This window comes from Pseudoduganella rivuli (assembly GCF_009674485.1).
In the GTDB taxonomy this organism is placed as follows: domain Bacteria; phylum Pseudomonadota; class Gammaproteobacteria; order Burkholderiales; family Burkholderiaceae_D; genus Rugamonas; species Rugamonas rivuli_B.
In genome coordinates this window covers 1-111201 of sequence record NZ_WKJJ01000024.1, presented here as the reverse complement: position 1 = coordinate 111201, position 111201 = coordinate 1, and the positions used below count along the sequence as shown (strand labels likewise).

Annotated in this window: 68 protein-coding genes; 33 read left to right on the top strand and 35 right to left on the bottom strand. The window is 63.4% G+C overall.

All coding sequences use genetic code 11. The features are described 5' to 3' along the window. A partial coding sequence (locus GJ700_RS29590) for an IS3 family transposase (protein WP_154380819.1) occupies positions 1 to 91 on the top strand: 91 nt, incomplete at its 5' end. A 65-nt stretch (positions 92 to 156) separates the two neighbouring features. On the opposite strand, the gene GJ700_RS29585 is transcribed toward GJ700_RS29590, so the two are convergent. From GJ700_RS29585 to GJ700_RS29565, 5 genes are all read right to left on the bottom strand, one after another. Further along, a complete protein-coding gene (locus tag GJ700_RS29585) occupies positions 157 to 813 on the bottom strand; it encodes an N-acyl amino acid synthase FeeM domain-containing protein (RefSeq protein WP_371868195.1) in 657 nt (218 codons plus the stop codon). 55 nt (positions 814 to 868) lie between these two features. Continuing rightward, positions 869 to 1630: an N-acyl amino acid synthase FeeM domain-containing protein gene (locus GJ700_RS29580; RefSeq protein WP_229507319.1), complete on the bottom strand. Its 762-nt coding sequence runs from the start codon at positions 1628 to 1630 to the stop codon at positions 869 to 871. A 107-nt stretch (positions 1631 to 1737) separates the two neighbouring features. Next, on the bottom strand, positions 1738 to 4506 hold the full coding sequence (prsT, locus tag GJ700_RS29575; RefSeq protein WP_154380817.1) for an XrtA/PEP-CTERM system TPR-repeat protein PrsT: 2769 nt from the start codon (positions 4504 to 4506) through the stop codon (positions 1738 to 1740). A 163-nt stretch (positions 4507 to 4669) separates the two neighbouring features. Continuing rightward, positions 4670 to 5920 (bottom strand): pyridoxal-dependent decarboxylase, exosortase A system-associated, encoded by a 1251-nt coding sequence (locus GJ700_RS29570; protein WP_154380815.1) that lies wholly within the window; start codon positions 5918 to 5920, stop codon positions 4670 to 4672. A gap of 35 nt (positions 5921 to 5955) precedes the next feature. Continuing rightward, positions 5956 to 7533 (bottom strand): acyl-CoA ligase (AMP-forming), exosortase A system-associated, encoded by a 1578-nt coding sequence (locus tag GJ700_RS29565; RefSeq protein WP_154380813.1) that lies wholly within the window; start codon positions 7531 to 7533, stop codon positions 5956 to 5958. A gap of 110 nt (positions 7534 to 7643) precedes the next feature. Between GJ700_RS29565 and GJ700_RS29560 the strand changes: the two genes are divergently transcribed. From GJ700_RS29560 to GJ700_RS29530, 7 genes are read left to right on the top strand one after another with little or no spacing between them, the layout of a single operon-like run. Further along, positions 7644 to 8675, top strand: a complete 1032-nt coding sequence (locus tag GJ700_RS29560) for a GNAT family N-acetyltransferase (protein ID WP_154380811.1) — start codon at positions 7644 to 7646, stop codon at positions 8673 to 8675. A gap of 3 nt (positions 8676 to 8678) precedes the next feature. Further along, on the top strand, positions 8679 to 8930 hold the full coding sequence (locus GJ700_RS29555; RefSeq protein ID WP_154380809.1) for an acyl carrier protein: 252 nt from the start codon (positions 8679 to 8681) through the stop codon (positions 8928 to 8930). Further along, complete coding sequence (locus tag GJ700_RS29550; protein WP_154380807.1) at positions 8927 to 9763, top strand: hydrolase 2, exosortase A system-associated; 837 nt, start codon at positions 8927 to 8929, stop codon at positions 9761 to 9763. Before GJ700_RS29555 ends, GJ700_RS29550 begins: the two co-directional genes overlap by 4 nt. Beyond that, on the top strand, positions 9753 to 10652 hold the full coding sequence (locus tag GJ700_RS29545; RefSeq protein WP_154380805.1) for a hydrolase 1, exosortase A system-associated: 900 nt from the start codon (positions 9753 to 9755) through the stop codon (positions 10650 to 10652). Before GJ700_RS29550 ends, GJ700_RS29545 begins: the two co-directional genes overlap by 11 nt. A 28-nt stretch (positions 10653 to 10680) precedes the next feature. Next, positions 10681 to 11424, top strand: a complete 744-nt coding sequence (locus GJ700_RS29540) for a tetratricopeptide repeat protein (protein WP_154380803.1) — start codon at positions 10681 to 10683, stop codon at positions 11422 to 11424. 3 nt (positions 11425 to 11427) lie between these two features. After that, complete coding sequence (locus GJ700_RS29535; protein ID WP_154380801.1) at positions 11428 to 11739, top strand: hypothetical protein; 312 nt, start codon at positions 11428 to 11430, stop codon at positions 11737 to 11739. Positions 11740 to 11750: 11 nt separating this feature from the next. Continuing rightward, complete coding sequence (locus GJ700_RS29530) at positions 11751 to 12035, top strand: 2Fe-2S iron-sulfur cluster-binding protein (protein WP_154380799.1); 285 nt, start codon at positions 11751 to 11753, stop codon at positions 12033 to 12035. Here the strand turns inward: GJ700_RS29530 and GJ700_RS29525 are convergent, their stop codons facing one another. Next, on the bottom strand, positions 12036 to 12362 hold the full coding sequence (locus GJ700_RS29525; RefSeq protein ID WP_154380797.1) for a hypothetical protein: 327 nt from the start codon (positions 12360 to 12362) through the stop codon (positions 12036 to 12038). 84 nt (positions 12363 to 12446) lie between these two features. Between GJ700_RS29525 and GJ700_RS29520 the strand changes: the two genes are divergently transcribed. After that, positions 12447 to 12716 (top strand): ubiquitin family protein, encoded by a 270-nt coding sequence (locus GJ700_RS29520; RefSeq protein WP_154380795.1) that lies wholly within the window; start codon positions 12447 to 12449, stop codon positions 12714 to 12716. Position 12717: 1 nt separating this feature from the next. Continuing rightward, on the top strand, positions 12718 to 13803 hold the full coding sequence (locus GJ700_RS29515) for a WD40/YVTN/BNR-like repeat-containing protein (RefSeq protein ID WP_154380793.1): 1086 nt from the start codon (positions 12718 to 12720) through the stop codon (positions 13801 to 13803). Between the two features lie 8 nt (positions 13804 to 13811). On the opposite strand, the gene GJ700_RS29510 is transcribed toward GJ700_RS29515, so the two are convergent. Beyond that, a complete protein-coding gene (locus tag GJ700_RS29510) occupies positions 13812 to 14810 on the bottom strand; it encodes a D-2-hydroxyacid dehydrogenase family protein (RefSeq protein WP_154380791.1) in 999 nt (332 codons plus the stop codon). Between the two features lie 357 nt (positions 14811 to 15167). On the opposite strand from GJ700_RS29510, the gene GJ700_RS29505 reads away from it, so the two are divergent. Beyond that, positions 15168 to 17021, top strand: coding sequence for a phosphoenolpyruvate carboxykinase (GTP) (locus tag GJ700_RS29505; protein WP_154380789.1), 1854 nt, complete (start codon positions 15168 to 15170; stop codon positions 17019 to 17021). A 103-nt stretch (positions 17022 to 17124) separates the two neighbouring features. Then, a complete protein-coding gene (locus tag GJ700_RS29500) occupies positions 17125 to 17847 on the top strand; it encodes a DUF6090 family protein (RefSeq protein WP_154380787.1) in 723 nt (240 codons plus the stop codon). A gap of 3 nt (positions 17848 to 17850) precedes the next feature. Here the strand turns inward: GJ700_RS29500 and GJ700_RS29495 are convergent, their stop codons facing one another. Beyond that, complete coding sequence (locus tag GJ700_RS29495) at positions 17851 to 18360, bottom strand: Mpo1 family 2-hydroxy fatty acid dioxygenase (protein ID WP_154380785.1); 510 nt, start codon at positions 18358 to 18360, stop codon at positions 17851 to 17853. 89 nt (positions 18361 to 18449) lie between these two features. Between GJ700_RS29495 and GJ700_RS29490 the strand changes: the two genes are divergently transcribed. Next, positions 18450 to 19136: a Crp/Fnr family transcriptional regulator gene (locus GJ700_RS29490; RefSeq protein ID WP_154380783.1), complete on the top strand. Its 687-nt coding sequence runs from the start codon at positions 18450 to 18452 to the stop codon at positions 19134 to 19136. Positions 19137 to 19140: 4 nt separating this feature from the next. Here GJ700_RS29490 and GJ700_RS29485 read toward each other — a convergent pair whose 3' ends face one another. Then, positions 19141 to 20025 carry a substrate-binding periplasmic protein gene (locus tag GJ700_RS29485; protein WP_154380781.1) on the bottom strand — a complete coding sequence of 295 codons (885 nt, stop codon included), beginning with the start codon at positions 20023 to 20025 and terminating at the stop codon, positions 19141 to 19143. 263 nt (positions 20026 to 20288) lie between these two features. On the opposite strand from GJ700_RS29485, the gene GJ700_RS29480 reads away from it, so the two are divergent. The 5 genes from GJ700_RS29480 to GJ700_RS29455 all read left to right on the top strand — a co-directional run bounded on the left by GJ700_RS29480 (position 20289) and on the right by GJ700_RS29455 (position 39252). After that, the gene (locus GJ700_RS29480) at positions 20289 to 28463 is read left to right on the top strand and encodes a hypothetical protein (RefSeq protein WP_154380779.1); all 8175 of its coding nucleotides are present in this window, start codon (positions 20289 to 20291) and stop codon (positions 28461 to 28463) included. A 3418-nt stretch (positions 28464 to 31881) separates the two neighbouring features. After that, the gene (locus tag GJ700_RS29470) at positions 31882 to 35787 is read left to right on the top strand and encodes a hypothetical protein (protein WP_154380775.1); all 3906 of its coding nucleotides are present in this window, start codon (positions 31882 to 31884) and stop codon (positions 35785 to 35787) included. Between the two features lie 32 nt (positions 35788 to 35819). After that, on the top strand, positions 35820 to 36437 hold the full coding sequence (locus GJ700_RS29465) for a TetR/AcrR family transcriptional regulator (RefSeq protein ID WP_154380773.1): 618 nt from the start codon (positions 35820 to 35822) through the stop codon (positions 36435 to 36437). Between the two features lie 188 nt (positions 36438 to 36625). After that, positions 36626 to 37327 carry a 2-hydroxychromene-2-carboxylate isomerase gene (locus GJ700_RS29460; protein WP_154380771.1) on the top strand — a complete coding sequence of 234 codons (702 nt, stop codon included), beginning with the start codon at positions 36626 to 36628 and terminating at the stop codon, positions 37325 to 37327. Positions 37328 to 37449: 122 nt separating this feature from the next. Further along, a complete protein-coding gene (locus tag GJ700_RS29455) occupies positions 37450 to 39252 on the top strand; it encodes a DUF885 domain-containing protein (RefSeq protein WP_154380769.1) in 1803 nt (600 codons plus the stop codon). 149 nt (positions 39253 to 39401) lie between these two features. On the opposite strand, the gene uvrA is transcribed toward GJ700_RS29455, so the two are convergent. Continuing rightward, complete coding sequence (gene uvrA, locus GJ700_RS29450) at positions 39402 to 42275, bottom strand: excinuclease ABC subunit UvrA (RefSeq protein WP_154380767.1); 2874 nt, start codon at positions 42273 to 42275, stop codon at positions 39402 to 39404. A gap of 272 nt (positions 42276 to 42547) precedes the next feature. Between uvrA and ssb the strand changes: the two genes are divergently transcribed. Then, positions 42548 to 43048 carry a single-stranded DNA-binding protein gene (gene ssb / locus GJ700_RS29445; RefSeq protein ID WP_154380766.1) on the top strand — a complete coding sequence of 167 codons (501 nt, stop codon included), beginning with the start codon at positions 42548 to 42550 and terminating at the stop codon, positions 43046 to 43048. 384 nt (positions 43049 to 43432) lie between these two features. On the opposite strand, the gene GJ700_RS29440 is transcribed toward ssb, so the two are convergent. From GJ700_RS29440 to GJ700_RS29430, 3 genes are all read right to left on the bottom strand, one after another. Beyond that, on the bottom strand, positions 43433 to 44632 hold the full coding sequence (locus GJ700_RS29440) for a reverse transcriptase family protein (RefSeq protein ID WP_154380764.1): 1200 nt from the start codon (positions 44630 to 44632) through the stop codon (positions 43433 to 43435). A 163-nt stretch (positions 44633 to 44795) separates the two neighbouring features. Further along, positions 44796 to 46031, bottom strand: coding sequence for a phosphoribosyltransferase-like protein (locus GJ700_RS29435; protein WP_154380762.1), 1236 nt, complete (start codon positions 46029 to 46031; stop codon positions 44796 to 44798). Positions 46032 to 46464: 433 nt separating this feature from the next. Further along, the gene (locus GJ700_RS29430) at positions 46465 to 47202 is read right to left on the bottom strand and encodes an SDR family oxidoreductase (RefSeq protein WP_154380760.1); all 738 of its coding nucleotides are present in this window, start codon (positions 47200 to 47202) and stop codon (positions 46465 to 46467) included. A gap of 140 nt (positions 47203 to 47342) precedes the next feature. On the opposite strand from GJ700_RS29430, the gene GJ700_RS29425 reads away from it, so the two are divergent. Beyond that, complete coding sequence (locus GJ700_RS29425) at positions 47343 to 48272, top strand: AraC family transcriptional regulator (protein WP_154380758.1); 930 nt, start codon at positions 47343 to 47345, stop codon at positions 48270 to 48272. A 71-nt stretch (positions 48273 to 48343) separates the two neighbouring features. Here the strand turns inward: GJ700_RS29425 and tnpC are convergent, their stop codons facing one another. From tnpC to GJ700_RS36330, 5 genes are all read right to left on the bottom strand, one after another. Next, entirely contained in the window at positions 48344 to 49909 is a 1566-nt protein-coding gene (gene tnpC, locus GJ700_RS29420; RefSeq protein WP_154380756.1) for an IS66 family transposase, read from the bottom strand. Between the two features lie 30 nt (positions 49910 to 49939). Further along, positions 49940 to 50287 carry an IS66 family insertion sequence element accessory protein TnpB gene (gene tnpB / locus GJ700_RS29415; protein ID WP_371868193.1) on the bottom strand — a complete coding sequence of 116 codons (348 nt, stop codon included), beginning with the start codon at positions 50285 to 50287 and terminating at the stop codon, positions 49940 to 49942. Then, positions 50284 to 50643, bottom strand: a complete 360-nt coding sequence (tnpA, locus tag GJ700_RS29410; RefSeq protein ID WP_154380754.1) for an IS66-like element accessory protein TnpA — start codon at positions 50641 to 50643, stop codon at positions 50284 to 50286. Before tnpA ends, tnpB begins: the two co-directional genes overlap by 4 nt. Positions 50644 to 50831: 188 nt before the next feature. Continuing rightward, complete coding sequence (locus tag GJ700_RS29405) at positions 50832 to 51089, bottom strand: hypothetical protein (RefSeq protein WP_154380752.1); 258 nt, start codon at positions 51087 to 51089, stop codon at positions 50832 to 50834. A gap of 232 nt (positions 51090 to 51321) precedes the next feature. Then, positions 51322 to 52971, bottom strand: coding sequence for an ATP-dependent nuclease (locus GJ700_RS36330; protein ID WP_154380750.1), 1650 nt, complete (start codon positions 52969 to 52971; stop codon positions 51322 to 51324). Positions 52972 to 53160: 189 nt separating this feature from the next. Between GJ700_RS36330 and GJ700_RS29395 the strand changes: the two genes are divergently transcribed. Further along, the gene (locus tag GJ700_RS29395; protein ID WP_154380748.1) at positions 53161 to 53322 is read left to right on the top strand and encodes a hypothetical protein; all 162 of its coding nucleotides are present in this window, start codon (positions 53161 to 53163) and stop codon (positions 53320 to 53322) included. Positions 53323 to 53732: 410 nt separating this feature from the next. Here GJ700_RS29395 and GJ700_RS29390 read toward each other — a convergent pair whose 3' ends face one another. Beyond that, positions 53733 to 54935: an MFS transporter gene (locus GJ700_RS29390; protein WP_229507318.1), complete on the bottom strand. Its 1203-nt coding sequence runs from the start codon at positions 54933 to 54935 to the stop codon at positions 53733 to 53735. Between the two features lie 119 nt (positions 54936 to 55054). Here GJ700_RS29390 and GJ700_RS29385 point away from each other — a divergent pair, with 119 nt between their 5' ends. Both GJ700_RS29385 and GJ700_RS29380 read left to right on the top strand, forming a co-directional pair. Beyond that, a complete protein-coding gene (locus GJ700_RS29385) occupies positions 55055 to 55972 on the top strand; it encodes a LysR family transcriptional regulator (protein WP_154380746.1) in 918 nt (305 codons plus the stop codon). A gap of 379 nt (positions 55973 to 56351) precedes the next feature. Next, on the top strand, positions 56352 to 58253 hold the full coding sequence (locus GJ700_RS29380; protein ID WP_154380744.1) for an SPFH domain-containing protein: 1902 nt from the start codon (positions 56352 to 56354) through the stop codon (positions 58251 to 58253). Between the two features lie 30 nt (positions 58254 to 58283). On the opposite strand, the gene GJ700_RS29375 is transcribed toward GJ700_RS29380, so the two are convergent. Beyond that, positions 58284 to 59018, bottom strand: coding sequence for a substrate-binding periplasmic protein (locus tag GJ700_RS29375; RefSeq protein WP_154380742.1), 735 nt, complete (start codon positions 59016 to 59018; stop codon positions 58284 to 58286). 124 nt (positions 59019 to 59142) lie between these two features. Here GJ700_RS29375 and GJ700_RS29370 point away from each other — a divergent pair, with 124 nt between their 5' ends. The 5 genes from GJ700_RS29370 (at position 59143) to GJ700_RS29350 (ending at position 77617) form a co-directional block, all read left to right on the top strand. Next, a complete protein-coding gene (locus GJ700_RS29370) occupies positions 59143 to 59892 on the top strand; it encodes a substrate-binding periplasmic protein (protein ID WP_154380741.1) in 750 nt (249 codons plus the stop codon). 489 nt (positions 59893 to 60381) lie between these two features. Beyond that, a complete protein-coding gene (locus tag GJ700_RS29365) occupies positions 60382 to 66792 on the top strand; it encodes an SPM autocatalytic domain-containing protein (RefSeq protein ID WP_154380739.1) in 6411 nt (2136 codons plus the stop codon). 216 nt (positions 66793 to 67008) lie between these two features. Beyond that, positions 67009 to 73929, top strand: coding sequence for an SPM autocatalytic domain-containing protein (locus tag GJ700_RS29360; protein ID WP_154380737.1), 6921 nt, complete (start codon positions 67009 to 67011; stop codon positions 73927 to 73929). A 175-nt stretch (positions 73930 to 74104) separates the two neighbouring features. Further along, positions 74105 to 76249, top strand: coding sequence for a peptidase domain-containing ABC transporter (locus GJ700_RS29355; RefSeq protein ID WP_154380735.1), 2145 nt, complete (start codon positions 74105 to 74107; stop codon positions 76247 to 76249). 3 nt (positions 76250 to 76252) lie between these two features. Beyond that, entirely contained in the window at positions 76253 to 77617 is a 1365-nt protein-coding gene (locus GJ700_RS29350; protein ID WP_154380733.1) for an HlyD family type I secretion periplasmic adaptor subunit, read from the top strand. Between the two features lie 49 nt (positions 77618 to 77666). On the opposite strand, the gene GJ700_RS29345 is transcribed toward GJ700_RS29350, so the two are convergent. The 12 genes from GJ700_RS29345 to GJ700_RS29290 all read right to left on the bottom strand — a co-directional run bounded on the left by GJ700_RS29345 (position 77667) and on the right by GJ700_RS29290 (position 101894). Continuing rightward, positions 77667 to 78533 (bottom strand): hypothetical protein, encoded by an 867-nt coding sequence (locus GJ700_RS29345; protein ID WP_154380731.1) that lies wholly within the window; start codon positions 78531 to 78533, stop codon positions 77667 to 77669. Positions 78534 to 78540: 7 nt separating this feature from the next. Beyond that, a complete protein-coding gene (locus GJ700_RS29340; RefSeq protein WP_154380729.1) occupies positions 78541 to 79464 on the bottom strand; it encodes a transketolase family protein in 924 nt (307 codons plus the stop codon). Beyond that, positions 79461 to 80273, bottom strand: a complete 813-nt coding sequence (locus tag GJ700_RS29335; RefSeq protein ID WP_229507317.1) for a transketolase — start codon at positions 80271 to 80273, stop codon at positions 79461 to 79463. Before GJ700_RS29335 ends, GJ700_RS29340 begins: the two co-directional genes overlap by 4 nt. Then, complete coding sequence (locus GJ700_RS29330; RefSeq protein ID WP_195764047.1) at positions 80270 to 83086, bottom strand: O-linked N-acetylglucosamine transferase family protein; 2817 nt, start codon at positions 83084 to 83086, stop codon at positions 80270 to 80272. Before GJ700_RS29330 ends, GJ700_RS29335 begins: the two co-directional genes overlap by 4 nt. A 17-nt stretch (positions 83087 to 83103) precedes the next feature. Next, positions 83104 to 84162, bottom strand: a complete 1059-nt coding sequence (locus tag GJ700_RS29325; protein WP_154380727.1) for an NAD-dependent epimerase/dehydratase family protein — start codon at positions 84160 to 84162, stop codon at positions 83104 to 83106. Further along, a complete protein-coding gene (locus tag GJ700_RS29320) occupies positions 84159 to 84809 on the bottom strand; it encodes an HAD family hydrolase (RefSeq protein WP_195764046.1) in 651 nt (216 codons plus the stop codon). The genes GJ700_RS29325 and GJ700_RS29320 overlap by 4 nt, the downstream gene beginning before the upstream one ends. Positions 84810 to 84811: 2 nt before the next feature. After that, positions 84812 to 87730: an FkbM family methyltransferase gene (locus GJ700_RS35080; protein ID WP_195764045.1), complete on the bottom strand. Its 2919-nt coding sequence runs from the start codon at positions 87728 to 87730 to the stop codon at positions 84812 to 84814. 3 nt (positions 87731 to 87733) lie between these two features. After that, on the bottom strand, positions 87734 to 88843 hold the full coding sequence (locus GJ700_RS29310; protein ID WP_154380723.1) for an N-acetylneuraminate synthase family protein: 1110 nt from the start codon (positions 88841 to 88843) through the stop codon (positions 87734 to 87736). Between the two features lie 90 nt (positions 88844 to 88933). Beyond that, positions 88934 to 90247 (bottom strand): lipopolysaccharide biosynthesis protein RfbH, encoded by a 1314-nt coding sequence (gene rfbH, locus GJ700_RS29305; RefSeq protein ID WP_195764050.1) that lies wholly within the window; start codon positions 90245 to 90247, stop codon positions 88934 to 88936. Between the two features lie 30 nt (positions 90248 to 90277). Next, on the bottom strand, positions 90278 to 91369 hold the full coding sequence (rfbG, locus tag GJ700_RS29300) for a CDP-glucose 4,6-dehydratase (protein WP_229507316.1): 1092 nt from the start codon (positions 91367 to 91369) through the stop codon (positions 90278 to 90280). Next, on the bottom strand, positions 91351 to 92127 hold the full coding sequence (gene rfbF, locus GJ700_RS29295) for a glucose-1-phosphate cytidylyltransferase (RefSeq protein WP_154380720.1): 777 nt from the start codon (positions 92125 to 92127) through the stop codon (positions 91351 to 91353). The genes rfbG and rfbF overlap by 19 nt, the downstream gene beginning before the upstream one ends. Before the next feature lie 485 nt (positions 92128 to 92612). Further along, positions 92613 to 101894 (bottom strand): beta strand repeat-containing protein, encoded by a 9282-nt coding sequence (locus GJ700_RS29290; RefSeq protein WP_154380718.1) that lies wholly within the window; start codon positions 101892 to 101894, stop codon positions 92613 to 92615. Between the two features lie 173 nt (positions 101895 to 102067). Between GJ700_RS29290 and nudC the strand changes: the two genes are divergently transcribed. From nudC to GJ700_RS29275, 3 genes are all read left to right on the top strand, one after another. Continuing rightward, positions 102068 to 102895 carry an NAD(+) diphosphatase gene (gene nudC, locus GJ700_RS29285; protein ID WP_154380716.1) on the top strand — a complete coding sequence of 276 codons (828 nt, stop codon included), beginning with the start codon at positions 102068 to 102070 and terminating at the stop codon, positions 102893 to 102895. A 71-nt stretch (positions 102896 to 102966) separates the two neighbouring features. Beyond that, on the top strand, positions 102967 to 103533 hold the full coding sequence (folE, locus tag GJ700_RS29280; protein WP_154380714.1) for a GTP cyclohydrolase I FolE: 567 nt from the start codon (positions 102967 to 102969) through the stop codon (positions 103531 to 103533). Positions 103534 to 103536: 3 nt separating this feature from the next. Then, complete coding sequence (locus GJ700_RS29275) at positions 103537 to 104937, top strand: thioredoxin family protein (protein ID WP_154380712.1); 1401 nt, start codon at positions 103537 to 103539, stop codon at positions 104935 to 104937. 18 nt (positions 104938 to 104955) lie between these two features. Here the strand turns inward: GJ700_RS29275 and GJ700_RS29270 are convergent, their stop codons facing one another. Both GJ700_RS29270 and GJ700_RS29265 read right to left on the bottom strand, forming a co-directional pair. Next, entirely contained in the window at positions 104956 to 106710 is a 1755-nt protein-coding gene (locus GJ700_RS29270; protein ID WP_229507315.1) for a M28 family peptidase, read from the bottom strand. Positions 106711 to 106747: 37 nt separating this feature from the next. Beyond that, positions 106748 to 107644 (bottom strand): LysR family transcriptional regulator, encoded by an 897-nt coding sequence (locus tag GJ700_RS29265; RefSeq protein WP_154380710.1) that lies wholly within the window; start codon positions 107642 to 107644, stop codon positions 106748 to 106750. Between the two features lie 212 nt (positions 107645 to 107856). Between GJ700_RS29265 and GJ700_RS29260 the strand changes: the two genes are divergently transcribed. Continuing rightward, entirely contained in the window at positions 107857 to 108234 is a 378-nt protein-coding gene (locus GJ700_RS29260) for a DUF4148 domain-containing protein (RefSeq protein WP_154380708.1), read from the top strand. A gap of 96 nt (positions 108235 to 108330) precedes the next feature. Here the strand turns inward: GJ700_RS29260 and GJ700_RS29255 are convergent, their stop codons facing one another. Next, positions 108331 to 108780 (bottom strand): hypothetical protein, encoded by a 450-nt coding sequence (locus tag GJ700_RS29255; protein WP_154380706.1) that lies wholly within the window; start codon positions 108778 to 108780, stop codon positions 108331 to 108333. 149 nt (positions 108781 to 108929) lie between these two features. Here GJ700_RS29255 and GJ700_RS29250 point away from each other — a divergent pair. Then, a partial coding sequence (locus tag GJ700_RS29250) for a CHASE3 domain-containing protein (RefSeq protein WP_154380704.1) occupies positions 108930 to 111201 on the top strand: 2272 nt, incomplete at its 3' end.

Below are 111201 nucleotides of genomic sequence, written 5' to 3'. Positions count from 1 at the left end.
GTACATCCACTACTATAATCACGAGCGTATCAAGCTTAAACTAAAAGGGCTGAGTCCTGTGCAATACAGGACTCAGCCCTTGGCTACCTAGCAAACTAAACCGTCCAAATTCTGGGGGTCAGTTCAAGCTGGCGGGTTTTGTTTTTTCCGGAAGGATTATGGCGTTTGCTTGAGGTTGAGCAGGCGTTCAGCCAATTCATCGGCCTCGCTGGGCGACAGAAAATGGGGATACAGCGAGCGCTCACCGCCGGCCCGCATGCCCGTACCGCCCAGTTCTGCAATTTGCTGGGCCACGTGGTCCATGCTGGTCCACAGCAGGTAGCCCGGCGCATTGACCCGCTTGTTGATGCGCTGTTCACCCAGGCACCGGAATCCCAGCATGGTTTCGTAATAGCGCCTGTGGCGGGGATTGACTTCAATGAACACATCCGTGCAGCGATGCTTGGTATGGCCGTAGATAAACATCACATGGCACAGCGAGGCCAATGTCTTCCGTGAGTTGGCTTTCGGTGCAATTGCCAGTTTGGTGATTTCACACACGCGCCCGCCCTGCATGCGGTAAGCGTCGATCACATCCTTGAAATCCGCATCGGCCTGCAAGCCTTCCGCTGAGTCGAATCCCAGCGTGACCGTACCCACCGTTTCGCCACGTTCAGTGGCAAACAGTGTTACGCGATGTGGATGCTCTTCGACGCGGTGCGTGCCAGTGTAGCCGCGCCACGCATACATCTTCCCCAGCAACTGGCTGGCGGAAAAACGCGCTTCATCGGTATCTGCAAGGCGGATGCCTTGAGCAAGGTCTGGAATAGTCACCGGAAAAATATAACAGAGCCCGCCGGAGGCGGGCGCACGGCTGAGACTGTAAGCGTCAGCCAGTGGGTTGATCCAACTTCAGCAAACGGTTTGCCAGACCGGACTCTTCCCGGCGCGACAGGAAATACGGATACAGCGAACGTTCATTGCCCGGATGGTCACTGGTGCCGCCCAGGCGGGCAATTTCCGCATTGACGTGCGCCATGCTAACCCATAACAGGTAGGCCGGCGCATCGACGCGGGGATTGGTGCGCACGTCGCAGACGGCCTGGAAGCCCAGCATCGCTTCGTAATAGCGGCGGTGGCGCGGATTCACTTCGATGAACACATCCGTGCAATGGTGACGGTAGTGCGCATAGATAAACAGCACATGGAACAGCGACGCCAGCGCCATTTTTGAGCGCAGCGTAGGGTCGAAGGCCAGCTTGGTGATTTCACATACCTTGCCGCCACGCAACCGCACTTTTTGAATTTCATCGTGGAAAATTTCATCGGCAAGGATGCCGGCATCGGAATCGATGCCAATGGTGACAGTGCCGATTACGTTTCCCTTGTCCGTAGCGGACAAGGTAATGCGGTTGGGATTTTCTTCGACTTTGTGCTTGTCGCCATAGCCGCGCCACCCATACATCTTGTTGATCAGCATGCTTGCTGAATTGCGTCCGACTTCGGTATCGGCAAGACGAATGGCAAAATGGTCTTGCTGCATGATGACTTCGTTGCCCAAGGCAACGGGCTCCATGCACACAACGTGGGAACGGGGCGCCGGCGGCTTGATCATCAAGCCGTTATCCGGCACCTCGGATTTCTGGTCCATGGGAACTCTCCTGGGGGGCGGCGGTGGTGTGGTCGAAGAGCGGGCTGAAGTATATCGTACCGCTCCCGCCCCACACCGGCAAACCAAGTGTCAGCCGTGCGCCACCATTACTGTAATTGTTTCAATAAGGCTTGCGCTTCATCAGCCTGGGCAAACCCTTTGCCGGATGCCAGTGCCTGTTCCGCTGCCTTGCGCGCACCGGCCTTGTCGCCCGACTTGAACAGCGCTGTCGCCAGGTGGTACTGCAGCGTTGCTGCTTGCGGCGCCTTGGCAACGGCTTGCTGCAGCAATGGCACGGCGCGCTTGGCGTCGCCCTGCTCAACCAGGATCCAGCCCAGCGTATCGATGATGGCCGGTTCCGAGCTGGCCAGTTTGTAAGCCGCTTCTGCTGTTGGCAGGGCGCGGCTATCCTTGCTTTGCTGGTAAGCAAACGCAAGGTTATTCAGGATCGCCGCGTTGTTCGGCGTTTCCTTGGACATGGCTTCCAGTTGCTCGGCTGCCTGTTTGTATTGCTTGTCGCGCAGGCTCATTTCGGCACGGAACAATTGCAGGCGCAGGTCCTTCGGATACTGCTGAATCGCCTGGGCCAGGCGCTTGTCTGCTTCCGCGCCTTTTCCTGCGGCGCGTTGCGCCGTCAAGACCCTGATCAACAGGTCGGCCGTTTTCGACAGCGACAGCGATTTTTCATATAACGGCAGCGCCTGGGCCGGCTTGTCCGTTTTCATCAGGATGTCGCCTTCCACGATAAAGCCGGCAGCCGACTCCGGATGTTTCTTTTGCAGGGCACGAGCCTGGGCCAAGGCCTGGTCGACTTGCTTTTTGTTGAACAGCAGCTCCGCATAGGCAATTTGGGCGGCCGGAAAATCCGGCTGCAATTGCAGCGCTTTCTTGACGTCTTCTTCCGCCGCGGTGGGGTTCTTCAGCATCATGTGCACGTTGGCGATTGCCATTTGCACGAGCGCATTCTTTGGCTGCGCTCCTGCCAGCTTGCTGTAGGTTTCCAGCGCGCCGTCCAGGTCCTTGTTGGCCATTTGCGATTTGGCCAGCATGTCCAGCAGCTCGGGATTGTCCGGATTGGCCACCTGCATCTTGCGCGCCAGGGTCAGGGCTTTTTGCTGTTGATTGGTCGACAGGTATTGCGTAATCAGGCGGGTTGCCGGACCCACGGCTTCCGGATTTTCCGCCTGGGCCTGCTCCAGCCAGCGCGTCGCCTCCGGAACGTTTTTCTCCATGCCGGCCAGCGCCGCCAGCGCCGTCATGGCCTCGGCACTCTTCTTGTTCTTGTCGAGGAAACGCTGCAATACCGCTTTGGCTTCAGCCGGCTTTTTCTCGGTGATGGCCAGCATGGCCAGGTTGCCCGTGGCGGGATAATAGTCCGGCTTCAGGCTGGCAGCCTTTTCGAAACTGGCGCGCGCTCCGGCCAAGTCTTTCTTGCCCGTCAATACAAGGCCTTTCAGCTCGTGCACCGCAGCATTGTCAGCGAACTCCTTTTCCAGGGCGGAAACAGTCGCCAGCGCCTTGTCATAGTTCTTGAGTCCCAGCTGTGCACGTGCCAGCACCATCCCCGCCTGCGGCGTCTTGTCGAGCTTGACCGCCGCTTCGAGTTCCGCCAGGCCTTTGGCTTCTTCGCCTTTTTGCAGCTTGCTGATGCCCAGCTGGATGTGCAGCGCGGCGGAGTCCGGCGCTTTGCTGCTGGCTTTTTCAAAGAATTCGGATGCTTTCGTGAAGTCGCGCACCTGCATATACGTTTCGCCAGCCAGCGCAAATACTTGCAAATCGTCGGTGCCGCCTTTCAGCGCCGGGGTCAGCACGCTCAGTGCATCCGGGCTCTGGCCGGTTTTTAACAGCGCCATGGCCAGCATTTTGCGGGCATAGACATTGTCGGGATATTTCTCCACGTATTTGCGGAGATGCCGCTCGGCCTGTTGCACCGAGCCCTGGCGCAACGCCACGGCGCCGGCCAGCAAGATGGTCGGCATATGCTCGGGTGCGGCGCGCAGCACTTTCTGGATGCTTTCATCGGCAGCCGCATTCTTGTTTTGCGAAAAGTCCAGCAGCGCTTGCGTGTACGTGACGAGCATGCTGCCCGGCGTGATTTTCTTGGCCTTGTCCAGATCGGCCTGGGCCTTGTCATATTGGCCGGCGGACAGTTCCAGGTACGCCTTTTCAATATTGACGGAACGGTGATTCGGCTTTACCGCCAGCACCTTGTCGTACTGGGCGATCGCTTCGTCCGTCTTGTGCTGCACGCGCAGCAAGTCCGCCTTGAACATCAGCGCTTCGACACTTTGCGGTTCCGCCGCCAGCGCCTCATCCGCCAGGCGCATCGCGCCTTCCGGATCGCCATTCATTTGCAGCAAGCGGCCTTTCGCCGACAGCGCCAGCGCGTTCTTCGGCTGCGTTTGCAATACCTGGTCCAGCACGGCTCCCGCTTCGTCGCGCTTTTTCAGCGCAACCAGCGCTTCAGCGCGGTACAGCGCCAAATCCGCGCCATTTTTCTTGCCTTCTTCCGCCGTCTCATCCAGTACTTTCTGGAACTGGCCTTGCGCCAGCAGCGCCTTGGCCAGGATCGGCATGGTTTTATCCGATGGGTACTTCAGGCTGATCGCGCGGCGGATTTCTTTTTCCGCCGCGGCGCCATCGCCATTGTCGACGTAGGCCGATGCCAGCATGAAGCGCGCTTCGCCATCGTCCGGATTGGCCTGCAAGGCATTTTTCAGCTGGATCATGGCGGCATTCATGTCGCCTTTTTGCTGATATTGCTTGGCTTGTGCCACCAGCGTCTCACTCGATTCTTGTTTTTTGCATGCAACCAGACCGGTGGACAGTGCTGCGACCATGGTGGCGAGCGCCAGCTTGTTTACGCGTTGGGACATAGGATTCCTTTGAGATGAAGGGCTGCGCACTGCTGACGTGAGCGTGCCAACTTGCCATCCGTTATGTTGGCATGTTACACGCGGTGTAGCAATAGAAATAACAATGCAAGTCAGGCATGCCAAAGATATGCCGTTGGCGATATGCGCCAGGCATGCCTGCCGGTCAGCTGCGGCGGCCGACCAGCACTTCCACGGCGGCCGGGTGGCTGAGGAAGGCGCCGGGGCTGGCGCTCAAACCATACGCGCCCGATTGCAGCACGGCCACCAGGTCGCCGGGACCGGCTTGCGCCAGTTCCATCTGGTCCGCCAACAAGTCCAGCGGCGTGCACAGCGGCCCGACCACGGAGGCGGTTTCACGGGGACCTTGCGCCACGCGGTTGCCGATGACCACAGGGTAATTCTTGCGGATCACCTGGCCGAAATTGCCGGACGCCGACAAGTGGTGGTGCAGGCCGCCGTCCGTCACCAGGTAGGTGCGGCCGCGCGATTGTTTGCGCTCGATAATGCGCGTGACATAGACGCCTGCTTCGCCCACCAGGTAGCGTCCCAGTTCAATGACGATTTGTACGCCGGGCAGGGCGCGCAGCACCTCGGGCAACAGCGCGCGCAAGCCATCGCCGACAGCCTGCAAATCCAGCCGCTCTTCGCCGGGGAAATACGGAATGCCGAAGCCGCCGCCGATGTTCAGCGTGCGCAGCGGCGACGGCGCGTGGGCCGCCAGGCGCAGCGCCAGCGCAAAGGTTTTTTCATGGGCTTCGCGCAGCGCCGCCGGTTTCAGGTTTTGCGAACCGCTGAAGATGTGGAACCCGTGGAAATCCACGGCCAGTTGCGCCAGGCGCGCCAGCACGTCGGGCGCGATTTCCGCATCGATGCCGAATTGCTTGGGACCGCCACCCATTTTCATGCCGGACGATTTCAGTTCGAAGTCCGGGTTGATGCGCAGCGCCACTTGCGGGCGCACGTTCAGTTGCTGGCCGATGCCGGCGATGCGCTCCAGTTCCCCGCTTGACTCCACGTTCAGCACGATGCCGGCGGCGATCGCACTGGCCAGGTCCGCATCGCTCTTGCCGGGACCGGCAAAGCTGATGTGCTGCGGGTCGATGCCGGTATCGAGCGCCACGCGCAATTCGCCGCCGGACGCCACGTCGAGTCCGTCCACCAGTCCCGCCATGTGCTGCACCACGGCCGGCATCGGGTTGGCCTTCATCGCGTAGTGCAACGCGATTTCCGGCGGCAGCGCTTGCCGTAGCGCTTCGACGCGGCGCGTCAGCGCACCCCGGTCGTAGGCATAGAACGGCGTTTGTCCCACTTGCGCGGCCAGGCGGGGCAACGGTATGCCACCCACCACCAGGCTATCGTCGGCGACGGGGAATTGCTCGAGCGGAGCGTGCTGGGGACGGGCTGGCGTGGTCATAGCGAATATGGACGGATATCAGGAGGCAGCCATGGTCAGGCCTGGAAACAGTCTGCGTAGTGCAGGCTCAATGACTTGCGGTCGATCTTGCCGTTGGGATTGCGCGGCAGCGGCGCGTCCGCCACGACGATACGCTGCGGCAGCATGTAGGCGGGCAAGTGCGGCTTGACAGCGGCCAGCAGCGTTTCCGCCGTCGTGCCCGGGGCGCCTTGCGCAATGATGACGATGGCTTGTCCCAGCGCGGGATGGGGCGCGCCGATGGCGGCCGCTTCCAGCACGCCGCCGCGCGCATACACGACTTCTTCCACTTCCGTCGGGCTGACGCGGTAGCCCGACGTCTTGATCATTTCATCGGTGCGGGAAATAAAGTACAGGAAGCCTTCCGCATCGCGGCGTACCGTGTCGCCGGACCACACGGCCCATTCCGGCACCGTCAGTCCGGCGCCGCCGGGCTGCACGAAGGGCTTGAAGCGCTCGGCCGTCTTGGCCGGATCGTTCCAGTAGCCCAGCGACACCAGCGCGCCGCGGTGCACCAGTTCACCCGGCTCGTCCGCGTCGCATTCGCTGCCATCGGGGCGCAGCACCAGCACTTCCGCATTCGGGATGGCCTTGCCCATGGAATCGGGACGCCGTTCCAGTTCGGACGGCGGCAGGTACGTCGAGCGGAACGCTTCCGTCAAGCCATACATCAGGTAAGGCTGCGCATTGGGCAGCGCCTGCCGCAGCGCGTCCAGCGTCGGGCGCTGCATGGCGCCGCCGGAGTTGGTCCAGTAGCGCAGCGTGCAGTCGGCTGGCCACGCCAGCGGCGCCAGTTGCAGCCACAGGGGCGGCACGGCGGCCAGGCCCGTGATGCGCTCGGCCACCACGGCTTTCAGCACGTCACGCGGCAGCAAGTGGTTCAGCAATACCGCCGTGGCGCCCACGCGGAAGGCCGTGGTCAGCTGGCTCAGGCCATAGTCGAAACTGAGCGGCAACACGGCCAGGAGGCGGTCTTGCGGCGTATTGTTCAGGTAAGTCGAGACGCTGGCGGCGCCGGCCACCAGGTTGCGGTGCGACAGCACCACGCCTTTGGGTTTGCCCGTGCTGCCCGACGTGTACAAGATGGCAGCCATGTCCGTGTCGATGCCGTGGCGGGGCGGCGTGCCGGGCGGCGCGGCCAGCGCGCTGTCCCAGCCGAGTACGCCAACGCCGGGCACCTCCGGCAGGGCGGCGCCGGACGGATTGACGGCAATGACGGTCGCCAGGTCCGGGCACTGCGCCAGCGCCGGCGCCAAGAGGCGCAAACGGTCGGCGCTGGTGACCAGCACGCGCACGTTGCAGTCGGCCAGGATATACGCCACCTGTTCCGGTTTCAGCAGGGGATTGACGGGAACAAAGACGCCGCCGGCGGCCGCCGCGCCAAACATGGCGGCCACGTTTTCCACGTTTTTTTCCATGCAGACGGCGACCCGCTCGCCCCGTTCCAGCCCGACGGCGGCCAGCGCATCGGCCGCGCTGCGCACGGCGCCGGCCAGCGCCGCATAATCGAGGCGGCGCGCGCCATACACCAGCGCTTCGGCGCCTGGCGTGCGGCGGGCGCTGTCAAAAATGAATTCGTGTATCAGCTCGCTCATGGGGCCGCATGGTACGCGCAGGCTGTGGGGCTGTCCATCGCTGAGGCAGGTCGGTTGTGATAAAGTGGCAACTCTTTCCGCTGTTCTATCTGCTGCCGCCCCCTGCCTTCATGACCTGGACCCTGACCCCGGCAACCGAATTCGCCACCCATGCCGGCCGCTGGAATGCACTCAATGCTGCGGGGCCCGCGTCGCCATTGCTGGAAGCGGATTTCATTATTCCCTTGCTGCAACACTTTGACGGCGGCCGCGCGCTGCTGGCCACGTGCGAACAGCAAGGCTGCACGGTGGCCATGACCGTGGTGGTGCAACAACGCCAAGGTGTGTGGGCCACGTTCCAGCCCGCGCAACAGCCACTGGCCCTGTGGCTGCAATTGCCGGATCAGGACGCGGCCGGTTTGCGCGACGGACTGTTGCGCGCGTTGCCCGGAAGTAATCTGATCTTTGCCGTCATGCAATGCGACCCCGCACTGGCGGTCCGTCCTCCTGACGCGGGGCGGGTGCAGACGCTCGATTACATGGAGACGGCCCGCATCACGCTGGGCGCGCCTTACGACGACTATTGGGCGGCGCGGGGCAAGAATTTGCGCAACAACCTGAAAAAACAGCGCAGCCGCCTGCAGCGCGAAGGCATCGCCACGCGGCTGGAAATCTGCACGGCGCCGGAACAGATGGCCGCCGCCGTGGCGGATTATGGGCGGCTGGAAAGCAATGGCTGGAAAGGCGCGGAAGGCACGGCAGTCCATGCCGGCAATGCGCAGGGCCGGTTTTACTCGGACATGCTGGCCGCGTTTTGCCGCCGCGGCGCGGGCAGCGCCGTGCGCTACTGGTTTGGCGACCGGCTGGTGGCGATGGACTTGTGCATCGAAGGCAACGGCGTGCTGGTGGTGCTGAAAACCGCCTATGACGAAAGCGTGGAATCGCATTACTCGCCTGCCTTGCTGATGCGCGACGAAAGTTTCCGGGACGTGTTTTCCCGACCCGGCCTGCAGGTGGTGGAGTTTTATGGCAAGGTGTTGCCCTGGCACCGTCAATGGACTGACGAGGTGCGCACCATGTACCATATCAACCATTATCGCTGGCCACTGTTGCGGCAACTTCACGCCATGCGGCGCACATCTACGCGAATTTCCTCGGAGTAAGTAATGTATTTGCAAGAAATCAAGACCATCCTGGCCGACACCCTGAGCCTGCCGCCTGGCGCAGCCGATGCGCTGACGGCGGACTCGGCGCTGATGGGCAGTATCCCGGAACTCGATTCGATGGCGGTGGTGCAATTGATCGCGACCCTGGAAGAACAATTCGGTTTCACCATCGATGACGATGAAATCGATGCCAGCACGTTTGCCACGGTCGGCACCCTGGCCGCCTTCGTTCAGTACAAACTGACCGCTTGACGTCCTCCCCTCCCGCACCCGCACCGTTTTTCCTGCCTGTTGCAGGGCAGGGCGCCCGGTTCTGCCTGTACCACGCGCCTGCCGGGCCTTGCACGGCGGCGCTGGTGTACCTGCATCCGTTTGCCGAAGAAATGAACCGCAGCCGCCGCATGGCGGCGCTGGCGGCCCGCGCGCTGGCCGCGCAGGGCGTGGCGGTGCTGCAAATCGACTTGCTTGGCTGCGGTGACAGCAGCGGCGACTTTGCCGATGCGAACTGGGAGGCGTGGCGCGCGGACGTGGCGCTGGCGGTGTCGTGGCTGCGCGAACGCAGCGGCCACGTGCCGGGCCTGTGGGGCTTGCGCACCGGTGCTTTGCTGGCGCTCGATTGCGCGCGCGGCACCGGGTGCGCGCGCCTGCTGTTATGGCAACCGGTGCACAGCGGAGCGCAGTATCTGACGCAATTCCTGCGCCTGCAATTGGCGGCCGACATGCTGGACCAGCAGCAGGCCGCCCGCAACACCACGGCGGCCTTGCGCGCTGCGCTGCGTGCGGGCACGCCGCTGGAAGTGGCCGGCTATACCTTGTCGCCGGCCCTGGCCGATGCGCTCGATGGACTGGACAGCAAGACGCTGGCGCCACCCTGTCCCACGCACTGGTTCGAACTGGCGCCCGATGCCGGCCGTACGCTGCCACCCGCCGGCGCCAGTGTGTTGCAGGCATGGCAGGCGCAGGGGGCAGACGTGCAGGTCCAGGTCGTGGCGGGAGCGCCATTCTGGAGCACGCCGGAAATCGCCATCAGCCCGGCGCTGCTGGACGCCACCACCGCCATCTTTGGAGCCGGCCATGCAGCGTGACGGTGTTTATCAGGAGCAGGCGCTGGCGTTTGCCTGCGGCGCGGAGCTGCTGCCTGCGATTATCACGTTGCCGGACAATCCGGGGCCGCGCGGCGTGCTGGTGCTGGTCGGCGGCCCGCAATACCGGGCCGGCAGCCACCGGCAATTCACGTTGCTGGCGCGCAGCCTGGCCGCGCAAGGCACGGCCGTCATGCGTTTCGATGCGCGCGGCATGGGCGATGGCGAAGGCGCGCAGCGCAGCTTTGAAGATATGGGCGACGACGTGCGTGCGGCCACGGATTGCTTCATGCAGGCGGTGCCGGGCGTGCGCGATATCGTGCTGTGGGGCTTGTGCGATGGCGCGGCGGCGGCTGTGCTGCACGGAAGCATGGACCCGCGCATCAGCGGCATGGTGTTGCTGAACCCGTGGGCGCGCGATGAAGCGGGCCTGGCGAAAACCATGTTGAAGCACTATTACCTGCGCCGCCTGACGGACCCTGCGCTGTGGCGTAAAGTGTTCAGCGGCCGCTTCGATGTGCGGGGTTCCGCCGCATCGCTGGCCGCACACATCGGCAAGGTGGTGCGGCCCGCATCCCCTGTGCCGGCCGGTGCGCCGCCGGCTGTGGACACCATGCCAACCGGACATGCCGTTGCAGCGCCGCCACTGGGGCCGCGCCTGTATGCCGGCTTGCAGCGCTTCCCGGGACGGGTCTTGCTGGTCATCAGCCCCGGCGACCTGACGGCCATGGAATTCCTGGAACTGGCCGGCAGCAGCGCCGCCTGGCGCAAGCTGATGCGCGCCCCCCGTATCACGCGCCACGACCTGCCCGGCGCCGACCATACGTTTTCCAGCCGTGCGTGGCGTGACCAGGTCGCCGAATGGACTGGACAGTGGCTGCGCACGTGGTAAATTACTGCAGGAAACATTCGGAGATCCCATGAAATGTCTACCTGCGCTGGCGGCTGTGTGCCTGCTGGCCACCGCAGCCGCTCCGGCGCTGGCTGCCGCGCCCAAAATCTGTGGTGTATTTGATGATCCCGCTGCCCTGTCCGACTACCGTAAAGGCAGGACGGAATTCGCGGCGAAGCTGGCGCAAGTCGAACGGTCGTCATTCCCGTCCGACGTGGAAAGCGGCGCCGCCGGGCTGGCTGGCGCCGGCGCCCTGGAAGCCACGCTGGCGGCGTTCCCCAACCATGCGCCCGCATTGAATGCGCTGACCCGGCTGGCGCTGAAGGAAAAGCGCGCCCGCCTGCCTGGCATGAAATACCCGGTCGAATGCTATTACGACCGCGCCCAGCGTTTTGCGCCGGATGATGCCGCCGTGTATGCGTCGTATGCCACCTTCCTGTACGGGCTGGGCTTGAACGACAAGGCGGTCGAAATGTATTTGCGCGCCGTCGAACTCGATGGCAGGAATGCCGTGATCCAGTACAACCTCGGTCTCGCGTATTTCAAGCTCAGTAATTTCGAGCTGGCCAACAAATATGCGCAGCGCGCCTATAACGCCGGCTTCCCCCTGCCGGGCTTGCGCACCATGCTGCAAAACGCGGGCAAGTGGCGCCCCATGCCGGACGAAGTCATGCCGCCGGCGCCAGTGCCTGAAGGGGCGGAGCCGGATACGGAACCGGTTGAGCCGCTACCGTCGCTGCCGCCGGGGCCGGCGCCGCAAGTCAAGGAGTAAGCCATGCAACGATATTGGGTAAGCGCCGTGCTGGCGCTGTTTGTCTGCGGTGCGCAAGCGGCATCCGATCCCCGTCTCGACGGCTTGCGGCAAGTGGAACGCAGCCGTTGCGTACGGGCTGGCAATACCGGTCCCGGGGCGCCGAAAAACCTGAAACTGGTGCCGAAATACTGCGAGTGCGTGGCGAAGACGTATTACGACAACTTGCCGAAAGAAGAAGTCGACCAGTTGCTCAGCGCGGGCCAGTCGGCCGCTGTCGACGAGCAACGCGAAGCGCGCATGGCGCAGGCACGCACCGCGTGCAAGGTGCAGTAAGGCTGGCGCCGATGCGGGCCACCCTGGCGTCGCAGGACTGGACGTTTGACACGGACGGGACCACCACGCTGTTGCGGGCGGCCGAGCAGGGCGGTATCCGGCTGCCCAGTTCATGCCGCAACGGCACGTGCCGCACGTGCCTGTGCAAGCTGGAAAGCGGCGCCATCCGCTACCTGATCGAATGGCCCGGTGTCAGCCGCGAAGAAAAGCACGAAGGCTTGATCTTGCCGTGCGTGGCCGTGGCGGAAACGGATGTCGTGTTGAACGTGCCCGCCGCGCGCCGGATTCCCGGCTGATCAGGATTCGCCGCTGTCAGGATCCTTGCCCTGGCGTAGCCGGCTCAGCAGCGCGTTCGCGGTGTCACTCATGGGCAAGCCGTGGCGGCGCAGCAGTTGGATGTGCAACACCATGTTTTCCAGCACCAGCTTGGCCGCCACCGCCAGTAACGTCAGGCGCCGGTCTTCTTCGCTGAACGATTCCATCGCATCGGCCATTTCACACAAGTGATTGGCCACCAGGCTGCGCAAGTCGTGTTCGTCAAACGGCAGGTCGGCAAAGTCGATCGGGTCTTCCTGCTCCACTTCCTGCATTAACGCTTGCAAGTCTTCCGGGGTGATTGCCATGTGTGGCTTTCAGAGTTGCCGTGATTTCATTTTAGCGCTAAGCCATGTCAAACCGCGCTAGAATTTCCCGCAAGGGGACTTACTTTGGCGCAAATAATCTTCACCCAACAACTTGCCCGGTTTTTGCCGGTGCCGGAATTGTCGACACAGGCAGCCGACTTGCGCAGCGCGCTCGATGGCGCGTTTGCCGACAATGCCCGCCTGCGGGCCTATGTGCTGGACGACCAGGGGCATTTGCGTGACAACGTCGTGATCTTTGTCGATGGCCAGCGCAGCCGCGACCGCGTGTTGCTGGACGATCCGCTGCGGCCCGATTCCCGCGTCTATATCTTGCAAGCATTATCCGGAGGTTGACATGACAGACCGCGCGTATATCGCGACCCGCAAAGGCTTGTTCGAACTGGCGCAGAAAAATGGCGAATGGGAAATCGATGTCCGCCATTTCCTCGGCGAGCCGGTCAGCATGGTCTTGCCCGATGCGCGCGACGGCACCCTGTATGCCGCGCTGAACCTGGGCCACTTCGGCGCGAAATTGCACCGGCGCGATCCCGGCAGTGCGGACTGGACGGAAATCAGCGTCCCGGTCTATCCGGAAAAGCCGGCGGACAGCACCGACAAGACGGAGTGGAAACTCAAGCAGATCTGGTCGCTGGAAGCTGGCGGCGCGGATGAACCCGGCGTGCTGTGGGCCGGCACGTTGCCCGGCGGCCTGTTCCGCTCGGCGGACCGGGGCGATACGTGGCAACTGGTCGACTCGCTATGGAACATGCCGGGGCGTCCCGACTGGTTTGGCGGCGGCTATGACACGCCAGGCATCCACAGCATTTGCGTGGACCCGCGCGACAGCCGCAGCGTGCTGATCGGCATATCCTGCGCCGGTGCATGGCTGACCACGGATGGCGGCGCCACGTGGGCGTTGCGGGCGCAGGGCATGCAGGCGCGCTACATGCCGCCCGACATGATGGACCAGGGCGTGGTGCAAGACCCGCACCGCATCGTGCGCTGCCCGGGCGAGCCGGACAAGCTGTGGTGCCAGCATCACAGCGGCATCTGGCGCTCGGTCGACAATGGCGCGCTGTGGACCGAAGTCACCGCGCCGCTGTCGAGTTTCGGCTTCGGCGTGGCGGTGCATCCGCGTGATGGCGACACCGCGTGGTTTGCGCCCGGCGTGGCGGACCAGCAGCGCATCCCCGTCGATGCCGCCATGGCCACCACCCGCACCGCGGATGGCGGCCAGACCTTTACCGTGCAACGCAACGGCTTGCCGCAAGAGCATTGCTACGACCTGGTCTACCGCCATGGGCTGGTGGTGGCCGACGATGGCAAGACTTTGCTGATGGCGTCGACCACGGGCAGCGTGTGGCTGTCCACCAATGGCGGCGACTACTGGCGCACGATTTCGCAAAACATGCCGCCGGTGTACGCGGTGCGCTTTGGCTGATGCGCTGATCAATCCCGCCGGCGCGCGGCGTAATCCGGGTTCAGGATATTCGCCGGATTACCTTCGGCAAACGCCACCACGTTCTTGAACGCGGCATTGAAATACAGCTCGTAGCTGTCCTTCTCGACGTAGCCCAGGTGTGGCGTAGCCAGCACGTTCGGCACTTTCAGCAGGATGGAGTCCGGCGACAGGGGTTCCTGTTCAAACACATCCAGCGCCGCCGCGCCGGGACGCCCCGCGCGCAGCGCCTGTTCCAGCGCGCCTTCGGCCACCAGTTCCGCGCGGCTCGTATTGACGAACAGGGCAGTGGGCTTCATGCGCTGCAAATCGTCGGCCGTGACGATGCCACGGGTCGCGTCAGCCAGCCGCAAGTGCAACGTCAGCACGTCCGCCTGTTCAAAAAACTGTTCGCGCGTGTCAGCGGCCCGGCAGCCATCGGCCACGGCGGCTTCCCTGCTGGCCGGGCTGCCCCACACCAGCACCTGCATGCCGAAGGCTTTCGCATAGCCGGCAATCAGCTGGCCGATCTTGCCGTAGCCCCAGATCGCCAGGGTGCGGCCTTTCAAGACCGTGCCCACCGTGTTGTATTCGGGCAGGGCGGACGCGGTCTGCCACTGGCCTTTTTTCAGGTTGCTGGCGTACGGCACGATCTTGCGCTGCGCCGCCATGATCAAGGTCCACGTCAGCTCGGCCGGCGCCGTGGGCGACCCCACGCCTTCGGCAATCGCGATCCCCAGTTCCGTGGCGGCCGCCACGTCGACATGCCCGCTGACCTTGCCCGTCTGCGAAATCAGTTTCAGGTTGGGGAGCTTGGCCAGCAGCGCGCGGTTGAACGACGTGCGCTCGCGGATCAGCACCAGCGCATCGAACGGCGCCAGCCGGACGGCCAATTGGCCCACGCCTTTGGGGGAATTGTTGAAGACTTTGACATCATGACCTTCCAGCAATTTCATGCATTCCAGGCTACGAGTTGCTTCTTGATAATCGTCTAGGATGGCAATTTTCATATGTGTTGTCAGAGAAGAAAGATCATTTCGTAGTGTAATAACAGGATTCAAAAATCATCCAAATAGCCTACTACATCAGTCAACCAATTCTCCTACATTTCTGTCGGAATCGTCCGTAGACGGGTGTACAATCGGCGCAGATTTCAGGCCCAACAGCGGGTCTGCGCAATACGTTCCATCAGTCCGGATGCATAATATGGACTGGGCGCCTGTGATTTTTTCCGGGCGCACCGACAAGACCGCCGTACCGCCGAAGCATGATCAAACATGCCTTCCTGAGCGCATAGCCACAAGCTGACGACGATCCTGCCGTGCCGGGACAAGACAAAGAATTTCTTTATTGGCATTGGAGGTACTATGAATCAGCCCATCATGGGGGGCGTTGCAGCACTGAACGTCCCAGCTTACGTCAAGCATCAAGGTCTCATTAACTGGGTCGCCGAAGTCGCGGCGTTGACCCGTCCGGCCCGCATCTACTGGTGCGATGGCTCGAAAGAAGAATACGACCGCCTGTGCGGCGAAATGGTTGCCGCCGGCACCATGAAAAAGCTGAATCCGGAAAAGCGTCCGAATTCGTACCTGGCGTGCTCCGATCCGACCGACGTGGCCCGCGTGGAAGACCGCACGTTCATCTGCTCGCAAACCAAGGAAGCCGCCGGCCCGACCAACAACTGGATGGCCCCGGCTGAAATGCGCACGACGCTGAACGGCCTGTTCGACGGCTGCATGGCCGGCCGCACCCTGTACGTGGTGCCGTTCTCGATGGGCCCGCTGGGTTCGCCTATCGCCCACATCGGCGTGGAACTGTCCGATTCGCCGTACGTGGCCGTCAACATGCGCATCATGACGCGCATGGGCAAAGCCGTGTTCGACGTGCTGGGCGCCAATGGCGAATACGTGCCATGCGTGCACACCGTGGGCGCGCCGCTGGCTGCCGGTCAACAGGATGTGCCATGGCCATGCAACAGCACCAAATACATCGTGCATTTCCCGGAAACCCGTGAAATCTGGTCGTACGGTTCCGGCTACGGCGGCAATGCGCTGCTGGGCAAGAAATGCTTCGCGCTGCGTATCGCCTCGAACATGGGCTTCCAGGAAGCTCAGCAAGGCGGCAAGGGCTGGCTGGCCGAACACATGCTGATCCTGGGCGTGGAATCGCCGGAAGGCAAAAAACACTATGTGGCGGCAGCGTTCCCGTCCGCTTGCGGCAAGACCAACTTCGCCATGCTGATTCCGCCGGCATCGTTCAATGGCTGGAAAGTCACCACCATTGGCGACGACATTGCGTGGATCAAGCCGGGCGCCGATGGCCGCCTGTACGCGATCAATCCGGAAGCCGGCTACTTCGGCGTGGCGCCGGGCACCAACACCAAGACCAACTCGAACTGCATGGCGTGCCTGGGCGAAGACACCATCTTCACCAACGTGGCGCTGACCGATGACGGCGACGTCTGGTGGGAAGGTTTGACCAAGGAAGCGCCTGCGCACCTGATCGACTGGCAAGGCAAGGACTGGACCCCGGCGTCCGGCACCAAGGCTGCGCACCCGAATGCCCGCTTCACCGTGGCGGCAACGCAAAACCCGGTCATCGATCCGGCCTGGGACGATCCGGCCGGCGTGCCGATCTCGGCCTTCATCTTCGGCGGCCGCCGTTCCACCACCGTGCCGCTGGTCACCGAAGCGCGCAACTGGGTGGAAGGCGTCTACATGGCTGCCACCATGGGCTCGGAAACCACTGCCGCCGCTGCCGGCCAACAAGGCGTGGTACGCCGCGATCCATTCGCGATGCTGCCGTTCATGGGCTACAACATGAGCGACTACTTCCAGCACTGGCTGAATCTGGGCGAGAAAATCGGCGCAGCCGCACCGAAGATCTACTGCGTCAACTGGTTCCGCACCGATGCCGACGGCAAGTTCGTCTGGCCAGGCTTCGGCGACAACATGCGCGTGCTGAAGTGGATGCTGGACCGCATCGAAGGCAAAGCGGGTGGCGTGGAAAACGTGTTCGGCACGACGCCGGAATTCGGCGACCTGAACTGGGACGGCCTGGACTTCACGCAAGAACAGTTCAACCAGATCACGTCGATCGACAAGGCCGCATGGCTGGAAGAACTGAAACTGCACGCGGAACTGTTCGACAAGCTGGCTTACCACCTGCCGCAAGAGCTGGTGGCCACCAAGGCCGCCATCGAGCAGCGCCTGGCCAACTAAGTTTGTAGCATTTATGCATCAAGAATGCGCCCTGCGGGGCGCATTTTCGTTGTAGATATTGCAATGCGTTATCATTTCGATTTTTTGTTAAATGGATAATGCAATGGCGGAACTGGAAGTCGCGAAGCACGGCAAGAATGTGATCCAGATGGCGGTGGCCAGGGAACATGGCATAGGCCACAAGTTGCGTGAAATCGCGCTGGAAATCGTCATCATCGTCTTTGCCGTCAGCATCAGTATCTGGTTCCACAGCATGAGCGAGCACCGGCACGAGCAGCAGCAGGTGCGGACTTTCCTGCTGGGATTGAAATCCGACTTGAAGCGCGATGTGGAACAGCTGGGCGGCGTGGTCCGCGATTACCGCGAATCCGACGCCACGTACAAATACCTGGCGGAGCTCGATCCAAAAGGCCAGCCGGATGGCGAGAAATTCGACAAGGCGTTTGAGGCGCTGAACACCAACACCTTTTTCGTCCCTGAACGCAGCCGTTTTGAAGGATTCAAGAGTAGTGGCAGGCTGACCCATATCGAAGATGATGGCTTGCTGAACGACATCCTGGATCTGCACCAGTCGGACTACCCGGCGATCCGCCGTTCCGAAAGCGGTTGGGAAAGCAGTCAGAAGAAGCTGATGGCCTACCTCGACATCGCATTGGAACAAGGCGAAACGCCGGCGCAACGCTACGCGGCGCTGACGACGCCGAAGGCCAAACGCATGCTGCGTGCGCTGGTCGCCCACGCGCAAATTTACGACCGTTACCAGCAATACGTCACACACAGCCAGCAAATCATCAAGCAGATCGACGCCGCCTATCCCGGCGCATAGCGATTACCGTGCGCTGCGCATCGCCCCCGCGCGGCGCACGATATCGGCTTCCAGATCCTTGCGCAGTCCCAGCAGGAACAGCAATTCGGCCACCACGAACAGCGGGCCGATGATCAGCCCGCTGAGGTCGTCGACGAACGCGGGTTTGCGGCCTTCATAGTAGTGGCCGACAAACTGGAAAATCCAGCCCACGACAAAACCGCCCACGCCCAGCGCCAGCCACGTGGCGGTGTCCTGCGCGGCGCTCCACTGGCCCAGCCACAAGGCGGCGCCCATCAGCGCCGCCATGATGAGGCCGAAGCCGATATCCAGCATGAAGTAATACGCCAGCGCCGCCGCCGTCAGCACGGTGGCGGCGGACAAGGTAATGCCGCCGGCGCTGAACGCGGGCCGCGACAATAAAATCGCGACGGCGGCCACGATCATGGGAATGCCGATGAAGTGGGTCGCGATGTTGCGCGTGTCGCGGTGGTATTCCGCGTACTTCGATAATTGTTCGGTGATGGTTTTCATGGGTGTCTCCGAAAAGGGGGAAAACGCATGATGTACGGCCCGGCGTGGCGGCGCTGTCGGGTAGCCGACACAAGCCGTAGAATGGCACCATGAATACCGTGACCGACTACGCCGCGCTGCTGCGCATGGGCAGCTGGTTCCAGGGACTGGCGCCGGCGCTGCAGGACCAGTTGCTGGCGCTGGCGCAGTTGCGCCGCCTGCATGGCGGCCAGCGTCTGTTTGCGCGGGGCGATGCACCCGATGGCGTGTACTGCGTGCTCGATGGCGCCATGCGCATTGGCGGCCTGTCCGAGACCGGCAAGGAAGCCGTGCTGGCGCTGGTCGAGCCGCCCCACTGGTTCGGCGAGATTGCCCTGTTCGATGGCTTGGCCCGCACGCACGATGCGTGGGCCGAAGGCGAGGTCACGTTATTGCATTTGCCGCAGCAAGCGCTGCTGGACTTGCTGGCCATGGAACCCGCCCACTGGCGCGTCTTCGGCCTGCTGCTGACGCACAAGCTCAGGCTGACCTTCACCATGATGGAGGAAACCGCGCTGCTGCCCGCCAGCGCGCGCCTGGCGCGGCGCCTCGTCACCATGGCCGAGGGTTATGGCGACTGGAAAGACCGCAACCGCCGCATGCTGCACGTGCCGCAGGAACAACTGGCCATGATGCTGTCGCTGTCGCGCCAGACCGTCAATCAAATCCTCAAGCAATTCGAAGCGCAGCAAGCCATTGCGCTGGTGCGCGGCGGGATTGAAATCCTCGACATCGGCAAGCTGCGCCAGCTGGCGTAGCCCTTCACGGCGCCCGTTTCAAGTCGTCCAGCCGGAACCATAATTCCTTGCGCGCCAGCGGCGTCTCCGGCGGCAGCAGGGGATTGGTCAAGTCAATCACGCGGCGCTTGTCGAGCGCCGCTTCGCGCAGCAGCGCGCCATAGTGGCGGTAAAACAGCTGGTCCATCGAGCCATCCGCGATGGCCGCTTCCAGCCCTTGCCGGATCTGGTCCGCCAGCCGGGTATTGGCGCGGTTGACAAAGAAATAGTCGGCGGCGGGGTAGCGCAGCACCAGGTGCGGCTCGATCGCCAGTTCCGGGTGGCGCGCCGCTTCGGCCCAGATTTCCTGTACCGAACGCGGCAGGTAATCGATGCGGCCAGCCTTCAGCATGCCGAACAGGCTGCTGTAGCTGGAGACCGGGGCCGGATCCACGCCATTGGCGCGCAAGATCGTCAAGTCCGGCCAGTCATGGCCTTGCGCCACCTTGTACGGTCCCAGGTCGGCAATGGAACGCACGTTGCGGTAATGGCCATGGTCGGCATGCCGTACCAGCAACAGGCGCCAGCCGATCAAGCCTTTGCTGATCGGGATGCGTATCGGCAGCAATAGCTGTTCGCGTTCCATCGACGTCATGGTGGCCGTCACGTGAACCTTGCCCGTGGCGTTCGCCACTTCGATGATCGACCGGTTTTGCTGCATGTAGTGCGGCGACATGACCACTTGTTCCGCGCTGCCGGCCTTGATCAGCGCCAGTTGCAGCAGCTGGAACGGATAGTCGCCCCGTTCGTCGTCCAGGCTTTCCGGGCGCGGATAAAACAGCACCTCGGCCAGCGCGCACGGCATGGCCAGGAGGGCGGCCAGGACGCCGGCAATCAGGCCGGCACATAAGCGTAACCTGGTCTGCAACATGCGCTGCTCCGACGAAGGTGGGTAACCAATAGTCGCGCAATGGGCGGGACGCGTCAAGCCGGTCCGGGGCGTTGCAAAAGCGCAGTAGTCGTTGCGAAGATTTAACAATTCATTCCTGACGGTAGCTTTGTAATCAAGGCAGTATCAGGCTTGGATCAACACTCGGTTACTTGCATTCCACAATGTTTGTGTTGTTGCAATGTGACAGTTTTTTCATTGTTTTTAATGCATGATGGCATCTACTGATCAGCCGGGGAGATGCCATGAGCGTTCGCAGGGGGATGAACATACTGGACTTGCTGCCGATGACGACGGGCCTGGCGCCCATCGTTCCTGACGGCATCCTTGAACAAGTCGCCGCGCTCAACATCGTCGACCACCGCTCGACCGCCAGTCCCGGCTTTTACTTGCATGAAGGCACCTTGCAATCGATCGCCGACCAGTTCGACCTGAACACGGCCAACTGGATCCTCAGTGTGCCCGGCGTCGCCACCGGCTTGCCGTTCCGCCTGTCCGTGACGCGCGCGGCGCCGTTCCCCGCCACGTCGGGTGGCGCCCCGGTCCCGGGCGGCTTCGTGCAGGAAGACATCCCCGTGCAATGGGCGCTCGATATCAAGGTCAACCCGGTCTCCGTGATTTTGCCGGGCTTGAACGCGGCCACCATCAACAGCAGCGACCCCATGAAAACGCCATCGCTGCAAGCGGCCGGCGGCCCGCCGGCGGCGCGCCGCGTCACGTTGCAGGCGTCGTGCGTGCTGCGCATCAGCGGCAACGGGGCCGGCACCCTGGTGCAATTGATGGATGCGCCCGACCCGCTGGATCCGAACGCGCCGTCCGGCGGCGTGGTGCGCGCCAATATGCAGCCGAATACCGCCGTGATCGGCAATTCGCAATTCGGCTTCAAGCTCGATACGCTGGTGGCCGACGTGTCGCCGACCTTCACCCCGGCGGAAATCGAAGCGCGCGGCAAGGATGAAAGCTTCATGGGCATTTCGCTCAAGGAACTGACATTCTTCCTGCCGCTGAATACGCCGCTGGTCGACAACATGACCATCGGCGGGCGCGATTTGCTGGTGGGCGTCCCGTTCGGCATGCAGGGCGAAATCGCGGCCGATTTCAGCAAGGACTTCCCGCAGCAACTCAACACCTACCTGACCATCGAGCAATTCGAGGCCGGCACGCTGACGGGCGTATCGGTGCAAGCCAATCCGCCGCTGTACGCCTACGCCGTGCCGACCGGGCCGCAGGCGCAATTGCAGCGGGTGCGGGCCAAGTTCAAGCTCAATGAATCCATTGGCGGCGGTGTGGCCGACATGAAAGTCATCGGCGTCTGGTGGGAAATCCCCGGCGGCATCGAAGGCAACAGCGACACCACGCCGTGGTTCGACGCGCCGACCGACGCCGTGCTGCGCTACCGCCTGCGGGTGGTGGATGCCACGCTGGTGGGGCAACCGGCGCCGCAGCCCAGCCTGCCGAGCGCCATCCCGTCCGGCCAGACCGAACTGCAGCAAATCACGGTGACGTTCCCGCGCCAGAGCGGCAGCGCCAGCGGTGAGCCGCCGATCATCGACGCCACCGCCAACGGCGGTCCGCTGCGCCACAATGTGCTGCACTTGCGGGGCCCGGCCCACTTGCTGCGGCAGGTGGCGCTGCAAACGCGCAACCAGGCCATCGCCGTGCGCTGGACCCTGGGCGGCGGCAGCGCGCCGGTGGTGGCACGTTCCGCCAATACCTTCACGCTGGCCGGACTGCCCAACGGCAGCGGCCCGTTTGAATTGCTGGTCACCGATGACAATGGCGAACCGGGCGACACGCAGGGCGTGCGCCGCATCCGCATCGACGTGACGCCGGCCGGTCCGCTGGCCATCGGCCACCAGGACACCGACGCCGCCAGCTCGCCCGGGCTGGTGTCGCTGGAAGGCGAGCCGGCGCCGCTGCAGCCGACCCGCGTCAGCGACACCTTCCTGGCGCGCGAATACCACACCACCGGCGCCCGCTCGACCGCGCCGGTGCCCGCCACGCTGGCGGGCGCCAAGGTCACGACACAGCAGGGCACCGATGCCGAAGTCGAAGTGCTGGTGCCGTCCGGCGACAACACGCCGGTGCCCGTGCCGCCGACGCAGGTGTTCGTCACGCGCACGGTGCAGGTGCTGTACGAATACGGCGAATCCACGCCGATCGGCGTCAAGAACGAAGATGAAAACGTCACAGCCGCGCCGCCCGGACAGACGCTGCAAAAGCACCAGCCGCTCGCCTATCCGATGGCGATCAATTTCCTGGGCCGCAACGGTCCGCCGGGCGCCACGCTGGAACAGCAGATCGCCGCCTGGATCGCCGGACTGGAAGCGGCCAATCCGGGCGTCGACCGCAAGTTCTACGTGGTGGGCCGCACTGACGACCTGTGGTACGGCGCCAACCTCGCCACCAACAATCAAAAGAATGACGAGCTGGCGGACCAGCGCAAGGATCGCGCCATGGCCGCCGTGCTGGCCGTCGTCAACGATCCGGCGCGCGTCATGGGGCGCCGGGAAACCGAAGCGCCGGTGAACTGGCCCACCGTGCTGCAAGGCGCGCCGCAGCGCATGATCGACACGCGCCGCCTGGCGCTGCCGCCGGGCAATGCACCCGATGGCCAGCCTTACCTGCAAACGGGCGCCAACGGCACGCCCGTGTGGCGCCACGACTGGACCCGCGACGCCACCGACAATATCCAGAGCGGCCAGCATGCGCTGGCCAAGGCCGACCTGGACCGCGCCGGCTACCGCTGCGCCGAAGTGTTCGCCATCGAGGCGGGCCAGCAACCGCAGCCGCCGGTGCCGGGGCCGGATGGCCGCAGCTCGCGCGTGACCATGCTGGTGCCGGGCGCCGATGGGCCGATCACGCAAATCGTCACGACCACGCCGAGCAATGCGCAAAACGATTACCGCGTGACGCTGAAGGTGCGCTGGGACAGTCCGTCCGCCACCGGCGCGGCCGACTTCATTCCGACCCTGGCCGAAGCGAAGGTGCGCTGGCGTCCCACCGACACCAACTTGCCGGCCGTCGGCGGCCAGCAACCGGCGCTGGCGTCGACCCAGCCGGGCGGCCCCGATTACTGGGAAGTGCTGCTGAACTGGGCCTATGACGCCAGCACCGGCCAGACCGAAGCCACCGGCGCGCTCAGCATCCCGTATGGCAAGCTGCAACTGATCAGCGATGTCTGGGCCAGCGGCCTGGCGTTCGGCCCGGCGCTGGCGGCCAAGCTCGATGAAGCGGACATCACGGGTTCCGAAGCGGGCGATTTCGTCGGCGGGCTGGCGTGCATCGCGGCGGGCGCCGTCATCGGGCTGTTCATCAACAAGGATGCGGGGCAGGGCGACCACCACGGCAGCGTGGTGTTCGAGAAATTCACGCTGTCGTACAAGTGGAATGGCGCGCCGCATGCGGCCGCCACCACGGATTACACGGTCGACTTGCGCATCAAGACCGGCATTCCCGGCGTGTTCATCGTGCAGGGCAACCTGAAGCTGGCATACAAGGGCGTCGGCATCATGTTCGACGGGAACAATACCGGCGGACTGCAGGACATCAGCCTGTGCATGAAAGACTTGTCGGTGCAGGTGGTCGATCCCGGCACCTGGACCCTGGGCGGGCCGCTGGGCGACTTGATCCGCGTGGCGTCCAGCCGTCTCGGCAACGGTTCCGACTGGATGGAATTCGACCTGGAATTCGCGATCGACCTCGGCGTGATCCGCCTCGAAGGCGCTGTGATCCGCATGCGCTTCGAAAGCACGCCGGATAAATCAGCGGTGGAATTGCGCGGCCTGACGGCCGTGGTGGAAGTGCCGAACACCCTGGTTGGCAAGGGTTCCGTGACCATTGGCGACGGCGGCGCGTTCCGCGCCATGCTGGCGCTGGAAGTGATTCCCGCCAAGCTGTCGGCCTATGGCGCGCTGGCGGTCGACCACGATTTCGTCTCGGTCGAAGTGGGCATCCAGCTGCCGGTCGGCATCCCGCTGGGCGGCACCGGCTTCGGCCTGTTCGGCTTCATGGGCCGTTTTGTCGCCAACGGCACGCGCGACTTGTCGCTGTGCACGCACGCGGACCCGGTGGAACGCCAGCTGCAATGGTATGGCTTGCAGCCCGATAAAAAATACAAGCGCCTGTCGGGCCAGTTCGCGTTTGGCGTGGGCGCCGTGATCGGCACGCTGCCGGACGGCGGCTTCAGCTTCAACGCGGAAGGCGCGCTGACCCTGGGCTTCCCGGACATCTCGGTGGTGTTCAGCATCGACGCGCACCTGATCACGCAGCGCAAGGGCCAGGCCACGGCGCAGGGCAGCAACAGCGGCTCGTCGACCCGCATCCTCGGCATGGTGGTGATCGAACCGGATGCGCTGATGGTGGCGGTGCGCACCACGTACAAGATTCCGAAAATCCTGGAATTGAAGGTGCCGATTTCCGCGTACTTCCCGCTGGCCGGCAGCAACCTGGCCTGGTATATCCGCATCGGCAGCGATAACGGTCCGGGCCGCGCCGGCGATCCCGTCACCATCGTGCTGTTCCCCGAAGTGCTCGACGTGAAGGCATGGGCCTTCCTGATGTTCGAAGAGCGCGAAATGAAGCACTTGGGCGGCACCTTGATTCCGTCGTGGGCCGACATCCCGCCGCTCGACTTCGACGGGTTCTCGATCGGCTTCGGCGCCGGTTTCGACTTGCGCTGGGAAGCCGATCCGTTCTCGCTGGAGATTTCCGCCTTCCTGATTGTCGGCCTGGGCACCAAGCCGCTGCTGTGCGCGGGAGCGGCCGGCGTGGCCGGTTCGCTCGACCTGGTCGTGATCACGCTGGACGTCAATGGCTGGCTGTATTTCCGCATCGAAGAAGGCAAGGACCCGTATGCCAAGGGCCACTTCTGCGCGTCCATCGATTGCTGGCTGTTTGAAATTTCCGGCTGCGTCGATATCGAGATCGGTAACAGTTCGCAATCGGGCATCCCGAAACCGGCCGCGCCGATTTCCGGCATGGACCTGGTCGACCACCTGGCCATCGTCAAGGGCAAGGCCGCCGTCAACGGTGGCGGCGACGTGCCGGTGGTGTGGCCCGACACGGTGGGCGTGCTGAAATTCACGCACTATGTAGCGGATACCGATCCGGGAGCGACCTTCACGCGCGAAGTGCCGGCGCCGGCCGCGCTGACGGCGTGGAGCGGTTCCAACCAGCTCAAATACGCGTACCGCATCACCAAGGTCGAATTGCAGAAGTGGGATGGCGCGCAGTGGCAAACCGTGGGCGGACCGTTCCCGTCCGCATGGTGGCTGCCGACGCACCGCAAGGCGCTGATCGAAGCGGCGCCGCAGGGTATCCCGCCCAGCAGCGAAGAGGGCCGCGAACTGGGCTTGTGGACCATCGATCCCGCGCCGTGGGCGCGCTGGCTGACACCGGAATCGCTGAACGTGCCGGGCAACCCCGCGAACACCTTTGGCGAATTGTGCGACCCGCGTCCGGCCGCCACGCCGTCGTGCGCCCTGGGCAAGGACCGCGTGTGGAGCTATGCCGGTTTCGGCGCGTTCCACGCGGTACCGCCGGCCAATGCGCCGTATCCGAGCAAATTCAAGGCGGTGGCCAAACTCGACAGCCACCACACGCTGGCTGAATTGATCGCGCTGGGTTCCGCCGCCGGCTTCAACTATGCGCCGGGCGCCGTGGCCGCGCTGGCCGGCACCGTGGTGCATGAAGGCATGGCGATTGCGCAGGGCTGGCGCTTCCCGGGCTTCCGCAAGCAGGGCGCCATGGTGTGCACGGTGCCGCTGGCGTTCGATTTGTCGAAGACCTTGCTGGAGGGCGAGTTGCTGCTGCAAGTGTGCATGGAGCGCGGCGCGCTGCCGCCGCCGACACGCCGCGTGTGCGACACCATGCCGGCCCGCGACGAGTGGATCACCACGTTCACGGGCGCGTCCGGCGCCGTCTATGAAGGCAAGATGGAATGCGTGGCGCAAGGCGGCGAGCGGCTGGTGCGCGTGCACAGCGCACTATCGGGCATGCATGCGGCCGGCGCCGTCGATGAAGTGTCGGTCAACCTCGATCCTGGCAAGGATTCCGTGCTGTTGACGGCGTTCGACGCCAATGGCGCCATCGTCGGCCGCGTGCAGACGCGCGATCCGGGCCGCCAGTGGCTGACGTTACCGGCGCAGGGCATCGTATCGGTCAAGGTGGACGCCACCATGGGCTTGCTGCCTATCCTCGTGTATGCCGTGTGCTGGGGTTCGGCCGGCGAGCCGGCGGGATCGACCGAACCGGGACGCGTGTGCGACCGCATGCCGGAGAAGGACGGTGAATACAGCAGCTTCGCCGGCGCGTCCGGCGCCAAGTACGAAGGCAGGATGCTGGGGGGTAAAAATGCGGGCGAATGGACTGCGGCGCTGCTGGGCCGCGTGAATGGCATGCACCTGGCGGCGCCGGTCGATGAAGTGTCGGCCGAAGTCACCCCTGAAATCACGCCGACCACGGGCACCAATCCCGGCTGGGTCATGCTGGTGGCGCTCGATGCGGCGGGCAAGGTGCTGGCGCGTGTGCAAAGCCAGGGCCCTGGCCGCCAGTGGCTGATCCTCCGCAACGCGGGCATCGCGCAAATCCTGCTCGACCGCAATATGGAATCCAAACAGCCGCCATTGCTGCACACGGTGTGCTGGGGCGCGCAGACGGTGCGCACCACGCCGCTGTCGCTGTATGACCTGGTCGCGGTGGATGCCGCGCCGGCACTGCTGGTCAAGGCCATCGACGAACAGGCCGGCGTGCTGGCGCTGCAGGGCGAGCCGGTGCCGTTCAAGGAAACCAGCCGCCTGCCATGCCGCGTGTACCGCTACAAGCTGCCGCCGCGCAAGGATGGCAAGGCCTGGACCCGCATCGAAGTGGCGCCATGGTACAAGGGCAATGTCAGCCTGGTGGCGCTGTGCGGCCTGACGCAGGAAGCGTGGCAGGCGCAGCACGATGACCAGGCATTCCAGGATGGCTTGATCGCCTGGGTGCAGGACCAGACGCAGAACCAGCAAAACAATGAACCGGGCAAGGACACCGCGCTCGATGCCGCCAGCAGCTACAAGGTGCGCGTCACGTGGGAATACCAGGGCTGGCAGGCGGCCGATCCTGGCGACGATCCGCCGGCGCCGGCGGCCAACGGCTGGCTGGCGGGTGGCACGGAAGAATTCACGTTCGATACGGCAGCCTTTGGCGTGACCGACCCGAACGCCTTGCCATCGGCGCAGACCGCCACGCTGGACATGGATCCGGCCCAGGGCGGTCCGGGCTTCGACGAGCGCAGCTTCGATCCGCGCGGCCTGGCGCGCTACATCACGCACGCGTCGCCGACCCATGAAGATCCGCCGCACTTCCTCGACGATCCAATCGGCTTCTGGTTCCGTGTCGACCATCTGCGTTCGCTGGTCGCCAAATACGATGGCCGCGAATTGAAGGTCAAGGTCTACCACACGCGTCCGCCGGCCGGTTCGTTGCATGGCTACACCTTGCACGTCGATGGCAGCCGCCACATCCTGGACGTCACGCGCGACGACCCGGCGCTGCCGGGCTACGTGGCGGACAACCCACTGTGGCAAGTAACCACCGACGCGTGGACCGTCGTGGACGTGCAGGTGCAGCAGGTGCTCGATGCGCTGCCGTGCCTGAACGTCAATCCCGGCAGCGGCGCCTCCAAGGTCACCGTCATTGCGGACCTGGTGCCGAACAGCGAATACGATTTGCTGCTCAATACCGTCAAGCCCGGGGACAGCAGCGTGAAAGAAGTGCTGGTGGCGCGCAGCCATTTCCGCACGTCGCGCTACCACAACCCGACCGGCATGCTGCGCGCGCTGGGCTTCGAACCGACGCCGGATGGCGGCACGCCAAACGACGCCATCACGACCTTCAACCTGCAAGCCAAATATGCGGCGCAGAGCGAGCCGCTGGTGTCGGACGCCGCGCTCGACGAGGCATTGCGCGATTGCGGCATGGATCCGTGGCCGCTGCCGCCCGCCCCGCGCACGACAGTGATCTGGCGCCAGACGGGCCTGGCCGCCACGCCATGGGAAATCGCCGGCGTGCTGCTGGAAGCCGATGAACCGGTATGGCGCGCCGGCATGCGCACCGGCGCCCTGAACGAGCCGGAGCCGAAGCCGCGCCTGGAAATCGGTTCGCTGGAAGTGTTCCGCACCGACGATACGCAAACCATCGTCAACGGCCAGCCGCAATGGAGTTCGGCGCGCACCAAGCTGGGCAGCGCGATGAAGGAAGCGGTGCGCAACGCGGCAGGCACGCGGGTGCTGTTCGTGGCCGGCGCATCGGCGCCACGGCCGGCGCTGACCAGCCGCCTGTTCGATATCGAGCTGAAGTTCCGCGAGCATGGCGCCGCCGGCGCATCCGGCCAGGTACAGATTTTCAACCGTCCCGCCACCGTGGCGCTTGAATTGTGATGAAGGAGAAGTACGTATGAGCACACTCGCTCCCGCATGGGCATGGATCGCCGGCGCCATCGATGGCGTTGGCGACAGCCACCTGCCACCCGGCATCCACGTGCGCTGCCTGCCGTCGCCGCGCCTCGGCGTGCCCGCCACGCCGCTGATGGTCACGCGCACCATCATCAGCGCCAGCGTGGTGGAGCAGATGGCCCGCAGCGATGGGGTGACGTGGATCGACAGCCAGGGCAACACCTTGTCGCTGCCGTTCACGGTCACGCCGGACAATCCCGTGTATGGGTATTTCAGCGAACCGGATGTGATCTGGGCGCGGCTGCAGGTGCGCGCCAGCACGGTACCGACGACGGCGCCGACTACCGCACCGACTACCGCGCCAACCACGGCGCCGACGGCTGCGCCAACCCTGTCGCCAACGCTGGGACCCATTCCGAGGCCGACCTTGGCGCCCACATTGATGCCGACGCTGGCGCCCACCCGGATGCCGACCCCGGCGCCGACCTTGAGGCCGACCATGGCGCCGATTCCGATTCCGATTCCGATTCCGGTGCCGCGCGCCGCCGCGGCAGGCATCAGCGCCGGGACGGTGGCCCATGCCGCCGCCAGCGCCACGGTGCAGGAAGGCCTGGTGTTCGAAGCGCTGGCCGACACGGAGCACGGCCCGACCGTGATCCAGGCCGCCAGCCAGGATCCGTATGCGCTGTGCCACTGGTTCATTCCCCGCGTGCGGGTGCGCGGCAATGGTTACGTGGCGGGCATCCGCTGGATCGATGCGACCGGCGTGCAGCGCCATGGCGAAGCGCGGCTGTGGGAGTGGTGGAGCTTGCCGGTAAGCCCGGCGCCGCGCTATACGCCGCCCGCCAACGCGGTGGCCGAAGCGGATCACCGCGTCGACCGCGCGGCCGTGCTGCGCCAGCCCATGTACGTGGCGTACACGGCCGCCAGTCCCGCATCGGCGCCCGCTGCCGGCGGCGCCGATGCGGCGCAGCGCGTGGCGCAAGTGCGCCCCCGCGTCGACACATGGCTGAAATCCCTGCTGCACGACTTGTCGCTGCCCACCTGGTTGCTGCGCGACCAGCGGCCGATCACCAGCCAGGCCGCCGGTTCCCAGCCAGGCAACATGGGTGTGGGCATCGAAACGTCGCTGCTGGCCAGTTCCATCGATCCGGACCTGGGCCACCTGCTGGGGTTGGGCGACGTCGACCGCGATGCCAAGGCGCCGGCCGGGTCCCTGGTGCTGTACCGCATCCGCGGCCTGTTCCGCTGGAACAGCGCGGCGTGGACGCAAGCCGAAGCGCTGTCGTTCCTTGGCGCGTTGCGCGCCGGCCGGGCCGATGCGCTGGCCCAGTTCCCGGAGCTGGACCAGTTCAAGATCCCGCCGGCGGAAGACATTCCCTACCTCGACCTGACGCAGTGCGCGGTGGCCATTGCCGGCCAGCCGCCGCAAGGCATGGGGGCGCCCGTGATCGCGTCGTGCGATGACCGTGGCTGGCTCAGTACACCGCCGCCACCCAAGGTCCGGCGCGCGCTGCGCCTGCTGGCCAAGGGATTCCAGGCGCCGGCCGTGGCCGCCGTGGCCGCGCATGACCAGTACGGCGAACGCACGCTGCATGCCTTTGCCAATGGCAAGCGCATGGCGTATGGCAGCAATGCCGCGCCGCCCGGCACGCCGCTGCCATGGGTGGTGTCGCAGCCGGAAGATCCGGCCGAGGCGGGCGAAGCGCGCATGGAAGACCGCAATGGCGCGCCGGGCGCGATCGACTACCGCATCGCCAAGGGCGACTGGTTCGGCCGCTGGTCGGGCTGGGGCAAGCGCACCGCGCCGGCCAAGGCGCGCACGGCGCCGATGCGTCCCGCGCTGTTGATCTTCCCGTCGCCGCCCGTGTTTGCACCGCCGCCGGCCGACCCGCCGGCCGGGCTGCTGGCGGGCACCATTGAAATCCGCATCCCGCTGCCGAACATCGCGGAATTACCGGCCGGGGGCGCGGAATTGACGGGACTGGTGCTGCTGGAAACGTTTGGCGCCAACCCGGCCGCCAGCGCTTACTATGACCTGGCCAACTTGCCGAATGCGCCGGGCAACAAGGCGCACCTGGAAGACGATCCATCGAGCAGCCCTGGCCATCCGCAGCAATTGCTGGTCATTACGCGCACCGGCCCGGCGCTGTACCCGGCGCAGCAAATCCAGGTCAGCTACACGGCGCGCTGGCGCGATGTGCTGAACCATGAATCGCTGGACGCGTATCCGGCGAAAAAAACCATCACCGATCCGCGCCCGCCGGAAGCGCCGGTGATCATCCGGCCATTGACCTACACGTCGCGGCCCGATGCGATGGGCCACGCGCGCGCCGAATTCGCGTTCAACGGCGCGGCCGGCGTCGGCTACCGTGTCTACACCAGCACGGAATCGACGTTGCTGAAAGCGCTCGATGGCGGTATCGACAGCGGGCTGGCCAACACCGTGCGCAGCCTGGCGCTGATCAACGACCGCGCCGGACTGCTGGTCGACAACAGGACGCTGTTTGGCTGGGACCATTTCGAAATGATCACGCCGGAACCGCTGCATGCGGGAGCCGACGGCAAGGTGCATTTCACGAACCGCGTGTCGGCCGGCCTGAACGTGGCCGTGTTTTACCGCGTGGTGGCCGAAGGGCCGGGCGGCGGCTTGTCGGAATTGTCCAAGAGTTCCATGTTCGCCTTCGGCGTGCCGAACGTGGGCGGACCGGGCCAGCCGCTGGTGGCGGTGGTCAACGCGCCGGGCAAGAATCCGGTCGAGCATGGCGTGGTGCTACGCGTGCGCGTGCCACACGGCGCCAGTGCACCGAAAGCGTGGCGCCTGCGCCGCACGTCGACGGCCGGCGCCGATCCGCTGCGCATGCCGACCGTGCTGGCGGGGACTTTACTGCCGGGCGACCTGGAATCGAACGACGAAGGCCACAGTTTCGACATCGTCGCGCCGCAACCGTTGAAGCCGTGGGTCAATTACCGCTTCGTGGTGGAAGTGCAGGGCGAATCGCCGCCCGGCGCCGATCCGGTGCTGGTGGCCGGCGAATGGGGCGACGCCAGCGGTCCGGTCAAGCTGGCGTCGGTGCCGAAAGGCGCGCCGCCGCCGGTGCAGCAAGTGGCCGTCAGTGCGGCTGGGGGCGGATTGGCCATCACGGTGACGCCGCCGCCCGCGCAAACGTTACAAGGCACCATGATGGGCAATTTCCGCTTCGATGCCTGGCGCATCGAGCATGGTGCGCGGCCGCGCAAGCTGGAACTGCCATTCAGTTACGACCCGGTGGCGCAGACCTGGCAAGCGTTCGATGCGCAAGCCGTGCCGGCGGGCGCAGTGACCCGCGTGTCGGTGCGCGTGATCGATCCGCTCGGCCGCTCCGGCGACGCCACCTTGTCCAACCCCGTTTAGGAGAGGCGCATGACGACTCTGTACCAGCCGCCCGTCAACACCCTGGGCATCATGGCGCCCGTGCTGGGCCCATGGTTCACCGGCGGCAACGCCATGCCGGTCTTGCCTGCCTTGCCGGGGCCGGCCAACCTGCCGACCCAGCTGCACGTGCCAGTGGCGCTGAACAATACCAACTGGCTGCCGCCCGCCACGGGCAATCTCAGCCTGTATTACGTGCAAAACAATGCCGTGCCGCCCGCGCTCGACACCTTGCGCAACATCGATGGCAACAATCCGTTTGCCGCCAATGGCGTCTATGCGGGGCAGACCCGGCTGGTGGCCTGGTTCCGCCTGCTGCCGGAAGTGGAACAGCGGCTGCACCAGTGCCTGTCGCTGTTGCCCGCGCCGACCGCCGCCGCGCTGGGCGCGTTGGCGCCGGTGGCCGGTGTGCCATCGCGGCCGCAGGTGCGCAGCTTCATGATGGTCTTTCCGAATGGCGGCGTGACCACCGGCTTCATCGACGCCATGTTCAATGGCGGACTCGATGGCGATAACGTGTTTGAACGGATGAATTGCGTGGGGCTGGTGACGGCCGACGGTGTCAATGTCACGGGCAACATGGCGCTGCCGATGACGCATTTGCGCCGTCCCGGCGGCCAGTCGCCCGACACGCTGGTGGCCAACATGACGGCGCAGGTGGACCTGTGGTGCTTCGACCGGCGCGGCCGTCCGATCGACCCGGGCGCGGTGGCGTGCTGGTGGTCGTGGCTGCTCAACTATGGCATCGGTGAAACGGCGCCCGGCAATGGCAATTTCCAGCTGCTGGCGCCCAATATCCAGGCCGCCAACCTGGCCACGCCGGGCGCCGTGCTGGCGCCGGTGCCGGCGGCCGGCGCACCGGCCAGCCTGCCGCACGTGGCCAACTTCGCGCCGGGCCTGACCGCGCACCTGGTCAATCCGCACGAGGGTGTGCTGGGCGCGCCGTTCCTCTCGGTCGATGGCGACACGGCCGACACCAACAATGTGCAGCGCCTGACGCTGTCGGTGGGCGGCACGGCGATTCCGAATCCCGCCGGCAGCCTGGCCGGCGGCGGCGCGGGCGGCAACATCGTCATCAATTTCACGGCCGCGCCGACCGTCTCGGTGCCCCCGCCGGCAGGCGGCGCGCCCAACGTGCCTTACAACCCGCCGGCCGACAATGCGCCACTGGCGCGCGTGGCGGTGCTGCCGGGCGGCCCCTATGCGGCGCCCGCGGCGGCAGGCGTGACCCTGTGGGCGGGCGGACCGCTGCATACCAACCTGACGCGCGATTTCGTGCGCGTGGCCGTGGTTGATGAGGAAGCGTTCCTGGTCGGCTACCGGCGCCGCCGCAGCGACAACGCGGCCGCCAATCCCGCCTTCCCCGATGCGGCAACGCTGAAGCCGGGGCAGTTGCGGCGCGAAATGGACCAGAACCGCCCCAGCACCCGCATCACGGTGGCGCCGTCGGCGGGGCCCGTATTGCGCGCCACCAGCGGCGCCGTGGCGGCGGCCATGCTGACGCTGCCCAATGCGGCGGCCAATCCGGCGCGGCTGGTGCTCGGCGTGACCGATACCGCGTGGGGCGCGCCGGTGGCCCCGGCCGGGCTGGTGCCGGCCGTCCCCGCAGCCAACAGCCCGTTCCCGGCCGCGCTGGCCGATGCGGCCAATACGCCGCCCGCCGCGCTGGCCGTCGGCCAATACCGCGTGTTGCCATTGCAGGGCGACGGCGGCCAGGCGGCCGACCGCCAACTGGTGCTGCTGGAGGTCAACCTGGGGCCCGCCTGCGCCGGCGCCAATGTGCGTGCGTGGCCGCTGGGGTTCGACCTGGCCACCGGCAACCATTTCCGCCTGACTGGCGGTTCCGCCATCGTGGGCCTGAATGGCACCGCGTTTGCCGTGCTGGCGCTGCCGGACGGCCTGGCCAATCCGGTCGGGCAATTGCGCTTCGATCTGCAGGCCGTGATTCCGGGCGCCGCGGGCACCCCCTTCACGCGCCGTTACGCGGCGCAGCCCTTTACCCGGCCTGCGGCGCTGGGCGGCGTGCCGGTGGCGGCCAATGCGCTGGCGGGCGGCTGGGTGGTGTGCGAAACGGGGCTGGTGGGCGCCGCGCCGCCGCTGGCGCCGGGCAGTATCCCGGCCGGCGCGCACGTGGTGCAGACTGGCGCGCCGGCGGTGCTGGTGGATCGCAACACGATCGCCGTGGCCGACCTGGTCGGCACCCTGGCCAATTACCTGGCCGCCAATCCGACCGCGCTCTTGTCGCTGACGGAACCGGCGTTCGGTTCCACGGCGGACCGCGCCGACAGCGTGGGCCGTCCGCTGGCCAGGGCGCGTCCCAGCGTCCCGGCCCCCGGCGCGCAGCCCGGCGATTTGCCGCCGGGGCAGAACGGTCCGGGGGGCGGCGTGCTGGGCCTGGCCGGCAATGGCGTGCATTTGCTGGGGCGCGGCGCGGCCGAGGCGGGGTCCGCATCGCTGCCGCTGGGCTTGATGAACCGGCAGGAAGTGGTGGGGGCGTCGCTGGGCGCGGCGGCGCAGGCGGCCGTGATCGGCGCGTCGCCGCCGGCGCCGTGGGCGCTGGAACCGGCAACTAATCATTTCCTCGGTTATCCCGGCGTGCCGGCGTCGATCGAAGTGCATGGCGCGGGCGCCGTGCTGTCGGGCGGGGCGGCGATCGCGGCCGGCGAATATGTGCGCGAGCGCACGGCGGGCCTGGGCATTGCCGCGTTCCGGGGCGTGGCCGATCCGACCTTGCGCGGCCTGCTGATGCAGTCGGAAGTGGCGCTGGTGGCCGAGGCGTCGATGACCTTGCTGCCGCCCGCCGCCGCGGTCGCGGCGCCCAGTCCCGTGGTGGCCGTGCTGCGCACCAGCGCGATCGGCGTGGAAGGCTTGCCGCTGCTGTGCCAGACCATCCGCAACAATGGCTATTACCCGACGCTGACCAACGTGCTGGACACCTTCTATGTGTGGCTCAACACCAATATCCCGGTGCCGGCCGGCATTCCCGGCGGCGGGCCGACGCCGGGCCAGCTGGGCACGTGGCTGAGCAACCAGAATCCGCCCGCCACCAATGCGCTGGCGGCGTGCCGCGCGCTGGACCGGCGCATCCAGAGCAGCGTGTTCGGTTCGCGCGAAGCGCTGTATTCGCTGGTGGCCGCCATCAACCGTGCCGAAGACTTGATCTACATTGAAACGCCGGAGCTGGACAACCTGGTGCTGCGCTGCGCCGATGGCAATCCGGCGCCCGCCGCGGCGGAAAACGTCAGCCTGTGGCAAGTCCTGCTGGCGCGCATGAATGCCCGTCCCGGCTTGCGCGTGGTGCTGTGCGTATCCAGCCAGCCCGCGCCGGGCACGCCGCAGCGCCTGCGCGACGTGCGTGACCAGTCGCTGCTGGACGCCATCACGGCCGCGCGCACGGCGGCCGGCGCGCGTTTCGTCGTGTTTGCGCCGGGTGTGGGCGCGGGGCGCGCGCTGCGCCTGGCCAGCACGTCGGTAGTGGTCGACGATGCCTATGCGCTGACCGGCAGCACGCACTTGTCGCGCCGGGGCCTGAGCTGGGATACGTCGCTGGCGGCAGCCGTGTTCGATGAAAACCTCATCGATGGCCGTCCGGCCGACGTGCTGGGTTTCCGCAACCAGTTGCTGGCCGACCGCCTCGGCATCCCGCTGGCGGCGGTGCCGCTCGATGCGGCCGAACTGGTGCGCGCCATCACGGACCTCGATACGCAGGGTTCGAACCGCCTGTCGGCGGTGCCGATCGTGCCGCCGGCGACCGCCGTGACGCCGCTCGACCAGGATGTCTGGCTGCCCGATGGCAGCCTGTCGAACGCCGAGCGCAGCGATTTGCCGGGTTGGTCCGCATTGTTCCTGCAAAGCACGGCGCAAACCGACCCGGCGCACGCGATCACGGAAGGCTAGCAACTTTCGCACAGGTGTGCTAAAGTGCTTGCATGGATACCCCGACCAGCAAGAGCGAAGCCACCTACACTGCCATCGTGCAGGCCGCCTATGAAATGGCGGCCGCCGAGGGCATCGGCAAGGTGTCGCTGGGCGAAATCTCCAAGCGGCTGGGCATCAGCAAGAGCGGCGTGTTTTCCCGCGTCGGTTCGCTGGAAGCGCTGCAGGAAGCGGTGCTGGATGAATATGACCGCCGCTTTGCGCAGGATATCTTCCTGCCGTCGCTGAAGTTGCAGCATGGATTGCCCCGGCTGACGGCGCAGATCCAGGCCTGGATCCGGCGCTGCTGCGAAACCGGTCCGCGCACCGGCTGCCTGTACACGGCGGGCGCGTTTGAATTCGACGATTTATCGGGCCCGCTGCGCGACCGCATCGAGCAGGGCGTGCTGCGCTGGCGCGCGTCGCTGCGCAAGACGGTGCTGCAAGCGGTGGAAGTGGGCCATTTGCGGCCCGACACCGACCCGGAACAACTGGTGTTCGAGATTTACTGCCTGATCGTGGGTTTGCTGCACGACGCCCGCTTCATGCGCGATCCGTCCACGTTGAAGCGCATTTCGGTGGCGTATGGCCGCCTGATTTCCACCTATAAAAGTTTCACGTACCAAGATTGAACGGTTGCCGCGCCCGGAGTGCGGCGTTTTTTTCAACTAAATTCGCACACCTGTGCGAAACAAGGAGAGCATCATGACCAAGGTCTTGTTTGTTACCGTTGTCGCCTTCTTCCTGCTGTTTAACCCCAGCTTTGCGGAAGCCCTGAAATCGCTGCCGGAGTCCAACGACGATTTCGGCGCGGTGTAGCATGGAACCCATCGATTTCTACTTTGATTTCGGCTCGCCCTACGGCTATTTCGCCGCCACCTGCATCGATGAACTGGCGGCGCGCCACGGGCGCACGGTGCGCTGGCATCCCGTCATGATGGCGGCCATGCTGCAGGCGACCGGCGGCACGCCGTTGCCGCTGGTGCCCATCAAGGGCGATTACGTGCGGCACGACATCCGCCGCACGGCGCGCCAGCATGGCATCGCGTACCGCCAGCCGGACGTGTTCCCGGAATTGCTGCTGGCGCCGGGCCGCGCCATGCTGTGGCTGCGGCTGCAATATGGCGACGAACTGGCCGTGCGCTTCGCCAAGCGCTGCTATCACGCGTATTTTGCCGAGCGGGCCCGGTTGGCCGACCCCTCCACCGTGTGCCGGCTGGCGGCGGAACTGGGCGTGGTGGAAGAAGCGTTGGCGGCCGCGCTGCTGGCGGACGACGTCAAAGCCCTGTTCAAGGTGGAGACGCAGCAGGCGCTGGAGCGCGGCGTGTTTGGCGTGCCGTTCGTGATTGTCGACGGCGAACCGTTCTGGGGCTTTGACCGCTTCGGCCAGCTGGAAGCGTGGCTGGCAGGGCGGGGCGCATCGTGGCGCTACTGGGCGCGCAAGGCGCGGGGACCGGTGGGGGCGAAATGGAAAACGCCGAAACCGCAAGCTGCCGACACGCCGGCCAGTGCAGCAGCCTGATCCGGCTCATCACGTGCAGGCGCAATTCATGCCGTTGTTTTAACATTTCATCCGATTGTGCGGGTATCAAGGCGCGCAGGTCGATACAGTGCAGGCTCCACCATCTTTTTCTCGAGGCTTGCATGACAACGTTACCCCGCCGCCTTGGCGCCGCCAGCGCATTGCTGTTTTCCCTGATGTTGGGCGCGGCCCATGCCGACACCGCCGCACCGGACCTGGAGAGCCGCCGCGCCGCGCTCAATACGCTGATCAAGGAACAGTGGGAACACACGATGCGCAACAGCCCGGAATGGGCATCGTTGCTGGGCGACAAGCGCTACAACGACCAGTGGTCGGACTTTTCGCAGGCGGGCATCGATGCCGATAACCAGGCTGCGGCGGCATTCCTGAAGCGCTTCGAAGCCATTGACACGAGCGGTTTCCCGCTGCAGGAAAAGCTGAACCGCGATTTGATGGTGCGCGAGTTGCGCAAGAATGTCGAGGGCGTGCGCTTCCGCGACTGGGAAATGCCGCTGGCGCAAAATTCCGGCGTGCACCTCGATATCCCGATGGTGGTGTCGGCGCTGCCGTTTGAAACCGTCAAGGATTACGAAGATTACATCGCCCGCCTGCACAAGCTGCCGAAGCTGTTCGCGGAAACCCGCGTGCAGATGGAAAAGGGCGTGAAGGACGGCCTGATGCCGCCGAAATTCCTGATCCCGAAAATCGCCAAACAGTGCGACGACGTGGCGGCAATGAAGCCGGCCGCGTCGCCGTTCGCCGAACCGCTGAAGAAATTCCCGGCCGATTTTTCCGCCGCCGACAAGGCGCGCCTGACGAAAGACATCCTGGCCGCCGTGCAAAAGGATGTGGCGCCCGCCTACAAGCAGCTGGGCGCCTTTGTGAAGACCAAATACCTGCCGTACGGCCGCAAGGACGTGGGCATGTGGTCGCTGCCGGACGGCGCTGCGCGCTACAGCTTCAAGGCCAAGCATTCCACCACCACGGACATGACGCCGGAAGAAATCCACCAACTGGGCCTGTCCGAAGTGGCGCGCATCGAAGGGCAGATGCTGAAGGTGGCGCAACAGCTGGGCTACAAGGATTTGAAGTCGTTTAACAAGTCGCTGGAAGCGAATGCGGCATTGCATCCGAAATCGCGCCAGGAAATCGTCGACCTGTACCAGAAATACACGGACCAGATGTACACGCAGCTGCCGCAGCAATTCGGCATCCTGCCGAAGGCGAAAGTGGAAATCAAGCAGGTGGAAGCGTTCCGTGAAAAAGGCGCGTCCGCCGCCGCGTACATGCCGGGTTCGCCCGATGGCAAGCGTCCGGGCCGCGTGATGGTCAACACGGGCGATTTCGCCAAGCGTTCCACCGTCAGCATTGAAACCACGGCGCTGCACGAAGGCGTGCCGGGCCACCACATGCAATTATCGATTGCGCAGGAAATCGACTCGCTGCCGATGTTCCGCCAGCATGGCAATTACACGGCCTATGCGGAAGGCTGGGCGCTGTATTCGGAACGCCTGGGCGAGGAACTGGGCTTCTTCAAGGACCCGTACAGCAACTACGGCCATTTGCAGGATGAAATGCTGCGCGCGATCCGCCTGGTGGTCGATACCGGCCTGCATTACAAGAAGTGGACGCGCCAGCAAGTGGTGGACTTCTTCCACGACCATTCCGGCATCGAGGAAGTCGACGTGCAGAGCGAAACCGACCGCTACATCGTGTGGCCGGGCCAGGCGCTGGGCTACAAGATCGGCCAACTGAAAATCCTGTCGCTGCGTGACTACGCGAAGCAGGAACTGGGCGCACGTTTCGACATCCGCAAGTTCCACGACCAGGTGCTGGGCGCGGGCGCGTTGCCGATGGATGTGCTGGAAGCGCAGATCAAGGGCTGGGTCGCGGCGGAAAAGCTGAACGCCACCGCGCAGCAGTAAGCCCCGGGACTGCCAACGTAGTCCGGTAGCCACTGCACATGGCGGATTCTACGAACCCGCCATGCATGCGTTAACGCGGCGCCGGCAGGCGGCTTTGTAAAAGCCGCCCTACGGGTTCACCGTCCCGGTTGAACGAGACGGTGCGGCCCTTACGCCTTTTTCCGCTTCGGCGCCAGCGCCGGCAGCAGCGGCACCAGGTATTTGCCGGTCACGCTGTCCGGATTGGCCGCCACGTCTTCCGGCGAACCGGTGGCGACGATCCGGCCACCACCGGCGCCGCCTTCCGGACCCAGGTCGACGATCCAGTCCGCCGTCTTGATGACGTCCAGGTTGTGCTCGATGATGGCCAGCGTGTTGCCCTGGTCGCGCAGGCGGTGGATCACTTTCAGCAGCAAGTCGATGTCGTGGAAGTGCAGGCCGGTGGTCGGTTCATCGAGGATGTACAGCGTGCGGCCCGTATCGCGCTTGGACAGTTCCAGCGACAGCTTGACGCGCTGCGCTTCGCCGCCCGACAGCGTGGTGGCGCTCTGGCCCAGCTTGATGTAGCCCAGGCCCACGTCCAGCAGGGTTTGCAGCTTGCGGGCAATCAGCGGCACGGGTTTGAAGAATTCGTGCGCATCTTCCACCGTCATGTCCAGCACTTCGGTGATGCTCTTGCCCTTGTACTGCACTTCCAGCGTTTCGCGGTTGTAGCGCTTGCCGTGGCAGACATCGCACGGCACGTAGACGTCCGGCAGGAAGTGCATTTCCACCTTGATCACGCCATCGCCCTGGCACGCTTCGCAGCGGCCGCCCTTGACGTTGAACGAGAAACGGCCGGCGCTGTAGCCGCGTTCCTTCGCCATCGGCACGGTCGAGAACAAGTCGCGGATCGGCGTGAACAGGCCCGTGTAGGTGGCGGGATTGGAACGCGGCGTGCGGCCGATCGGCGCCTGGTCGACGGCGATGACCTTGTCGAAGTGTTCCAGGCCGCTGATCGATTCGTGCGGCGACGGTTCCGTCTGCGAACCGTACAGGTGGCGCGACAGGGCCGGGTACAGCGTATCGTTGATCAGCGACGATTTGCCGGAACCGGAGACGCCGGTCACGCATGTCATCAGGCCCACCGGCAATTGCAGCGTGACGTTTTTCAGGTTGTTGCCGGTCGCGCCCGTGATCACCAACTGGCGCTCTTCGTCGAACGGATGGCGCTTCTTCGGCACTTCGATTTTCTTCGCGCCGGACAGATATTGCGACGTCAGCGATTCCTTGTTTTTCAAGATGTCCTTCAGCGTACCGGAGGCAATCACGTCGCCGCCATGCACGCCTGCGCCCTTGCCCATGTCGACGATGTAGTCGGCGGTGCGGATCGCATCTTCGTCGTGTTCCACCACCAGCACGGAATTGCCGATGTCGCGCAAGTGTTTCAGCGTGTCGATCAGGCGGTCGTTGTCGCGCTGGTGCAAGCCGATCGACGGCTCGTCCAGCACGTACATCACGCCCGTCAGGCCGGAACCGATTTGCGACGCCAGGCGGATACGCTGCGCTTCGCCGCCAGACAAGGTATCGGCGCTGCGGTCCAGCGACAGGTAATCGAGGCCCACGTTGTTCAGGAACTTCAGGCGCGAGACGATTTCCTTGATGACGCGGTCGGCGATTTCCTTTTTCGCCCCCGCCAGTTCCAGTCCTTCGAAGTAATCGAGGCAGTCGCGCAGCGGCTTGTGGGCGATTTCATAAATCGCCCGCTCATGGTCGCCCATGCCGACCTTGACGAAACGGGCTTCCACGCGCAGGCGCGCGCCGGCGCACGACGGGCATTCCTTTTCGTTGATGAACTTGGCCAGTTCTTCCTTGACCGCCATCGAATCCGTTTCACGGTAGCGGCGCGACAGGTTGTTGACCACGCCTTCGAACGTGTGTTCCTTGACCACGGCGCGGCCACGCTCGTTGATGTAGGTGAACGGGATCGCCTGCTTGCCGGAACCCTGCAGGATGACGTCGCGCGCGTTTTTCGGCAATTGTTCGAACGGCGTGTCGAGGTCGAATTCGAAGTAGGCGGCCAGCGCCGTCAGCATCTGGAAATAAAACTGGTTGCGGCGGTCCCAGCCCTTGATGGCGCCGGACGCCAGCGACAGGTTCGGGAACGCGACAATGCGCTTCGGATCGAAGAATTCAATGTGGCCCAGGCCGTCGCACTCGGGGCAGGCGCCCATCGGGTTGTTGAACGAGAACAGGCGCGGTTCCAATTCCTGCAGCGAGTAGCCGCACACGTTGCAGGCGAACTTGTTGGAATACACGTGCTCTTTGCCGGTATCCATTTCATACGCGACGGCGCGGCCATCGGCCAGGCGCAGCGCGGTTTCAAAGCTTTCCGCCAGGCGCTGCTTGATGTCGGCATTGACCTTGACGCGGTCGATCACCACGTCGATCGTGTGCTTTTCCGTCTTTTTCAGTTTCGGCAAATCGTCCGCGTCGTAAATCTTCGCGTCATGGGTGCCGCTCTGGATGCGGAAGCGCACGAAGCCATGCGCCTGCATTTGTTCGAACAGGTCGACGTGCTCACCCTTGCGGTTGGCCACCACGGGGGCCAGGATCATCAGCTTGGTACCTTCCGGCATGGCCAGCACGGCGTCGACCATTTGCGACACGGATTGCGCGGCCAGCGCATTTTCCGGGTGGTCCGGGCAATACGGGGTACCGACGCGCGCATACAACAGGCGCAGGTAATCGTGAATTTCCGTCACGGTGCCGACGGTGGAGCGGGGATTGTGCGACGTGGCCTTTTGTTCAATGGAAATCGCGGGCGACAAGCCTTCGATCAAGTCCACGTCCGGCTTTTCCATCAATTGCAGGAACTGGCGCGCATAGGCCGACAGCGATTCCACGTAGCGGCGCTGGCCTTCCGCATACAGCGTGTCGAACGCCAGCGACGATTTGCCGGAACCCGACAAGCCGGTGATGACGATCAGCTTGTTGCGGGGCAGGTCGAGGTTGATGTTTTTCAGGTTGTGCGTGCGAGCGCCGCGGACGCGGATGTATTCCATTGCTGTGCCTGGAGGTAAGGGTAGGTGGCCAAAGATCGAACCCGGTACTATATCCGGGTTTGCCCCGCGCCGCGCTGCTTCCATTGATATGGGACAGGGGCATCGGTGGCAAATACTGTATATAATACCAGTGTTCGGCTCAGGATGTTCACCGCCCCAACAATTTCTCGGGCCCGGTTGGCGTTGGCTTATAATCGCTGTCTACGCAAATTCCAGCCCGCCCGTTTGCAAGATGGACACGAGGGGCGGCCGCAGTTAAACAGGAGCAATTCATGGCATCAGTCAATAAAGTCATCATCGTCGGCAATCTGGGCCGTGATCCGGAAATCCGTTACATGCCGAGCGGTGACGCCATCGCCAACATCGCCGTGGCGACGTCCTACAAATCGAAGGATCGCAACACGGGCGAACAGAAAGAGCTGACCGAATGGCACCGCATTTCGTTCTTCGGCCGCCTGGCGGAAATCGTCGGCCAATACCTGAAAAAAGGTTCGTCGGTGTACGTGGAAGGCCGCCTGCAAACCCGTAAATACACGGACAAGGACGGCGTCGAGAAATACGCAACGGACATCATCGCTGAAAACATGCAAATGCTGGGCGGCCGTGCCGGCGGCATGGGCGGCGGCGACAGCATGGACGACGGCGGCGGCTACGACGCCCCAGTTTCCCGTCCGGCCCCGCGTCCACAACCGCAGCAAGCCGCTCCGGCGCCACGTCCGGCCCCGCGCCCGGCGCCGAATTTCTCGGATATGGATGACGATATTCCGTTCTAGACTGGAACTAACTCAGTTTTGTCCATAACCCTCTGTAACTCATTGAGTTACAGAGGGTTTTTTGTTTGTTGACAAATATGGGAATGCACCTATTCTGATACTTAACGTCTACCTGCAAAAGGTGTCAACATGACACTTGGATTCCGGGTTCAAACAGTCGTTTTCGTATCGGGAGAACGATTTCCCCTGCTAGTGAAATCCCGCCACCGGCATTCCATTGTTTTATCCCACGCTCTTCACTGTATCTGAGTTGCGTCCCTGTAATTTAGCGTCCGCAACCTTAGCGCAGGCTTTGCGACCGAAGCAAGCTGGAGAAATGATGGCAAGCGGACAGCAGTTAGCAGAGGAAACGTATACCGGTTTACAACTTGGGCGGCGTTCAAGCTAAGCTTTAAGAGATTCCAATATCAAACTTAGGTCGATCGGGCCAGTTATTGGCCAGTGACAACTATTCATTTGAGCCAAACATTCATCCGCGAACGAAGAATCGACCATTCTGGCATAGGATATTAATCCGAGAAGATGATTTTTAAGGCCAATAACTGAATCGAATTTTCGAGCGACCGCATGCGCTTGTGGGCTTCTGGTCCGGCAGAAGTACAAGTGCATTTTCAACTTATCTTTGAACTCGGATGTCAGTCGCGGCTTGTTGCCATCTACTAGCAGCCCAAGAGCAATCATTTTAGAGCCAGGGCCGCTAACCTTCGTTTTCTCCATATTCGGCTGAAAACCGGCGCGCCGCAAAATAGCATATAACTGCCCGATAGCTTTTGCTGCATTCGCCTTGCCGAAATCGTTTGATTTTGAAGACAATACTATATCGTCAGAGTACCTAGTGTATCTTAAATCAAATCTGTCTGCCAGTTCGGCAATTTTTTCGTCGATATCTTTGGCAATTAAATTTGCCAGCATTGGGCTTGTCGGAGCGCCTTGCGGTAGATGTCCAAGCGCGCTCGACGCATAAGCTTCGATCACGTATTTGGTTCCTTTCGTCTTGACTTTTGCAAACCCATTAATCGAGTAGGCTCGCTCCAGTTCAGGATTTGCAATGCGAGTGCAAATTCGTGACAACTCGAAACTCAACAATGGCTGGTACCCCGCATCCAGAAATATCTTATAGATACGAGTTTCGAGGACGGTTTCGAAAAAATTTTCGATGTCGACCTTCATAAGCCATTTTGCGTTTTTATGAACGATAGCAGCCTTATATGCGGATCGATCTTCTAAATATGCGAAAGCAGCCTCATTAACAGGCAATTTTTTTAATATATTGTCATTTATCCAGCGCTGTACCCTTAATAGAAATGGATGAGGCGCCGCAATCCATCGATACTGTTTAATAGCATTTTGCGAGCGTTTTTTGATTTTAAATACGGTGTAATGCTCAGTTGCCCCAGTGCGGGCGACGACCGAACGTAAGAATTTATACGGAACGCCGGTTTCATGCGCCAAGTGTGCGAGCGTAAATAATGGGGGCAGAAAGGGATTTGTCGAACGAATTTCGCTAGCAATTGCGATAGCTGCACTGACAGGAGCGCCCGGAGGGGCATCTTGTTTGAAAAGCTGAGATTGCCAATTACTCATTCATTTACATTTGTTGACATTCCATGGAGGATTTGAGCCTCGCTCATTCGCCAGACATCCACCGCGAAGCCTTTGAGCGAGGCTCAAAGGTTCCGTAAAGCGTAAGTTCCTCTCAAGGGGCGCGGGAATCCGGCCCCCTGCCTACCAACAGCATAGGCCGTGACTAAATGGATTTTGACGGCAATCTCAGCTGTTTCGGATAGTAATACGATTTCTCAACTTTAGGAAGGTTTTCAGCGAGATTTTTTGTTATAACTGACCCCAACGTGCCGACACCCAAGTCAGTGAGCCTACATGTCCGGGTCAGCAGTCCCTGATGAATTCCAATTTTTAACAAATCATCAATTTCGTGAAGGGGGAGCTTTGTGCCTGCGCATAATGACTCCGGTTTTACCATCCCCTTCCTAATCGCGCACATCACTAATATCATTTTTTTTCCGCTATCGGGAAATTTTAGAAAGAATTGCTTTCTTCCCAAGTCGGACAATCCCAAGCTATCAAGGATATCCCCGTATTGGACGCCGGTGAATTTCGGGCGTAAGTCATCAAAACCAATGCTCCCGATCCGTCCAGGGAAAAGCGGCAACCATCCTTTATCCGCCTCGAAAAGAATTCTTGGCACATTGTTTGGGCAGCCATGCCGGAAAATTATTAACGCTCCGGTATCTTTATACCCTAAAGGTTCTTTCGTTCCGCGATAATATTTCTTGCACAAGTTGGGAATATTGGTGTTGAAACCAAACTCTGTACGAATAGTTGGACATTCACGCCCCTTAACAACTTCTGGACCGCATGGGTGGGACCTGACTCGCGCCTCACCTGCCTCGGTGCTAGCATAGGCAAGCACAGTAAAGCGAATTAGGCCCTTTGAGTGCCAACTCCTAACGGTTCGAACACGCCAAGCTGATTCTAGAAAATTCCAGACTCTGTCGCCACTACCAATCAAATCAGTGACAACGAAGAAATGCCTAATCTTCGCTCGTCTGAACAAATTTGGTGACGGATTGGTAACGAAATGGAGATCTCTATTTCTCGCTAATTGTCCGGTGATTGAGGCCATCAACCCCTCACTTCCAACGTCGGTCTTATCCCCCCGCGAGAAGTAAAGAACTGCCGGACTGGCACCGCAGGCGCGAACCGCTTGCTTTCGACGCCCGACGACCGGGACCTTCTCTTCTTTGAACATCTTGCAGGGGCCGCCGCTCCGGCTCTTCTTCACTTCCCGCTCAACGAAAACTGCGGTTGGCTCGCTGTGGAGTTCATACTGCCTCCTAATGAGCCGCTCTAGCACGCGTGCGAACTCATCATGGGAAACGGTATGCACGGCCGCTAAGAGCTTCTCAGCGGTAGGTTGGTCATTCGCTTCAAACTGCGACAGCCACTCTTTTTTTGATGTCATATCTTTATTTGCGCGACGAACTATGGAGCACTTAGCGGGCTAAGCATCGCGGTCACAGCGCTCTTTCTATTGCCGGAACTGGGCCACAGCACACGTCGCAGAGTGCTTTCTTACTAATACTCACTCTAGCGGCAGGCAACCTCGAGTGTGACTATCTTATGCCCCCATATGCTGTGATTGTAATGGTGCACTGTTGCTAGCATAATAAGCGATGTTGGATTTCTAGAGTTGCGGCTCTCACAAACGGACATTCCTAAGATGTCTTGAACGGGCAATTCGTAAGCGTCTTGCCAGCGCCGTCTTGAGCAACGCATCAGTTTAGTTGTAGTAGTTGAGACTTGATTTGGCAATGACTGTCTGTTCGAAGGCACCTGTCGCCCTGTTGCCGTCACTCGTCCAGAAGCCGAAATTGCTGGGCTACTGCCGCGGCAACCTACCCCTGGGCTGTGGGGCGGACAATAATCTCGCCCACGTCGACATCGGAAGGCTGCTCGATGGCAAACGCAATCGCCCGGGCAATGGCATCCGGCGGCATGGCGAACTTATCCATTGAGTCGGAGATTTGCGCCTTTGCTTCCGGATTCGTCACCGAGTCCGCAAAGTTTGTCCGCGTAAAGCCTGGTGAAATGACTGTCACGCGCAATTTGTCTCCCGCCTCCTGCCGCAAACCCTCCGAGATTGCCCGCACCGCGCCCTTGCTTGCGGCGTAGACCGCCATGTTCGGGGTGATGCGATGAGCGGCGGTGGAAGCGGTATTGATGAAATGTCCAAAACCCTGCGAACGAAAGACCGGCAATGCGGCGGCGATTCCATACAGCACGCCTTTGATGTTCACGTCGATCGTATTGTCCCAATCGTCCACGCGCAGCTCGTCGAAGGGAGAGATCGGCCCGACGCCGGCGTTGTTGATCAGCACGTCGAGCTGGCCATATCGCTCGCATGCCAGATGTACAAGATGCGACATGTCCTCTCGCCGCTTAACGTCCGTGCATGCCCATGCACAATGCCCCCCTGCCTTGCCAATCCGGTCGGAGAGGTCGCGAAGCCGACGCTCTCCACGCGCTCCCAGCACCACCTTCGCCCCACGCTCCGCTAATAGCAGAGCCGTTGCCTCACCTATGCCGCTGCTCGCGCCCGTGATAACAACGACCTTATCCATGATTGTCGACATGATATTTTCCTCATCGCTTGTTTAAGAGGGCGAACATCCTGATATTGCTCCGGCACGCCCGACACACCCATGTTCGTCTAGTTTGGCGCGCCAATCTATAATCCAATTACCGTTTTTCTTTATTGATCGTACGGATTGCAATGGACCCTCTCTCGGATATCTTTCATCTGCTCAAGGTCGAAAGCGTGCTGTCGGCGCGGTTTGAAGCGTCCGGATCCTGGTCGCTGCGCTTTTCTGCTTATGAACACATCAAGTTCGGCGGCATCCTGGCAGGCTCGTTCTGGCTATGGTTCGAAGATGACGCCGCGCCGGTCGAACTGAAGGCCGGCGATTTCTACCTGCTGACGCAAGGACAGCCGTATTGCGTCGGAAGCGATCCCGCTCTTGCTCCGGCCGATGGCCGTGAAGTGCTTGTCACGCACCGTTGCGCAGACGGAATCGTGCGTTATGGCCAGACTGGGGCGAAGGCCAGTGCAACGGGAGGCCGCTTCGTCCTGGATGCCAGCACCTGCGAACTCTTGCTGAAATCCCTGCCGCCGCTTATCCATATCCCGGCTGCCGCTGAAACGGCTCCGGCGCTGCGGTGCTTGCTCGATCTTTTGCGGCTTGAGACAGAGACGCCCCGTCCCGGCGCATCGGTTGCCGCGGCGAGCCTCGCCAACATGGTGCTGGTACAAGTCCTGCGCGAGCATTTGGAGTCAGGAGCGTATATGCGGGGTTGGCTTGGCGCACTTGCCGATCCAAAGATCGGAGCCGCCCTTGCTCTCATCCATGCGGACGTTGCCCGGCGCTGGAAAGTGGGCGAACTTGGGGCGGCGGTGGCGATGTCACGCACAACGTTTGCCGAGCGCTTCAGGGAGCTCGTTGGCATGGCGCCCATCGATTACCTGACCAATTGGCGTATCGCAAAAGCTGGTGCCGCGCTGCGAGAAGGGAAAAGTATTGCCTCGGTCGCTGAAAGCGTCGGCTATGGTTCCGAGGCGGCCTTCAGTTCCGCCTTTAAACGGATCGTGGGAGAAAGCCCGGGGCGGCACCGGCAATTACGTTCCGGGACCTTCAGCGAGATCTGACGCGCGGTGTCAGAGCAAGTCTGAACCAATACAGTTTAGTTAATGATGGCTGGCCGCAGGCCAGCGTTCATTTATTTGCCAGCCGCGAAGTGCTGCACGCAGCTCCAGGGCAGGAAGTCGTCGACGCGATTGACCGGATGATCGGCGATGTGCGCCAGCACATGGCGCAGCCAAGCTTCAGGATCAACGCCATTGAGCTTGGCGGTGCCGATCAGGGAGTAAATGGAAGCAATCCGTTCACCGCCGCTGTCGGCCCCGGCAAAGAGGTAGTTCCGCCGGCCGAGGGCGATGCCGCGCAGCGCCCGCTCTGCGGCCGAGTTGTCGATCTCGATCCGTCCATCGTCACGGTAACGCGTCAGCGCCGGCCACAGCTTCAAGGCATATAGGATGGCGCCAGCGGTATCGGATTTACGCGACAACGTTTCCAGCGTGGCGCGCAACCATCGTTCCAGGTCATCGAGTAGTGGTCGTGCTTTTGCCTGGCGTACCAGACATCGCTGCTCTGGTGGTTTGCCGCGCACTTCGGCTTCGATGGCGTACAGGGCACCGATCCGATCCAGCGCTTCGGTTGTGATGGCCGAAGGCCGCACGGCATGCAGGTCATGGAACTTTCGACGGGCATGGGCCCAGCAAGCGGCTTCAACCACCTGATTCGTTTCGAAGATGGCGTTAAAGCCGGCATAAGCATCGGCTTGCAGCACGCCCTTAAATTCGGCGAGATGGGTTTGTGGATGGATACCTTTGCGGTCCGGTGAGTAAGCAAACCACACAGCCGGTGGCACGTCCGAGGCGCTGTCGCAGTCATCGCGCACATAGGTCCACAGCCGCGCGGTACGGGTGCTGCCATTGCCGGGTGCCAGCACCGGGATCGGCGTGTCGTCGGCGTGCAGCTTGGCAGCGGCAAACACATGCCGCTGCACGGCATCGACCAGTGGACGCAGCAAGGTGTGGCAGGCGCCGACCCAGTTGGCCAGCAGCGAGCGGTCCAGTTTCACACCCTCGCGCGCATAGATCACGCTTTGGCGGTACAGCGGCAGGTGGTCGGCATACTTCGCTACCAGCACGTGTGCCAGCAGGCCAGGGCCAGGCAGGCCACGTTCGATGGGACGGCTGGCCGCCGGCGCCTGCACGATTCGATCGCAGCAGGCGCAGGCCAGCTTGGGACGCACGTGACGGATGACACGGAAGCTGGCCGGCACAAACTCCAGCTGTTCCGATACGTCTTCGCCCAAGGCCTTGAGTTCGCCGCCGCAATCCGGGCAGGCCTCACTGGATGGAAGCAGTACGCGGTCTTCGCGCGGCAGGTGCGACGGCAGCGGCTTGCGTTCGGCCTTCCTGCGCGGCGCCATTTCCACAGGTGCCTGTGCTTCGGCCACCACCGCTTCTGCTTCCAGGTCTTCGAGCTTGAGTTCCAGCTGTTCGATTTGCTGGTCGAGCTTCTCGGAGCGGCGGCCAAACTGCATGCGTCGCAGCTTGGCCAGCACCAGCTTGAGGTGCTCGATTTCGGCCGTGCGGGTCGATAGTTCAGCGGACAGGTGCGCCACGCGCGCTTCGCTGGCCTGCAACGCCGCCTCGCGCGCCAGCAGCATGGCTTTCAAGGCGGCGATATCGTCGGGCAGGTGGGCGGCGTCAAGCATGCGGCCCAGTTTACGCGGGGCGCGCCACGTTTACAAGGCCGACTGCGGGCGCCAGGTGCGCTCGGGCCGGCGCCAGTCGATTCCTTCCAATAGCATCGAGAGCTGGGCCTGCGTCAGCGTCACCGTGCCTTCACTGGCCTGGGGCCAGACGAAGCGTCCGCGCTCGAGCCGTTTGCACAACAGGCATAGGCCATCGCCGGTCCACCATAGCACCTTGACCAGGTCGCCGCGCCGGCCGCGGAACACGAACACGTGCCCGCTGTACGGGTCTTCCTTCAGGGCCGTCTCCACCTTCGCGGCCAAGCCATTGAAGCCGGAGCGCATATCGGTCACGCCGGCCGCCAGCCAGATGCGGGTGCCAGCGGGCAGACCGATCACGGACGCAACCCCTGCAATACCAGCGCCAGCGTGGCCGGATCGGGAGCACCACGAATGCAGACTTTGGCCTGGCCCAACTGGATCTCAATGCTCCCGGCGCCACCGGCACCGACGCCGGGAAGTGCTTTCGGCTCGGCTGCCAACGCCACTGGCAGAAACTGCGCTGTCGTGTCGAGCAAGCCGGCTCGCAGTTGGCGTCGCCAGCGAAACAGCATGTTCGTGTTCAGCCCGTGCTGCAGCGCCAACTGGGCTACCGACACCGACTCATCGCAAGCTTGCTGCGCCAGCTGCCGCTTGAACGCCAGCGGGTAGTTCGTGCTGCGTCGGCGCTTCTTCTGTTCTGCTTCACCTACCAAAATAGTCCCCACCAAAAATAGTGGGGACTACTTTGCGTCTGAAGCTGTCGAGTGTCTACACGGTGCGGAGACGACGCTTACGGCAATTCTCCCTCCCGAAAATTAGTATGAGATGTAGCTCAGAAGTAGTTGACTAAGCAGTCCGCAGCTGGCCGAAGTGCGCCGCGCATCGTGAGGCAAATGGTATCTCAATGCTTCTTTACGGCAAGTGCAGGCAGGGCCAGCCGGCCGTTAGGAGAGGCTCCGGCGCCAATCAAATGATCTGCTCGCTCGGCATTGCACACAGCGCTGGCGATTGCGTAAATAAATCTTGGATCGCGCCGCGGCAGTATCCCGTAAAGCCGGTTGCTTGCCCACAAATCGAGGCCTTGAGCCCGATATTTACTATAAAAAAGTGTGCGTCCATCAAGGTTGCCAACAATCTGATGACTGGATTGGGCATTCACTCACTCTCATGGAGGGGGCTAACAACACTTTTTAGTAGGCATAACCGTTCTAGTACGTACCTAACGCCGTAGTGTAAAGAAGCCCTTGTAACTGATTGAAGTTACAGGGGCTTTTGCATTATGGGATGGTCTGAGACGTAAACAACGGTTTGGCACTTCCACGTACCCGCGCATGACGTAAACAAGTCAGCTCACCAGTTTTATAGCTACTCTAAATTCAGACAGATTGACCCTAGCGGTTCCAGGCGCGAAGAGCGTCCACTAGTGCCTCGATGCGCGTCAGCAGCGTGTCGGGGCGGTCGGCGCAGCCGTCCCAGCGCGCGTGGGTGCGGACGTATTGGTTGGCGATGGCTACCTTGTTGCGGTGCTTCTTCAATACGAGACGGCCGTTGTCGACGTCGAAATGTTCGGTCTGAAGCGCGTGGGGTAGGTAAGACTCGATGGTGTACCCGTCAGTGACCCATGCATGGGTGCGCGCACCTTCGAAGGCGGCTAGCGCGGAGAGGACCCTCTGCTTGGCGGACGACGGGCGCATGCAGATAAGCTTGCCGTCCGGGTCGTCGACGAAGTCCAGGTCGCGGTCCATGACGATGGCGAGGTTGCGGTTAATCCTGAGCATGTCGATGAAGGCATCGATCTCGTCGATGCCGAAGTGGTTCAGCGCCGCGCCGCCATACAGCAAGAACGAATACTCGACGTTCTCTAGCGGTTCCGGCAGGCCCTTGGCTTGGCAGTACAGCTTGATCCAGTGCTTGACGTACAGGCGGTCGGACGGTCCCTCGACCCAAATTACACCGTTGCTTTGCGACAGGTCCGAGCCCTTGATGCCGAGCGCATCGAGCACCCGCCAGGCCGAATCCAAGGTGGACAATTCGGTCGGACGCGCCTCGAACAGCCGCACGCCGTGTGGCCAAGCATTCATTTGCTGGAACACCGTGGAATGAGTGGCAATGAACAGCTGCAGGCGCCGCTTCTGGGCGATGTCGCCGATCCGACGCGCTAGATAGCGCTGCAGGTGCGGATGTAAATGGGTCTCCGGCTCTTCGAGGAGACAGATTGCGCCGTCTGGAACGTGCTTCAGCCAGGTCAGGATTGACCCCAGTTGGCGCCAGCCCGCTGGCAGCGCCGTGACCGGCACCATATTATGCTGACGTGCATCGTCGGAAAGATAGATGCCGACGCGCTCGTCCTCGGCCGCGTAACAAGGCGTCTGGCGGATTTTGCTGCCCACGCCGTCCCAGCCCGGGGGCGCATGGCGATCCATCCATTCCGTTTCGGAGACGATGCCGCACAGATAGACGCGCGCGGCATTTAGTTCGTCTACCAGCGCCGTGGCCGACACAGGCGCGGATGGCTCCCAATAAGCGATCTCGACCCCGAAGCGGGAGAAACCCTGGCGCAGGCACTCACTCGAATCCCCATCGAGTTCGATTTTGCTGATGTTTCGGTTGAAATTGAGGTACTTGTCGTCTCCTTTGCCTCCCAGCAGGGTGACAAACTGGATGTCGAGGCGGCGTGTCGTCCGGTCGATATTGTCAGCGTCCGGTTGGCCGTTGATCGCGTGCGACTTCGCCATGCCGATCAATTGCGCTCCGTCCGACAGGATGATGTCGAAGGCGCTCAATTCGAAGGCCGTCTGGTTTTCGCGCGGTAGCGTCACTAAACGGTCCGGATTGCGCAACAAATCCACTAGTTCCAAAACAGTAGACTTGCCGGCGCCGTTCGCGCCAATAAACACGTTGACGTCGCCGAATTCATGCCATGCGCGTGCGCGCAGCCAAGCCGGGAAAGGATCGCCGGCGGAAAAAACGAAGGGGTTGAGGCGGCGCAGGCCGCAGAATGCGATCTTTTGGATGTGATTGACAGGTTTTTCTTTCGGCACGACCGCTCCGTTGCCTGGGGGGAAACAGGCATTCTACGTAAAACTCGCGATCTCAGCCAAAGAACCGGTCCTGTGGCCCGGCTGGCATGGCGCCTGCGTCCATGACCAGTCCTCAACTTCAAAAAGGGCCCATTTACGGGTCATGGTCACCCCGTACTCTGTGTTCATCATCAACGCAGGAGAAAAAAGATGACAAAAGTGCTGACCCAAGATATCCGCGTGACGTTTGCTCGTATGGCCGATCAGGCGATCATTAATCGCCACGAGCTCGCCGAGCTGCTCTCTACGTCGCCCGAGGCTGTCAGCCAAATGGGCTACCGCAGCGAGTTGCCGATGAGGGCGTTCCCATAGAAGCGCAAAGCGTGTTGGTTTGCGGTCGACATCCGCACTTGGCTCGACGCTGCGGCCGCACGTCTGCAGCTAGCAACCGCCAGCACACCAAGTACAAGTCTAGAGCGCCCTGGGCGGCCACGGCTGTCCGTTCTTTCTAATGCGGAACGACACAGAGATCTATCGGGCTGATCGAAATCGTTGAACTAAACTCAGTTAGTTCAAGGTGTAGAGGTGGCCACGTTGTTTACAAGCGCCGACAGATTGCCCAGCGAAAGGTGTACACGGAGCCCGAAGCTACGGGCGCGATGCAACTGTTGACATCGTTGTTTACGTCCGCAGGTACGCACAACCGTTCTAAACCGATCCCGGAACCGGTTGTGAACCAAGCCCCGTAACGCAATCACGTTACGGGGCTTTTACATTGGCGGTCAGGCGCGCTGGCTCGCAGCCACAGTACGCACGGCCAGCGCTTCCGTGATCCAGCACAGCAGGGCCGCGGCCGGGAAAGCCATGCCGGTCAGCAGGGCCGCCCGCCAGCCGTGGGTGGCCAGCATCCAGGCGCCGGTGGCCGAACCAAGTGCCCCGCCCGCGAAGAACAGCGCAAAGTAAATGCCGTTCAAGCGGCTACGTACTTCCGCGCCCATGGCGAACAGGGCGCGCTGGCCCAGCACCAGGTTGGCGGCCACGCCCATGTCCAGCACGATGGCGGCGATCACCAGCATGCCCAGCGCGACCGGACGCGACGCTGGTTCCCACAGTGGCAGCGCAAAACCCAGGATGCCGAGCAGCAGCGCGCCGGCCGTCGCCGCCAGCGTATGGCCTTTGTCGGCCAGCTTGCCTGCGAAGGGCGAGGCGATGGCGCCTGCCATACCGGCCAGGGCGAACAGCGCAATGCCGGTCTGGGACAGGTGGAAGCGTTCACCTTCCAGCACCAGGGGCGCCACCGTCCAGAACATGCTGAAGGCGCCGAACAGGCCGGCGTGATAAGCCGCCCGGCGGCGCAATACCGGCGTGGTGCGGAACAGGCGCCACAGCGAGCCGATCAGGGCGCCGTAAGTCAGACCTGAAGACGGCACCCGTTCCGGCAGCCGCGCACGCAGCACGAAGGCCAGCAGCGCCACCAGCACGGATGCGGTGCTGAACACCACGCGCCAGCTGGCGTGATCGGCAATCAGGCTGGCAGCGGGACGCGCCAGCATGATCCCCAGCAGCAGGCCGCTCACCACCTTGCCCACCGTCTGCCCGCGCGTCGCCTCGTGCGACAGGTGGGCGGCGAACGGCACCAGCACCTGGGCCGCGACCGAGCCGAGGCCGATGGCCAGCGACGCCAGCAGGAATTGCGTGGCGCTGTGGCTGGCTGCCGCTGCCGCCAGCGCCGCCGCCGCGAACAGCAGGGCGCAGAACACCAGCTTGCGGTTTTCCAGCAGGTCGCCCAGCGGGACCACGAACAACAGGCCGATGGCATAGCCGGCCTGCGTCAGGGTCACAATCAGGCCCGCTGCCGCAGGCGACAAGCCGGTCGCCGCGCTGATGGGGCCGACCAGCGGTTGCGCGTAATACAGGCTGGCGGCAATCAGGCCGGAGGCGCCGGCCAGCAAGGCCACCATGCCGCGTGAAATATCGTTTTTCATGAGGAAACTCCAGTGGTGGAAAGGTTGCAGCCATTGTGCGGGACGGTGCGGCAAAGATAATTAGCAAACAAATGCCCTATACTTTTCACATTAAATGAACAATGAACGTCAGGAGCGCGATGGACCGCCTGAAAGCCATGCAAACCTTTGTCCGCATCGTGGAGGCGAACAGCTACACCAAGGCGGCGGAAACGCTCGACCTGCCGCGCGCCGCGCTGACGGCAACCATCCAGAAGCTGGAAGCCTATCTCGGCACGCAACTGTTGCAGCGCACCACGCGCACGCTGTCGCTGACCAGTGACGGCGCTGCCTACTTCCGCCATTGCATGGCCATCCTTGCCGCCGTGGACGAAGCCGAAGCGCCGTTCCGCGCCAGCGATGCCACGCGGCCGCAGGGCCGGCTGCGCGTGGAGTTGGGCGGCGCGGTGGGCCGCAACGTGGTGCTGCCCCGGCTGGGGGAATTCCGCCGCGCGTATCCGGATGTTGAACTGGTGCTCAGCCTCAGCGACAGGCTGGCGGACCTGGTGCGCGAAGGCATCGATTGCGCGCTGCGCGCGGGCGAGCTGCAGGACTCCGCGCTGATCGGCCGCCAGATCGGCACCATGCGCTTCGTGACCTGCGCCGCGCCTTCCTATCTCGCCGCGCATGGCACGCCGCAATCGCTGGACGACCTGGCGCGGCATACGGCCATCCTGCATTTTTCGGGGCGGACCGGACGCCCCTTCGACTGGGCCTTCATCGATGGCGACGCGGTGCGCAAGATCGACATGGCCGGCATGCTGGCAACCAACGACGCCGAAGGCTACGTCACGCTGGGCCTGCAGGGGCTGGGCCTGATACAGACCGCCACCTACCTGGCGGACCGCCACCTCGCCAGCGGCGCGCTGGTGCAGGTGTTGCACGATACGCCGCCGACGCCGATGCCCGTATCGCTGGTCTATCCGCAGGGGCGCATGGCGTCGCCCAAGATGCAGGCATTCGCGCGCTGGCTGGAAGCGCTGTTTGCCGCCGAGCCGGCCCTGCGGCGCGCTGCCTGATGTCGTTGCGGTTTTTAGAGTCCTTCCTCTAATCGCAGTGCAGCATCTTTAATTTTTATCAATTTATGCCAGAATGAATTCACGAACTTACTGAAGAGCAACAACAATAATCGTGTTTGATTCAGTGTCACCGGCGCGTTCCGCGCCCCCTCTGCCCCGCCTGATCGCCCACGCGACCGGCTTGTGCAAAACGGCATATGCCAACCCCCACTCCCCGAATTCTCCCGTCGCGGCGCCGCCGCCGCGCTGACGGCGCCCGCCTCTTGCGTGCGCCTTCGCGCCGCACGGACGTCGTCCTGTCCGCATCCGTATTCCCAGTCTTCTCCACAACCGAAAGGTATGTATGTCTAGCCTGCTTGCTGGCCCGTTAGTCGGCCTGATGGTAGTCGCCGCTGTATTGTTGATCGTGTTGTTGCTGTTGCTGGTCTCTGGTGTCATCAAGTACATCCCGAACGACCGTATCGGGGTCGTCGAAAAACTGTGGAGCCCTTCCGGCTCCGTGCAAAGCGGGTTGCTCGCATTGAACGGCGAAGCCGGCCTGCAACCTGAACTCCGCCGTGGTGGTTTCCACTTCTTCGCGCCGTTCCAGTACCGCGTCCACATTCATCCCATGGTGTCCGTCACGCAGGGCACCATCGGCTACGTCTTCGCGCGCGACGGCATCGACCTGCCCGCCGGACAGACGCTGGCCGACAATGCCGCCATTGCCGACTTCCGCGACGTGCGCGCCTTCCTTGGCAACGGCGGCCAGAAAGGCCCGCAGCGCATGATCCTGCGCGAAGGGACGCACATCATCAATCCCGCCCTGTTTGTCGTGATGACGGAAGAGGCGACGTACTCGATGTCGCTGGACGCCAAGGAAAAGGCGTATTACGAGCAGATGCGCGGCTTGCTCGATGAACGCAGCGGCTTTACGCCGGTCGTGATCAAGGAAACCACCGGCTCGCACGATTCCGACCAGCTGGCCGTGGTGACGGTGCAGGACGGTCCCGGCCTGGTGAAGGATGAATTGCTGGCGCCCGATGTCGGGGACAGCCACAACGCGTTCCAGGAGCCGGAAAAATTCCTCGCCGCCGGCGGGCGCCGCGGCCGCCAGGAACGGGTGCTGGTGGAGGGCACGTACTTCATCAACCGCCTGTTCGCGACGGTGGAATTCATCAAGAAAACCGTGATCCCGGTCGGCTTTGTCGGTGTGGTGGTGTCTTATACCGGCCACAAGGGCGCCGACTTGTCCGGCACCGAATACACGCACGGCGAACTGGTGGAAAGCGGTTGCCGCGGCGTCTGGCGCGATCCGCTCATGCCTGGCAAGTACGCGTTCAACACGTACGCGGGCAAGATCGAACTGGTGCCCACCACGAACTTTGTGCTGATGTGGAAGTCGGGCGAAAGCGGCTCCAACTTCGACAAGAACCTGCGCGAAATCACGCTCATTACCAAGGATGCATTCGAACCGCAATTGCCGCTGTCGGTGGTGGTGCACATCGATTACCGCAAGGCGCCGATGGTGGTGCAGCGCTTCGGCAATGTGGCGCAACTGGTGGAACAGACGCTGGACCCGATGGTGTCGTCGTACTTCAAGAACGTGTCACAGACCAAGACCTTCATTGAACTGATCCAGTCGCGCAGCGAATTGCAGGCCAACGCGTCGGAAGACATGCGCCAGCGCTTCCAGGCCTATTCGCTGGAATTCCAGGAAGTGTTGATCGGCACGCCGAAACCCCAGGAAGGCGACAACAAGATCGAAAACATCATGGCGCAGTTGCGCGACCGCCAGATCGCGCGCGAACAGGTGGAAACGTTCGCGCAAAAGCAGATCGCCGCCGACAAGGAGCGCGAGCTGAACGAAGCCGAGCAGCGCGCCGCCAAGCAGAAAGAGTTGACCGGCTCGCTGGTGGACATCTCGATCAAGGAAAACCAGGGTGCGGCCAACGTCAAGGCGGCCGAGAAGCGCCGCCAGGAAATCGAGGCGCTGGCGCAGGCCGAACGCTTCAAGCAAGAGATGGAAGGTTCGGGCCGCGCTTCCGCGATCCGCTCGGTGGGCGAGGCGGAAGCGGCGGCGATCCAGGCCAAGTCTGAAGCCATGCAGGGCGAGGGCGCCGACAAGCAGCTGACGCAAACCGTGATGCTGCGCCTGGCCGAAGCGTTTGAAGCGGCGAAAGTGCCGCTGGTGCCGCAAGTGCAGATGGGCGGCGCCGACAGCAACGCCTTCAGCACCTTGCTGGGCTTGATGAGCGCCATCAAGGCGCGTGAACTGGCGGCCACGCCCGGCAAGGAATAACGCCGCGGCGCCATACCCCGCGCCGCGGCGTTATTCCAGCCCGTATTTCGCCAGGATCTTTTTGCTGGCGCCATCGGCCGCCATGGCGTCGGCCAAGCGCTTGAACAGTTGCGCATCGTCCGCCGTGAAATCCAGCGAACCCGCCAGCCAGGCGGTGGTCGTGCGCACCGGCGCGCTGACGTCGAAATCCGCTTCCGCGTGACGGCTTTTCAGCGAGGCGCGGATGATGTTGCGTTCGCCAAACGAAGCGTCGGCCATGCCGCCCACCAGGAAGCGGTGGACTTCGTCGATGGACCGGGCTTCGACAAAGTGGTGGTAGCCCAGTTCCCGCAACATCACTATTTGCGCCGCACCCCGCAGTATGGCGATGCGGGTGTTTTTCATCCGTTCGGGCTGGCCGATGTCGAAGCGTTTGCCGCGCGGGGCGACAAAAACATAATGTTCGTCGTACAGCGGCGCCAGCCAGCGGAATTGCGCTTCCCGCTCCGGCAGCCGGGTCAGCGGATAAATCGCCGTGGCCGGCATGGTGGTGGCCAGGAACAGGGCGCGGCGCCACGGGACGAACGCCGTGTCTGGCGACAGCCCCGCGCGTTTGCACAATTCCGCCACCAGTTCCTGCAATGCGCCGGGGCGTTTCGGCTGGTTTTCCAGCACCAGTGGCGGCAAATGGGTGGTGACGATGCGCATCGCCGCCAGCGGCGCCGCGCCGGCATGGGGCAAGGCCGCACTGAGCGCGGCAAAGGTCAGGAATGGTCTGCGCTTCATGTTGTGGCGAGGGTAGCACTTTCCGCCGCCCGGCGCTTGTCCCATGCCGGCGGCTGCATTACAGTCAGATTGTCGCGCTATCTATATATAACGATGCCATCATGCGACGGCCCCGGGAGACATTGTGACGCGCTGGTCCATCTGGATTGCCCTGGTGCTGGCTTGCCAGTCCGTGCCGGCGGCCGACCTCAAGGTCGGCTTCAATATCGACCGTCCCCCGTACGTGTATGTGGATGGCGCCGGCAATGTGGCCGGTATCGAAGTCGATGTGGCGCGCGCCGCGCTGGCCCGGCTGGGTTTTGGCATGAAAAGCGAAGTGATGTCGAAATCCCGTATGCTGCCGGCGCTGAAAGGCGGGCAGGCCGATATCATCATGTCGGTCCATGGCAAGGACGAGCCGGGCGTGTATTACTCGGACGGCGTGGTCGAGTACGTCAATATCGCGATTTCCCGCAAGGCCGACCGCATCCGCCTGGCCAGCGACATGGACCTCGACCAATACCGCTTCGTCATCTGGCAACGGGGCTGGGCCGACCTGGGACCGGCCTTCGCAGCGCGCTACCGGCCGGATGAACAGGGGCGTTTCCGCGACAATTACTTCCAGAGCAGCACCCAGGATGCCCAGGCCCGCGTGTTCTGGGCGCGCCGGGTCGACGTCATCGTGGTCGACCGCTACGTCTTCCACTGGTACCGGCGCCAGCTGGCCGGGTCCATGAAAACCGACGACGAAGTGGAATACCACGACATTTTCCCCAATACCACCGTGTTTGCCGCCGCCTTTGCCGACCGCGACGTGCGCGACCGTTTCAATGCGGCGCTGAAAGCCATGCGCGCCGACGGCGCCTACCAGGACATCGTCAACCGCTACCGCTAAACGGCGAACAGGGGCGGGAAGGGCGGTCTGCTTGTCATCTGCCGGTTGTATTTCCTTCATAAAATAAGCTGTGCCAACCTGTCTAGCCACTTCGTGGTGACAGCTTGTCACTTGCATGACTGCCTAGTTGCAGACCGGAGACAATGCGAAAAAAGGTGCCCCAAGGCAAATTTTGCCTGGAACACTTACGTTATACTCGTAATTGCGTCCCGTAAACTTTAGCCGTTAAAAGTTTACTTAACGAAAGGCTTGCAGCGGTCGCTTTGTACTTGGCGCACCGTCGGATTGAGGGCCAAACTGCCCCCTTTTGTTTACTAAAGTAAACGGCTCTGTTGTCGTTAAGAATGAAAAGCGGAGTCTTCGGCGACTGGTTTCAGCAGTTGTGAACACAAATTCAAGCAAGACTTTTTAAAACATCGGTAGGGAATGGCGCCAGTCGGCTCCCTTTCATACCCACTCAGAATTCTGTAGTACCCCTAGGAGAATGAAATGAGCATCGTCACCAGCTTGACTACGTTGCAGATTGCTAATTTATCGACTTTGCAGATTGCCAGTCTGGCGACCTCCGACATTGCCGGTTTGAATACCGACCAATTCGGTGCTCTGACCACGGATCAAATGGGGGTATTTACTTCGTCCCAGATCCCGGCATTCAATACGGCCCAGCTGGGTGTGTTGTCCACGTCGCAGGCTGCGGCGATGACCTCGTCCCAGTTCGGCGCGATCACCACGCTGCAAGCCGCCGCGCTGAACACGGATGCGCTGGCTGCGATTGAAACGTCGGACATTACCGGCCTGCGCAGCAACGCCATCGCAGCCCTGAAGTCGACGCAACTGTCCGTGCTGACCACCGACCAGATCGGTTCGCTGGGCACCAACCAGATTGCAGCAATGACCACGCTGCAACTGTCGACCGGCCTCGCCACCAACCAGATCGTCGCCCTGACCTCGACCCAGGCTGCCGTCCTGAGCTCCGCGCAAGTGGCTGCGCTGTCGTCCGACTCCATCGCCGCGATGGAAACCGACGACATCAGCGCCCTGAAAACCAGCGCGATTGCCGGCCTGAAAACTGTACAGATGGGTGTCCTGACCAGCGACCAGGTGGTTTCGCTGAACACCCAGCAAGTTTCCGTATTCGGCAGCGCACAAGTGGCCGCACTGACCACCAATGCCGTCGCTGCGATGGAAACCAATGACCTGGCCGCGCTGAAATCGAGCGCCATCGGCGGCTTGACCACCGATCAGATCGTCGCCGTCACCACCGACCAGATCGGCGCACTGACCAACGCCCAAGTCGGCGCACTGAACACCAACCAGCTGGCCAATGGCTTGTCCACCAGCCAGGTTGCAGCAATGAATTCCAGCCAACTGGGCGCCCTGTCGACGGTCCAGTTCGGCGCACTGTCCAGCGATGGCATCGCCGCGATTGAAACGTCCGACCTGGCCGGCCTGAAGTCGAGCCAGATCGCCGCCCTGAAAACGGCCCAGGCTGCTGCCCTGACCACCGACCAGGTTGCCAACCTGGGCACCAACCAGATCGCCGCACTGACCACCAACGTGCTGGCCAATGCCCTGTCGACGTTGCAAATCGTGGCCCTGAACACGGCCCAGGCTGCAACGCTGAGCTCGTCGCAAGTCGCTGCCCTGACCTCCGACTCCATCGCCGCACTGGAAACCGACGACCTGGCCGCCCTGAAAACCAGCGCGATTGCCGGCCTGAAGACCGTGCAGCTGAATGCGCTGGATACCGAACAGGTCGTGGCACTGGGCACCAACCAGGTTGCCGCCCTGTCCAGCCTGCAAGTATCGTCGCTGAGCACCGCCGCCATCGCCGCCCTGGAAACCAATGACCTGGCCGCGCTGAAATCGAACGCGATTGCCGGCTTGACCACCGACCAGGTGGGCGCCATCACCACCGACCAGATCAGCGCGCTGACCTCGGGCCAGGTACTGGCCCTGACCACCAAGCAGTTGGCCGAAGGCTTGACCACCAGCCAGGTGGCCGCCCTGACGTCGACCCAGCTGGGCGCACTGAACACCACGCAATTCGGCGCGCTGACGTCCGACGCCATCGCCGCGATCGGCACGGATGACATTTCCGCACTGAAGACCAACGCGATTGCCGCACTGAAGACGCACCAGGCTGCCGCACTGACCACCGACCAGGTGGGCGCACTGGGCACCAACCAGATCGCCGCGCTGACCACCAACGTACTGGCCAACGGCCTGAACACGGCGCAAATCGTCGCGCTGAACACGGCGCAGGCTGCAACGCTGAGCTCGTCGCAAGTGGCCGCGCTGTCGTCCGACTCGATCGCCGCCCTGGAAACCGATGACGTGGCCGTGCTGAAGTCCAGCGCGATTGCCGGCCTGAAAACCGTGCAGCTGAACGCCCTGGATACCGACCAGATCGTTGCCCTGGGCACCAACCAGGTTGCCGTGCTGTCCAGCGCCCAAGTTGCCGGCCTGAGCACCGCCGCCATCGCCGCGCTGGAAACCAACGACCTGGCCGCACTGAAGACCAACGCGATCGCCGGCATGACCACCGACCAGGTGGCGGCCCTGACCACCGACCAGATCGGTGCGATGACGTCGTCGCAAGTCGGCGCCATGACCACCAACCAGCTGGCCAACGGCCTGTCCACCAGCCAGGTGGTCGCGCTGAACTCGGCCCAGCTGGGCGCCCTGAACACTGTTCAGTTCAGCTCGCTGTCGACCGAAGCGATTGCCGCGATTGAAACGTCGGACATCATCGGCCTGAAGACCAACATCATTGCCGGCCTGAAGACCCACCAGATCGCCGCACTGACCACCGACCAGGTCAACAACCTGGGCACCAACCAGGTCGCCGCGCTGACCACCAACGCCCTGGCCAACGGCTTCAACACCGCCCAGATCGTTGCGCTGAACACCGCGCAGGCTGCAACCCTGAGCTCGGCTCAAGTCGGCGCGCTGTCGTCCGATTCGATCGCCGCCCTGGAAACCGACGACCTGTCCGTCCTGAAGTCCAGCGCGATTGCCGGCCTGAAAACCGTGCAGCTGAACGCCCTGGATACCGACCAGATCGTGGCCCTGGGCACCAACCAGGTTGCCGTACTGTCCAGCGCCCAAGTGTCCGGCCTGAGCACCGCCGCCATCGCCGCGCTGGAAACCAACGACCTGGCCGTGCTGAAGACCAATGCGATTTCCGGCATGACCACCGACCAGGTGGCGGCCCTGACCACCGACCAGATCGGCGCGATGACGTCGTCGCAAGTCGGCGCCATGACCACCAACCAGCTGGCCAACGGCCTGTCCACCAGCCAGGTGGTTGCGCTGAACTCGGCCCAGCTGGGCGCCCTGAACACGGTTCAGTTCGGCTCGCTGTCGACCGAAGCGATTGCCGCGATTGAAACGTCGGACATCATCGGCCTGAAGACCAACATCATTGCCGGCCTGAAGACCCATCAGATCGCTGCACTGACCACCGACCAGGTCAACAACCTGGGCACCAACCAGGTCGCGGCCCTGACCACCAACGCCCTGGCCAACGGCTTCAACACCGCCCAGATCGTTGCACTGAACACGGCGCAGGCATCCATCCTGAGCTCGTCGCAAGTGGCTGCGCTGTCGTCCGATTCGGTCGCCGCGCTGGAAACCGACGACCTGTCCGTGCTGAAGTCCAGCGCGATTGCCGGCCTGAAGACCGTGCAGCTGAATGCGCTGGATACCGACCAGATCGTGGCATTGCAGACCAACCAGGTTGCAGCCCTGTCCAGCTCGCAAGTTGCCGGCCTGAGCACCGCCGCCATCGCTGCGCTGGAAACCAACGACCTGGCCGCGCTGAAGACCAATGCGATTTCGGGCATGACCACCGACCAGGTGGCCGCCATCACGACCGACCAGATCGGCGCGATGACGTCGTCGCAAGTGGCCGCCATGACCACCAAGCAACTGGCCGAAGGCTTGACCACCTCGCAAGTGGTGGCCATGACGTCGTCGCAGTTGTCCGGCCTGTCGACCGCACAGTTCGCTGCGCTGACGTCCGATGCGATTGCCGCGATTGAAACGTCCGACATCATCGGCCTGCGCACCAACGTGATCGCCGCACTGAAGACCGTGCAGGTTGCCGCGCTGACGACCGACCAGGTCGGCGCACTGGGCACCAACCAGATCGCCGCCCTGACCACCAACGCGCTGGCCAACGGCTTCAACACCGCCCAGATCGTTGCACTGAACACCGCGCAAGCTGCGACGTTGAGCTCGGCACAGGCAGCAGCCTTGTCGTCCGATTCGATCGCCGCCCTGGAAACCGATGACCTGTCCTCGCTGAAATCCAGCGCGATCGCCGGCCTGAAAACCGTGCAGCTGAACGCACTGAAGACCGACCAGATCGTCGCCCTGGGCACCAACCAGGTTGCAGCACTGTCCAGCGCACAAGTGGCTGGCCTGAGCACCGCCGCCATCGCCGCCCTGGAAACCAACGACCTGGCCGCGCTGAAGACCAACGCGATTGCCGGCATGACCACCGACCAGGTGGCCGCCATCACGACCGACCAGATTGGCAACATGACGTCGGCCCAGATCGCTGCGATGACCACCAACCAGCTGGCCAACGGCGTCACCACCAGCCAGATCGTGGCCATGACCTCGGCCCAGCTGGCCGGCCTGTCGACGTCGCAGTTCGGCGCGCTGTCGTCCGACGCGATTGCCGCGATTGAAACGTCCGACATCATCGGCCTGCGTACCAACGTGATCGCCGCACTGAAGACGCATCAGATCGCTGCACTGACCACCGACCAGGTCAACAACCTGGGCACCAACCAGGTTGCAGCCCTGACCACCAACGCCCTGGCCAACGGCTTCAACACCGCCCAGATCGTTGCACTGAACACGGCGCAGGCATCCATCCTGAGCTCGTCGCAAGTGGCTGCGCTGTCGTCCGACTCGGTGGCTGCGCTGGAAACCGACGACCTGCAGGCACTGAAATCCAGCTCGATCGCCGGCCTGAAAACGGTACAGCTGAACGCGATGGACACCGAGCAGATCGTTGCCCTGGGCACCAACCAGGTTGCCGCGCTGTCCAGCGCGCAAATGGCTGGCCTGACCACGGCGGCTGTCGCTGCGATGGAAACCAGCGACCTGGCTGTCCTGAAATCCAGCGCGATCACTGGTCTGAACACCGACCAGCTGCGCGCCATCACGACCGACCAGATCAGCGCCCTGGGCACCAACCAGATCGCTGCACTGAAGACCAGCCAGCTGACCGACGGCTTCACGACGTCGCAAGTACTGGCCATGACGTCGAACCAGCTGGCGGCACTGACCACCGCGCAGTTCGGCGCCCTGACCTCCGACCAGGTTGGCGCAATCGGCACGGATGACATCAGCGCACTGAAGACCAACGTGATCGCCGCACTGAAGACCCTGCAAGTTGCGGGCCTGACGACGGACCAGATCGGCGCCCTGGGTACCAACCAGGCTGCCGCCCTGACCACCGCCGTGCTGTCGGTTGGCTTCAACACCGCGCAGATCGTTGCCCTGACCTCGGCCCAGGCTGCGGTACTGAGCTCGTCGCAAGTGGCGGCCCTGTCGTCCGACTCGGTGGCGGCGCTGGAAACCGATGACCTGTCTGCACTGAAGACCTCGTCGATCGCCGGCCTGAAAACGGTCCAGCTGTCGGCCCTGTCGACGGATCAGATGGTCTCGCTGACCACCGGCCAGGCGGCCGCGCTGACCAGCAGCCAGATGGCAGGCTTCAGCACGGCAGCGATTGCCGCGATGGAAACCAGCGACCTGGCTGCCCTGAAGACCTCGGCCATCAGCGGCCTGACCACGGATCATGTGGCCGCGCTGACCACCGACCAGTTGATCGGCATGACGACGGCGCAGTTCGCCGGCTTCACCAGCACCCAGATCAAGGCGCTGTCGACCACGCAGATCGCCAATATCGAGACCAACGATATGGCTGCGCTGAAGACCGCGACGATCCGCGCGCTGACCACCGACCAGGTGGTGGGCCTGACCACGCTGCAAATCTCGACCCTGGCCAGCGCGCAAGTGTGCGCACTGACCTCGGATCAGATCCAGGCGATGACCACGGATCAGATCGGCGCCTTCCACAGCCCGTTCTACACCCCGATCGTGCTGGACCTGAACAACAACGGTATCGATACCCTGGCGTTCAACGCAGGTGTCCAGTTCGACATGCAGGCGACCGGCTCCAAGGCTGGCACCGGCTGGGTGGGCGGCGGCGACGGCTTGCTGGCCCTGGACCGCAACGGCAACGGCGCCATCGACGATGGTTCCGAACTGTTCGGCTCCGGCACCACCCTGGCGAACGGCCAGAAAGCCGGCAACGGTTACGAAGCCCTGGCTGAACTGGACAGCAACGGCGACGGCGCCATCACCAGCGCGGATGCCGCCTTCGGCAGCCTGAAAGTGTGGGTGGATGGCAACGCCGACGGCGTCAGCGATGCAAGCGAACTGAAATCGCTGGCAGACCTGAGCATCAGCAAGCTGAACCTGAACGGCAAGTCCGATGTGTCGCTGAACAACGGCAATATCGTGGGGATGACGTCCACCTACGAAACCGCCGATGGCCAGACCCACGCGGCAGCCGACGTCTGGTTCGCCGGCAGCAACGTGACGCCGGGTGCAGCCGACCTGCGCGGCAACGTCAGCGGCCTGGTGCAGTCGATGTCGACCTTCGGCAGCGCGGCGCCGGTAGCAAGCGGTTCGCTGACCCTGGAAGCCGGCAGCAACGTCAACAACAGCGTGGCGACCCTGGCGGCAGCGATTGGCCAGTTCGATGCGGCCAAGCTGAATGGCGCGGCAGACCTGGCAGCCACCGACAGCGACCTGCGTCTGAAGGCACTGTCCAGCAGCGCCGGCCTGGGTGGCATCCTGGCTGCAAAATAAACGGTAGCGGGCGGGAGCGATCTCGCCTTGCGCTGAAAAACGGCAAGACTGCGGTCTTGCCGTTTTTTTTTCTAGAGGAATTTTTCCTGACGGCATCTTGTTTTTTAGATAAAATCAAAGTTCCGTCTTTACGCCCTGCGAGATAGCATGTCTTTTACGCTTTCCAATTATCGAACTGATCAGCTGGCCTCTTTGTCGAACGAGACCATGGCTGGTATGACCAGTTCTGATCTGGCGGCATTGAGCACGGCTCAGTTGCGCGTGTTTTCTGCTACGCAAATCGGCGCGCTTCCAACGCTGGCCATCGCCACGCTCGGCACGCAACACTTCAGCGCGCTGAGTACGGTGCAATTGGGCGGGCTGCAAGCGGCGCAGGTGGGTGCACTGACTTCCTTACAGACATCGTTGCTGGACAGCACACGGGCAGCAGTGCTATCGACCGCCGCCGTGGGCGGATTGGCGCCGGCTGGCTTGGCCGGGCTGTCCAATACCGCGTTGGCCGTTTTCACGGCGAACCACCTGGCGGCGTTGAAAACCGCCGCCATCGCGGCCCTGCGCAGCGACCAGGTGGCGGCCATCGATGACACGCTGGTGGCGGCGCTGACCACGGCGCAAGCCGCCGCACTGGGTACCTTGCAAGTGGCGGGCCTGGATGCGACCGCCGTTGCCGCGCTGGAGGCGGCGGACGTTGCCGCATTGCGCCCGGCAGTCGTGACGGGGTTCAGCAATACGCAAATTGCCGCGCTGGGCGCGTCGCGCTTTGCTTCGCTGACCACGGCGCAAACGGCGGCGCTCAGCACGGCGCAGCTGGCGCTGGGCGTGACCTCGGCCCAGGTGGCGGCATTGAATACCGCGCAAGCGGGCGTGCTGGCCAGTGCGCAACTGGCCGCCTTGCCGCTGGCGTCGCTGGCAGCGCTGCCGACCCTGCCGATGGCGGCCCTCAAGCCGGCGACCCTGGCCGGCCTGACGACATCGCAAGCCGCCGGCTTGTCCGCCACGCAATTGGCGGCGCTGACCACGGCGCAAGCCGCCGCGCTCGGCAGCGCCACTGTGCGTGCGCTGGGCGCCACCGGCATCGCCGCGCTGGAGAGCAGCGACCTGGCGGTACTGAAAACCAATGCCATTGCGGGCTTGTCTTCCGCGCAGGTGGCCGCGTTGAGCACGCTGCAGGTACGGGCGCTGAAAACCGCGCAAATCGCGGCGCTGGGCACGGAACAACTGGCGCAGGGCTTCGATATCGACCAGGCCGCTGCGCTGACGTCGGCGCAGTTCGCCGTCCTGAGTGGGGCGCAATTCGATGCGCTGCCCGACGACTTGTACACCGTGCTGGACACGGCCGACGTGCGCGCCTTGTCCGCTGCCGCGATCGGCAAACTGTCGTCCGCCGACCTGGCGCACTGGAGCAGCGCGCAATTGCTGGCGCTGACGACGGCGCAACTGGTGGCATTGCCGACCGCCGCCATGCCGGGCCTGTCGTCCAGCCAGCTGGCGTCGCTGGGAACGCTGCAGATTGCCAGGCTGTTGCCGGCCGCGCTGTCGGCCTTGTCCAGCGCGTCCTTGCCGGGACTGGGTAGCCATCATATCGCCGCCATCACGCCGGCGGCGCTGATCGCCTTGCCCACGGCGCTGCTGGCGCGCCTGGATACGGCGCAGATCGTCGCGCTGACCACGGCGCAGGTGGCCGCGTTCAAATCCGATGACCTGGCGGCATTTACCACGGCGCAGATGGCGGCGCTGGAAACCCGCGACTTTGCCGCATTGTCGGCCGCGACGTTTGTCGGCATGTCGAGCGCGCAACTGGCGGCGCTCAGCACCGCCGTGATGCGGGCCATGACACCGGCCCAGGTGGTGGCGCTGACGACGGCGCAACTGTCCAATGGCTTGACCTCGGCGCAACTGGCTGTCTGGAATACCGCGCACCTGGCCGCACTGACGGCCAGCCAGGTCACGGTCTTGCCGGCGTCGGCATTGGTCAATATCGGCGGCCTGAAGCCGGCCGCGGTGGCCGCCCTGACATCGGTGCAGGTGGCGGACTTGTCGACCTTGCAGCTGACGGCGTTCAATACCGCGCAAATCGTCGCGCTGACGTCGGCCGCGCTGGGAGGCCTGGACAGTGCGCAATTGCGGGCGCTGTCCGCGCTCCAGGCCGGCGCGCTGACCGCCGCGCAAATGAACAGCCTGGACCTCGATACGCTCGATGGCCTGGGCAGCGAAGAAATCGGCGCATTGAAACCGGCCGTGCTGAACGGCATGAAGACGTCGGCACTGGCGGCGCTCGACACCGCGCAAATCAAATACCTGACCACGCTGCAAGCGGCGGCGCTGGGCACCAGCCAGCTGGCCGCATTCGGCACTGTGGGCCTGGCGGCAATGGAAACGTCGGACATCGCCGTGTTGCCGGCGCCCGTGATCGGCAAGCTGGACTCTGCGCAATTGCAGGCGCTGCCGGATGCGTCGCTGCGCGCGCTGACCACGTGGCAAATCGTCGCGTTGACCTCCGCGCAATTGGCCGGACTGACGAGCAACCAGATTGCCGCGCTCAGTTCGCGGCAAATGGCGGCGCTCAGTTCCACGCAATTCGCCGCGCTGCCGGGCAGCCCGGCAGATTTCCTTGGCACGGCCGCACTGGCCGGCTTGAATCCCGCCATGCTGGCGGCGCTGAATTCCGCCGAGCTGGCGGCCTTCGGCACGCATCAGATGGCCGCGCTGGGGTCGGCGCACCTGGCGGCGCTGCCGAGCGCCAGCATAGCCGGATTGTCGTCGGAGCAGGTGCACGCCTTTGGCACCGGCCAGCTGAGTGTCTTGCCCGCGTCCGTGCTGGCCAATTTGTCGACCGCCGCCCTTGCCGCGCTCGACAGCCGCCAGTTGGCCTTCCTGTCGCTGACGGCCTTTGCCGCCCTGACGTCGACCCAACTGGCTGGTATGGGCACGCAGCAACTGGTGGCGCTGACCACCGCGCAAGCGGCAACCCTGACGTCGCGCCAGATGGCGGCATTGGGTTCGTCGGGATTGGCGGTGCTGGAAACCGTGGACGTGGCGGCATTGAAAGCCAGCGTGCTGTCGGCCCTGACGTCCAGCCAGCTGGCCGGACTGGGCACTGCGCACGTGCGGGCGCTGACCAGCGTGCAGCTGGCGGCGCTGACCACGGCGCAATTGGCTGCGGGCTTCAGCACGGCGCAATTGGCCGCGCTGACGCCGGCGCAGCTGGCGGCATTGAACAGCGTGCAGTTTGGCGCACTGCCGGGCGGCCCGCTGGCTTATCTGAGTACGGCGGCCATCCTTGAATTGAAGGCGCCGATGCTGGGCACGCTGGCATCGCAATATGTAGCGCAGATGACGTCCACCCAGTTGGCGGCGCTGCGCAGCGACCAGATTGCCGCGTTGTCCTCGGCGGGTATTGCCGGGCTCGATTTCGACCAGGTCGGGTATTTGAATTCCATGCAATTTGGTGCGCTGACGCCGGGCCAGGCGGCCGCGCTGTCGACCAATGCAGTGGATGGCCTGACTTCCAGCCAAATCGCGTGGCTCAAGCCTCTGACCGTGGCGGGACTGACGTCGAAGCAATTGGCGGTGCTGGACGCGGAATTGGCGGGTTTGACCACGACGCAGGCCGCCGCGCTGACCAGCACGCAAGTGGCGGCGCTGGGCAGTGATACTTTGCTGCAATTGGAAACCGGCGACTTTGCGGCGCTGAAGCCGAATGTGATTGCGGCGCTGTCGACCGCCCAATTGCGCGCCCTGGACGAGACGCTGTTGTCCGCGCTGACGCCGCTGCAGTTGGCGGCATTGACCACTGCGCAACTGGCCAATGGCGGCCTTGACACAGAACAGCTGGCTTCGCTGACGACCGCGCAACTGGCCGCGTTCAACAGCAGCCAATTTGCCGCACTGCAGACGGCGCCCGCGGTCTTCCTGGGGCGCGACACCATTGCCGGCCTGAAATCGTCGCTGCTGGGCGCGTGGAATTCCGCACAGGTGGCCGCCTTGTCCAGCGAACAATGGGCCGGGCTGACGCCGGCGCAAATACTGGCGTTTTCCACGGCCGCGCTGGGCGGCCTGACTTCGGATGCGGTTGCCGGCATGCAGACCAGCCAGGCGGCCGCGCTGCAATCGCAGCAATTACGCGCATTGTCCACGGCGGCGCTGGCGGCATTGGCGCCGGAAACGCTGGCGTGGTTGAAGCCTGCCGCACTGCCAGGCTGGTCCACCAGGCAAGTTGCCGCGCTGACGATGGACCAGGTCATTGCGCTGACGACGGCGCAGGCCGCGGCATTGGATGCGGTACAGGTTGCGGCGCTGACGACGGATGCCGTCGCGTCGCTGGAAGTGGACGATTTGAATGTGTTGCGCACCGCGTCGATTGCCGCGCTGACGACCGCGCAAATGGCGGCGTTGGACTGGCGCGCCGTTTTCCTGACGCCGGCACAAATGGCCGCGCTGTCGACTGCCCAGCTCGCAAACGGGGTTGCGACGTCAGCCATGACCTCCATGAACTCGGTGCAGCTTGCCGCACTCGATAGTCGGCAATTCAACGCCTTGCCAACGTCCGCCCTGGCCTGGCTGTTGCCGCCCGCGCTGGACGCCGTGAAGCCCGCCGTCGTGGCGGCGTGGACGTCGCAGCAAATTGCCGCATTGGCGGATGGCTTGGTGCTGGCGGCATTGAAGGCGGATCAGGTGGCCGCGCTGTCGACCGCGGCAATGGCTGCGATGGGCACCAGCCACGTGGCGTATTTCAACAGTACCCAGGTCGGCGCATTGTCGGCGGCCCAGCTGAATGCCTTGTCCACGGCGGCGATGGCGAAGCTGGTCGAGGACCGGATCGAAGCGTTGAGCACCAGCGCCATCGCGGGCTTGAAGGCGGAGCATTTGACGCAATGGGGCTGGTATGAAGTGTGGGAGCTGTCGACGAAGCAAGTTGCGGTGCTGAATTCGCAGCAAGTGCGCGCGCTGTCCACATATGCGATCAACAGCCTGGAAACCCAGGATATTCCGGCGTTGCGCACGGCGGCCATTGCTGCGCTGACGACAGCGCAGATGGCGGCGTTGCCCGGCTACTTCCTGCCGCTGCTGACGCCGGCCCAAATTGCGGCGCTCAGCACAGCCCAGCTTGCCCAACTATCGTCGGCCCAGTCCATGGAACTCACGTCGGCGCAAATCAGCGTGTTGAGCACGGCGCAATTGGCCGCGCTGGCTGCGGATACGCTGACGCACCTGGATCCGTTGGCGTTCAAGGGATTGAAGACCAGCGCGATCGCTGCGTTGAAATCGGCCCAGGTCGCGCAACTCACCGGCGAACAATTGGGAGCCCTGTCTGCGCAACAATTCGGCGCGCTGTCGCCGGATGGTATTGCGGGCATGAACAGTGCGCAAACGTTCTGGCTGACGACCAGCCAACTCGGCGCATTGTCGTCCGCACAGGTCGGCGCACTGCCGCTGGATGCGTTGAAGTGGATCGAAACGGTGTCGGCGCTGCGCAGCAGCAGCATTGCCGGGCTGAAAACCATGCAGATCGCCGCCTTGTCGCCCATTCAGGTGATGGGGCTGACGCCGCAGCAAGCCTCCGTACTGGGCTCGGCGCAAATGGCGGCGTTGGCCACCGATGCATTGGCTGCCATGGAAACCCAGGACTGGCGGGCGCTGGTACCCGCGGCGCTGGCCGGTTTGACCAGCGTGCAGTGGGACATCCTTCCAAGCGACACGCTGGCGCAAATGACGACGCTGCAAATATCGGGCCTGTCGACCGCGCAGCTGTCGGCCTCGTTCGGTACGAAACAAATCACCGCGCTGCGATCGAACCAGATTGCCGCCCTCAGCAGCGCGCAATTCCGCGCCTTGCCCACCACCACGATCGCGGCGCTGAACACGTCGTCGATCCTGGGCTTGCGCACCAATATGCTGGCCGCGCTGACGGCCAGCCAATTGGGCGGCATGACCCTGGAACAGGTGGCGGTGCTGGCCACCTGGCAAATCCAGGCGCTGAGCGCCGACGCCTGGTCCGGCATCACCCCGGACCAGGTGCAGGCGCTGACCACGGCGCAGGCCCAGGCGCTGCGCTTCAAGCACTTGTTCGCGTTGTCCGTGAATGGCACGCTGGGCGCGCTGGAGACGCAGGATGTGGCGGCATTGGCCACCAGCGAACTGGCGCAACTGGCGCCGTTCCACTTGAACTTGCTGACGGAAGAGCAGATCACGGCCATGACCACGCTGCAATTCCGCGCGCTGACTTCCAACGCGCTGACCGGCTTCAGCGCCAGCCAGATTGCCGCCATTGAAACCCGCGACCTGGCCGTGCTGCCGCTGGCTAACCTCAAGCTGTTCGATGAAGAACAGATGGCGGCGCTGACCACGGCGCAAATCGTCGGGCTGCGCTCGGACCAGGTGTGCGCATTGAATCCGCGCCAGGTGCTGGCGCTGACGGACGAACAAATCGCCGCGTTCACACAACCGTTCTACACCCCCGTGGTGCTGGACCTCGACGGCAACGGCATCGACACGGTGGGTGTCGACGCCGGCGTGCATTTCGACATGCAAGCGGATGGCGGCAAGGTGGCCACTGGCTGGGTCGGCGGCAACGACGGCTTGCTGGCGCTGGACCGCGACGGCGATGGCGCCATCACCAGCGGCGCCGAACTGTTTGGTTCCAGCACGCCGCTCGGCAATGGTGGCCATGCCGCCAATGGCTACCAGGCAATGGCTGAACTGGATGGCAATGGCGACGGTGCGTTGACGGCGGCCGACAGCGCGTGGCAGCAGTTGCGCGTGTGGACGGACAACAACGGTGACGGCGTCAGCGAGGCATCGGAATTGCACACCCTGGCGTCGCTGAAAATTGCCCGCATCGGCCTCGATGCGCAAGCCACTTTGGCATCGAATAACGGCAACATCGTTGGCCTGATGTCATCGTACCTGCTGGAAGACGGCACGCGCCGCGATGCGGCTGACGTGTGGTTTGCCGGCGCCGCGCAGGATGCGCCAGGCAGCCTGTCCACTGGCGTGGCAAGCCTGGCGCAAGCACTGGCCCAGTATGCACAGGCATTGCCGGCGCCGGGTACGGCGGCACAGGCCGATGCGGAAGCATTGCGGCTGCGCGCGCTGCATGGTGAAACGGCATCCGGCTGGCTGGCCGCGCCGAAGTAAGCACAGCATCAACAAGGCAGCTCAGCAGTAGAAGAAAAGCGGCAGGACAGCCCGTTCTGCCGCGCTAATCCGGGCTTTGAAAAAGCTCCGGCGCCGACATCTCTGGGGTAGAATCCAAAGGCGGGTGCACCTTGCAAGGGTGCAACTCGCGCTTTCCACATGCTCAAGCGAATCGATGCACGATAAATTCCCCCACACTGCCATCCAATGCCTGACGGCGATCGCGCAACATCATGGTTTGCAGATCAATCCGGAACGGCTGATCGACGAATACGCGCTGGGCGCGGAAGAACCACGTGACACACTGCTGTTGCGCATTGCCAATGACATCGGCCTGAAAGCCAAAGCGGGACACCTGACCTGGGAAGGACTCACGGCGCAAGAAGGCGTGTTCCCGCTGATGGCGCGCCTGCAGGACGGCAATATGGTGATCGTGGTCGGCGTCAAGCGCGACGGCGACAACACGCTGGCGGCGGTGCTGAACCCCGTCAACAGCCAGGCCGGCATCGTGCTGGTGCCGCAGGCGGACTTCTGTGCGCGCTGGCAGGGCGAGGTGCTGTTCCTCAAGCGCCAGCACAAATTGACCGACCCCAACCAGCCATTCGGCTTGCGCTGGTTTATCCCGGAAATCCTGAAGCAAAAGGCCGCGTACCGCGACATCTTCATTGCCGCCGTGGCCATGCACTTGCTGGCGATGGCGTCGCCGATCTTTTTCCAGCTCGTCATCGACAAGGTGCTGACGCACCAGAGCGTCACCACGTTGTGGGTGCTGGCGGCCGGTATCGTGCTGGCGCTGGTGTTTGACGCCACGTTCGGCTTCCTGCGCCAGATGTTGACGCTGGCCGCGTCCAACAAGATCGACATGCGCCTGACGCGGCGCGTGTTCAGCCACTTGCTGTCGCTGCCGATCGATTATTTTGAGAGCCACACGGCCGGCGTGATCACGCGCCACATGCAGCAGCTGGAAAAGATCCGCAACTTCCTCACGGGCCGCCTGTTCTTCACGGGCCTGGACTTGATTGCGCTGGTGATTTTCCTGCCCATCCTGTTCAGCTACTCGGCCAAGCTGGCGCTGATCGTGCTGGCCTTTACCGCCGTGATCGGCGCGATTGTCGCGGCCATGGTGCCCGCGTACCAGCGTCGCCTGAATGCATTGTATGCGGCCGAAGGCCAGCGCCAGGGCATGCTGGTGGAAACCATCCACGGCATGCGCACGGTGAAGGCGCTGGCAATCGAACCGGCGCAGCGCCGCAGCTGGGACCAGCGTTCGGCCGAAGCCATCACCATGCACTTCCGCGTGGGCCAGATTTCCATCACGGGTAACGCCATCACGGACTTCCTCGGCAAGCTGATGCCGATCGTGATCATCGTGCTGGGTGCGCAGGACGTGTTCGACAACACCTTGTCGGTCGGTGCGCTGATCGCGTTCCAGATGCTGTCGCAGCGCGTCACGCAGCCGCTGATCGCGCTGGTGGGCCTGGTCAACGAATACCAGGAAACCGCGCTGTCCGTGAAGATGCTGGGCGAAGTGATGAACCGCGCGCCGGAAGGCCGCGCCGGCGCGGGCGGCCTGCGTCCGATACTGAACGGTGAAATCCGCTTCGACGACGTGACGTTCCGCTATCCCGGTTCGCCCAACACGGCGCTGGACCGCACCACGTTCACGATCCAGCCCGGCACCGTGGTCGGCATCGTGGGCCGTTCCGGTTCCGGCAAGACCACCTTGACCAAGGTGATCCAGGGCCTCTATAACGTGCAGGAAGGCATCGTGCGCTTTGACGGCATCGATGCCCGTGAAATCGAATTGCCGCACTTGCGGCGCCAGATCGGCGTCGTGTTGCAGGAAAACTTCCTGTTCCGCGGCACCGTGCGGGAAAACCTGATCGTCACCAAGCCGGACGCCACGTTCGAGGAAATCGCCGAAGCGGCGGCGGCGGCCGGCGCCGATGAATTCATCGAGCGCTTGCCGAACGGCTATGACACCTTGCTGGAAGAAAACGCCACCAACTTGTCGGGCGGCCAGAAACAGCGCCTGTCCATTGCGCGCTCGCTGCTGGCCAAGCCGCGTATCCTGATCCTCGACGAAGCGGCGTCCGCGCTGGACCCGGAAAGCGAAGCGATTTTCATCAAGAACCTGTCGCGCATTGCCGTGGGCCGTACCGTGGTGATGATTTCGCACCGCCTGTCCACCCTGGTCAATGCGGACTCCATCCTCGTCATGCAGCGCGGCCGCCTGGTCGACGCGGGCCGCCACCAGGAATTGCTGACGCGCAGCGACACGTACCAGCACCTGTGGAACCAGCAGACCAGCCATTTGTAAGCCATGGAACCAAACAAATCTTCCGCCGCCAAGCGCGGCCCGTCCGACCAGACGGAAATCGATTTCCTGCCGGATGCGGACGCCATCGAACGCAATCCGCTGCCCCGTTATGTGCGCCTGACCTTGCACGTGATGGCGTTTGCGTTTTTCTCGTTCATCCTGTGGGCCAGCCTGTCCAAGGTGGAAAAAGTCGTCGTGGCCCATGGCCGCCTCGTCAATCCGCAACCGAATATCGTGGTGTCGCCGCTCGATACGGCCATCGTGAAAGCCATCCACGTCCGCCCCGGCCAGGTCGTCAAGAAAGGCGACTTGCTGGCGACCCTGGACCCGACCTTCACGCAGGCGGACGAAACCCAGTTGCGCAACCGCTTGCGCAGCCTCGATACGCAGACCGCCAGCCTGCGCGCGGAACTGTCCGGCAAGCCGGTCGAAGCCCGCGGCGCCAGCGACGCGGACCAGCTGTTGCAGGCGCAACTGGCCAGTGAGCGCCAGGCCAATTTCGACGCGCAGAAACAGCGCATGGAACAGAACGTGGCGCGCCTGAAAGCCGCGATCGAGACCAACCAGCGCGACCAGGTGGTGCTGGCGCAGCGCCACAAGTCGCTGGCGGAAATCGAAGCCATGCAGGAAAAGCTGGTGGCGGAAAACTTCGGCGCCAAGATGCAATTGCTGGAAGCGCGCGACCGCCGCCTGGAAGTGGAACGCTCGATGGTGATGGGCCGTAACAAGGATGCGGAAATGCAGCGCGAGCTGGCCGGCGCCCAGGCCGAGTTGTCGGCCTTTACCCGCAACTGGCGCCAGCGCGCGATGGAAGATTTATTGGCCGCCACCCGCGACCGCGACGGCATCAACGAGCAATTGGCCAAGGCCGACTTGCGCAACAAGCTGGTGCAGCTGACGGCCCCGGCCGACGCCGTGGTGCTGGAAATCGGCAAGGTCGCATCGCAGGGCGCCGTGGCGCGCGGCACCGAAGCCATGTTCACGCTGGTGCCGCTGAACGCGAAGCTGGAAGCGGAAATCCAGGTGGATTCGCTCGATATCGGCAACATCAAGAAGGGCGACATCGCCCACGTGAAGCTCGATGCCTTCCCCTACCAGAAGCACGGCATGCTGGACGGCAAAGTCACCACGATCAGCGAAGACTCGTTCAAGCGCGACCAGGTACGCCCCGGCGAAGGCACCAATGCGTATTACCTGGCCACAGTGGAGTGGGGCGACGACAGCAAGCTGCGCAAGATGGAAGGGGGCGCCCGCCTGTTGCCAGGCATGACGGTGACGGGGGAAATCGTGGTGGGCAAGCGGTCCGTGATGTCGTACCTGCTGTGGCCGCTGACCAAGGCGCTGGACGAGTCGCTGCGGGAACCATAAACAGAAACGGCCGGTGCAAATACCGGCCGCATCCTCCGCCAGGAGGGCCTTACAAAATGAAATGGCTCTGCGTCTGGTCCGCAAACTTCAGCAAATCATGGCGGAATGTCGCCACCGCATAGCGGGCCCGGGCCTGCGCCTCGTCGGCCGTGCGGATTGCGCGGTCGATTTCCGCCGGCGAATCGCCGAACGCCATGCCGCCGGTCCCCAGTTCGTAATATTCCATGTCTTCGCGCGTCCACTTCATGTCGTGGTAGCTGACGTGCTTGAGAATCACGATGGCGCCGCACAGCACGGCTTCGTTGTTGGTGCAGCTCAGCGCGTCATAGGAATACATGTAGCGTGTCTTGCGCAACTGTTCCGCCAGCTCGGGCCGCGTGGCCGGCCACTGGTACGTGATGTCGACCACGTTGGCGGGCTTTTCCGTGCAAAAGCGCGAACCCTTGCCCAGCCACAGCATGTCCTGCGTGCGCTCCGGCGCATTGCGCGTATTGAACAGCGATAGATCCACCGGGAAGTAGAACAGCACGGGCGCGGATTTGCGCTTGTCGAAGCGGTACGAGCGCGAGTAGTAGACGCGGAATTCATCGTCCGGCGCCGGCTGGGTTTCCGTGCCCAGGATGTACATCACGTAGCGCTTGGCATTCAACGGATTGCCGCGGATGCTGTCCGGGTAAATCACGATGCAATCCTCGTTCATCGCCGCCCACCACTCTTCGTTGAAGTCCTGGTTGATGGTGGGCGTGTTCAGTGCGGGATTGAGCAGCGGCTGGCCGGGCGGCGACAGGTTCGACGTCAGCATCAGGCGCGCATCGAAGCCGATGGTGTTCAATTCGTGGCACAGCTGGTGCATCACGCGCACGCCGGCGCTGACGCAGTACGTCGGGGTGAGGATGATGTAGGGGCGGGTTTTCATCGGATTCCTAAGTGAGGGAGCGGGTAACCCAGTTGTCCAGGGTCAGTCCCATCTTGTCGCGCAAGTAGTCCTGGCTGCCGGCAATGCTGATGAAGGCATTCGGGATGGCAATGCGTTTCACGGCCGGCAATTGCGGCAGAGCGCCGTCGTCCAGCAAGTCGTGCAGGCGTTCCAGGATGGCCGAGCCCATGCCGCCGTTGGCCTGGTGTTCTTCCAGGGTGGCCAGGTGGCGGTAGCGCTGCGCAATGGCGGCCAGGTGCGCGGTATCGATCGGGTTCACGAACGGCACGCTGTACAAGTCCACCTGTGGCGCGTGCTGTTCCAGGAAACGCGCCGCATAGCCCACCATGTCGCCCGTCGCCAGCACGGCGGCCGTGGCGTTTGCCGTCGTGCGCACGGGCAGGATGGCGCCCAGGGTCAGCGTGGGCGGCTGCGCATGCAAACGCGCTTCGCCGGCCTTGTTCAGGCGCATGTAGCATGGGCCCTGGTGCTGCGCGATGAAGGCCGTCATGGCGTCGACTTCGGACGGGTCGCCGGGCGCCGTCACCACCATGCCGGGGATGGTGCGCAGCATGCCCAGTTCTTCCGTCGTATGGTGCGACGTCGACAGCGGGCCGTAGGCATAGCCGCCGCCCACGGCAATGATTTTCACATTGGCTTCGTGGTACGCGACGTCATAGCGGATTTGTTCCATCGCCCGCAACGTGGGGAAATTACCGATCGAATAGCAGAACGGCGTGTAACCCTCCATGCTGAGACCGGTCGCCAGGCCCACCATGTTTTGTTCCGCGATGCCCACGTTCAGGAAACGGTCGGGGAACGCTTCCGCGAACGGTTCCAGCACCGAGTAGCCGAGGTCGCCGCACAGCAGGAAGATGCGTTCGTCCTGGTACGCCTGCGCCATCAAGGTCTTGATAAAACTGTTTCTCATGCGATTCCCTGCAATTCCGCCTGCGCGGCCGCCAGTTGCGCCGCATCGGGCGATTTATAGTGCCACGCCAGCTGATGTTCCATGAAGCTGACGCCCTTGCCCTTGACCGTGTGGGCAATCACCACGCGTGGCTTGCCGGCAATGCGGCCTTCCTTGCCGAGGGCGGCCGCCAGTTGCGCATGGTCGTGGCCATCGACTTCCCGCACGTCCCAGCCGAAGCTGGCGAATTTCGCGTCGAGCGGATCGAGGTTCAACACTTGCGCCGTATGGCCGAAGCTCTGGATCTTGTTGTAATCGACGACCAGCGTCAGGTTGTCCAGCCCGTGGTGTGGCGCGAACAGGATGGCTTCCCAGTTGGAGCCTTCGTCCAGTTCGCCATCGCTGACGATCGCATACGTGTGCCATGGCTGCTTGCGGCGCAGGCCGCCCAGGGCGACGCCGGCGGCCACCGGCAAAGCATGGCCGAGGCTGCCGGTCGACAGTTCCACGCCGGGCACCTTGTGGTTGACGTGCGACGTGAACACGCTGCCGTTGTCGGTGTACGTGTCCAGCGCTTCCACGCCATAAAAGCCTTTTTCCGCCAGCGCCGCGTACAGCGCCGTGCAGGCATGTCCCTTGCTGTAAAACAGGCGGTCGCGGCCCGGCCATTTCGGCTGGGCCGTATCGACCTGCATCACGCCGCCGTACAGCACCGCCAGGATATCGGCCACGGAAAACGCGCCGCCCAGGTGCGAGGCGCGCTTGGTATGGCACATCTGCAGGCAATGCAAGCGGATACGGCGCGCCAGGTCCACAGTACTCGTCATCATGCTGCTCCGTGCGCGCCTCGCGCTGCGGGTTTGGTCAGCAACATGCGCATGGCATGGCTGATGGTTTCCTCAATCCTGGCGACGTCGAAATTGCCGTTGCGGATTTCTTCGCGCATCGTGCCCAGGTACCAGATGCAGGTGGTCAACTTGCTGGCCAGTTGTTCGTCGGCGGTCGGGCTTTCCAGGAAGCGGCCGTGTTGCAGCGCATCGCTGTACAGCTGGATCCAGTCGACGTTGGCGCGGATGGCCTGGCCATTGCCGCGCTGGTCCTGCAAGCCATGCAGGCGGAAATAGCTGAGCGTTTCCGGCAGGTAGACAGCATCATGATGGGTCAAAATCGCCAGCCATGTCGCCACGTCGGACAGCACCATGTATTGCCGGCCCGTGAACACGCCGAATTTTTGTTCCATCGCGCTCTTGCGGATCAGCACCGTGGTGGGTTCGCCGATCAGGTTGCGGCCGCCCGTCAACAGCAGGTGGCCCAGCTGGGCGCCGTTCAGGCGCACTTCCGTTTCAAACAGGCGCTCGGTGCCGGGAATCGGCGCGATATCGTTGCCGACCGCATCGATCAGCTGGCGGAACGACGTCACCAGGCCGATTTTTTCATCGGTCAGCATGAACGACATCATGCGCATGATCTTGTCCGGATGGAACAAGTCATCGTCCATCAGGTAATTGAAGTAATCGCCACGCGAATGCTTGAGGCAATTGACGCCATTGTCGTACTGGCTGTAGCCCGGTACGCGGTAATAGCGGATTTGCGGGTGCTTGGCGATGTACGGCGCAAAGCGGGTGCGGGTGGCTTCGTCATCGCTGTTGTCGCTGATGATGATTTCCACGTTCGGATAGGTTTGCGCCAGTGCGCTTTTCAGCGCCAGTTCGCAGTAATCCGGCCGGTTGTGGGTCGGAATCAGGATCGATACCAGCGGGAAACCGTTGGGGGCGATGGCGCGGTCCGGGTCGACCACGATTTCCAGGAAGCGCTCTTCCAGGTCGCGCACGAAGCGCTCGCTGTCGAACAGCGGCGCGGTCAGGCGGTTGTCGTCCAGCTTCTTGTGCAACTCGGCCGTGGCGGCGCGGTCATTGCCCAGCTTGATGGCCAGCGCTTCATAATCGGCCATCGTAAACGTCACCAGTTCCGGCAAACCGACGGCGCGCAGCAGGCTGCCCGCCATGCGCGACGAGAACGTCTTGCCGGCGCACGTCAGTACCGGCAAGCCGGCCCACAGCGCATCGCTGGCCGTGGTGCCGCCGCCGAACGGGCTGGTGTCGAGGAACAGGTCGGCCACCTGGAAACGCGCCAGGTAATCGGCCGGCGCCACGCGGGCGGCAAACAGCAGGCGGTCCGGGTCGATGCCGCGCAGCTTGGCTTCGCGCTGCAAATTGGTGCGCACGATGTCGCCATCGGCCACCAGCCACAGCACGGAGTGCGGCACTGCGTGCATGATGCGCATCCAGCTGTCGAACACTTCCGGGATGATCTTGAACGTATTGTTGAACGCGCAGAACACGTACGCGTCTTCCGGCAAGCCGCAGGACTGGCGCGAGGGTTTCGGGCCGATCTGGCGCTGGCGGTCGTTGATCTGGAACGTGTGCGGCATGTGCAGCGGCTTTTCAGTGAAGAAAGGCTCCAGCTCGGGCGGCATCACGAACGGATCGGAAATCACGTAATCGATTTCCGGCAGGGCGGTCGGACCGGGCAAGCCCAGCCACGTCACCTGCACGGGCGCGGGGCGGTACGACAGGATGTTGTGGCGCGCATTCAAGGTCAGGCCGTGCAGGTCGACCAGGATGTCGATTTCACAGGCGCGGATCAGTTGCGCCGCTTCCAGGTCGGACAGGGCGCCGATGCGGATATGGTGGTCCATGCCGGCAATCACGCGGGCGCGCAGCGGCGAACCGTCTTCGCGGCTCCAGCAAAAACCGAACACTTCGAATTTGCTGCGGTCGTGCAAGCCATACAGCTCGGCCGTCAGGATCGATACCGCGTGCGAGCAGAAGTCCGACGACAGGTAACCGATGCGCAAGCGTTCATGCTTGTAGCCGGCGGTCGCCATCGGCGCCACGCCTTTCAGCACCTTCTCTTCCACGTAGCGCTGCGACGCACCCACCTGTTCGATCGGTTCCGGCGACGCGCTCAACATGGCCAGCGCGGACGTGCCGTCCAGCAGCTTGCGCTCGGTAATGCCGATCGACTGGTCGAACACAGGCCAGTTGCACTGTTTCTGGCGCAAATGCACCCAGTGCGTGATGACGTTGCGCTGGTCCGGTTCCAGCCGCAGGCTTTCCGCCAGCGCCGCTTCCGCTTCCGGCATGCGCTTGAGGATTTCCTGCAGGCGGCCGATATTGTTCAGCGCCTGCACGCGCAGGGCGCGGGTCGGGGCCGTGTTTGGCGGCGACAGGTTGACAGCGCGGTGCCACAGTTCCAGCGATTCTTCCGGGCGCTTCATGCGCTCCAGCAAGGTACCCAGGTTCAGCAAGCCTTCGACGAACTGGGGATTTTGCGCCAGCGCGGCGCGGTACGACGCTTCCGCGGCAGCCTGGTCGCCTTCCACTTGCAGCACGGCCAGGTTGAACCACGCGGCGTACGCCAGTGGCGACTTGGTATTGTCCAGCCACACGCGGTACAGCGATTGGGCGTGGTCGTTGCGCTGGGCGCCGCTGAGGCGCTGCGCCGTGTCGAACAATTCCACGATGCCCAGGTTGCCGTCGCTGGCCAGCCGTACCGCCGCGTTATTGAGGCGTTCGACATCGTTGCTGGCGATGGCGGCTTGCCATTCCTTTTGCTGTTCCGTGACGGAGTTGTCGCTCATGTTTTTCCTTACCTGTCTTATTGTTGGGGCTGCCAGCCGTGCCACATGGCCGTGCGGTAAATCGCCTGGTCCAGGCTGACGGTTTCGCGCACGCCCAGTTCGCTGCGGATGCGGCTGGTGTCCGGCACGTAGCGGCCCGGGTTCCAGCCCTGGTCGGCCGCGCCCAGCACCGTATATTCGCCCTTGGCCAGCACGGCGGATACGCGTTCCGCCAGTTCCGCGATCGACACGCTGCGCTCCGAGCCCGCGTTGTAGGCGCGGCCTGCCTGGCCCTTTTGCAGCAAGTGGAGCAGCCACGTGGTGAGGTCGCCCGCGTACAGGTACGAACGGCACGGCTTGCCGTTGCCATTGACGGTGACGGGCAAGCCATCCATCGCATTACGGATGAAGTTGCCTGCGGCGAAATGGATGCCCAGCGCCAGGTATGGGCCCAGCAGCGTGAAGATGCGCACGGTCGTGACCTGCACGTTGAATTGCTTGTGATAGATCGCGCACAGCATTTCCGCCGCGCGCTTGGCTTCGCCATAGGCGTTGCGCGGCACGGTCGGGTCGGGGCTGCCCGCATAGGTTTCCGGCACGCCTGCCAGTTCCCATGGCTGCTGGCCATACACGGCGCCCGAACTGAGGAACAGCACGCGCACGCCGGGATGGCGGGTGGCCAGTTCCAGCACGCGGCGGGTGCCGTCGACAATGGTGTCGTACATGCGCAGCGGGTTGTTTTCGTTCAAGTCCGCGCTGGCATCCGTGGCCGCATGGATGATGTGCGTCAGCGGTTGCTGCAGCGCTTGCAGGCTGCCGATATCGCCTTCCACCAGTTCAAACGACGGGAAATCCGCCAGGTGCGGCGCCTTGGCGCGGAACGCGGCGGCATTGCGGGTCAGCACGGTGACGTGCAGTTTGGCCTGGCCTTGCAGCACGGCATGGCGCAGGGTTTCCAGCAGCCAGCAACCGATGAAGCCGGTGCCGCCCGTCAGGAAAATGCGGGCGCCGTCCAGTTCCGGCCACAAGGTGGCGGTATCGGTAAGAATCTGGTCGAGGTCCTGGCTCAGTGTCCAGGTGGAGGTCGGGTGTGTCATGACGTCATGGCTGGCAGCAAGGCCAGCAGTTCAGGAAGGCGGTCGATGCTGGCATACGGGGTGCCGGGCACCACGCCATCGTCATAACCGCCGGTGAAGAAAATAAACGGGATGCCGGCTGCCGCGGCGGCTTCCTGGTCGACGGTACTGTCGCCGATCAGCACGGCGGGCTTGCCGGCGGCCGAGAGCGCGGCCAGCGCATGGTCCAGCGGCGCGCGGTGCGGTTTCGGCGAGGCGGCGCTGTCGCCGCCCACCACGCTGCCGAAGCGGTGCAGCAAATCCAGGTCTTGCAGCACTTTGATGCACAACACTTCGGGCTTGTTGCTGCACACGGCCATGGGGTAGTCCTGGTCCGCCAGTGCGGCCAGGGTATCGGCCACACCGGGAAACATGGTTTCCGGCGGCGTCGGCAGTGCGCGGTAGCGGCGGCGGAATTCCGCCAGCGCGGCCGGCACCGCGTCCATGTGCAAGCCGAGGGCGTTGCCGACCAGTTGTTCGGCGCCCAGGCTGATCCAGCCCCGGTAGCTCGCCACCGGCCATGCCGCCTGGTCCTGTTCCGCACGCATGCCGTTCAGCACCGTCGCAATCACGGCGGCGCTGTCAACCAGCGTGCCATCCAGGTCGAACAGCAGGGCAAGCGGCCGCATGGTCAGCGCGGGATGGCGTACAGGACGCAATCGAAGCTGTTGCTGTAATGCTGGCGCACGTAGAAGCGGTAATCCGGGCACATGCTGCGTACCAGCGCTGGCAATTCCCATGGATCGGCCGGCTTGTGGTACAGCGACATGGCCAGCACCGGACGGCTGCGTTCGATCAGCTTGCGCGCGCCTTTCAGGGCTTGCGCTTCGGCGCCTTCCACGTCCAGCTTGACGAAGGACACGTGCTGCGTCGGCAACAGTTCATCCAGCGCCAGCGCGGCAATGTGCTGCGCGCCTTCAGCCTTGATGGCGCCGCCTTCGCCGTCCGCATTGAACGACAGGATCGCGTACTGATCCGCCACGGCCGTCGGCAGGCACACCACGGACTTGCCGGTGCTTTGCACGTTGCGCACCAGCGCCGCGTAATTGGCCGGGTCCGGTTCGAACAGCCATGCTTCAGCGACGTCGGCCTGGCGGCACAGGTCCAGGTAGGTGTCGCCGTTGTAGGCGCCCGCATCGACAAAGCGCAGCGGCTTGCCGGCCAGCGGCGGCAGGGTCAGCGCATTGAAGTATTGCGCATCGCCGTGCTGGAAGTGCGCGTATTCCGGGTTCTGGCCCAGGCGGAACGCCAGCAGGTTCAGCAGGCAACGGCGGCTGGCGTCATCGGCCAGGCTGTGCCACGTGGCTTCGATTTCCGGCAGCGCCTGCGTGATGGTGTCCGGCTGCGTCAGCCAGTAGCGCCAGCCCAGCTGTTCGCCGAATTGCGCGTACAGGTGGATCGGCGAGTAGATATTGCGGAAACCGGCCGCGCGGGCGCGCGCTTCCAGTTCGCTGAACGGTGCGCCGCGGTTGTAAATGCCGATCGCCAGTTGCGCTTCGCGCGCCGCATCGTCGAGCTGTTCCCAGCTGCGCACCGGCAAGCCCATCAGGCTTTCCTGGCGTGGCTGGCTGTCGATGAAGCCGGCCAGCGCATAGCCTTGCTGTTGCAGCACTTGCGCCAGGTCGCGGCCAAAGCCGCCGGCGCCAAAGATCCACACGGGGCGCTGCGGCGCCAGGCGCGCCGGCTGGCGCTCCGCCAGCGATGCGCACAGGGCGGCAAAGTCGTCCCAGTTCTGCGGGCCCGCCAGTTGCGGGGCGGCGGTAATGTTTTGCGCCGACTGGCGCACGGCTTGCAGCGTTTCCACCGGCAGGAACGGGAACATGTCGTCCAGTTCCGGCGTGACGAACTTGCCGTTTTCATCGACGCGCGACTTGATGCGCGGGTTGAATTCCTGCTGCGGATCGACGATCACGTCGACCACGGTCGGCGTCGCCTGGCCCAGCACGTTGTCGAGGATCGGCAATGCGGCTTCGCCCATCACGGTGGCGCTGCCCAGGCCATAGGCGGCCGCGACGGCCTCGAACGGCGGGAATTCCACGCCGGACGCCGGGTGGGCGCCGATCACGCGGCCGAAGAAGTTTTCGTGGGTCTGGCGGATCGACAGGTAACCCGCGTTGTTCAGGATGATGACCAGCACCGGCAAGCCCAGGCTCTTCAGTGTCTGCAATTCCTGGATATTCATTTGCAGGCTGCCGTCGCCCGCGAAACAGATCACGCGGCGGCCCGTGCCCTGGCCCGCGATGGCGGCGCCGATCGCGGCCGGCAAGTCATAGCCCATCGAGGCCGAGCCGGAATTCGAGAACAGGCGCTGGCCGCTTTGCAGCGCGCCGATCTGGAACGGCAGGATGCAGGCGGACGCATTGCCGCATACAAAAATATCGTCCGGGCGGGCTTGCGCAAAGATGCGCTCGACCACCAGGTAAGGATTCAGTTCGCGGCCAGGCTGGTGCGCATGTTCGTCGCGCACGCGGTATTGTTGGCCGATGTCGCGGCACCAGTCGGCCCACGGCGAAAAGTCCGGCACGCCGCCATGGTCGAGTTCCTGCAACAGCGCGTCGAGGAACGGCGCGACGTCCGCTTCGATCGGCATGTCCGGCTTGACGAACGGCTTGCGCAATTCGTGGCCGTCGATGTCGACCTGCACCAGGTAGGCATCCTTGGCGAAGCACGCGTAGTTGTAGCTGGTCTGGCGGATATTCAGGCGCGAGCCCAGCACCAGCACGAAGTCCGCATTCTGCAGGCAGAAGTTGCCGGAGCGGGTGCCGATGGTGCCGGGACGGCCCGCGAACAGCGGGTGGTCGGACGCGATCAGGTCGTGCGTCCACGCGGTGGCGACCGGCACGCCGGCGCGTTCGGCAAACGTGCGCAGCGCATCGACGGCGCCGCCCAGGCGCACGCCGGTGCCGCCCAGGATCAGCGGACGGCGCGCCTGGCGCAGGCGTTCCAGCACGTCGCGCGCCGAGGCCGACAGGCTTTCCGGTTCAGGTTTGGCAGGCAAGACTAGCGGAGCAATGTTCAGCTGGTCCGTGGCCGACTGGATATCGAGCGGGATATCCAGCCACACGGGGCCGGGACGGCCGCTGATGGCGGCCGCCACCGCTTCCGGCAAGACGGTTTCCAAGTCTTGCGCGGTGCGGATCAGGCGGCTGTACTTGCAGATATGGCTGGCCATCGCAATGGTCGGGCCTTCCTGGTCGCCCAACTGGCGCAAGCCAGGCAGATCGTTGAAGTCCAGGCAGGTTTCACGTTTGACCTGGCCGGAAATCACGATCATCGGGATCGAGTCCGTGAAGGCGCCGAACACGCCGTTGAAGGCGTTGATGGCGCCAGGGCCCGTGGTCAGCATCAGCACCGCCGGCTTGCCCGCGACGCGGGCATAGCCTTCGGCAGCGAAGGCGCAAGCCTGCTCATGGTGCATGAAGGTGCACTTGAGCTCGGCGTGGCCGCCGATCGCATGGTTGAGGAACATGGCGCCACCACCGGTGACGCTGAACGCTTGCTCGATGCCGTGCTGCACCAGCCAATCTGCAATTTGCTCCGCGACGCGCATGGTTTACAGGCCTCGTTCCATGATCAGGCTGCGCATGTGCTCGTTCTCTGCGTACGGACCGTCGATGTCATTGATGGTCAGCATGGCGTCGGCGCTCAGGCCGCGCGTCAGTTTTTCGCCATTCATGACTTCGCGGCACGACAGCTGGCCTTTTTGCAGCGGGATCGCCAGGTAGAAATCTTTTTCCAGGCTGTCCTTGGTGAACACATAGCCCGGCTCCAGGTCGCGCTTGGCGTACACGCCGCGGACCAGCGCGTTCAGGTACTCGATTTCCTTCTTCGAAATCGGACGCTTCTGGGTCGAACGGCCACCGCACATTTCCGCGGCTTTTTTCATGGCGCGGAACCAGGTGTCGCACTGTTCCGGCAGCGAGCAATACGACGACACGGCCACGCCTTCGTAATCGATGTCGATGTGGCGTTCCCAGCTGCGCACGCCCTTGCCGTAGGAAATCAGCATCGACGAATGCCAGTCATGGTATTCGTGGGTCGACAGGCCGATCACGTGGTTCGGGTAGCGGTTGCGCAGGTAATCGATCTGGTCCAGTTCCAGTTCCGAATCTTCGGACGGGTACAGCGAGACGCAGTGGTTGATGGCCAGCGGGATGTCGCGGTTTTCATAGAAGCGCACCAGGTCGTCCAGGTCTTTCTCGGACGCGCCGCCGGTCGACACGATGGTCGGACGGCGGGTCGACGCGATTTTCTCGATCAGCACCCAGTCATTCATGTCCGAGCTGGCGATCTTGATGATCGGCATGTCGAATTCCACGCACAGGTCGACGGACGCTTCGTCGAACGGGGTTGCCATCGGGATGCAGCCCAGGTGGCGGATTTCTTCCACCATGCGCGTGAAGTCGGCCTTGGACAGCTTGGTGTCTTCGGTTTTCTTGATGTAGCGCTGTTCGACGCTGCCTTTGAAATCGCGGTGGATGAATTCATCGACATCGCGGAATTGCAGCTTGATGGCTGCCTTGACGTTGTTGTAACGCACCACGCGCGCATGGTCGTTGATGATTTTCAGGCCTCGCTCCAGACGACCCCAGTGATTGTTGGCGAGTTCCAGAACGAACAGGTTCTCGAACAGGTCCCTATCCTTTTGCGAAATTGCGCTCATCTTGTTTTCCCGTGCTTGTTGATGAATTGAATAAATAAGTGCGCCGCGAGCGTCGCCGCGGCGGCGGTGGTGGAGGGCGAAATGCCGAGGTCAGAAACCTACGCCAAAGAACTCTTCAATCTTGGTAGCGGCATATTCCAGCATTTCCTTAGTCAAACCTGGATAAACACCGATCCAGAAGGTATCGTTCATGACGATATCGGTATTGGTCAGCTCGCCGGACACACGGTAATTACGGCCCACCATGTACGGTTGACGCGTTAAGTTGCCTGCGAACAACAGGCGGGTGCCGATTTTATGCTGGTCCAGGTATTGCAGCAAGTCCACGCGCGACACGTTGGCTTCCTGCTTGATGGTGATCGGGAAACCGAACCACGACGGGTCGGAGTTTTTCGTCGCTTCCGGCAGGATCAGGAATTCCGCGCACGTTTGCAGGCGTTCCTTCAAGAACTTGAAATTGTCCTTGCGGGCCTGGACGAAGCCCATGGCGCGGTCGATCTGCGCCACGCCGCAGGCGGCCTGCATGTCGGTAATCTTGAGGTTGTAGCCCAGGTGCGAGTACGTGTACTTGTGGTCGTAGCCTTCCGGCAAGGTGCCCAGCTTCCAGCAGAAGCGCTTGCCGCAGGTATTGTCCTTGCCCGGCGCGCAATAGCAGTCGCGGCCCCAGTCGCGGAACGATTCCGCGATCATCTTCAATTCCGGGTTGTTGGTGAACACGGCGCCGCCTTCACCCATGGTGATGTGGTGCGCCGGGTAGAACGACATGGTGCCGATGTCGCCGAAGGTGCCGACCATCTTGCCGTTGAAGGTCGAGCCCAGTGCGTCGCAGCAATCCTCCACCAGCCACAGGTTGTATTTCTTGCAGATGGCGGTGATGGCTTCCAGGTTGTACGGGTTGCCCAGCGTGTGGGCAAGCATGATGGCCTTGGTTTTCGGCGAAATCGCCGCTTCCAGCTTGGTCACGTCGATGTTGTAGGTACCCAGTTCGACGTCGACGAATACCGGCACGGCGCCGAATTGCAGGATCGGATTGACGGTGGTGGGGAAGCCCGCCGCCACGCCAATCACTTCATCGCCCGGCTGGATCGCTCGGTCGCCCAGTTTCGGCGACGTCAGGGCGCTGAACGCCACCAGGTTGGCCGACGAACCGGAGTTCACGGTGATCAGGAATTGCACACCCAGCAGCTTGGCCAGCTTGGCTTCGAACTCGTCATTGAAACGGCCCGTGGTCAGCCACGCATCCAGCGACGCGTCGACCATCAATTCCATTTCCGGCGCGCCCACCACCTTGCCGGCCGGCGGGATCACGGTTTCACCCGGCACGAATGGCTTCGGCTGGCTTGCCAGCGCGCCATATTGGCCCACCAGCTTCAGGATTTGCTCGCGCAGTTGTTCTTTGCTCAGTTGCGTGGAATCGTTGCTCATAATGCTGCCTTACTTGATTTCAGTGTTTTGATAGGAGGCGATTTGTGCCAGGGTCATGGCGCGCATGTCGGCGCCGGCGGCGTGCGCCTTGTGCCAGGCGACAATCTGATCGATGGTGTGCGCCAGGTTCCAGCGCGGCTGCCAACCCAGGCGGCTTTTCGCCTTGGAGCAGTCCAACTTCAGATAGGTTGCCTCATGTGGCTGCGGCGCGGCGTCCAATTGCCATGCCGCGCCGTTACCCCAGCTGTCGCACAGGTGCGAAATGATCCATTCCACCGGGCGGGCGTCGGCATCGTGCGGGCCGAAATTGAAGCCTTCCGCAAACGCGGCGCCGTGCGAATACAGTTGTTCCGCCAGGGTCAGGTAGCCCGACAGTGGCTCCAGCACGTGCTGCCACGGGCGGATCGCATGCGGGCTGCGGATCTGTACTGGTTTACCGGCAGCAATCGCGCGCACCATGTCGGGGATCAGGCGGTCTTCCGCCCAGTCGCCGCCGCCAATCACATTGCCGGCGCGGCCGGAGCCCAGGGCAATGCCGTGTTCGCCGTATTTGGCCGGATTGAAATACGAATTGCGGTAGGCGCTGGTGATCAGTTCCGCGCAACCCTTGCTGTTGCTGTACGGGTCGTAACCGCCCATGGGTTCGTTTTCACGGTAACCCCACGGCCATTCCTTGTTTTCATAGCACTTGTCGCTGGTGACATTCACCACCGCCTTGACGCCAGGCGTGGCGCGCACCGCTTCAAACACGTGCACCAGTCCCATCACGTTGGTGGAATAGGTTTCCACCGGGTGCGCATACGAATAGCGCACCAGCGCCTGGGCCGCCATGTGGATCACGATGTCCGGTTGCGCGGCCTGCATGGCGGCGCGTACGGCATCCGCGTCGCGGATGTCGCCCAGGGTCGAATGCATGCCTTGCGCGACATTGGCGGCCTCGAACAGGCTGGGCTGGCTGGGCGACGGCAAGGCAAAGCCATGCACTTGCGCGCCCAGTTGCTGCAGCCACAGGCTGAGCCAGCTGCCTTTGAAACCCGTGTGACCGGTCAGGAAGACCCGTTTGCCTTGCCAGAACGATGGGTTCATGCCCAGCGCTTCCATGGCGCTTTACCGCTGGCCCACAAGTCTTCCAGCAAGACGCGGTCGCGCAGCGTATCCATCGGCTGCCAGAAACCATCGTGGTGGAAGGCGTGCAGCTGGCCATCGTTGGCCAGGCGTTCCAGCGGTTCCTTTTCCCACACGGCGCTGTCTTCTTCACCGATGTAATCGATGACTTTCGGCGACAGCACGAAGTAGCCGCCGTTGACCCAGTTGCCGTCGCCTTGCGGCTTTTCCTTGAAGGCGCTGATGCGGGTACCGTCCAGTTCCAGCGCACCGAAGCGGCCCGGCGGCTGCACGGCCGTCATCGTGGCCAGCTTGCCATGCTGCTGGTGGAAGCGGATCGATGCGCCGATATCGATGTCGGACACGCCGTCGCCATACGTGAAGCAAAACGCTTCATCCTTTTCCACGTGCTGGCGCACGCGGCGCAGGCGGCCGCCCGTTTGCGTGGATTCGCCGGTGTCGACCAGCGTGACTTTCCACGGTTCCGCATGGCGCTCGTGCACTTCCATGGAATTCTGCTGCAAGTCGAACGTCACGTCGGACGTGTGCAGGAAGTAGTTGGCGAAGAATTCTTTGATGATGTAGCCCTTGTAGCCACAGCAGATCACGAAATCGTTGATGCCGTGCTGGGAGTAGCTCTTCAGGATGTGCCACAGGATAGGCTTGCCACCGACTTCCACCATCGGTTTGGGTTTGATCGTCGTCTCTTCGCTGAGACGTGTTCCCAGGCCGCCTGCGAGAATGACTGCTTTCATGGTGCTCCCTTTTTATGATTGAACTGATGGCAGCGGAATGCGCATGGAGGCGGCGATTCGTCTGTTGGTCCTATTATGGGCCAGCGAGAAGTATTCTAAACCAGAAACAAAGGGGTTGTGGACAGCTTTCTTGCCGCTTTCCCGGGGCAAACTGCCCGGTCGTACGGGCGAAACTGCCTGCTTGCAAACAATCGACGGCGCGCGGCTTGTGAGACTGAAAATGATGAGGCGACCACACCTGTTGCCTGCTGCTTAGTCAGGGTGGCGGCATCGCCGCCGAACCTCAGGTAATTTGATGCGAACGTCGCTGTAACGGGATGGCGCGGGTTGCGCCTTGCACGCAACGGGGCTGGTGACGAAATGTGAAGTGGTCTTGCCGCTCCGGCATGGCGCGCGGAGGCAGGCGCCGCGCGGGGCGGCGTTGTGGCGCTACAACCGGCAGGCGCTACAAGCCGGCGCTTTGCGCCGGCTTGTAGCGTCAGGGATTACTTGCCTGGCAAGGCCAGCCAGCCGGTCTGCCCCTGTTTCAGGCTTTGCATGCCATCCGGACGTTCCACCGGCGCCGTCGACAGCAACGGCGAGTGGGTGGTGAAGTCGCGCATGGCGTCGGCCATTTGCTGCACGGTCTGCGATTGTTCGCTGCCGGTATCGAGCGTGAACTGGACGGTGACCGGCGCGGTGCTTTGCGCCAGTGCGTAGCTCGACAGTGCATGCGACAGGCTGCTGACCTGGGCCGACATTGCCGACTTGCTGGTGCGGAACCAGACGTCGGCGCTGTCGCCGGTGCTGCCGTCGCCCCGGGTGTAGGTCGACTTCAGGCCCACGATGTTGCCATGGTCGACGCTGCCGTCGGTTTGCGCTTTCACCGTCACGGACGTGATGTCCAGGCTTTGCAGCGTGTGCAGTTCGGCGCTCGTGCTGACGCCATCGGTATTGGCGTCGACCCACACGCGCAACTGGCTGTACGCCGCGTCGCTGCTGTCGATGACGCCGTCCGCGTTGGCGTCCAGCGCTGCCAGCGCCTGGTAACCGTCGCTGGCGGTGCCGCCGTCGGCCAGTTTCGTATGGTCGCCGAACAGTTCGCCGGCATCGTTGACGACGCCGTCATTGTTGCGGTCCAGCGCCAGCAAGCCATCCTGCGGCGCCACCCAGCCGGTTTGCACCGGCTTGCCGTCGGCGTAGATGTCGAACGCCACGCCCTGGGCCAGGCTGACGGTGGTGACACCGTTGCCATCCAGGTCCAGCACCAGCGGCGACGCGTAGTACGACGAACCGGCGTTCAGCGCCATGGTCTGGTCGGTGGTCATCGCGGCAACCTGGCTGGCGCTGAAGGTGTTGACTTGCGCCAGCGACATGGCGGCCAGGTCGGCCACTTCCAGCGCCTTGATTTGCGTGGTGGTGAACGACACCAGCGCCAGCGTGCTCAGCGCGGACGCTTGCAGCGTGTTGAAGCCGGCCACCTGTTCCGTGGTCAGCGCCTGCACTTGCGTGGCTTTCAGCGCCTGCAGTTGCAAGGTGTTCAGCGCGTTCAGCTGCGTCAGCGGCAGGGCCGACACTTGCGCCGTGGTCAGCGCCGCCACGTGGGCCGTGGTCAGCGCCTGCACTTGCGCATCGCTGAGCGACGACAGCTGCGTCGCGCTCAGGACCGACACCTGGCTGGCCTTCAACGCCGCCACTTGCGTGGTGGTGAAGCCTTCGAACTGGCTGTCCTGCAGGTAGCCGATCTGGTCGGTGCTGAGGTTGCTGATCTGCGACGTCGTCATCACACCCACCTGTTCGGTGGTCAGTGCGCTGATGTGGTCCACGGTCCAGACCGCCAGTTGCGAATTCTTCAGCGCGGTAATTTGCTGCGTGGCCAGGGTCGACGCTTGCGAGCCGGTCAGGGCGGCAACCTGGGTATTGCTGAGGTTGCTGATCTGCAGCGTCGTGAAGCTGGTCAACTGGTCGCTGGACAGCAGGCCGATCTGGTCGACCGACAGCGATGTGATCTGGCTGACCTTGATGGCCTGGATCTGGTCGGTGGAAATCGCCGCCAGCTGGGCGTTGGTCAGCGCCGGGAGTTGCACCGTGCTGAGGTAGCCGATCTGGGCCGTCGTCAGCGCGCCGATTTGCAAGGTCGTCACGGCCAGCATCTGGTCGGCCGACAGCGCGGCAATCTGCACGCTGGTGAGGGCCGGGATCTGGTCCGTGGTCAGCACCGGCACTTGCGTCAGCGCCAGGCTGGAAATCTGCAACGTCGACAGCGACGCCAGCTGGGCGGTCGCCAGGCTGACCAGGTTGCTGGTCGGCAGCGTCGACAGGGTGCCGGTATCGATGGCGCGGATTTGCGTGGACGTCAGGGCCGCCAGCTGATCCGTGGACAGTTCCGCGAAGTTCGCGGTATCGAGCGCCGCCATTTGCAGGGTGGTCAGCGACCGCACTTGCAACGTGGTCAGGGCCGCCACTTGCGCGCTGTTCAGTTCGAGGAACAGCGTGCTGTCCAGCAAGCTGATCTGCTTGGTGGTCAGGACGGCCAGGTCGCTGGTTTCAAACGCATTCAACTGGTCGCTGGTCATTGCATTCAACTGCAACGTGGTCAGCGCAACCGCCTGGGCAGTCGTCAGTGCGGCAATGTTCGTATTGCTCAAGCCATCGTTGATCAGCGCGGTGCTCAGCGACGCGATCGCCGCCGTGCTCAGCGCACTGATTTGCAGGGTGTCGAGCGCATTCAACTGGTGCGTATCGAAGCCTGCCATCTGGACGCTGGTCATCACGCCCAGTTGCTGCGTATTCAGCGAAGCCAGGTGGCCATCTTGCAGGGCCGAAATCTGGCTGGACTTCAAGGTCGTGATGGCTGCCGTATTGAACGCCGCCACCTGTTCGCTGGTCAGGCCCAGCATGATCTGGTCCGTGGTCAGCGCCGCGACAGCCTTGGTGCCGAGGGCCGCCATCTGGACCGTGGACAGCACGGCGATTTGCTGGCTGGCCAGGGTCGAGAATTGCAGCGTCGACAGCGCGTTCAGCTGGTGCGTGCCCAGCGTCGACAATTGGTCGGACGTGATGCCTTCCGACAGTTGCAGGGTGCTGAGGCCGGCCAGTGCCGACGTCGACAGCGCATTGACTTGCATGGTCGTCAGCGACGACAGCAAGCCGGTGCCCAGGGTCGACATTTGCAGCGAGCTCAGCGCGCCGAGGTCGGTGGTTTCAATGGCCGCCACCTGGTCCGACGTCATCGCGTCGAACTGGGCGCTGGACAGCGCGCGTACTTGCAGCGTGGTCAGCGCGGCAACCTGGTCGGTGGTGACGCCGGTGTTGATTTGCGACGCGGACAGCGCGGCAATCTGCGCCGTCGTCAGGATGCTGAACTGGTCGGTGGACAGCGCCGCCACCTGCGTGCTGGACAGCGCCTGGATCTGGCTGGTCTTCAGCGCTTTCAAATCAACGGTTTCGATCGCCGCGATTTGCGTGCTGGTCAGCGCATTCAACTGGTCGCTGGTCAGGATGGCCGCCTGCTGCGTGGTCAGGGCCGCCACCTGGTCGGTGGACAGCACGCTAACTTGTTCGGTGTCCAGGCCGCCCAGTTGCAAGGTGGTCAGCAGGGCAAACAGGTCGGTGGACAACGCACCCACCTGGACGGTGGTCAGCGCGGCGATTTGCGCGCTCTTCAGGGCGCGCAAATCATTGGTTTCCAGCGCGTTCAACTGGTCGCTGGTCAGTGCGGCCACCAGCGTGGTATCCAGGGTCGATACTTGCAGCGTGCTCAGCGCCGCCACCTGGTCGGTGGTCAGGCCGCCCAGCTGCACGGTGTCGAGGGCATTCAGTTGCAGGGTGGACATGCGGGCAACATTGGCCACGTCCAGCGCCGCCACTTGCGTGCTCAGCAGTAATCCGATCTGGTCGGTGGTCAGGCCGCCGGATTGCACCGTGGTCAGCACGGCGAACTGGCTGGTGGTCAGCGATTGCAATTGTTCGCTGTTCAGCGCGTTCAACTGGGCCGACGTCAGGTACACCACCTGGTCCGAGCCCAGGCTGATCAATTGGTCGCTGGTCAGCGCCGTCACGTTGCTGGTGCGGATCGCGGCCAGGTCTTGCGATTCCATGGCCACCAGTTGCGACGACGTCAGCGCCTGCAACTGGCCGGTGGCCATGTTCGCCAGGTGCGCCGTGGTCAGCGCCTGCACCTGGTCGGTGGTCAGCTGGCCGACCTGCTCGCTGGTGATGGCATTGATTTGCGCCGTGGTCATGACGGCCACGTCGTCGACGGCAATGGCGCGCAACTGGTCGCTGCGCAGCGCCTGCAACACGCTCGATTGCAGTGCCGTGACCTGGTACGTGGTCAGCGCGTCGATCTGGTCGGTGGTGAAGGCGCCCACCTGGTCGCTGTCCATGGCCGCCAGCTGGCTGGTGGTCAGGTTCGGGATTTGCGTGATGTTCAGCAGTGCAATCAGGTTGCTGGTCAACACCATCGCCGGGTTGTACGCCAGCACGGCCAGGTCTTCCGCTTCCAGCGCGTTGAGCTGGTCGGACGACAGCGCCTGCAACTGGTCGGAGTTCAGCGCCGAGGCTTGCAACGTGGTCAGCGCAATGATCTGGTCGGTGGTCAGCGCATGTACTTGCTCGCTGGCCATGTTGGCGATCTGGCGCGTGGTCAGTGCAGCGAAGTCATCGATTTCAATCGCCCGGATTTGCAGGGTCGTGAAGTTCGGAATCTGGGCCGACGTCAGCGCATTCAGTTGTGCGGACGTCAGCGACACGATGCGTGCGGTGCTCAGCGCGCTCAGCTGGTCGGAATTGAGTGCACGCATTTGCAGCGTGGTGAAGCTTTGCAACTGTTCTTCCGTCAGCGCTTCCAGTTGTTTCGTGCCCAGTGCGGACAGTTGCAACGTGGTCAGAATCGCGATGTCATCCCACTCGATCTGCTGCAACTGCGCCGTGGTCATGGCCAGCAACTGGTCGGTGGTCAGCGCCGCCGTTTGCTGCGTGGCCAGCGAAATGATCTGGTCATTGCTGAGCCAGGTAGCCTGGTCGGTGGTCAGCGCGGCAATCTGGTTGGTTTTCAGCAGGGCGAAATCGTCCAGTTCCATGGCCGCCAGCTGCGTCGACGTCATCGTCGAAATTTGCAGCGTGTTCAGCGAACGGATTTGCGACGACGTCAGCGCCACGATCTGGTCGGTGGTCAGCGACTGGAATTGCTCGCTGTTCAGCAACGTCAGTTGCAGCGACGTCAGCGCCTGCACCTGGAAGTCTTGCAGCGACGTCAGTTGCAGGGTGGTCAGTGCGCCCAGCTGGTTGGCGCGCAACGTGGCCAGGTCGACCACTTCCATGGCGCGCAACTGGTCGGTGGTCAGCGACGCGATGTGTTCCGTCGTCAGTGCGCCGATTTGCAGGCTGGTCAGCGCCACCACCTGGTCGGTGGTCAGCGCGGCAACCTGGGCGCTGGTCAGGTACGCCAGCGGGCCGACCTTGATGACGGCCAGGTCTTCCAGTTCGATGGCGGCAATGCCGGCCGTGCTCAGGGCCGACAACTGCGTGCTGGTCAGCGATGCGGCCTGCAGCGTGGTCAGCGCCTGCACGTGCAGGGTGGTCAGGTTGTACGCCTGGTCGCTGGTCAGCGCGGCCAGTTGGGTGGCTTTCAGGCTGGCGAAATCGTCGGTTTCCAGCGCGGCCAGCTGGCTGGTGGCCAGCGCCTGGATTTGCGCCGTGTTCAGGCTGGACACTTGCAGCGACGTCAGCGCCGCGATTTGCAGCGACGACAGGCCCGGCAGCTGGGTGCTGTTGAAGGCCGTGATTTGCGATGCCTTCAGGCTTTGCAGCTGGTCGGTGGTCAATGCGCCGATCTGGTCCGTCTTCAGCGATGCCAGCTGGTTGGTCTTCAGCGAACCGAGATCTTCCGTATCGAAGGCCGCCACCTGGTCGGTGGTCAGCGCGCCGATTTGCAGCGTGGTCAAGGCCGCCGCTTGCAGCGAGTTGAGCGCCACGATGTGGGCGGTGTCGAGACCGGCCACCTGCAACGTGGTCAGCGCGGCAATTTGCGTGACTTTCAGGCGCGAGAATGCGGTGGTCGACAGGCCGGCCAGCTGGTACGTGGTCAGGCCGATGATTTGCGCCGTCGACAGCGACGTCAGCTGGACGGAATTCAGCAAGCCCAGCTGGTCGGTGGTCAGCGCCGAGAATTGCAGGCTGCTCAGCGCCGCCATTTGCGTCGACGTCAGCGCCAGCAACTGGTCGGTGGTCAGCGCCGCCAGGTGGTCGGTGGAGAGGCCGCCCAGTTGCGCCGTCTTCAGCGACGCCAGGTCATTGGTCTCCAGCGCGCGGATCTGGTCGGTGGACAGCGATGCGATTTGCGGCGTGGACAGCGCGCCGGTTTGCTGCGTGGTCAGCGCGGCCAGCAGGCTGGTCGACAGCGTACCCGTTTGCAGCGACGTCAGCGCCGCGACCTGGTTGGTGCGCAGCGCGGCGAAGTCGATGGTTTCCACCGCGCCCAGCAGATCCGTCGACAGGGCGGCGATCTGGTTGGTGCGCAGGTTGGTCACTTGCAGCGTGGTCAGCGCGGCGATATTGTCGCTCGACAGCACGTTCAGCTGGACCGACGTCAGCGCGCCGATTTGCAGCGACGTGATGGCGCGCATTTGATCGGTGGTCAACGCGGCCAGGTTGTCGGTGCCCAGCACCGCCACCTGGTGCGTCTTCAACGCGGCCAGGTCGTTGGTTTCCATGGCCTTGGTCTGGTCGGACGTCAGGCTGGCGATTTGCTGCGTGGTCAGGTTGCCCGCTTGCAGGGTCGTCAGCGCGACCACCAGCGCGGTCGGCAGCGCGGCAATCTGGTCGGAGGTCAGCGCGGCGGTCTGGTGAGTCTTGAACGCGGCGAAGTCTTGCGATTCCAATGCACCGAGCTGGTCGCTGGTCAGCGCCACGACCTGGCGGGTGCCCAGGTTCGACGCCTGGCTCGTGGTCAACGCCACCACCTGGTCGGTGGAAAGGTTCTGGACCTGGGTCGACGTCAGCGAACCCAGTTGCAGCGACGTCAGCGCCTGCACTTGCGTGGTGGTCAGGCCGGTCATGGCGTCGGTCGACAGCGCCGCCACCTGGTTCGAGCGCAATGCGGCCAGGTCGGACGTTTCCATCGCGGCCAGTTGCAGGCTGGTCAGCATCGACACTTGTTTGCTGGTGAACGTGACCGCTTGCGCCGTCGTCATGCCGACGATTTGCGACGTGTTCAGGGCCATCAGCTGGTCGGACGTCAGCGCCACCAGCTGGTTGGTTTTCAGCACGGCAAACGATGCACTTGGCAATGCGTCCAGCTGGCTGGTTTGCAGGGCCGCCACTTGCTGCGACGACAGCGCCGCCACCTGGCTGGTGCGCAAGCCGATGATCTGGTCGGACGACAGCGCGGCGATTTGCGACGTGTTCAGTTGCGTGACTTGCAGCGTGCCCATGCCGGCCACCTGCGCGGTGGACAGCAGGCTTATCGTGTCGCTGGTCAGCGCGGCCAGCTGGTTCGATTTCAGCGCGGCAAAGTCATTGCTTTCCATCGCCGCGATTTGCGTCGTGTTCAGTACCGACACTTGCTTGGTGGTCAGCGCGGCAGTCTGCGCCGTGGTCAGCGCGGCAATCAGGTTCGTCGCCAGCGCGCTCACCTGGTCGGTGGTCAGGGCGATGACTTGCTGGGTCTTCAGCGCGGCCCAGTCGATGGTTTCCATCGCATTGACCTGGTCGCTGTTCAGCGACGCCAGCTGGCGCGTATTCAGCGCGCCGGCCTGCAAGGTGGTCAGCGCCACCATGTGGCCCGTGTTCAGCGCGGTCAGCTGCAGCGTCGTCAGCGCACCCAGTTGCAGCGAATTGAGCTGGGCAAACTGGCTGGTCGCCATCGAGGCGATGTTATCGGTGGACAGCGCGGCGATCTGGTTGGTCTTCAGCGCGGTCAGGCCGGCGCTGGCGAAGGCCGCCATTTGCGCGGTATCGAGCACGCTCAGTTGCAGCGACGTCATGGCGCCCGCTTGCAGCGACGTCAGCGCGGCGATCTGGCTGCTGGCCAGCGCGACGATCTGCGCCGTCGTCAGCACGGAAATCTGGTTGGTCTTCAGGCTGCGCAAGTCCGACGATTCCAGCGCGTTGAGCTGGTCGGACGTCAGCGCCAGCATCTGGCGCGTGGTCAGCGCGCCCGCTTGCTGGGTGTTCAGTGCGACGATCTGGTCGGTCGTCAGCGATGCCAGTTGCAGCGTGTTCAGCGCGGCCAGCATTTGCGATTGCAGGCGTGTAAAGTCCGCGGTTTCCAGCGCCATCAGCTGGTCGGTGGTCAGCACGGCAATCAGGCGCGTGCCCAGCGCATTGGCTTGCTGGCTGGACAGGGCGATGATCTGGTCGGTGGTCAGTACGCGCGCCTGCAGCGACGTCAGCGCCGCCACTTGCAGCGTATTCAGTGCCGCAGCCTGGGCGGTGCCCATGCCGGCAATGGCGTCGGTCGACAGCGCGGCCGACTGGTGCGTCTTCAGCGCGGCGATCACGTTGGTGGCCAGCGCGGCGATTTGGTCGCTGGACAGGGCGCGGATCTGCTTGGTGTCGAAGCCCGGGATTTGCGTGGACTTCAGCGTGGCGATAAAGCCGGTGTCCAGCACCGACAGTTGCAGCGTGTTGAGCGCGGCCAGCTGCGTCGACTTGAGCGCGGCAAAGTCCGTGGTTTCCATTGCCGTCAGCTGGCTGGTCAGCAGGGTGGCCACCTGGCGCGTCGCCAGCGACGACGCCTGCAAGGTATTCAATGCCGCGATTTGCGTGGCATCCAGCGCTTGCAGCTGCTTGGTGGTCAGCGCCTGGATTTGCAGGCTGTTGATCAGGCCCAGTTGCAGCGTGTTCAGCGCGCTGACGGTGGCGGTCGACAGGGCGGCGATCTGGTGGGTCTTCAATGCGGCAAAGGAGACCGAATTCAGCGCGGCCAGTTGCGTCGAGCTGATGCGCGCCATTTGCAACGTGGTCAGCGACGTCGATTGCAGCGTGTTGAAGGCGCCCAGCTGGGCGGCCGTCAACCCTTCGATTTGCGCCGATGTCAGTATGCCCAGCTGGAACGTGGTCAGCGCGGCCAGGTCATTGGTTTCCAGCGCATCGACCTGGTCGGTGGTCAGCGCGGCCAGCAAATTCGTGGTCAGGCCGCGGATTTGCAGCGTGTTGAAGGCGGCGACGTGGCTATCGTCCAGGCTGCGCATTTGCGCCAGCGACAGGGCGTTCAGCGACGCGGTGCCCAACGCGGCGAAGTCCGACGTTTCCATCGCGTTCAGCTGCGCCGTGGTCAGGCCCGCCACCTGGCGCGACGACAGCGACGCGGCTTGCTGGGTGGTCAGGGCGGCCAGGTTGGCATCACTGAGGAAGGCCAGTTGCCGGGTGGTCAGCGCATTGATCTGGCGCGTGCCCATGTCGGCAATGTCGGACGTCTCAAGTTGGGAAATCTGGTAAGAGTTCAGCGCGGGGATCTGGATCGACGTCAGCGCACCCAGTTGTGCACTGTTCAAGCCATACGAAAACTGGCTGGGCGACAGTGCGGCAATCTGGTTGGTGCCCAGGTTCGGCACTTGCAGCGTGGAGAATCCCGCCAGCTGGTCCGTGCTCAGGGCCTGGATGCCGGCCACTGTCATGGCGCGCAGCGTGGTGCTGTTAATGGCCCGCAATTGTGCTGTACTCAGCACTTGCACCTGATCCGTTGTCAGCGCGGCAAGGTCCTGGGTACCCCAGATGGCAACCTGTGCCGTGGTTAAACCGGCAATTTGTGCCGTGGTAAATGTGGTGACGATCGAGGCCATTTTTTATCTCCTAACAGCAATATATCTTACCTGCAATCGGAGCCATTTTGAGAAAAGGGAGCGAAAAGTATCGTAAATCTTGGTCTGGAAACAATGACTTAGCGCTTAATCATTAACAATGCAAATAGAAGTCGGGTTATGCTTCGTTTAATATTTTTTTGAAAATACTTACCATGCTGAAAACTCCCGAATCATTCCAGCCTGCCATTAATCATCCCGGCCCCATAGGGGAAACCCGCATTTTCCTGTTCCACGGCGGCCGCGTCCTGTTGCGTACTTCCGACCTGTCGCTGCCGGGGCCTGATGCAGGGCTGTCAATTGATCCGGAGGCAACTCACCCTGTTGGCGTATGGCAACAAAAAGTGTACCAGACTTCATGGTCGAGTAGTGACGTTGTGCAACATCCAGATTATTCGTGGCACAGCCTGCGTTCGCTGCTTGGCGTGCTGGACGGCGAGTTCCTGGGCCTGGCGGGCCGCGCTTACCAGTTGGCGGAGTGGGCGCGGACGCACCGCTATTGCGGCGCTTGCGCCACCCCCATGAAACTGGCTACCGGCGACCGTAGTTTTATTTGTCCCGCGTGCGGCATGACCGCTTATCCGCGCATTTCTCCCGCCATGATGGTGTTGATTCGCAAAGGCGACCAGGTCTTGCTGGCCCTGCACGCCAATGCCCCCTATAAACGGTTTACGGCACTGGCTGGATTTCTTGAGGCCGGCGAGTCGGTGGAAGAGGCAATTCATCGCGAAGTTTATGAAGAAGTCGGGCTGAAGGTGCATAACCTGCAATATTTCAGCAGCCAGTCGTGGCCTTTTCCCCACTCGCTGATGCTGGCGTTCACGGCCGATTACCTGGAAGGGGAAATCCGCGTCGACCCGAACGAGATCGCCGAGGCGCGCTGGTTTGGTCCGGATGACGAGTGGCCGGAGCGGCCGGCCGACGGGGCGATGGTGTCGATTGCGTCGGCGCTGATCAATGCGCACCGTCCGCCGGGGAAATAACCCCCGGGGCCGGTGCCTTGCCGCTGTTTTCTATATACTGGCGGCAATCGCATTTTTTATGGCCCCGCATTATGACAAAAGAAGCATTTAACGAGAACGACTGGCGCCGCCTGCTGGCCAGCCTGGGCGAAGATCCGGACCGCCCCGGCCTGCTGGAAACGCCACACCGCGTGTCCAAAGCGTGGAAGCAATGGACCGCCGGCTACGAGCAAGACCCGGTCGATTTGCTGAAAGTGTTTGAGGACGGCGCCGAGCAATACAATGAATTGATCGTGGTGAAAGGGATTCCCGTCTACAGCCATTGCGAACACCACCTGGCGCCGTTCTTTGGCAAGGCCACCGTGGGGTATGTCCCGAATGGCAAGATTGTCGGTTTGTCCAAGCTGACCCGCCTGGTGGATTGCTTTGCCCGCCGCCTGCAAGTGCAGGAGCGCATGACGCAGCAAATCGCCAATGCGCTGATGGATGCGCTGGAACCGAAAGCGGTCGGCGTGGTGGTGAAATGCCGCCACCTGTGCATGGAAAGCCGTGGCATCCGTACTCCTGGTGAAGAAACCGTGACGTCGTCCATGCTGGGCGAATTGCAGCCGAACCTGGCGCTGCGCACGGAATTCCTGGCCCTGGCGCGCGAGGCATAAGACATGGGCGGCGCGGCGATCGAGTGGCAAAGCGGCGACCTGGGCGCCGCCTTCAAACTGGCGGCCGGCAACGGCCGTCCCCTGTTCCTGTACTGGGGCGCGGGCTGGTGCCCGCCGTGCAACCGCGTCAAAGCGGATATCTTCAGCCGGCCTGATTTTGCGCAGCGCATGCGCAACCTGCTGCCGTTCTGGCTCGATGGCGATGCGCCCGGCGCGCAGGCGCTGGCCGCGCAATACCGCCTGCGCAGCTATCCGACCCTGGTGCTGTACACGCCCGATGGCCGCGAACTTACGCGCCTGCCGTGCGAACTCGATGGCGAGCGCTTTATTGCCGCGCTGGACATCGCGCTGGCGGCCCAATACACGGCGGCCGAATCGCTGCATGCCGCGCTGACCGGCGCCCGTGCGCTGGACGAGGCCGAGTGGTCGTTATTGAGCCTGTATTCGTGGGATACCGACGAAGGCAAGCTGTCGGCCGCGGCCGAACAGCCTGCGGTGCTGGCGCGCCTGGCCGCAGGCTGCCCGCCAGGCGATGCCTGCGCCCGTTTGCACCTGCACGCGCAAGTGGCGGCGGCCGGCCGGATCGCGACCGGCGGCCCGGCCGGCAATGCGTCGGCCAGCGCCGCGCAGGCAGCGGCGGCGATTGCCGCGGCGGCCGACCGTTTATTAACCGTGTTCGGCGACCTGCGCCTGGCGCGCGCCAACATGGATATCCTCGTCAACAGCGGCGTCAACCTGATCAAGTGGTCGGGCGCCCGCCAGGCTGAACTGGTGGCTGCGCTGGGCCAGGCCGCGCGCAATTTTGCCGCCGACGCCAGCCTGTCGGCCGGCGACCGCCTGATGGCGGTGCGCCTGCAAATGCGCATGGTGCGCATCGGTGCGCCGGCGGAAGGCATGGTCGACCTCGTCAAGCACACGGTCGAACAGGCGCTGGAAGCGGAAGCCGACCCGGCTGCGCGCCATACGCTGGTCAACACCGCCGTCAGCGCCCTGAACGACGCGGGCTTGCCGGAACAGGCGGAAGCGTTGCTGCAAGCGGAACTGGCGACGTCGCACTCGCCGTATTACTTCATGCTGAGCCTGGCTTCGGCCGCGCGCCGCCGTGGCGATGTCGCGGCGACATTGGGCTGGTATGAACAGGCATGGAATGCCGCCGAAGGCAGCGCCACGCGCCTGCAGTGGGGCACGACGTACCTGACCAGCGTGATCGACTTGTCGCCGCAGGACTTGCCCCGCATCGAAGCGGCCGCCGCCGAACTGGAGCGCGAAATCGCCGCCAATCCGGATGCTTACCAGCAGCGCAACCGCACGCAATTGCAGCGGCTGGCCAGCAAGCTGGCGTTGTTGACGGTGCCCGGGCCGCATGCCGGCGCGTTGCAGCGCACGTTGACCGCCAATTTGTGATTGTGGGGGGGCGGCAGCTTATTTCCCAGCCGCCGCCTCCCGCACCGCCTTGAACTCCGCTCCCGCCTTCCACTGCGGTCCGCTGGCCTCCTGCGCCGCCCGGTACCCCGCATGGAACAGCAATTCCGCATCCTGCGCCGCGCCTGCCATATCCCAGTCCGGCTGCACGGTATCGTTGACCGTGTGGTAATCGTGCGCTGTATATTGCGCCAGCTTGCCCGCCTGGCCGGGTGGTTTGCCGATGTAATCGACGCCGCCCTGGGTAAAGATGACCGGTACGCCGGCGCGGGCAAATTCAAACTGGTCGCCCCGGTAAAACATGCCCGATTCCGCGTGCATTTCCGGCTTCACGATGCGGCCCTGCTGCTTGGCCGCCGCCATCACCAGGTCGTCGGCGGCGGATTTGCCGTGGCCGGATAAAATCACGTCGCGTGTCTTGCCCCACACATTCATGCCGTCCAGGTTGATGGACAACACGGTTTTGGCCAGCGGCAGCACTGGATGGCGCGTGTAGAATTGCGCGCCCAGCTGCCCCCGTTCCTCGCCCGTGGTCAGTACGAACAGCACGGTGCGCTTGGGCGCCCGGGCCGGCGGCAGCGCTTTGTAGGCGCGGGCGATTTCCAGCAGCGCCGCGACGCCGGTGGCGTTGTCCAGCGCGCCGTGGAAAATTTGTTTCGAACGGGGACCGGGCAACGTGTCGTCGATGCCGAAATGGTCCCAGTGCGCCGTGTACACCACGGCTTCATCCTTGAGCTTGGGATCGCTCCCGTCGATCTTGCCCACCACGTTGTGCGACGCCATGTCGCCCCACGCATTGGCCACCGCGATGCTGGCCGTCACACCCAGCGGCACCGGCTTGAAGTCGCGCGACAGCGCGGCTTTTTTCAGCGCATCGAAATCGTGTCCGCCCGCCTTGAACAAGTCGCGCGCCCGCGCCAGGCTCAGCCAGCCCGGCACCGGCGGCAAGCCTGGCGTATCGCCCTTGACCTTGATGCCGTAATTGCCCCGGCCGAAGCTGTTGCGCATCACGTCGAACGGATAGCCGGCCGGTTTGGTTTCATGCACGATCAGCGCGCCGGCCGCGCCGAGTTTGGCCGCCATCGCGAACTTGTACGTCCAGCGGCCGTAATACGTCATGGCCGCGCCGCCAAACATGGCGTCGTCCAGCTTGCCTTTCTTTTTCGGGTCCGGCAGTGGCGGATCGTTGATCAGCATGACCAGCGTCTTGCCCTTCAAATCCGCGCCCTTGTAATCGTCCCACTGGAATTCCGGCGCCGTCACGCCATAGCCGACAAACACCAGTTCCGAATTGGCGACGCTGACCTTGCGCTCGGCGCGCATCGACCATGCAATGAAATCGTCCGGATACGCGAGCGTCACGGACTTGCCGCCCACCGGCGCATAGGACAGCGACGGCGTCGACTGCATGTACAGCATCGGCACGTTTTGCAGGTAGCCGCCATCGGGCATGGCGGGGGCGATGCCGGTCTTTTTGAAGACGTCCTGCAGGTAGTTCAGCGTCACGGTCTCGCCACGGGAACCGGGCGCGCGGCCTTCGAATTCATCGGACGCCAGCGCCTGGACATGGCGCAGCATGGCGGCGCCATCGATTTTCACGGCGGCAGTCTCGGGACGGGCTTCGGCGCGCGGCTCCGCGCGCACCGAGTGCGCGACGAGGGGCGCCGCTACGGCAGCCTGTGCCAGGGTCGGCGTCATGGCTGGTATGAACAGCGCCAGCAAGAATGCCTGGACCGGGCGGGACGGTGTGATCATGGTAAAAATGTTGCTTAAAGTATCTATTGTGTCACAGTTATTCCAGCTGCATCACGTGCGCCAGCCAGTCGACAAATACCCGTACCCGGGGTGACAAATGCCGGTTATGCGAGTAGACAATCGACACCGGGAGCGGCGCCGGCTTCCATTGCGGCAGCACTTCCTCCAGTTCGCCGGACGCCAGCAAGCCCTGCAGCCCCGCGCGCGGCATCTGGATCAGCCCCAGTCCCGCGCGGCACGCGGCCAGGTACGCTTCCGTGTTGTTGACGGACACGCGGCTGCGCAGCGCCAGCGTTTTCACGGCGCCGTGTTCGTCGACGTATTCCCACGGCGCGTCGCGCCCCGTCATGCTGGAAAAGTAATTGACCACCTGGTGGCGGGAAAGTTCCGCAGGCGTTTGCGGGCGGCCATGCTGCTCGAGATAGGCGCGCGCCGCCACGTTGATTTGTTCCATGTCGCCCAGGCGGCGCGCAATCAGCGTGGAGTCGCGCAGCACGCCGCCCCGGATCGCGCAATCGATGCCTTCGCCCACCAGGTCGGCAATACGGTCGCTGGAACCGAGCCGCACGGCGATGTCCGGATACTGGCGCAAAAAATCCGGCAGGGCGGGGATCACCGTGTGGTGCGCCACCCGCTCCGGCAAATCCACGCGGATGGTGCCCGACGGCCGCCGCCCGTCGCCCAGGAACAGCGCGTTGACGTCTTCCAGTTCGCTCAGCAGCGCCGTGCAGCGGTCCAGGTAAATCATGCCTTCCACCGTCAGGCTGACCTTGCGGGTGGTCCGCTGCAACAGCCGCACGCCCAGCTTTTGCTCGATCGCCTGCACGGCATTGGTGACTGTCGGGCGAGGCAAGTCCAGTTGTTCCGCCGCCTGCGTAAAACTGCGGGCGTCGGCAACGGCCTTGAAGATTTGCATGACGCGGAACTGGTCCATTGTTAATCCTGGCCGAATAAAGTTCGATCGAATGCCTTATTTATTAGTAAATCGCACCATAGCACAATGGCTGCGGGGAGAGCGCGGTCGGCCAGCGACGGCGGATGATGATCGGATTATCAGATAATTCTGTGCGGAATTTTGCGCTTTTTTATCGGTAAATTAAATCCTAAGATGGCTTCATCGCAATCACTTCTCCAAGGGAGATCACCATGAAAGCCAAATTCTTCGCTACCGCAACCCTGCTGCTGGCCACCGGCGCCGCCTTTGCCCAGTCCGACCTGGACCAGTTCATCCACGAGGCCCAGCAGCAGAAATCCACGCTGACGCGGGAACAAGTGAAAGCCGAGGTCTTGCGCGCCCGCGCCGCCGGCGAGCTGGACTTCAACGAATACAACTACCCGCCCGTGCAGCCGGTGGCGTCGACGCTGACGCGTGAACAGGTGAAAGCGGAAGTGCTGGCAGCCCGCGCCAACGGCGAACTGGATTTCAATGAAGCGCAATACGGGGGCTATTTCGATACCCGAGGCAGCCAGCGTGCACAGGCGACGTTGACGGCGACCGCGAAAGCCAAAAAGGCCGCGCAGTAACCAGGTGATGAGCAGTTAAACCCGTAGGGCGGTAAGCTGAAAGCTTGCCGCCGTGCGTGCGTCAAGGAGGTGGCATAAGCCACCGGGGCGCAGGTATTAATTGGCCGGGGCTGCCGGCGCTGGAGCCGGCGCAGGCGCCACGGGCGGCACCGCCTCTTCAAACACCAGCTTGTTCTTGGCATCGACCTTGAACGCTCCCACCTTGTCGCCCGCCACCGGTCCCCCTTCGCCGATCAGCGCGCAGCTTTGCGTTTCCACTTGCCACACCTGGTTCGCGGAGCGCAGGGTCCAGTGATTTTCCGGCTGGGCAAACACTTCGATATCCACTTCGTCGAGCAGCATCTCGCCTAGCGGAATCTGGCGCATGCAATCCGGCATCCGCGTCGCCACCAGGATCACGCGCACGTTATCGTTCCAGAAGTAATCCTGCTGGCGCCGCAACGACAAGTTGTGCTGGTTGCTGGCCTTGTCCACGTAATAGGTGGCGGTGTCGCGCACACAGGCGGTCAGCAATAACGGAAGCAGGACAATCAGGAGTCGGCGCATGGCAAACAGGCAAAGTTGGCGGGTCAGTCCATTATAGCCAGCACCATCTTGCAGCGGTACAGCGGGCGCACGATTGGCTGCCGCGGAGGCGGAAAAAATTGCTTTTGGAATAAACTTGTGGCTCCCAAGCGAAAACCCAGATTCCGACCATGACTGGACCAGGCCCCCAGGACGACCGCAGTTTCCGACGCATCCTGAACCGCAATATCACGTTGCCGCTGGTGGCCGGCGTGGTCAACGTCGCCGTGTTTATCGGCTTGCTGCTGTACCTGCTGAACGTCCTGTCATGGGTCGAGCATTCGGAGCGCACCATCGCCCAGGCCAATGAAATCGGCAAGCTGGCGTCGGACATGGAATCGGGCATGCGCGGTTTCCTGCTGACGGGCGATGAAGACTTCCTGGCGTCTTATCAGTTGTCCAGGCCCCGGCTGCAGACGGGACTGGTGGAATTGAAAAAACTCGTGGAAGACAATCCGCCGCAAGCGAGCCGCGTCGCCACCATCGCGGCCCAGCACCAGCAGTGGGAGCGCTTTGCGCAACTGGTAATCGACTTGCGCCGCAGCGGCGGCGATTACCTGGGACCCGTCAAGGCGGGGCGGGGCAAGCTGGAATTCAATGAAGTGCGCTCGCTGCTGCAGCAATTCCTGGCCAACGAACAGCGCCTGCTGACCGACCGCAATGCCGAGGCGCGCACCGTCACCAACTGGTCGGTGGCCGCCTTCTTGATCGTCAGCCTGCTGGTGGGCGGCATCCTGGCCATGAATGGCCGGCGCGACATGACGCACCTGACCACCCTGTTCGGCGACGCGCTGCGCGAACAAGGCGAGCACGCGGCGCGCTTGCAGGAGCAAAACTGGCTGCGCGGCGGCCAGAGCCGGCTGGCGGAAAAGGGGATCGGGCAGATGGCGCTGCCGCAACTGTCGGAAGCGTTGCTAAGCTTCCTGTCCGAATACCTGGGCGTCGCGGTGGGCGCGCTGTATGTGCGCGAAGCCGACGGCACGCTGCGCCGCACCGCCGCCTACGGCTATGGCCGCGACGATTTGCAGCGCGACCCGGTGGTGCTGGCCGGCGAGGGCCAGGTCTGGCAAGCGGCCGAGCAGCGCCGCCTGATCCGGCTGGACCAGTTGCCGGACGATTACGTGAAAATCAGTTCCGCGCTGGGGGCGGCCAAGCCCCGCCATGTGCTGCTGACGCCTGTCGACAGCAATGGCATCGTCAACGGCGTGGTGGAACTGGGCTTTTTGCAGGAACCGGAACAGCGCCATATCGATTTCCTGAACCAGGCGGCGGCCAGTATCGGCACCGCCATCGAGGCCACGCTGGCGCGCCAGCGCATTGCGGAAGTGCTGGCCGAGACCCAGCAATTGAACGAGGAATTACAGGTGCAGCAGGAAGAGCTGCGCACCGCCAATGAAGAACTGGAAGAACAGTCGAAGGTGCTGGAAGAATCGCAGGCCAGCCTGGAAAACCAGAAGGCGGAACTGGAACAGACCAACGAGCAATTATCGGAACAGGCGCAGGTACTGGACCAGCGCAACGCGGCGCTGGCCGAAGTCCAGGGCTTGCTGGAAGACCGGGCGCGCGAGCTGGAGCGGGCCAGCCAGTACAAGTCGCAATTCCTCGCCAACATGTCGCACGAATTGCGCACGCCGCTGAACAGTTCCCTGATCCTGGCCAAGCTGCTGTCCGAAAATACGCCGGGCAACCTGAATGACGAGCAGGTGCGCTTCGCGCAAACGATTTATTCGGCGGGTAACGACTTGCTGAACCTGATCAACGATATCCTCGACATCTCGAAAGTCGAGGCCGGCAAGCTGGAACTGGCGCCGGAACAGCTGGACGTGCGCCACGTGGCGGACAACCTGGCGCATACCTTCGACCCGCTGGCCCGCCACAAACAGCTGGCATTCACCGTCGACATCGGGCCGGACGTGCCCGCCGCGATGTTCACCGATCGCCAGCGGCTGGAGCAAATCCTGAAAAACCTGCTGTCGAATGCCGTGAAATTCACGGAGCACGGCCAGGTCGCGCTGCGCATCACGGCGGATGGGCAGGGGAACCTGCGCTTTGCCGTCAGCGATTCCGGCATCGGCATCGCGCCGGAGCAGCATGAAGCGATTTTCGGCGCCTTCCAGCAGGCGGATGGCACCACCAGCCGCCGCTACGGCGGCACCGGGCTGGGTCTGGCGATTTCGCGCGACCTGGCGCGCCTGCTGGGCGGGAATATCACACTGGCCAGCGCGCCGGGCGAAGGCAGCACATTCACGTTGACGTTGCCGGTGTGGTACGCGCCGCCGCAGGAGGGCGCCGCGCACACCGGCGCTCCCGGCACGCATGGTGCGCATGGCACGCAGCCCGGGGCAGCCGGCGTGGCTGCGCAGCCGGTTCCTGCGCCATCGCACGGCGCGGCGCCGCCCGCGG

Coding starts and splice junctions, on each gene's coding strand:
- GJ700_RS29265 (WP_154380710.1), bottom strand. CDS start 107,644: ATGGACCAGTTCCGCGTCATGCAAATCTTCAAGGCCGTTGCCGACGCC.
- nudC (WP_154380716.1), top strand. CDS start 102,068: ATGCTGAAAACTCCCGAATCATTCCAGCCTGCCATTAATCATCCCGGC.
- GJ700_RS29540 (WP_154380803.1), top strand. CDS start 10,681: ATGAAATGTCTACCTGCGCTGGCGGCTGTGTGCCTGCTGGCCACCGCA.
- uvrA (WP_154380767.1), bottom strand. CDS start 42,275: ATGGAATACATCCGCGTCCGCGGCGCTCGCACGCACAACCTGAAAAAC.
- GJ700_RS29360 (WP_154380737.1), top strand. CDS start 67,009: ATGACCAGTTCTGATCTGGCGGCATTGAGCACGGCTCAGTTGCGCGTG.
- rfbG (WP_229507316.1), bottom strand. CDS start 91,369: ATGGAAGCGCTGGGCATGAACCCATCGTTCTGGCAAGGCAAACGGGTC.
- GJ700_RS29570 (WP_154380815.1), bottom strand. CDS start 5,920: ATGACCACGCCAGCCCGTCCCCAGCACGCTCCGCTCGAGCAATTCCCC.
- GJ700_RS29565 (WP_154380813.1), bottom strand. CDS start 7,533: ATGAGCGAGCTGATACACGAATTCATTTTTGACAGCGCCCGCCGCACG.
- tnpC (WP_154380756.1), bottom strand. CDS start 49,909: ATGCTTGACGCCGCCCACCTGCCCGACGATATCGCCGCCTTGAAAGCC.
- GJ700_RS29430 (WP_154380760.1), bottom strand. CDS start 47,202: ATGTCGACAATCATGGATAAGGTCGTTGTTATCACGGGCGCGAGCAGC.
- GJ700_RS29490 (WP_154380783.1), top strand. CDS start 18,450: ATGAATACCGTGACCGACTACGCCGCGCTGCTGCGCATGGGCAGCTGG.
- GJ700_RS29325 (WP_154380727.1), bottom strand. CDS start 84,162: ATGACACACCCGACCTCCACCTGGACACTGAGCCAGGACCTCGACCAG.
- GJ700_RS29510 (WP_154380791.1), bottom strand. CDS start 14,810: ATGAAAATTGCCATCCTAGACGATTATCAAGAAGCAACTCGTAGCCTG.
- ssb (WP_154380766.1), top strand. CDS start 42,548: ATGGCATCAGTCAATAAAGTCATCATCGTCGGCAATCTGGGCCGTGAT.
- GJ700_RS29395 (WP_154380748.1), top strand. CDS start 53,161: ATGACAAAAGTGCTGACCCAAGATATCCGCGTGACGTTTGCTCGTATG.
- GJ700_RS29255 (WP_154380706.1), bottom strand. CDS start 108,780: ATGCGCCGACTCCTGATTGTCCTGCTTCCGTTATTGCTGACCGCCTGT.
- GJ700_RS29485 (WP_154380781.1), bottom strand. CDS start 20,025: ATGTTGCAGACCAGGTTACGCTTATGTGCCGGCCTGATTGCCGGCGTC.
- GJ700_RS29495 (WP_154380785.1), bottom strand. CDS start 18,360: ATGAAAACCATCACCGAACAATTATCGAAGTACGCGGAATACCACCGC.
- GJ700_RS29380 (WP_154380744.1), top strand. CDS start 56,352: ATGGTAGTCGCCGCTGTATTGTTGATCGTGTTGTTGCTGTTGCTGGTC.
- GJ700_RS29435 (WP_154380762.1), bottom strand. CDS start 46,031: ATGACATCAAAAAAAGAGTGGCTGTCGCAGTTTGAAGCGAATGACCAA.
- GJ700_RS29500 (WP_154380787.1), top strand. CDS start 17,125: ATGGCGGAACTGGAAGTCGCGAAGCACGGCAAGAATGTGATCCAGATG.
- GJ700_RS35080 (WP_195764045.1), bottom strand. CDS start 87,730: ATGCGCGTCGCGGAGCAAATTGCAGATTGGCTGGTGCAGCACGGCATC.
- GJ700_RS29425 (WP_154380758.1), top strand. CDS start 47,343: ATGGACCCTCTCTCGGATATCTTTCATCTGCTCAAGGTCGAAAGCGTG.
- GJ700_RS29460 (WP_154380771.1), top strand. CDS start 36,626: ATGGAACCCATCGATTTCTACTTTGATTTCGGCTCGCCCTACGGCTAT.
- GJ700_RS29260 (WP_154380708.1), top strand. CDS start 107,857: ATGAAAGCCAAATTCTTCGCTACCGCAACCCTGCTGCTGGCCACCGGC.
- GJ700_RS29545 (WP_154380805.1), top strand. CDS start 9,753: ATGCAGCGTGACGGTGTTTATCAGGAGCAGGCGCTGGCGTTTGCCTGC.
- GJ700_RS29530 (WP_154380799.1), top strand. CDS start 11,751: ATGCGGGCCACCCTGGCGTCGCAGGACTGGACGTTTGACACGGACGGG.
- GJ700_RS29385 (WP_154380746.1), top strand. CDS start 55,055: ATGGACCGCCTGAAAGCCATGCAAACCTTTGTCCGCATCGTGGAGGCG.
- GJ700_RS29345 (WP_154380731.1), bottom strand. CDS start 78,533: ATGAAAACCCGCCCCTACATCATCCTCACCCCGACGTACTGCGTCAGC.
- GJ700_RS29535 (WP_154380801.1), top strand. CDS start 11,428: ATGCAACGATATTGGGTAAGCGCCGTGCTGGCGCTGTTTGTCTGCGGT.
- GJ700_RS29375 (WP_154380742.1), bottom strand. CDS start 59,018: ATGAAGCGCAGACCATTCCTGACCTTTGCCGCGCTCAGTGCGGCCTTG.
- GJ700_RS29340 (WP_154380729.1), bottom strand. CDS start 79,464: ATGAGAAACAGTTTTATCAAGACCTTGATGGCGCAGGCGTACCAGGAC.
- GJ700_RS29320 (WP_195764046.1), bottom strand. CDS start 84,809: ATGCGGCCGCTTGCCCTGCTGTTCGACCTGGATGGCACGCTGGTTGAC.
- GJ700_RS29335 (WP_229507317.1), bottom strand. CDS start 80,273: ATGATGACGAGTACTGTGGACCTGGCGCGCCGTATCCGCTTGCATTGC.
- GJ700_RS29390 (WP_229507318.1), bottom strand. CDS start 54,935: ATGAAAAACGATATTTCACGCGGCATGGTGGCCTTGCTGGCCGGCGCC.
- GJ700_RS29310 (WP_154380723.1), bottom strand. CDS start 88,843: ATGAGCGCAATTTCGCAAAAGGATAGGGACCTGTTCGAGAACCTGTTC.
- GJ700_RS29555 (WP_154380809.1), top strand. CDS start 8,679: ATGTATTTGCAAGAAATCAAGACCATCCTGGCCGACACCCTGAGCCTG.
- prsT (WP_154380817.1), bottom strand. CDS start 4,506: ATGTCCCAACGCGTAAACAAGCTGGCGCTCGCCACCATGGTCGCAGCA.
- GJ700_RS29515 (WP_154380793.1), top strand. CDS start 12,718: ATGACAGACCGCGCGTATATCGCGACCCGCAAAGGCTTGTTCGAACTG.
- GJ700_RS29355 (WP_154380735.1), top strand. CDS start 74,105: ATGCACGATAAATTCCCCCACACTGCCATCCAATGCCTGACGGCGATC.
- GJ700_RS29465 (WP_154380773.1), top strand. CDS start 35,820: ATGGATACCCCGACCAGCAAGAGCGAAGCCACCTACACTGCCATCGTG.
- GJ700_RS29480 (WP_154380779.1), top strand. CDS start 20,289: ATGAGCGTTCGCAGGGGGATGAACATACTGGACTTGCTGCCGATGACG.
- GJ700_RS29560 (WP_154380811.1), top strand. CDS start 7,644: ATGACCTGGACCCTGACCCCGGCAACCGAATTCGCCACCCATGCCGGC.
- GJ700_RS29440 (WP_154380764.1), bottom strand. CDS start 44,632: ATGAGTAATTGGCAATCTCAGCTTTTCAAACAAGATGCCCCTCCGGGC.
- GJ700_RS29290 (WP_154380718.1), bottom strand. CDS start 101,894: ATGGCCTCGATCGTCACCACATTTACCACGGCACAAATTGCCGGTTTA.
- GJ700_RS29365 (WP_154380739.1), top strand. CDS start 60,382: ATGAGCATCGTCACCAGCTTGACTACGTTGCAGATTGCTAATTTATCG.
- rfbF (WP_154380720.1), bottom strand. CDS start 92,127: ATGAAAGCAGTCATTCTCGCAGGCGGCCTGGGAACACGTCTCAGCGAA.
- GJ700_RS29525 (WP_154380797.1), bottom strand. CDS start 12,362: ATGGCAATCACCCCGGAAGACTTGCAAGCGTTAATGCAGGAAGTGGAG.
- folE (WP_154380714.1), top strand. CDS start 102,967: ATGACAAAAGAAGCATTTAACGAGAACGACTGGCGCCGCCTGCTGGCC.
- GJ700_RS29275 (WP_154380712.1), top strand. CDS start 103,537: ATGGGCGGCGCGGCGATCGAGTGGCAAAGCGGCGACCTGGGCGCCGCC.
- GJ700_RS29470 (WP_154380775.1), top strand. CDS start 31,882: ATGACGACTCTGTACCAGCCGCCCGTCAACACCCTGGGCATCATGGCG.
- GJ700_RS29330 (WP_195764047.1), bottom strand. CDS start 83,086: ATGAGCGACAACTCCGTCACGGAACAGCAAAAGGAATGGCAAGCCGCC.
- GJ700_RS29580 (WP_229507319.1), bottom strand. CDS start 1,630: ATGGACCAGAAATCCGAGGTGCCGGATAACGGCTTGATGATCAAGCCG.
- GJ700_RS29350 (WP_154380733.1), top strand. CDS start 76,253: ATGGAACCAAACAAATCTTCCGCCGCCAAGCGCGGCCCGTCCGACCAG.
- GJ700_RS29505 (WP_154380789.1), top strand. CDS start 15,168: ATGAATCAGCCCATCATGGGGGGCGTTGCAGCACTGAACGTCCCAGCT.
- GJ700_RS29270 (WP_229507315.1), bottom strand. CDS start 106,710: ATGATCACACCGTCCCGCCCGGTCCAGGCATTCTTGCTGGCGCTGTTC.
- GJ700_RS29455 (WP_154380769.1), top strand. CDS start 37,450: ATGACAACGTTACCCCGCCGCCTTGGCGCCGCCAGCGCATTGCTGTTT.